123 protein-coding genes and 1 riboswitch (2 of these 124 only partly in view) are annotated in these 115,343 nt (G+C 43.5%); of the genes, 24 read left to right on the plus strand and 99 right to left on the minus strand.

The genetic code is table 11. The features are described 5' to 3' along the window. Positions 1-66: the 5' end (the start) of a chemotaxis protein CheW gene (locus N667_RS0100360; RefSeq protein WP_027407707.1), read on the minus strand. 387 nt of this gene lie to the left of the window's left edge; only the first 66 of its 453 coding nucleotides appear in the window; the start codon lies at positions 64-66; its stop codon lies off the left edge, out of view. A 195-nt stretch (positions 67-261) separates the two neighbouring features. Between N667_RS0100360 and N667_RS0100365 the strand changes: the two genes are divergently transcribed. Continuing rightward, complete coding sequence (locus tag N667_RS0100365) at positions 262-648, plus strand: hypothetical protein (protein WP_027407708.1); 387 nt, start codon at positions 262-264, stop codon at positions 646-648. Positions 649-725: 77 nt separating this feature from the next. Here N667_RS0100365 and N667_RS0100370 read toward each other — a convergent pair whose 3' ends face one another. The 3 genes from N667_RS0100370 to mce form a co-directional block, all read right to left on the minus strand. After that, positions 726-1,844: a tripeptidase T gene (locus tag N667_RS0100370; protein WP_027407709.1), complete on the minus strand. Its 1,119-nt coding sequence runs from the start codon at positions 1,842-1,844 to the stop codon at positions 726-728. A 160-nt stretch (positions 1,845-2,004) separates the two neighbouring features. After that, positions 2,005-3,555, minus strand: coding sequence for an acyl-CoA carboxylase subunit beta (locus N667_RS0100375; protein WP_027407710.1), 1,551 nt, complete (start codon positions 3,553-3,555; stop codon positions 2,005-2,007). Further along, positions 3,552-3,977: a methylmalonyl-CoA epimerase gene (gene mce / locus N667_RS0100380; RefSeq protein WP_027407711.1), complete on the minus strand. Its 426-nt coding sequence runs from the start codon at positions 3,975-3,977 to the stop codon at positions 3,552-3,554. The genes N667_RS0100375 and mce overlap by 4 nt, the downstream gene beginning before the upstream one ends. A 170-nt stretch (positions 3,978-4,147) precedes the next feature. On the opposite strand from mce, the gene prli42 reads away from it, so the two are divergent. Next, positions 4,148-4,243 (plus strand): stressosome-associated protein Prli42, encoded by a 96-nt coding sequence (gene prli42 / locus N667_RS19685; protein ID WP_156936072.1) that lies wholly within the window; start codon positions 4,148-4,150, stop codon positions 4,241-4,243. Positions 4,244-4,593: 350 nt separating this feature from the next. On the opposite strand, the gene N667_RS0100390 is transcribed toward prli42, so the two are convergent. The 14 genes from N667_RS0100390 to N667_RS0100460 form a co-directional block, all read right to left on the minus strand. Beyond that, positions 4,594-5,094, minus strand: a complete 501-nt coding sequence (locus N667_RS0100390; RefSeq protein WP_027407712.1) for a L,D-transpeptidase — start codon at positions 5,092-5,094, stop codon at positions 4,594-4,596. A gap of 60 nt (positions 5,095-5,154) precedes the next feature. Beyond that, positions 5,155-6,105: an aromatic acid exporter family protein gene (locus N667_RS0100395; protein ID WP_027407713.1), complete on the minus strand. Its 951-nt coding sequence runs from the start codon at positions 6,103-6,105 to the stop codon at positions 5,155-5,157. 596 nt (positions 6,106-6,701) lie between these two features. Continuing rightward, entirely contained in the window at positions 6,702-7,133 is a 432-nt protein-coding gene (locus N667_RS0100400; RefSeq protein WP_027407714.1) for a BrxA/BrxB family bacilliredoxin, read from the minus strand. Between the two features lie 42 nt (positions 7,134-7,175). Continuing rightward, on the minus strand, positions 7,176-8,288 hold the full coding sequence (gene meaB, locus N667_RS0100405; protein ID WP_027407715.1) for a methylmalonyl Co-A mutase-associated GTPase MeaB: 1,113 nt from the start codon (positions 8,286-8,288) through the stop codon (positions 7,176-7,178). Continuing rightward, a complete protein-coding gene (gene scpA, locus N667_RS0100410; protein WP_027407716.1) occupies positions 8,285-10,480 on the minus strand; it encodes a methylmalonyl-CoA mutase in 2,196 nt (731 codons plus the stop codon). The genes meaB and scpA overlap by 4 nt, the downstream gene beginning before the upstream one ends. After that, positions 10,473-12,512: a methylmalonyl-CoA mutase family protein gene (locus tag N667_RS0100415; protein WP_027407717.1), complete on the minus strand. Its 2,040-nt coding sequence runs from the start codon at positions 12,510-12,512 to the stop codon at positions 10,473-10,475. Before N667_RS0100415 ends, scpA begins: the two co-directional genes overlap by 8 nt. A gap of 491 nt (positions 12,513-13,003) precedes the next feature. Next, positions 13,004-14,338: a dihydrolipoamide acetyltransferase family protein gene (locus tag N667_RS0100420; RefSeq protein WP_027407718.1), complete on the minus strand. Its 1,335-nt coding sequence runs from the start codon at positions 14,336-14,338 to the stop codon at positions 13,004-13,006. Positions 14,339-14,702: 364 nt separating this feature from the next. After that, positions 14,703-15,686 (minus strand): alpha-ketoacid dehydrogenase subunit beta, encoded by a 984-nt coding sequence (locus N667_RS0100430; protein ID WP_027407719.1) that lies wholly within the window; start codon positions 15,684-15,686, stop codon positions 14,703-14,705. Positions 15,687-15,699: 13 nt separating this feature from the next. Continuing rightward, positions 15,700-16,695, minus strand: a complete 996-nt coding sequence (locus tag N667_RS0100435; protein ID WP_027407720.1) for a thiamine pyrophosphate-dependent dehydrogenase E1 component subunit alpha — start codon at positions 16,693-16,695, stop codon at positions 15,700-15,702. 22 nt (positions 16,696-16,717) lie between these two features. Next, positions 16,718-18,139 (minus strand): dihydrolipoyl dehydrogenase, encoded by a 1,422-nt coding sequence (lpdA, locus tag N667_RS0100440; protein ID WP_027407721.1) that lies wholly within the window; start codon positions 18,137-18,139, stop codon positions 16,718-16,720. 15 nt (positions 18,140-18,154) lie between these two features. Next, positions 18,155-19,264 carry a butyrate kinase gene (buk, locus tag N667_RS0100445; RefSeq protein WP_027407722.1) on the minus strand — a complete coding sequence of 370 codons (1,110 nt, stop codon included), beginning with the start codon at positions 19,262-19,264 and terminating at the stop codon, positions 18,155-18,157. A gap of 66 nt (positions 19,265-19,330) precedes the next feature. Continuing rightward, complete coding sequence (gene bcd / locus N667_RS0100450; RefSeq protein WP_027407723.1) at positions 19,331-20,434, minus strand: branched-chain amino acid dehydrogenase; 1,104 nt, start codon at positions 20,432-20,434, stop codon at positions 19,331-19,333. A gap of 28 nt (positions 20,435-20,462) precedes the next feature. Continuing rightward, a complete protein-coding gene (yqiS, locus tag N667_RS0100455) occupies positions 20,463-21,368 on the minus strand; it encodes a phosphate butyryltransferase (RefSeq protein ID WP_027407724.1) in 906 nt (301 codons plus the stop codon). A 169-nt stretch (positions 21,369-21,537) separates the two neighbouring features. After that, positions 21,538-23,604 (minus strand): sigma-54 interaction domain-containing protein, encoded by a 2,067-nt coding sequence (locus N667_RS0100460; RefSeq protein WP_027407725.1) that lies wholly within the window; start codon positions 23,602-23,604, stop codon positions 21,538-21,540. A gap of 124 nt (positions 23,605-23,728) precedes the next feature. Between N667_RS0100460 and N667_RS0100465 the strand changes: the two genes are divergently transcribed. Continuing rightward, the gene (locus tag N667_RS0100465; RefSeq protein WP_027407726.1) at positions 23,729-23,965 is read left to right on the plus strand and encodes a DUF2627 domain-containing protein; all 237 of its coding nucleotides are present in this window, start codon (positions 23,729-23,731) and stop codon (positions 23,963-23,965) included. Between the two features lie 8 nt (positions 23,966-23,973). Here the strand turns inward: N667_RS0100465 and N667_RS0100470 are convergent, their stop codons facing one another. Continuing rightward, entirely contained in the window at positions 23,974-24,705 is a 732-nt protein-coding gene (locus N667_RS0100470) for a glycerophosphodiester phosphodiesterase (RefSeq protein WP_027407727.1), read from the minus strand. A 97-nt stretch (positions 24,706-24,802) separates the two neighbouring features. Here N667_RS0100470 and N667_RS19225 point away from each other — a divergent pair, with 97 nt between their 5' ends. Beyond that, positions 24,803-24,952 carry a YycC family protein gene (locus N667_RS19225; RefSeq protein WP_084278792.1) on the plus strand — a complete coding sequence of 50 codons (150 nt, stop codon included), beginning with the start codon at positions 24,803-24,805 and terminating at the stop codon, positions 24,950-24,952. Between the two features lie 206 nt (positions 24,953-25,158). Here N667_RS19225 and N667_RS0100480 read toward each other — a convergent pair whose 3' ends face one another. The 4 genes from N667_RS0100480 to N667_RS0100495 form a co-directional block, all read right to left on the minus strand. Further along, positions 25,159-25,341 (minus strand): hypothetical protein, encoded by a 183-nt coding sequence (locus tag N667_RS0100480; RefSeq protein ID WP_027407728.1) that lies wholly within the window; start codon positions 25,339-25,341, stop codon positions 25,159-25,161. A gap of 32 nt (positions 25,342-25,373) precedes the next feature. Then, positions 25,374-25,811: a spore coat protein gene (locus tag N667_RS0100485; protein WP_232223868.1), complete on the minus strand. Its 438-nt coding sequence runs from the start codon at positions 25,809-25,811 to the stop codon at positions 25,374-25,376. A 42-nt stretch (positions 25,812-25,853) separates the two neighbouring features. Then, positions 25,854-26,285: a spore coat protein gene (locus tag N667_RS0100490; protein WP_027407730.1), complete on the minus strand. Its 432-nt coding sequence runs from the start codon at positions 26,283-26,285 to the stop codon at positions 25,854-25,856. A 146-nt stretch (positions 26,286-26,431) separates the two neighbouring features. Next, positions 26,432-26,650: a spore coat protein gene (locus tag N667_RS0100495; protein WP_027407731.1), complete on the minus strand. Its 219-nt coding sequence runs from the start codon at positions 26,648-26,650 to the stop codon at positions 26,432-26,434. A 291-nt stretch (positions 26,651-26,941) separates the two neighbouring features. On the opposite strand from N667_RS0100495, the gene N667_RS0100500 reads away from it, so the two are divergent. Then, positions 26,942-27,139, plus strand: coding sequence for a hypothetical protein (locus N667_RS0100500; protein ID WP_027407732.1), 198 nt, complete (start codon positions 26,942-26,944; stop codon positions 27,137-27,139). An 838-nt stretch (positions 27,140-27,977) separates the two neighbouring features. On the opposite strand, the gene N667_RS0100510 is transcribed toward N667_RS0100500, so the two are convergent. From N667_RS0100510 to N667_RS0100655, 29 genes are all read right to left on the minus strand, one after another. Continuing rightward, positions 27,978-28,883 (minus strand): NAD(P)/FAD-dependent oxidoreductase, encoded by a 906-nt coding sequence (locus N667_RS0100510; RefSeq protein ID WP_027407734.1) that lies wholly within the window; start codon positions 28,881-28,883, stop codon positions 27,978-27,980. Positions 28,884-28,957: 74 nt separating this feature from the next. Next, a complete protein-coding gene (locus tag N667_RS0100515) occupies positions 28,958-29,398 on the minus strand; it encodes an Rrf2 family transcriptional regulator (protein WP_027407735.1) in 441 nt (146 codons plus the stop codon). 375 nt (positions 29,399-29,773) lie between these two features. Next, positions 29,774-30,553 carry a sporulation transcription factor Spo0A gene (gene spo0A, locus N667_RS0100525; protein WP_035097694.1) on the minus strand — a complete coding sequence of 260 codons (780 nt, stop codon included), beginning with the start codon at positions 30,551-30,553 and terminating at the stop codon, positions 29,774-29,776. 266 nt (positions 30,554-30,819) lie between these two features. Continuing rightward, positions 30,820-32,109, minus strand: coding sequence for a SpoIVB peptidase (gene spoIVB, locus N667_RS0100530; RefSeq protein ID WP_027407737.1), 1,290 nt, complete (start codon positions 32,107-32,109; stop codon positions 30,820-30,822). Positions 32,110-32,234: 125 nt separating this feature from the next. Beyond that, complete coding sequence (gene recN, locus N667_RS0100535) at positions 32,235-33,956, minus strand: DNA repair protein RecN (protein ID WP_027407738.1); 1,722 nt, start codon at positions 33,954-33,956, stop codon at positions 32,235-32,237. Positions 33,957-33,974: 18 nt separating this feature from the next. Then, positions 33,975-34,424, minus strand: coding sequence for a transcriptional regulator AhrC/ArgR (ahrC, locus tag N667_RS0100540; RefSeq protein ID WP_027407739.1), 450 nt, complete (start codon positions 34,422-34,424; stop codon positions 33,975-33,977). A 47-nt stretch (positions 34,425-34,471) separates the two neighbouring features. Further along, positions 34,472-35,314, minus strand: coding sequence for a TlyA family RNA methyltransferase (locus N667_RS0100545; RefSeq protein ID WP_027407740.1), 843 nt, complete (start codon positions 35,312-35,314; stop codon positions 34,472-34,474). Positions 35,315-35,317: 3 nt separating this feature from the next. After that, on the minus strand, positions 35,318-37,210 hold the full coding sequence (gene dxs / locus N667_RS0100550; RefSeq protein ID WP_027407741.1) for a 1-deoxy-D-xylulose-5-phosphate synthase: 1,893 nt from the start codon (positions 37,208-37,210) through the stop codon (positions 35,318-35,320). Between the two features lie 224 nt (positions 37,211-37,434). Then, entirely contained in the window at positions 37,435-38,313 is an 879-nt protein-coding gene (locus N667_RS0100555) for a polyprenyl synthetase family protein (RefSeq protein WP_027407742.1), read from the minus strand. A gap of 6 nt (positions 38,314-38,319) precedes the next feature. Further along, positions 38,320-38,550, minus strand: a complete 231-nt coding sequence (locus N667_RS0100560; protein WP_027407743.1) for an exodeoxyribonuclease VII small subunit — start codon at positions 38,548-38,550, stop codon at positions 38,320-38,322. Continuing rightward, positions 38,543-39,895: an exodeoxyribonuclease VII large subunit gene (gene xseA / locus N667_RS0100565; protein ID WP_027407744.1), complete on the minus strand. Its 1,353-nt coding sequence runs from the start codon at positions 39,893-39,895 to the stop codon at positions 38,543-38,545. Before xseA ends, N667_RS0100560 begins: the two co-directional genes overlap by 8 nt. A 14-nt stretch (positions 39,896-39,909) precedes the next feature. Beyond that, positions 39,910-40,776 carry a bifunctional methylenetetrahydrofolate dehydrogenase/methenyltetrahydrofolate cyclohydrolase FolD gene (folD, locus tag N667_RS0100570; protein ID WP_027407745.1) on the minus strand — a complete coding sequence of 289 codons (867 nt, stop codon included), beginning with the start codon at positions 40,774-40,776 and terminating at the stop codon, positions 39,910-39,912. A 64-nt stretch (positions 40,777-40,840) separates the two neighbouring features. Then, positions 40,841-41,233 carry a transcription antitermination factor NusB gene (nusB, locus tag N667_RS0100575; RefSeq protein ID WP_027407746.1) on the minus strand — a complete coding sequence of 131 codons (393 nt, stop codon included), beginning with the start codon at positions 41,231-41,233 and terminating at the stop codon, positions 40,841-40,843. 219 nt (positions 41,234-41,452) lie between these two features. After that, positions 41,453-41,851, minus strand: a complete 399-nt coding sequence (locus N667_RS0100580; protein WP_027407747.1) for an Asp23/Gls24 family envelope stress response protein — start codon at positions 41,849-41,851, stop codon at positions 41,453-41,455. A gap of 17 nt (positions 41,852-41,868) precedes the next feature. Continuing rightward, positions 41,869-43,221, minus strand: a complete 1,353-nt coding sequence (gene accC, locus N667_RS0100585) for an acetyl-CoA carboxylase biotin carboxylase subunit (protein WP_027407748.1) — start codon at positions 43,219-43,221, stop codon at positions 41,869-41,871. 14 nt (positions 43,222-43,235) lie between these two features. Next, positions 43,236-43,748, minus strand: coding sequence for an acetyl-CoA carboxylase biotin carboxyl carrier protein (gene accB / locus N667_RS0100590; RefSeq protein ID WP_035097698.1), 513 nt, complete (start codon positions 43,746-43,748; stop codon positions 43,236-43,238). Positions 43,749-43,973: 225 nt separating this feature from the next. Then, complete coding sequence (locus N667_RS0100595; protein WP_027407750.1) at positions 43,974-44,555, minus strand: SpoIIIAH-like family protein; 582 nt, start codon at positions 44,553-44,555, stop codon at positions 43,974-43,976. A 16-nt stretch (positions 44,556-44,571) separates the two neighbouring features. Beyond that, the gene (gene spoIIIAG, locus N667_RS0100600; protein ID WP_027407751.1) at positions 44,572-45,207 is read right to left on the minus strand and encodes a stage III sporulation protein AG; all 636 of its coding nucleotides are present in this window, start codon (positions 45,205-45,207) and stop codon (positions 44,572-44,574) included. After that, positions 45,191-45,817 (minus strand): stage III sporulation protein AF, encoded by a 627-nt coding sequence (spoIIIAF, locus tag N667_RS0100605; protein WP_027407752.1) that lies wholly within the window; start codon positions 45,815-45,817, stop codon positions 45,191-45,193. Before spoIIIAF ends, spoIIIAG begins: the two co-directional genes overlap by 17 nt. A gap of 13 nt (positions 45,818-45,830) precedes the next feature. Further along, a complete protein-coding gene (gene spoIIIAE, locus N667_RS0100610; protein WP_027407753.1) occupies positions 45,831-46,997 on the minus strand; it encodes a stage III sporulation protein AE in 1,167 nt (388 codons plus the stop codon). Between the two features lie 14 nt (positions 46,998-47,011). After that, positions 47,012-47,398: a stage III sporulation protein AD gene (gene spoIIIAD / locus N667_RS0100615; protein ID WP_035097707.1), complete on the minus strand. Its 387-nt coding sequence runs from the start codon at positions 47,396-47,398 to the stop codon at positions 47,012-47,014. 18 nt (positions 47,399-47,416) lie between these two features. Next, positions 47,417-47,623: a stage III sporulation protein AC gene (spoIIIAC, locus tag N667_RS0100620; RefSeq protein ID WP_027407755.1), complete on the minus strand. Its 207-nt coding sequence runs from the start codon at positions 47,621-47,623 to the stop codon at positions 47,417-47,419. A 19-nt stretch (positions 47,624-47,642) separates the two neighbouring features. Then, the gene (gene spoIIIAB / locus N667_RS0100625) at positions 47,643-48,155 is read right to left on the minus strand and encodes a stage III sporulation protein SpoIIIAB (protein WP_027407756.1); all 513 of its coding nucleotides are present in this window, start codon (positions 48,153-48,155) and stop codon (positions 47,643-47,645) included. Then, positions 48,152-49,075, minus strand: a complete 924-nt coding sequence (gene spoIIIAA / locus N667_RS0100630) for a stage III sporulation protein AA (RefSeq protein WP_027407757.1) — start codon at positions 49,073-49,075, stop codon at positions 48,152-48,154. Before spoIIIAA ends, spoIIIAB begins: the two co-directional genes overlap by 4 nt. 24 nt (positions 49,076-49,099) lie before the next feature. Beyond that, positions 49,100-49,381: a YqhV family protein gene (locus N667_RS0100635; RefSeq protein WP_027407758.1), complete on the minus strand. Its 282-nt coding sequence runs from the start codon at positions 49,379-49,381 to the stop codon at positions 49,100-49,102. A 120-nt stretch (positions 49,382-49,501) separates the two neighbouring features. Next, entirely contained in the window at positions 49,502-50,059 is a 558-nt protein-coding gene (gene efp / locus N667_RS0100640) for an elongation factor P (protein ID WP_027407759.1), read from the minus strand. A 26-nt stretch (positions 50,060-50,085) separates the two neighbouring features. Further along, the gene (locus N667_RS0100645) at positions 50,086-51,147 is read right to left on the minus strand and encodes a M24 family metallopeptidase (protein WP_027407760.1); all 1,062 of its coding nucleotides are present in this window, start codon (positions 51,145-51,147) and stop codon (positions 50,086-50,088) included. After that, the gene (aroQ, locus tag N667_RS0100650; RefSeq protein ID WP_027407761.1) at positions 51,135-51,593 is read right to left on the minus strand and encodes a type II 3-dehydroquinate dehydratase; all 459 of its coding nucleotides are present in this window, start codon (positions 51,591-51,593) and stop codon (positions 51,135-51,137) included. The genes N667_RS0100645 and aroQ overlap by 13 nt, the downstream gene beginning before the upstream one ends. A 73-nt stretch (positions 51,594-51,666) precedes the next feature. Continuing rightward, the gene (locus N667_RS0100655) at positions 51,667-52,176 is read right to left on the minus strand and encodes a YqhR family membrane protein (RefSeq protein ID WP_027407762.1); all 510 of its coding nucleotides are present in this window, start codon (positions 52,174-52,176) and stop codon (positions 51,667-51,669) included. Positions 52,177-52,366: 190 nt separating this feature from the next. On the opposite strand from N667_RS0100655, the gene N667_RS0100660 reads away from it, so the two are divergent. After that, complete coding sequence (locus tag N667_RS0100660; protein WP_027407763.1) at positions 52,367-53,308, plus strand: DUF1385 domain-containing protein; 942 nt, start codon at positions 52,367-52,369, stop codon at positions 53,306-53,308. A gap of 23 nt (positions 53,309-53,331) precedes the next feature. After that, on the plus strand, positions 53,332-53,703 hold the full coding sequence (locus N667_RS0100665; RefSeq protein ID WP_027407764.1) for an SA1362 family protein: 372 nt from the start codon (positions 53,332-53,334) through the stop codon (positions 53,701-53,703). 15 nt (positions 53,704-53,718) lie between these two features. Here N667_RS0100665 and N667_RS0100670 read toward each other — a convergent pair whose 3' ends face one another. The 6 genes from N667_RS0100670 to N667_RS0100695 form a co-directional block, all read right to left on the minus strand. Next, positions 53,719-54,603 (minus strand): patatin-like phospholipase family protein, encoded by an 885-nt coding sequence (locus tag N667_RS0100670; RefSeq protein ID WP_027407765.1) that lies wholly within the window; start codon positions 54,601-54,603, stop codon positions 53,719-53,721. Positions 54,604-54,692: 89 nt separating this feature from the next. Beyond that, positions 54,693-55,121, minus strand: a complete 429-nt coding sequence (mntR, locus tag N667_RS0100675; RefSeq protein WP_027407766.1) for a transcriptional regulator MntR — start codon at positions 55,119-55,121, stop codon at positions 54,693-54,695. A gap of 93 nt (positions 55,122-55,214) precedes the next feature. Then, positions 55,215-56,240 carry a spore photoproduct lyase gene (splB, locus tag N667_RS0100680; RefSeq protein ID WP_027407767.1) on the minus strand — a complete coding sequence of 342 codons (1,026 nt, stop codon included), beginning with the start codon at positions 56,238-56,240 and terminating at the stop codon, positions 55,215-55,217. 71 nt (positions 56,241-56,311) lie between these two features. Further along, positions 56,312-57,337: a DUF2332 domain-containing protein gene (locus N667_RS0100685; protein ID WP_027407768.1), complete on the minus strand. Its 1,026-nt coding sequence runs from the start codon at positions 57,335-57,337 to the stop codon at positions 56,312-56,314. A gap of 139 nt (positions 57,338-57,476) precedes the next feature. Next, on the minus strand, positions 57,477-60,047 hold the full coding sequence (locus tag N667_RS0100690) for a vitamin B12-dependent ribonucleotide reductase (protein WP_027407769.1): 2,571 nt from the start codon (positions 60,045-60,047) through the stop codon (positions 57,477-57,479). Positions 60,048-60,355: 308 nt separating this feature from the next. After that, positions 60,356-61,192, minus strand: a complete 837-nt coding sequence (locus N667_RS0100695; protein ID WP_027407770.1) for a biotin/lipoate A/B protein ligase family protein — start codon at positions 61,190-61,192, stop codon at positions 60,356-60,358. 195 nt (positions 61,193-61,387) lie between these two features. Between N667_RS0100695 and N667_RS0100700 the strand changes: the two genes are divergently transcribed. Then, the gene (locus N667_RS0100700; protein ID WP_409978167.1) at positions 61,388-61,708 is read left to right on the plus strand and encodes a rhodanese-like domain-containing protein; all 321 of its coding nucleotides are present in this window, start codon (positions 61,388-61,390) and stop codon (positions 61,706-61,708) included. 55 nt (positions 61,709-61,763) lie between these two features. On the opposite strand, the gene gcvPB is transcribed toward N667_RS0100700, so the two are convergent. Genes gcvPB through gcvT form a run of 3 tightly spaced genes read right to left on the minus strand, consistent with a single transcriptional unit; the run spans position 61,764 to position 65,673 of the window. Beyond that, positions 61,764-63,221, minus strand: a complete 1,458-nt coding sequence (gene gcvPB / locus N667_RS0100705) for an aminomethyl-transferring glycine dehydrogenase subunit GcvPB (protein ID WP_027407772.1) — start codon at positions 63,219-63,221, stop codon at positions 61,764-61,766. After that, on the minus strand, positions 63,214-64,560 hold the full coding sequence (gene gcvPA, locus N667_RS0100710; protein WP_027407773.1) for an aminomethyl-transferring glycine dehydrogenase subunit GcvPA: 1,347 nt from the start codon (positions 64,558-64,560) through the stop codon (positions 63,214-63,216). Before gcvPA ends, gcvPB begins: the two co-directional genes overlap by 8 nt. Positions 64,561-64,578: 18 nt before the next feature. Beyond that, on the minus strand, positions 64,579-65,673 hold the full coding sequence (gcvT, locus tag N667_RS0100715) for a glycine cleavage system aminomethyltransferase GcvT (protein WP_027407774.1): 1,095 nt from the start codon (positions 65,671-65,673) through the stop codon (positions 64,579-64,581). Positions 65,674-65,928: 255 nt separating this feature from the next. Further along, positions 65,929-66,018: riboswitch (glycine riboswitch) on the minus strand. 249 nt (positions 66,019-66,267) lie between these two features. Here gcvT and N667_RS0100720 point away from each other — a divergent pair. Both N667_RS0100720 and N667_RS0100725 read left to right on the plus strand, forming a co-directional pair. Next, positions 66,268-67,929, plus strand: coding sequence for a DEAD/DEAH box helicase (locus N667_RS0100720; RefSeq protein ID WP_409978163.1), 1,662 nt, complete (start codon positions 66,268-66,270; stop codon positions 67,927-67,929). Next, positions 67,916-68,710: a YqhG family protein gene (locus N667_RS0100725; protein ID WP_027407776.1), complete on the plus strand. Its 795-nt coding sequence runs from the start codon at positions 67,916-67,918 to the stop codon at positions 68,708-68,710. The genes N667_RS0100720 and N667_RS0100725 overlap by 14 nt, the downstream gene beginning before the upstream one ends. 87 nt (positions 68,711-68,797) lie before the next feature. Here the strand turns inward: N667_RS0100725 and N667_RS19230 are convergent, their stop codons facing one another. The 9 genes from N667_RS19230 to comGA form a co-directional block, all read right to left on the minus strand. After that, a complete protein-coding gene (locus N667_RS19230; protein WP_084278794.1) occupies positions 68,798-68,974 on the minus strand; it encodes a YqzE family protein in 177 nt (58 codons plus the stop codon). 36 nt (positions 68,975-69,010) lie between these two features. Next, entirely contained in the window at positions 69,011-69,514 is a 504-nt protein-coding gene (locus N667_RS0100735; RefSeq protein WP_027407777.1) for a shikimate kinase, read from the minus strand. 67 nt (positions 69,515-69,581) lie between these two features. Beyond that, positions 69,582-69,968 (minus strand): competence type IV pilus minor pilin ComGG, encoded by a 387-nt coding sequence (gene comGG / locus N667_RS0100740; RefSeq protein ID WP_027407778.1) that lies wholly within the window; start codon positions 69,966-69,968, stop codon positions 69,582-69,584. Beyond that, a complete protein-coding gene (comGF, locus tag N667_RS0100745) occupies positions 69,965-70,426 on the minus strand; it encodes a competence type IV pilus minor pilin ComGF (protein ID WP_051529917.1) in 462 nt (153 codons plus the stop codon). Before comGF ends, comGG begins: the two co-directional genes overlap by 4 nt. Further along, positions 70,405-70,728, minus strand: coding sequence for a competence type IV pilus minor pilin ComGE (gene comGE / locus N667_RS0100750; RefSeq protein ID WP_027407780.1), 324 nt, complete (start codon positions 70,726-70,728; stop codon positions 70,405-70,407). Before comGE ends, comGF begins: the two co-directional genes overlap by 22 nt. Next, positions 70,712-71,158, minus strand: a complete 447-nt coding sequence (gene comGD / locus N667_RS0100755; RefSeq protein WP_027407781.1) for a competence type IV pilus minor pilin ComGD — start codon at positions 71,156-71,158, stop codon at positions 70,712-70,714. Before comGD ends, comGE begins: the two co-directional genes overlap by 17 nt. Then, positions 71,142-71,438, minus strand: coding sequence for a competence type IV pilus major pilin ComGC (gene comGC, locus N667_RS0100760; protein ID WP_269528264.1), 297 nt, complete (start codon positions 71,436-71,438; stop codon positions 71,142-71,144). Before comGC ends, comGD begins: the two co-directional genes overlap by 17 nt. A 13-nt stretch (positions 71,439-71,451) precedes the next feature. Next, a complete protein-coding gene (gene comGB / locus N667_RS0100765) occupies positions 71,452-72,486 on the minus strand; it encodes a competence type IV pilus assembly protein ComGB (RefSeq protein ID WP_027407783.1) in 1,035 nt (344 codons plus the stop codon). Then, a complete protein-coding gene (comGA, locus tag N667_RS0100770) occupies positions 72,483-73,541 on the minus strand; it encodes a competence type IV pilus ATPase ComGA (protein WP_027407784.1) in 1,059 nt (352 codons plus the stop codon). Before comGA ends, comGB begins: the two co-directional genes overlap by 4 nt. Positions 73,542-73,754: 213 nt before the next feature. On the opposite strand from comGA, the gene N667_RS0100775 reads away from it, so the two are divergent. Then, positions 73,755-74,459, plus strand: coding sequence for a helix-turn-helix transcriptional regulator (locus N667_RS0100775; protein WP_027407785.1), 705 nt, complete (start codon positions 73,755-73,757; stop codon positions 74,457-74,459). Between the two features lie 118 nt (positions 74,460-74,577). Beyond that, positions 74,578-74,820, plus strand: coding sequence for a DUF2626 domain-containing protein (locus N667_RS0100780; protein ID WP_027407786.1), 243 nt, complete (start codon positions 74,578-74,580; stop codon positions 74,818-74,820). Between the two features lie 29 nt (positions 74,821-74,849). Here the strand turns inward: N667_RS0100780 and N667_RS0100785 are convergent, their stop codons facing one another. Together N667_RS0100785 and N667_RS0100790 are read right to left on the minus strand one after the other, a co-directional pair. Beyond that, a complete protein-coding gene (locus N667_RS0100785; protein ID WP_027407787.1) occupies positions 74,850-75,980 on the minus strand; it encodes a class I SAM-dependent methyltransferase in 1,131 nt (376 codons plus the stop codon). A 166-nt stretch (positions 75,981-76,146) separates the two neighbouring features. After that, on the minus strand, positions 76,147-76,779 hold the full coding sequence (locus tag N667_RS0100790) for an MBL fold metallo-hydrolase (protein WP_027407788.1): 633 nt from the start codon (positions 76,777-76,779) through the stop codon (positions 76,147-76,149). Positions 76,780-76,861: 82 nt separating this feature from the next. On the opposite strand from N667_RS0100790, the gene N667_RS0100795 reads away from it, so the two are divergent. Beyond that, a complete protein-coding gene (locus tag N667_RS0100795; protein ID WP_027407789.1) occupies positions 76,862-77,287 on the plus strand; it encodes a hypothetical protein in 426 nt (141 codons plus the stop codon). Between the two features lie 61 nt (positions 77,288-77,348). Next, a complete protein-coding gene (locus N667_RS19235) occupies positions 77,349-77,525 on the plus strand; it encodes a DUF2759 domain-containing protein (protein ID WP_027407790.1) in 177 nt (58 codons plus the stop codon). Between the two features lie 10 nt (positions 77,526-77,535). Here N667_RS19235 and N667_RS0100805 read toward each other — a convergent pair whose 3' ends face one another. The 7 genes from N667_RS0100805 to N667_RS0100835 form a co-directional block, all read right to left on the minus strand. Then, positions 77,536-77,859: an MTH1187 family thiamine-binding protein gene (locus tag N667_RS0100805; RefSeq protein ID WP_027407791.1), complete on the minus strand. Its 324-nt coding sequence runs from the start codon at positions 77,857-77,859 to the stop codon at positions 77,536-77,538. 60 nt (positions 77,860-77,919) lie between these two features. Then, a complete protein-coding gene (locus tag N667_RS0100810; protein WP_027407792.1) occupies positions 77,920-79,086 on the minus strand; it encodes a M14 family metallocarboxypeptidase in 1,167 nt (388 codons plus the stop codon). Between the two features lie 100 nt (positions 79,087-79,186). After that, positions 79,187-81,067: an LTA synthase family protein gene (locus tag N667_RS0100815; RefSeq protein ID WP_027407793.1), complete on the minus strand. Its 1,881-nt coding sequence runs from the start codon at positions 81,065-81,067 to the stop codon at positions 79,187-79,189. Positions 81,068-81,269: 202 nt separating this feature from the next. Next, positions 81,270-82,748 (minus strand): 4-hydroxyphenylacetate 3-monooxygenase, oxygenase component, encoded by a 1,479-nt coding sequence (hpaB, locus tag N667_RS18150; protein ID WP_051529918.1) that lies wholly within the window; start codon positions 82,746-82,748, stop codon positions 81,270-81,272. 187 nt (positions 82,749-82,935) lie between these two features. Then, positions 82,936-83,889, minus strand: a complete 954-nt coding sequence (locus N667_RS0100825; protein WP_027407794.1) for an ROK family glucokinase — start codon at positions 83,887-83,889, stop codon at positions 82,936-82,938. A 6-nt stretch (positions 83,890-83,895) separates the two neighbouring features. After that, positions 83,896-84,108 (minus strand): YqgQ family protein, encoded by a 213-nt coding sequence (locus N667_RS0100830; RefSeq protein ID WP_027407795.1) that lies wholly within the window; start codon positions 84,106-84,108, stop codon positions 83,896-83,898. A 141-nt stretch (positions 84,109-84,249) separates the two neighbouring features. Then, positions 84,250-85,707 (minus strand): spore germination protein, encoded by a 1,458-nt coding sequence (locus N667_RS0100835; protein ID WP_027407796.1) that lies wholly within the window; start codon positions 85,705-85,707, stop codon positions 84,250-84,252. Positions 85,708-85,833: 126 nt separating this feature from the next. On the opposite strand from N667_RS0100835, the gene N667_RS0100840 reads away from it, so the two are divergent. Continuing rightward, positions 85,834-86,706, plus strand: coding sequence for a hypothetical protein (locus N667_RS0100840; RefSeq protein WP_027407797.1), 873 nt, complete (start codon positions 85,834-85,836; stop codon positions 86,704-86,706). A 4-nt stretch (positions 86,707-86,710) separates the two neighbouring features. Here N667_RS0100840 and N667_RS0100845 read toward each other — a convergent pair whose 3' ends face one another. From N667_RS0100845 to N667_RS0100870, 6 genes are all read right to left on the minus strand, one after another. Continuing rightward, complete coding sequence (locus N667_RS0100845) at positions 86,711-87,856, minus strand: rhomboid family intramembrane serine protease (RefSeq protein WP_027407798.1); 1,146 nt, start codon at positions 87,854-87,856, stop codon at positions 86,711-86,713. 75 nt (positions 87,857-87,931) lie between these two features. Beyond that, positions 87,932-88,108, minus strand: coding sequence for a hypothetical protein (locus tag N667_RS19915; RefSeq protein WP_198020500.1), 177 nt, complete (start codon positions 88,106-88,108; stop codon positions 87,932-87,934). A gap of 149 nt (positions 88,109-88,257) precedes the next feature. After that, positions 88,258-89,034 carry a DUF92 domain-containing protein gene (locus tag N667_RS0100855; protein WP_027407799.1) on the minus strand — a complete coding sequence of 259 codons (777 nt, stop codon included), beginning with the start codon at positions 89,032-89,034 and terminating at the stop codon, positions 88,258-88,260. After that, positions 89,027-89,596 carry a 5-formyltetrahydrofolate cyclo-ligase gene (locus N667_RS0100860; RefSeq protein WP_027407800.1) on the minus strand — a complete coding sequence of 190 codons (570 nt, stop codon included), beginning with the start codon at positions 89,594-89,596 and terminating at the stop codon, positions 89,027-89,029. Before N667_RS0100860 ends, N667_RS0100855 begins: the two co-directional genes overlap by 8 nt. A 59-nt stretch (positions 89,597-89,655) precedes the next feature. Further along, a complete protein-coding gene (gene rpmG, locus N667_RS0100865; RefSeq protein WP_027407801.1) occupies positions 89,656-89,805 on the minus strand; it encodes a 50S ribosomal protein L33 in 150 nt (49 codons plus the stop codon). An 82-nt stretch (positions 89,806-89,887) separates the two neighbouring features. After that, positions 89,888-92,281, minus strand: coding sequence for a sugar phosphate nucleotidyltransferase (locus tag N667_RS0100870; protein ID WP_027407802.1), 2,394 nt, complete (start codon positions 92,279-92,281; stop codon positions 89,888-89,890). Positions 92,282-92,430: 149 nt separating this feature from the next. Here N667_RS0100870 and N667_RS0100875 point away from each other — a divergent pair, with 149 nt between their 5' ends. Both N667_RS0100875 and N667_RS0100880 read left to right on the plus strand, forming a co-directional pair. Then, positions 92,431-92,787 (plus strand): hypothetical protein, encoded by a 357-nt coding sequence (locus N667_RS0100875; protein WP_027407803.1) that lies wholly within the window; start codon positions 92,431-92,433, stop codon positions 92,785-92,787. Beyond that, entirely contained in the window at positions 92,784-93,239 is a 456-nt protein-coding gene (locus N667_RS0100880; protein WP_027407804.1) for an endolytic transglycosylase MltG, read from the plus strand. The genes N667_RS0100875 and N667_RS0100880 overlap by 4 nt, the downstream gene beginning before the upstream one ends. 31 nt (positions 93,240-93,270) lie before the next feature. Here the strand turns inward: N667_RS0100880 and phoU are convergent, their stop codons facing one another. Then, entirely contained in the window at positions 93,271-93,930 is a 660-nt protein-coding gene (gene phoU / locus N667_RS0100885; RefSeq protein WP_027407805.1) for a phosphate signaling complex protein PhoU, read from the minus strand. A gap of 16 nt (positions 93,931-93,946) precedes the next feature. Beyond that, the gene (pstB, locus tag N667_RS0100890) at positions 93,947-94,759 is read right to left on the minus strand and encodes a phosphate ABC transporter ATP-binding protein PstB (RefSeq protein ID WP_027407806.1); all 813 of its coding nucleotides are present in this window, start codon (positions 94,757-94,759) and stop codon (positions 93,947-93,949) included. A gap of 982 nt (positions 94,760-95,741) precedes the next feature. Between pstB and N667_RS0100895 the strand changes: the two genes are divergently transcribed. Next, positions 95,742-96,179, plus strand: a complete 438-nt coding sequence (locus N667_RS0100895; protein ID WP_027407807.1) for a hypothetical protein — start codon at positions 95,742-95,744, stop codon at positions 96,177-96,179. A 917-nt stretch (positions 96,180-97,096) separates the two neighbouring features. On the opposite strand, the gene N667_RS0100900 is transcribed toward N667_RS0100895, so the two are convergent. The 3 genes from N667_RS0100900 to sodA form a co-directional block, all read right to left on the minus strand. After that, on the minus strand, positions 97,097-99,241 hold the full coding sequence (locus N667_RS0100900; RefSeq protein WP_027407808.1) for a peptidoglycan D,D-transpeptidase FtsI family protein: 2,145 nt from the start codon (positions 99,239-99,241) through the stop codon (positions 97,097-97,099). Positions 99,242-99,334: 93 nt separating this feature from the next. Continuing rightward, positions 99,335-100,621 (minus strand): MFS transporter, encoded by a 1,287-nt coding sequence (locus tag N667_RS0100905; protein WP_027407809.1) that lies wholly within the window; start codon positions 100,619-100,621, stop codon positions 99,335-99,337. A gap of 167 nt (positions 100,622-100,788) precedes the next feature. Then, entirely contained in the window at positions 100,789-101,397 is a 609-nt protein-coding gene (gene sodA / locus N667_RS0100910; protein ID WP_027407810.1) for a superoxide dismutase SodA, read from the minus strand. A 210-nt stretch (positions 101,398-101,607) separates the two neighbouring features. On the opposite strand from sodA, the gene N667_RS0100915 reads away from it, so the two are divergent. Together N667_RS0100915 and N667_RS0100920 are read left to right on the plus strand one after the other, a co-directional pair. Beyond that, the gene (locus N667_RS0100915; RefSeq protein ID WP_027407811.1) at positions 101,608-103,371 is read left to right on the plus strand and encodes a methyl-accepting chemotaxis protein; all 1,764 of its coding nucleotides are present in this window, start codon (positions 101,608-101,610) and stop codon (positions 103,369-103,371) included. A 184-nt stretch (positions 103,372-103,555) separates the two neighbouring features. Then, positions 103,556-104,332, plus strand: a complete 777-nt coding sequence (locus N667_RS0100920; RefSeq protein ID WP_027407812.1) for a DUF1189 domain-containing protein — start codon at positions 103,556-103,558, stop codon at positions 104,330-104,332. A 119-nt stretch (positions 104,333-104,451) separates the two neighbouring features. Here N667_RS0100920 and N667_RS0100925 read toward each other — a convergent pair whose 3' ends face one another. The 4 genes from N667_RS0100925 to N667_RS0100940 all read right to left on the minus strand — a co-directional run bounded on the left by N667_RS0100925 (position 104,452) and on the right by N667_RS0100940 (position 109,109). Next, positions 104,452-106,002, minus strand: a complete 1,551-nt coding sequence (locus N667_RS0100925; RefSeq protein ID WP_027407813.1) for an IS1182 family transposase — start codon at positions 106,000-106,002, stop codon at positions 104,452-104,454. 324 nt (positions 106,003-106,326) lie between these two features. Next, complete coding sequence (pstA, locus tag N667_RS0100930) at positions 106,327-107,247, minus strand: phosphate ABC transporter permease PstA (protein ID WP_027407814.1); 921 nt, start codon at positions 107,245-107,247, stop codon at positions 106,327-106,329. 1 nt (position 107,248) lies between these two features. Continuing rightward, positions 107,249-108,142: a phosphate ABC transporter permease subunit PstC gene (gene pstC, locus N667_RS0100935; protein WP_027407815.1), complete on the minus strand. Its 894-nt coding sequence runs from the start codon at positions 108,140-108,142 to the stop codon at positions 107,249-107,251. 70 nt (positions 108,143-108,212) lie between these two features. Continuing rightward, positions 108,213-109,109 (minus strand): phosphate ABC transporter substrate-binding protein PstS family protein, encoded by an 897-nt coding sequence (locus N667_RS0100940; RefSeq protein WP_035097747.1) that lies wholly within the window; start codon positions 109,107-109,109, stop codon positions 108,213-108,215. Between the two features lie 195 nt (positions 109,110-109,304). Here N667_RS0100940 and N667_RS0100945 point away from each other — a divergent pair, with 195 nt between their 5' ends. Both N667_RS0100945 and ispG read left to right on the plus strand, forming a co-directional pair. Continuing rightward, positions 109,305-109,631, plus strand: coding sequence for a LysM peptidoglycan-binding domain-containing protein (locus tag N667_RS0100945; RefSeq protein ID WP_027407817.1), 327 nt, complete (start codon positions 109,305-109,307; stop codon positions 109,629-109,631). 86 nt (positions 109,632-109,717) lie between these two features. Then, entirely contained in the window at positions 109,718-110,821 is a 1,104-nt protein-coding gene (gene ispG, locus N667_RS0100950; RefSeq protein ID WP_027407818.1) for a flavodoxin-dependent (E)-4-hydroxy-3-methylbut-2-enyl-diphosphate synthase, read from the plus strand. Positions 110,822-110,845: 24 nt separating this feature from the next. Here ispG and N667_RS0100955 read toward each other — a convergent pair whose 3' ends face one another. Next, positions 110,846-111,196: a DUF456 domain-containing protein gene (locus N667_RS0100955; protein WP_027407819.1), complete on the minus strand. Its 351-nt coding sequence runs from the start codon at positions 111,194-111,196 to the stop codon at positions 110,846-110,848. Positions 111,197-111,338: 142 nt separating this feature from the next. On the opposite strand from N667_RS0100955, the gene N667_RS0100960 reads away from it, so the two are divergent. After that, positions 111,339-111,902: a nucleotidase gene (locus N667_RS0100960; protein WP_027407820.1), complete on the plus strand. Its 564-nt coding sequence runs from the start codon at positions 111,339-111,341 to the stop codon at positions 111,900-111,902. Between the two features lie 73 nt (positions 111,903-111,975). Here the strand turns inward: N667_RS0100960 and N667_RS0100965 are convergent, their stop codons facing one another. Genes N667_RS0100965 through N667_RS0100975 form a run of 3 tightly spaced genes read right to left on the minus strand, consistent with a single transcriptional unit; the run spans position 111,976 to position 114,014 of the window. Next, positions 111,976-112,401: a Fur family transcriptional regulator gene (locus N667_RS0100965; RefSeq protein ID WP_027407821.1), complete on the minus strand. Its 426-nt coding sequence runs from the start codon at positions 112,399-112,401 to the stop codon at positions 111,976-111,978. Between the two features lie 3 nt (positions 112,402-112,404). Continuing rightward, on the minus strand, positions 112,405-113,241 hold the full coding sequence (locus N667_RS0100970; RefSeq protein WP_027407822.1) for a metal ABC transporter permease: 837 nt from the start codon (positions 113,239-113,241) through the stop codon (positions 112,405-112,407). Between the two features lie 14 nt (positions 113,242-113,255). Next, a complete protein-coding gene (locus tag N667_RS0100975) occupies positions 113,256-114,014 on the minus strand; it encodes a metal ABC transporter ATP-binding protein (protein ID WP_027407823.1) in 759 nt (252 codons plus the stop codon). Positions 114,015-114,302: 288 nt separating this feature from the next. On the opposite strand from N667_RS0100975, the gene N667_RS0100985 reads away from it, so the two are divergent. Next, complete coding sequence (locus tag N667_RS0100985; RefSeq protein WP_027407824.1) at positions 114,303-114,563, plus strand: DUF2624 domain-containing protein; 261 nt, start codon at positions 114,303-114,305, stop codon at positions 114,561-114,563. Positions 114,564-114,590: 27 nt separating this feature from the next. Here N667_RS0100985 and N667_RS0100990 read toward each other — a convergent pair whose 3' ends face one another. Next, positions 114,591-115,343: the 3' portion of a deoxyribonuclease IV gene (locus tag N667_RS0100990; protein WP_027407825.1), read on the minus strand. The gene runs 141 nt beyond the window's last position; only the last 753 of its 894 coding nucleotides appear in the window; its start codon lies beyond the right edge, outside the window — the gene reads right to left on this strand; its stop codon occupies positions 114,591-114,593.

The raw sequence follows: 115,343 nt of genomic DNA on the forward strand, positions 1-115,343 counted from the left end.
AACAACATGCTCGACAGGAATGGCATATTGTTCATTGTCAAGCTGAAACACAACTACTTTATTCATTTCCCTTTCTCTCCTCGATAACACTATATGTATATCATACTATAAATTTCCCGAAATATAAACATTATGTATCATCTAAGACTCTTAACATTGATAATAAAAAATTTTATAAGATGTGCTTTTAACTCTTTCACTTCTCTTTCTTTCTGCATTTACTATCATTGTAGTCCGAAACAGATAGGAGGTTAAACACAAATGTCAGATAAAGTAAAGTCATCCGGTGTTATGCTAAATAATACGACAGGTTCTATTACAGTCCATGTTCAACTACTCAACCTTGACGATGATGCTGCGCGAAATGTCACTGTACGCGTGTTGGACTGGGGAACAGGAGCCCCACCTTCTTCACGAACGAACCCGGTAGCAACGCTATTAAATTTTTCAGGAACAATCCCAGAAAATACACGGCAAAGCTTAAGCGCTACAGTTCCGGCAGGCACGTACTACGAAGTGCGCGTAAATTTGCCTGATGAGGATCTTTCCGTCAACATTTATGCTGCAACTACAACCGCAGCAGGGGCTGGTTGGTTAGAAGGTCATACCGTTCGCAACAATGAATTTTTCAAAATCGACTCAGACTAATAGACGTTCAAATTCTCTTAAACCGATTTAAGAATGAAAGGGTGCTTCAAAAGCAATTGCTTTTGAAGCACCCTTTATTATTTCGCTACCTCCTCGATAATCGCCACAACCATTTCTGCCGTTTTGACAAGCTCTTCAATCGGCATGCGCTCATTCGTTGTATGAATGTCTTCATAGCCGACCGCCAAATTTACCGTTGGGATTCCGAATCCAGCAATGACGTTAGCATCGCTGCCGCCGCCGCTCTGCAAAAGCTCGCACGAACGGCCAATTTTTGCTGCAGCGCGCTTCGCGATTTCCACTACATGATCGCCATCGCCAAATTTAAAGCCCGGATACATAATCTCGACTTGGACATCCGCATGCCCTCCCATTTCTTCAGCCGTACGTTCAAATACCTCTTTCATTTTCGCGACTTGCGCCTCCATTTTCTCCGGAACGAGCGAACGTGCTTCTGCTAAAATATCAACGCGATCGCAGACGATATTCGTTTGCGTTCCCCCTTCAAAGCGCCCGATATTCGCTGTTGTTTCCTCATCGATGCGGCCAAGCGGCATTTGGGCAATCGCTTTGGAGGCGATTGTAATCGCCGAAACGCCGCGCTCAGGAGCGACCCCAGCATGCGCTGTCTTTCCGTGAATGACCACTTTTAATTTCGCTTGCGTCGGCGCAGCAACGACAATATTCCCCACTTTTCCATCGCTATCTAACGCATAGCCAAATTTCGCTTCAATGAGTGACGGATCAAGCGCCTTCGCTCCAACAAGACCGGACTCCTCGCCGACCGTGATAATGAATTGAATCGTTCCGTGAGCGATGCCTTGCTCTTTAAGGACACGAATCGCCTCAAACATCGCCGCGAGCCCCGCTTTATCGTCAGCCCCTAAAATGGTCGTGCCGTCTGTTACAACGTACCCATCTTGAATCGAAGGCTTCACGCCTTTGCCCGGCACAACGGTATCCATATGCGAAGTAAAATAGATAGGATCTACTCCTTCTTTTGTGCCTTCTAAAGTGCAAATCAAATTCCCAGCCCCGTGGCCTGTTTGCCCTGTCGTGTCGTCTTCAATCACGCGAAGGCCGAGCGCTTCAAACTTCTGCTTTAGTACTTTGGCGATCTCCCCTTCGTGCTTCGTCTCCGAATCAATTTGCACAAGCTCTAAAAACTCTTCCACTAAACGTTGTTCGTTAATCATTCGATAAGCCCCCTGCAAGTATGTATTCAACAATAATATATAAGAAAAGTATACACGATTTACATATAAATGTCATATACTGGGCTCCCGTGCCGTTCCTGCGATATTTCATATGGTCGTACCGATGCAAAACCCCCCGCATATAACGGAGGGCATATTGTTATAGAGGAATATTGCCGTGCTTTTTCTTAGGGCGCTCCTCATGTTTGTTGCGGAGCATGTCAAGCGCTTGAATGAGCTTGATTCTTGTATCGCGCGGGTCGATGACATCATCGACCATGCCATATTTTGCGGCAACGTAAGGGTTGGCGAATTTGCCCCGGTATTCCTCGATTTTTTGCGCCCGCGTTTCCTCTGGATTCGGGCTATTTTCAATTTCGCTTGCAAAAATAATGTTCGCCGCTCCTTGCGGTCCCATAACGGCAATCTCCGCATTCGGCCATGCATACACGACATCAGCCCCAATCGATTTGCTGTTCAAGGCCACATAAGCGCCGCCGTACGCTTTGCGCAAAATGACCGTAATTTTTGGCACGGTCGCTTCAGAATAAGCGTACAAAATTTTTGCGCCATGGCGAATGATGCCGCCATGCTCTTGTTTAACACCCGGGAAAAAGCCCGTTACGTCCTCAAATGTAATGATTGGAATGTTAAATGAGTCGCAAAAACGGATAAAACGCGCTGCTTTATCAGATGAATCGATATCAAGACCGCCTGCCATAAACTTTGGCTGGTTGCATACAAGCCCGATGACTTCCCCTTTAATGCGGGCAAAACCGACGACAATATTTTTCGCGAAATCTTTTTGCACTTCCATAAACGAGCCTTCATCGACGACTTGCAGCACAACGTTGCGCACGTCATAAGGCCTTACAGCATCAATCGGGATCGCGTCGGCTAGGTCTGGCCGATAATCGTCATCATCAGATATAGGGCCTACCGGCGGTTTTTCTTGACAATTTTGCGGAAGGTAGCTTAGAAGCCGGCGTACTTCTTCGAGAACCTCTTCCTCTGTTTTTCCCGCAAAGTGCGCGTTTCCGCTGATGGTATTATGAACGCGCGCACCGCCTAAATCTTCGGCGCTGATCTTTTCACCTGTCACCGTTTCGATGACTTTCGGACCAGTGATAAACATTTGGCTCGTTTTTTCGACCATGAACACAAAATCGGTAATCGCTGGCGAATAGACCGCGCCCCCTGCGCATGGCCCCATGATGACAGAAATTTGCGGAATGACCCCTGAATAAATGGAGTTGCGATAAAAAATATGGCCATATCCATCAAGCGAGAGAACTCCCTCTTGGATGCGTGCGCCGCCTGAGTCATTCAATCCGATGACTGGAGCTCCCGTTTTTGCCGCCAAATCCATAATATTAGCAATTTTCTTCGCGTGCATTTCTCCTAACGCGCCGCCAAAAACGGTAAAATCTTGTGAAAAGACAAACACTGTCCGTCCATTAATTTTTCCGTATCCGGTCACAACGCCATCGCCCGGTCCTTTTTTCCCTTCAAGGCCAAAGTCGGTGCAACGATGTTCGATAAACGGATTCAGTTCGACAAATGTTCCCTTGTCTAAAAGTAAATCAATGCGCTCACGTGCCGTGAGTTTCCCTTTCGCATGCTGCTTTTCGATTTTATCGTCTCCTCCGCCTAGTTCAATCTCGCGGCGTCGGTCATACAGCTCATTAATTTTATCGTACATGTCCATCATTCATGCTCTCCTTTCACGCTCGTTTTTTCGCAAAGCTCGTATAAAACCCCTTGAGCGGATTTCGGATGCATAAATGCGACCAACGCGCCGCCTGCTCCTGTTTTCGGCGTATCGTTAAGCATGCGGATTCCTTTCGTTTTTAATTCATCAATGCGTGCTTGAATGTCGTCGACACCGAGCGCCACATGGTGGATGCCTTCTCCCCGCTTTTCAATAAACTTAGCCACGGCGCTGTCCGGCGCGGTCGGCTCAAGCAATTCAATCTTAGATTCACCAATTTTCAGAAAGGCAACTTTTACTTTTTCCGATTCAACTTCTTCGATGCCGAGCAATTCGAGCTGCAATATATCCACATAGAATGGCAGCGCTTTCTCAATTGAAGACACTGCGATGCCAATATGATCAATTTTTTTCGCTCTCACCCGTCAAATCCCCTTTGCTGTAATTATTTCTTAAACATTATGTATTTTCGCTCTTTCGACAAAAAATCCTGCCGCTCGACTTGCAAAAAACAATTTTTTTTTGCTTGTTCCCAATAAAAAATAAAGGTACAATGGTACATGGCAATATGTTTTCATAGGGAGGAACGATAATGTCCCGGAAAAAAACACAAAAAATTGTCGTGTATTTAATGCTCGGTTCAATGATATTAACGACCATTTTAACAGGCATTAGCATGTGGTTTTAGGGCGACAGAGACAAGTCGCCCTTTTGTGTTTCTCTATCGCTCTCGTGCCTTAAACAGCTTGAGTGAACACCTCTTAGTACTAGCGGTACTCAATATGAACCTCTCCCACTTACATCCCTTTAAGAGGTGGGAGACTTCTCAGTAGGTGTGTTAAAATAGAGAAAATCATACGCTTTTCTGTCGTATCCTCCGAACATGAGCACAAATTTGCAGATGAATTTCTCCGTGAACGCCCCTTTATTCAGAGAAGACGTGTGTGATCCGGGCCGAACAGTTTGAATTAAGCTTTTTCCTGAATGCTGCTCACCGATTCATCAACACATGCATAACCCTTTCTACCGACCACAAACTTATTGCAGCGCCCCGTGCCGCTTAGCTAGCGCCGCAAACGATTCATTGCTGCGGACGATTAACACCTTAGCTCCAGTCGGAACTTTTTCATATAGTGCTTCAACGTTGCGATTATGCATTCGCACGCACCCTTGCGTAATGTATTTCCCAATCGACTGCGGATTGTTCGTTCCGTGAATACCGTAAGTCCTTCCGTCGGTGCCGTTCGCGTCAAATCCGATCCATCTCGTCCCAAGCGGATTGTTTGGCGCACCGCCTGGAATATTTTTCTTCCGATAATAAGGATTTTTCGCTTTGACTTTGACAGTGAATAGCCCTTCTGGCGTTAGTGTAGTGGTAACACCTGTCGCTACTGGATATATGGATTCAATCTTTCCGTTTTGAACGAAGGCGAGCTGGTTCACCGCTTTATTAATAATAATCAGCGGTTTTGAAGCGGCTGACGCTGCAGCTGGCCAGAACGAAAAATAACATAGCATAAGTGCAATTAACAGGCGCATTCCATTTCACCTCTTTTGCTTTTTTATAGTGTGAAGCAAAAGAGCAAAAGGCATGCACGTTTATTTTGCAGGATGAAATTGGCTTTTGATGATTAAGTATTGTTCTAGTTCTTTTACTAAATGGAGAAGCGCGGCCCGCTCCTCAAACTCCTCCCGCGTCTTTGGCAGCGGCATCGTTTCCGCTTGCTTTTTCATCTGATGAAGCTGGCAAAGAAAGCGATCGGCCGTATTTCCCGGATGGATGGCATCGCTCAATTGATCAATAAAATCAGCGACCTCTATTCGCTGCTCGACCGTATATGTAAGCGATGTGACAAGCGGCAACACCCTTTCAATAATTTCAAGCTGACGCTCCCGCATGCGAAAATAATGGTAATACCCTTCTTCGTTGCGCCAAAAATGGTTTTCCACATTGCGCAGCGCCATCATTTTTGCCTCGCGTAACACGTCCGCTGCGAGCATCAATTCCTTTCCGTCCCAATCGCTTTCATTCGTCCGCAAATATTTAACAATTTCCTTGAAAATAATACGAAACAAATCTTCAACGATACGCTGCTGCTCCTTTAATTTGTTTTCAACGCTCGGCATATACATGTTCACGATAAGAGCGACACCAATGCCGATGGTGATCAGTAATAATTCGTGAACCACCATCTCCATTGTAAATCGTTTCGCTGCGTAAAAATGGAGAATGACGACAGAACTCGTCGCGATGCCTTCAGTTACTTTCATCCATACAGTTGTTGGAATAAAAAACAAAAGCAAAAGCCCTACTGTTAATGGGTGATAAGCAATTCCTTTAAAAAAAGCAAAGGAAAAGACAATCGCTACAACGCAGGCAACAAATCGCGCCCATGCGGTTTGCAGCGACTTCTTTTTTGTCACTTGAATGCATAAAAGCGTGATAATGCCGGCTGAAGCAAAATTCTTTAGCCCTAAATGCTGCGCCAAGCTGATGGAAATCGCTGCGCCAATGGCTGTTTTAATGGTGCGGTATCCGATCTTCAACATAAACAAAACTCCCATAAAAAGATGATTATGGATCATCTTTTCATTATAGCATCTTTTCAAGGAATTCTTGCGCCCGCACGCTTTTGGCACGGTGAAAAATTCGCCCAGCGGCGCGTCCCCACCAAGCTGGCCGCCATCTAAAAAAAGCAAGCGGTCGGCCACTTCGCAGGCAAAGCCCATTTCGTGCGTAACAATCACTGTCGTCATTTGCGTATGAGCAAGAGACTTCACTTTTACCATTTCTAGATCAAGCGGTGACGCTAGTTCATCCAATAACATCACCTCAGGCGACTTCGCTGACCCCCAGGCAAAAGTAACACGCTGTTTTTGCCTTCCTGATAGCGGGCCTCCTAGATATTCACTTGTCTCCTTCTCCAATTCGACTTTACGAAACAGCTCCATCTTTTGTACTTCTGCGTCTTGTTTCACAACTCCTTTTACTTTCACTCGACAATGAGTCTCCCTCACCTATACTTCGTTGAGAGATGGGAGGCTTTTCAGTGAATCCATCCAATTTTTCAAGACAATCTTATAAAATAGCGATGGAAAATAAAAAGGATCTGTCCCTTTCGTAAGAGACAGACCTAAAAACGCTCTTATACCTCGTCACAATATTGTTCGAACGCCGCCTGCAGCTTTTGAATGACAGCGATAGGCTCGTGTCCTTCAATTTCATGGCGCTCGATCATTGTACAAATTTTCCCATCTTTTAATAGCGCAAATGATGGTGAAGACGGCGGATAGCCTTCAAAATATTCGCGCGCTCGAGCTGTCGCCTCTTTATCCTGTCCGGCAAATACGGTCACAAGATAATCAGGGCGCTTGTCATAGTGGATCGCATGAGCTGCCGCTGGACGAGCGATGCCGCCGGCGCAGCCGCATACGGAATTCACCATCACAAGCGTCGTTCCTTTTCGCTGCAACGCCTCATCGACTTCTTCCGGCGTGCGCAACTCTTGGTAGCCAGCCGCTACTATTTCCTTGCGCGCTTGCTCGACAATATCATTAAAAAATTGAAACTGGAACATTTTAACACCCCCTATTCCTTTCCTTTATCGTACCATATTTTTTTATGATTCCCTATTCTCATACACTGAGATCAGTTCGCGCACCGCTGATGTGACCGACTGCCTTCCAGAAATCACATGGTTTTCAACAATCGGCAGCTTTTCTTTGACAAGCGGATGGGCAAAAAAGCTTGTTTCTAGATAGTCTTTAATCATCGCGTAAATCCAATCTTTCAGTTGATGGCGGCGCCGCTCCTCAAAAACGCCTGATTGTTTTGTCACCGCCACAAATTTTTCAATAACATGCCAAATGTGCTCGATTCCTTCACCGTATAACGCAGAGCACGTGTGTGCTTCCGTTTTCCATCCGGGCGTCGCTGGCCGCAAATAGTGAAGAAATTGATTGTACTCTTCTTGAGCCGCGAGCGCCTTCGGTTTGTTATCCCCGTCCGCTTTGTTGATAATCACGGCGTCAACGAGCTCCATAATCCCTTTTTTCATGCCTTGCAGCTCGTCGCCTGCTCCGGTAAGAGCGAGCAGCATGAAAAAATCAACCATTCCGCGCACGACAAACTCGCTTTGCCCGACGCCAACTGTCTCGACTAAAATGATGTCATATCCCGCGGCCTCGCATAACAGCATTGTTTCCCTTGTTTTTCTATGAACACCGCCAAGCGTGCCACCCGATGGCGATGGACGGATAAACGCCCTTGGGTCGCGCGATAAATTTTCCATGCGCGTTTTGTCGCCAAGAATGCTCCCGCCTGTGATGGAACTACTCGGGTCGACCGCCAGCACGGCGACCCGATGTCCTTTTTCGCATAAAAATTGTCCGAACGCTTCAATGAACGTGCTTTTGCCTGCCCCTGGCACACCGGTAATGCCGATGCGGATCGATTTCCCAACATGTGGAAGAAGTTCATTTAAGATTTGCTGGGCCATTTCCATATGTTTGGCGGCATTGCTTTCCACCAGCGTAATCGCTTGCGCTAAAACGGTGCGGTCATTGCGAAGCACGCCTTCAATATACTCCGAAGCGGAGCGCTCACGCCGCTTCACCCATTTTTTGGCGTTTGGCGCTGCCGCTTCGTCCTTCCCTTTTACATACGCGGTGGCAAACTCGTCGCCGCGCTCTTTTGGCACCCACTCCGGGCGGTATGTTCGCTCGTCACTCATTGGCTCACTTCCTCGTAACCAAGCCGCTTATAAATTTCAGTTAACACTTTTTCCGCTGCCACTGGGATCACCGTTCCCGGACCGAAAATTGCCGCTGCTCCATGTTCATATAAAAACTCATAATCTTGCGGCGGAATCACGCCCCCAGCAACAACGATAATATCTTCACGCCCTAATTTGCGCAATTCTTCAACAAGCTGCGGCAACAGCGTTTTATGTCCTGCCGCAAGCGAGCTCATGCCGACGACATGAACATCGTTTTCGACCGCTTGGCGCGCCGTTTCTTCTGGCGTTTGGAACAAAGGGCCGATATCAACGTCAAATCCTAAATCAGCAAACGCCGTTGCAATTACTTTCGCGCCGCGATCATGACCGTCTTGCCCCATTTTCGCGATCATAATGCGCGGACGGCGCCCTTCAAGCTCATAAAACTCATCCGTCATTTTCTTCACGCGCGCAATTTCTTCCTCGTTCGTAAACTCAGAGCTGTACACGCCGCTAATGGAACGAATGACCGCTTTATGGCGCTTCGCCACTTTTTCAATCGCATACGAAATTTCTCCTAATGTCGCTCGAACGCGAGCCGCTTGCACCGACAATTCAAGTAGATTGCCTTCGCCCGTTTCCGCCGCTTTCGTAATCGCATCAAGTGCCTGTTGGACGCGCTCTTCGTCGCGCGATGCTCGCAATTGCTTCAGCTTCTCGATTTGCCGGAGACGCACTGCCGTATTGTCGACTTCTAAGATGTCGATCGGCTCTTCTTTTTCCGGGCGGTACTTGTTGACGCCGATAATCGTTTCGGCGCCGGAGTCGATTTTCGCTTGCCGTCTTGCCGCCGCTTCTTCAATGCGCATTTTCGGAAGCCCTGTGTCGATCGCTTTCGCCATGCCGCCAAGGCTTTCGACTTCTTCGATGTGCTTCCACGCCCGGTTCATCAACTCGTTCGTCAACGCTTCCACATAGTACGATCCCGCCCACGGATCGATGACGTTGCAAATACCTGTTTCATCCTGCAAATAGAGCTGCGTATTGCGAGCGATGCGCGCCGAGAAGTCAGTTGGAAGCGCGATCGCTTCGTCAAGCGCGTTCGTATGCAGCGACTGCGTATGGCCAAGCGCTGCCGCATGCGCTTCAATGCATGTGCGCACGACGTTGTTGAACGGATCTTGTTCCGTTAAGCTCCAGCCCGACGTTTGCGAGTGCGTTCTGAGCGCGAGCGATTTTGGATTTTTCGGATTAAACGTTTTCATCATTTTCGCCCAAATGATGCGCGCTGCTCTCATTTTCGCGACTTCCATAAAGTAGTTCATGCCGATCGCCCAGAAGAACGAAAGACGCGGCGCAAATGAATCAATATCAATCCCTGCTTTTAACCCTGTCCGCACGTACTCGAGCCCGTCTGCCAGCGTATACGCAAGTTCAATATCCGCAGGCGCACCCGCTTCTTGCATGTGATAGCCAGAGATGCTGATGCTGTTGAATTTTGGCATATATTTTGACGTGTATTCAAAAATATCAGCGATGATGCGCATCGACATTTCCGGAGGATAAATGTACGTATTTCGCACCATATATTCTTTTAAAATGTCATTTTGAATCGTTCCAGATAGCTTGTCTTGTGTGACACCTTGTTCTTCTGCCGTCACGATATAAAATGCCATAATCGGCAGCACGGCCCCATTCATTGTCATCGACACCGACATTTGATCGAGCGGAATGCCGTCAAACAAAATCTTCATATCTAAAATCGAATCAATCGCCACGCCCGCTTTTCCGACATCGCCGACAACGCGCGGATGATCGGAATCGTACCCGCGATGCGTCGCCAAGTCAAACGCCACCGAAAGACCCTTTTGTCCCATCGCTAAATTGCGACGGTAAAAGGCGTTGCTCTCTTCCGCTGTCGAAAATCCGGCATATTGGCGAATCGTCCACGGACGGTTCACATACATGGAAGGGTATGGTCCGCGCAGATACGGAGCAATGCCCGGCATGTAATCCAAGAAATCAAAGCCTTCGATGTCGTTCTTTGTATAAAGCGGTTTCAGCGCAATTTGTTCGTTCGTTTGAAACAGCAAATCATCAAGCGAAGCCTTTAATTTTTCTTCAACAGCTTGTTTCCATTCTTGTTCATTTGTTTGTACGCCCGGTATGTGCAATGACACATTGGCAAAATCGACCTTTCTACTCATCGAGAGCCACCCCCATCTCTTTCATGACAGCGACAAGCGTTTCATAACAATTTGAACCGATATGAATAAATCCATCAACCCCCGCTTGAACAAATGCTTCTTCGATGTTCGGAGCCTGTTTTCCGGCGACATACAGCTTCAAATGAGGGTTTGCCTTTTTGAGCTCAGATGCGATGACCGGAACAGCGTCGACGTAACTGTCGTCTGTGCCGCACACGACATAATGCGAACCACCTGAAGCAAGCGCCCCTTGTACCGCTTCTTCGGCTGTCATATAGCCGTCATTTTTCACAACAGCAAAACCGCCCGCTTCAAAAAACCCGGTAATAAAATCTGCCCTTGCTTTATGGTTCGGAATCGCGCCAAGGTTAATGAGAACCACTTTCGGTCGGTGACCCGTCTTTTCAAAATGTGCTTCCGCCGCTTTCCGCAGCTGTTCAAACGGCTCAGCTAAACGCCATTGCACAATTGGCTTAATGCTGATAGATGGACCTGTTGCCGCTAATGCTTTGTCGACTTCTTGAGCGGTCGCTCGATGTGCGGCCGCAGCTAGGGCTGTTTCGACCCACTTCTTCACGGCAAACCCAGCTTTTAATTCAGCAACACGCTGCTCGTCGAGCGATTGCTCGCTAGGTGTGCGCATCGGCTCATTTGCGCGCTTCACGGACGCTTCCGCCAAGTTCGCATAAACATTCGTACCGACGATTTTTTCTTTGCGCGTTTTTACATGGCGATCGCGCTGTTTCGCCACTTTCTCTACTTCCGCTTGCACAAATCCTTCCTCGAGCGCTTTTGTCATGCCGCCCTTCGCTTCAATTTGCTGGAACAGCTGCCACGTTTGTTCAGCCACTTGCGCTGTCAACGTTTCTACATAGTAAGAGCCGCCAGCTGGGTCGATCACTTTGCCCATATGCGCTTCTTCTAACAAAATCAACTGCGTATTGCGAGCAATTCTTCTAGAAAACTCATCCGCCGGCTGAATCGCCTCGTCAAAAGGAGAAACGTGAAGGCTGTTTGCGCCTCCAACTACAGCCGCAAACGCTTCGTTTGTGGCACGAAGCATGTTCACATACGGATCATACACCGTTTTTGTAAAATAAGAAGTTCGCGCATGCGCTGTCAGCTTCTTCGCTTCCTCGCTGCCGCCGAACGCTGCGACGATGTTCGCCCAAATCAGTCGGGCCGCACGAAGCTTTGCAATTTCCATAAAGAAATTCGAACCAATCGCAAACGAAAAGCTGATGCGCGTTGCTACCTCATCAATCGACAAACCGCGATTGAGAGATTCATTCATATATTCGACCGCTGTCGCAAATGAAAACGCCAATTCTTGCACTGCATTCGCTCCGCCATGATGATACGGCTCACCATGAACGATGATCGTTTTTACGTTCGGCATATGTTCTGCGGCCCATTTCGTCACATCCGCCGTCACATCGTATAGATTTTCTAGCGATGCCGGAAGCTCGCCTTTTTGTACAAGCAAAGCGAGAGGATCCATGCCGATCGTGCCACGCACCTCTTGAAGCGACAGCTGCTGCTTTTGCAAATAAGTAGCAAACAGCGCTAAAAATGGCAGCGAGCAAGCTCCCGCATCGACGCGAATCGAATAGTTTTGCAATGGAATACCCGAAAACATTACTTCAATATCATCGAGCGTCGCAACCGAAAAACAAAGGCGATCCAACACAAGATGAATTTCTGTTTGTCCCCTCGCGATATCATGTTTGACAATTTCATTCCATTCTTCAGGAGTGGAGGCGGAAATTTCTTGGCTAATCAACCAAGGATTGCGAACATACCCGTTCGGCTCAATTCCGCGCACATACCCGCTAAACCCAGGATATTGTTCAATTGAAAGCGATTGCAGATCATGCCTTGTATAAATCGGCTTGAGCTGCAATTGCTCATATGTCATAGAATGTAACTTTTCAATCGGCTTTCCTTTTAAAGATTTCTCAACTTCTTGTTTCCATTCCTCATAAGTCGGAACCGGAAACGACTCATTTTTCATGGTGGAAATATCCGTCACAAACAATCCCTCCCCTTTGTGTGCCCTGCTTCCTTCCCGGAAACCATTTATTTTGAATTTTTTTAAACATTCGCTACATATTTATTTTAGTATATATAAGCCTCCCTAGCAATGAACAAAACCGTTTTGTATAGCCAGAAGAAGCGGATGAATGTTAATAGAGTATACAAGTCCAAATTCGCAAAGGTGGTAGAACGTTGCTAAAACTGATTCAAAATGGGGAACTATACGCTCTTGAATATATGAACCTCTCCCACCTACATTCCATTTAGAGGTGGGAGACTTCTCGGTGAATGTGTTAAAAAAGATCTTTTGCTAATCAATGACAAAATCGGCTACATCCGACGGCTCGACAAATCGGATGATCGCATCGACTCGGTCATCACGATGGGACGGTTGACAGTGAGACATGGGTAGATAATCATCAGGGGAACATTTGAAAAATAACTATAAAAACCCACCGCCTCATATAGTGGCGGTGGGTTTGTCTATTAATAGATCGGCGTATTTTCTTTTGATGTGTTTTCCAAAATTTCTTTTACGCGCGCTAAGAAGCGACCGCAGATGAGACCGTCAAGAACACGGTGATCAAGCGACAAGCACAAGTTAACCATGTCGCGCACCGCAATCATGCCGTTGCTCATCACAACTGGGCGTTTGACAATCGCTTCAACTTGTAAAATCGCCGCTTGCGGATAGTTAATAATACCCATTGATTGTACTGATCCGAAAGATCCTGTGTTGTTTACTGTGAATGTGCCGCCTTGCATATCTTCTGGACGAAGTTTGCCCGCACGCACTTTTGCCGCTAAGTCAGCGATTTCGCGAGCGATGCCTTTAATTGTCTTCTCGTCTGCATTTTTAATAACAGGGACGAACAATGCGTCATCTGTTGCAACAGCAATAGACAGGTTGATATCTTTCTTTTGAACGATTTTGTCGCCTGCCCACATGGAGTTGATTTGCGGGAATTCTTTTAACGCTTGCGCAACAGCTTTCACGAAGAATGCAAAGTACGTTAAGTTGAAGCCTTCGCGCTTCTTGAACTCGTCCTTAATAGAATCGCGATATGCAACTAAGTTCGTAACGTCCACTTCCACCATCGTCCAAGCATGTGGAGCTTCATGTTTGCTGCGAATCATGTTCGCGGCAATCGCTTTGCGCACAGGTGTCACTGGGATTTCTACATCGCCAGGCTGAACTGGAACGCTAGGCGCAGTTGCTTGTTTTGGCGCTGCCGCAGCAACAGGCGCTTCCGCTTTTGGCGCTTCTTGCGCTGGTTGTACAGCCGCTTGTTCTTGAGCTGGAGCTGCTGGTTTTTGTCCCGGTGTTGGAATGTTGCCAGATTCGATTAATTTAAGCAAGTCTTTACGAGTAATGCGTCCGCCCATACCTGTTCCTTGTACTTGCTCAAGATCGATATTATGCTCTTGAGCTAAACGAAGAACGGCTGGCGAATAACGTCCTTTTTCTCCAGCTGGCTTTTTCGGCGCTGCAGCTTGTGCTGGTGCTGGTGCAGCCGCTTCTGCTTTTGGTGCTTCTTCTTGTTTCGTTTCTGTTGCTTCTGCCGCTGCGACTTCGCCTCCTTCTGTTTCCATTGTGCAAATGACGGCGCCAACTGGCAATGTTTCGCCTTCTTGAGCGATAATTTCTTTAATCACACCTGTGAACGAAGAAGGGATCTCTGCGTTTACTTTATCAGTCATTACTTCTGCGATTGGATCGTATTTGTTTACTTTATCGCCAACAGATACGAGCCATTTGCTGATTGTACCTTCTGTGACACTCTCGCCAAGTTGTGGCATTGTGATTTTTTCGATTGCCACGTCAATGACCTCCTATCTTGATTAAAGCTGCTTTTATTGTTTCTTTGCGGTTGGTAGATTAGAGCGATACGGCAAGCGCGGTCGCTTGCCTCCACTCTATGTTTAGTCGCTTTTCGTGCTGTCTAGCTTCGGCTCGCTGCCGCTCTCGGTCAAATAACCTTCGCCTTCGGGATGCTTTCCCATCCCTCCAGGCGAAGAACATTTGCCTGTCGCGGCAATGCGCTCGCCTTCGCTTTTCTTATTGTCTAGCTCCGGCGCCTAGCTCTCTTCCGCCAAATAACCTTCCCCCTTGAAGTGCAAGCACTTCTGCGGGTGAAGAACATTTGGCCTCGCGAGCTGATCGCAGCGCCTTCGCTTTTCCTAATTAAAACGCTGCAAGTTCGCGCATTGCTTTTTCAACTTTATCTGGGTTAACCATGAAGAATTTCTCCATTGTCGGAGCGTACGGCATTGCTGGTACGTCTGGACCTGCAAGGCGCATAATCGGTGCATCTAAGTCGAACAAGCAATTTTCAGCGATGATTGCTGCGACTTCGCTCATGATGCTCCCTTCTTTATTGTCTTCTGTAACAAGAAGAACTTTACCAGTTTTTCTTGCTGCCTCGATGATCGCTTCTTTATCAAGCGGATATACCGTGCGCAAATCTAACACATGCGCTGAAATGCCATCTTGAGCAACGCGCTCTGCCGCTTGAAGCGCAAAGTGCACGCATAAACCGTAAGTAATCACTGTGATGTCTTCACCTTCACGTTTCACATCGGCTTTTCCGATTGGCAATACGTAATCATCTTCTGGAACTTCACCTTTAATTAAGCGGTAGGCACGTTTGTGCTCAAAGAATAATACTGGATCCTCGTCGCGAATCGCTGCTTTCAACAATCCTTTCACGTCATAAGGAGTTGATGGCATGACGATTTTTAAGCCAGGTTGGTTCGCAAAAACAGCCTCTACAGATTGAGAGTGATAAAGCGCTCCGTGAACGCCGCCGCCATAAGGCGCACGAATAACAACTGGACAGTTCCAGTCATTGTTTGAACGGTAGCGAATACGAGCTGCTTCAGAAATAATTTGGTTTACTGCAGGCATAATAAAATCAGCAAACTGCATCTCTGCAATCGGACGCATGCCGTACATAGCTGCACCAATTGCTACACCGGCGATTGCAGATTCCGCTAGAGGCGTGTCAATGACGCGCTCTTCGCCGAATTGGTCGTATAATCCGATTGTCGCTTTGAATACTCCACCTTTTTTACCTACGTCTTCACCTAATACGAATACGCGCGGATCGCGTTCCATTTCTTCGCGAATCGCCATCGTTACCGCATCAATGTATGAAATTACTGGCATTCTTCATTCCCCCTTACTTCTCAGCATATACGTACTTTAATGCATGTTCTGGCTCAGCGTATGGCGCTTTTTCTGCATAATCTGTTGCTTCATTTACTTGCTTCATCACACGATCTAAAATTTCTTTTTCTAATTCATCAGTTAACACGCCAACTTCTTTTAGGTAGTTTGCAAACGAAATAATAGGGTCTTTCGCTTTTGCTTCTGCCAACTCTTCTTGAGTACGGTATGCACGGTCATCGTCGTCAGAAGAGTGAGCTGTTAAACGGTAAGAAACCGTTTCGATTAATGTTGGGCCTTCGCCGCGGCGCGCACGGTCCGCTGCTTCTTTTACGACTTTATACACTTCAAGCGGATCGTTTCCGTCTACAGTGTACCCAGGCATGCCGTAACCGATCGCACGATCAGACACTTTTTCACACGCTAATTGTTTTTCTACTGGAACAGAGATTGCATATTTGTTGTTTTCGCACATGAAGATGACCGGTAATTTATGAACGCCCGCAAAGTTCGCCCCTTCGTGGAAATCCCCTTGGTTAGAAGAACCTTCACCGAACGTAACAAACGTAAGGAAGTCTTTCTTTTCCATTTTTCCTGCCAAGGCGATACCAACCGCATGCGGAACTTGTGTTGTAACCGGTGATGAACCTGTTACAATGCGGTTTTTCTTTTGACCGAAGTGACCTGGCATTTGGCGTCCGCCAGAGTTTGGATCTTCCGCTTTTGCAAACGCAGAAAGCATTAAATCTCTTGGTGTCATACCGAATGTTAATACAACACCCATGTCGCGGTAGTATGGCAACACATAGTCTTTTGTGCGGTCTAATGCGAATGCCGCACCAACTTGAGCCGCTTCTTGACCTTGACAAGAAATAACAAATGGAATTTTACCAGCGCGGTTCAAAAGCCACATACGCTCGTCAATTTTTCGAGCTAATAGCATCGTTTCATACATTTCTAGTACCGTTTCATCGCTTAAGCCTAACGCTTTATGACGATTTTTAGCCATCAAAAAAACCTCCTTTATTGACTTAGAAATGGATCGCTTTACCGTCAACAGCTAACGCTGCTTCCATCATCGCTTCTGATAATGTTGGGTGCGGATGAATTGTATGTGCCACTTCCCATGGAGTCGCATCAAGCACGCGAGCAAGACCCGCTTCTGAAATCATATCAGTCACGTGAGGACCTACCATATGAACACCAAGCAAGTCGTTTGTATCTTTATCAGCGACAATTTTCACAAAACCTTCCGCTTCGCCAAATACAAGTGCCTTACCGATCGCTTTGAATGGGAATTTGCCAACTTTTACATTGAATCCTTTTTCTTTTGCTTCCTCTTCTGTTAAACCGACGCTTGCCACTTCTGGACGGCTGTATACACACTTCGAAATCATTGTGTAATCGATTGGAGATGGTGCTTGTCCAGCAATATGCTCAACAGCGACAATCCCTTCGTGGGAAGCTACGTGAGCAAGCTGTAAGCCGCCGATGACGTCGCCAATCGCATAAATATGGGATTCTTTTGTTTGATAAAATTCATTCGTTTTAATGAATCCTTTTTCCACAATGATATCTGTATTTTCTAAGCCGATTCCTTCAATGTTTGCTTGACGGCCGACGGAAACAAGCATTTTCTCGGCAGTGAACGCCTTTTGCTCTCCTTTATGCTCAGCCTTAATAGTTACACCGCCAGCTTTTTCAAGCGTTTCCGGCAATACTTTCGCGCTTGTAACAATATTAATACCGCGTTGCTTTAATACTTTTTCCACTTCTTTTGATACATCACGGTCTTCTGTCGGCAAAATGCGGTCCGCATATTCAATTACTGTTACTTCTACGCCGAAGTCGTTGAGCATGGAAGCCCACTCGATACCAATGACGCCGCCGCCGACAATGATAATCGATTTTGGAAGCGTTTCTAGCTGCAATGCTTCATCCGATGTAATAACGAGATCACCGTCAATATCAAGACCAGGCAATGTACGAGGACGTGAGCCTGTAGCGATAATGACGTTTTTCGGAACAAGCATCTCGTTTTCCTCACCGTTGTTCATTTCAACGGAGATCGTACCCGGCATCGGCGAGAAGATCGATGGACCTAAAATGCGGCCTGTTCCTTCGTAAACGTCGATTTTACCTTTTTTCATCAATCCTTGAACGCCTTTATGCAATTGTTCCACGATTTTGCGCTTGCGCTCTTGCACTTTCACAAAATCTAATTTTACATCGCTAGCAAGGACGCCAAATTTTTCGCTTTCTTTTGTTTGCGCATATACTTCCGCGCTGCGAAGCAACGCTTTGCTTGGGATACATCCTGCGTGCAAGCAAGTGCCGCCAAGCTTTCCTTTTTCGACGACAGCTGTTTTTAAACCTAATTGTGCTGCGCGAATCGCTGCCACGTATCCGCCAGTGCCGCCGCCCAATATGACGAGATCGTACTCTTTTGCCATTTTTTGTTCTCCTTTCTACTGCATGATTGTCTCTCTAACTAAGTTGCCTGGATACTCTTTGGCTTGTTCTTCGCCATGTAAAACGCGCAGCGCTCCTTCAGCGAGAGCTTGCAATTCGTTTTCTCCCGGATGAACAATGACATCCGCAATCCATTTTACACGGTCAGCGATTTCCTGTACAAAGCCTTTTCCGTAGGCAAGTCCGCCTGTCAAAATAATCGCGTCAACCTTTCCAGCTAAAACAGCGCTTGCTGCCCCAATTTCCTTCGCCACTTGATAAGCCATGGCGCTATAAACAAGTTTTGCCTTTTCATCGCCGGCTTCAATCATTTTCTCTACTTTTACTGCATCGTTTGTATCAAGATAACCGACTAAGCCGCCTTGACCAACGAGCATTTTCATGATTTCTTCGCGATAATATTCGCCCGAAAAACATAACGAAACAAGGTCTCCTGCCGGCACTGTCCCTGCACGCTCCGGACTGAATGGACCTTCCCCGTCTAAACCATTATTGACGTCAACAACACGGCCTTGCTTATGGGCACCAACTGTAATTCCGCCGCCCATATGCGCGACAATGAAGTTCACTTCCTCATATTTCTTGCCAAGCTGTTTTGCCACACGACGCGCGACTGCTTTTTGGTTTAACGCATGGAAAATACTTTTCCGTTCAATAAGCGCAAAACCAGAAATGCGGGCAATCGGCTCAAGTTCGTCTACAACAACCGGGTCAACGATAAATGCAGGAATATTTAATGCAGAGGCGATTTCGTGAGCTAAAATACCTCCAAGGTTGGAAGCGTGCTGCCCTGCATAACCTTTGCGCAAATCTGCTAGCATTTGCTCGTTTACGCGGTATGTGCCTCCCTCAATCGGGCGCAACAAACCTCCCCGGCCACAAACAGCGCTTAGTTTTGAAATGTTGATTCCCTCTTGATCGAGAGTTTCTAAAATCGTTTGTTTACGGAACTCATATTGGTCAATGATCGATTTATATGATTGAATCACATCCGTGTCGTGACGAATCGTTTTTTCTAAAATAGATCTTTCATTATCAAACACACCGATTTTTGTCGAAGTCGATCCCGGGTTAATGACTAAGATGCGAAATTCTTTTTCCTGCAAGGTTCCAACCTCCAATTATTTATAGCGAGAGCGAGAATGTCCATTCCCGCTCTCACTTCTCAATTTTTAACGACCGCGACGGCGGCTTAAAATATGATGTCCGTTTTGCAAGAATTGACTGCGTGATTTGCGCATTGTCTCAATACGCTCTTCTGCTAAGCGATCTGCCGCTTTATATGTTGGAATGCTGTCGCGTTTCGCGATTTCAAATACTTTTGCAACGTTGTTGTAAATTTGTTCTACTTTCTTCATTGCGCGTTCACGGTTGTAGCCGTACAACTCGTCCGCAACGTTGATGACGCCACCTGCGTTAATCACGTAGTCAGGTGCGTATACGATGCCCATTTCATGAATGATGTCTCCATGTTTTGCTTCACGCAACTGGTTGTTCGCTGCACCAGCGATGACTTTTGCTTTTAATTGTGGAATTGTTTGATCATTAATGATGCCACCAAGCGCGCATGGTGCAAAAATATCGCAATCGACGCCGTAAATATCGTTAGGATCTACCGCTTTTGCACCGAACTCTTCAACAACGCGTTGCACTGCTTCTTTGTTAATGTCTGTCACGATCAATTTCGCGCCTTCTTCATGAAGATGGCGGCACAAGTTATAAGCAACGTTACCTAAACCTTGAACAGCAATTGTTTTTCCTTCTAATGAATCGTCGCCAAACGCTTCTTTTGCCGCCGCTTTCATACCGCGATATACGCCGTACGCTGTAACAGGAGACGGATTCCCTGAAGAACCAAATGCAGGAGAAATACCTGTTACGTAGTCTGTTTCTTCGTAAATGATATCCATGTCTGCTACTGTTGTACCAACGTCTTCAGCTGTAATATAGCGGCCGTTTAAGCCTTGGATAAAGCGGCCAAATGCGCGGAACATCGCTTCGTTTTTATCTTTGCGCGGATCGCCGATGATGACAGTTTTTCCGCCGCCAAGGTTAAGACCTGCTGCCGCATTTTTGTATGTCATACCGCGCGCAAGACGAAGCGCGTCCTCGATCGCTGCTTCTTCAGATTCATACATCCACATGCGCGTTCCGCCTAACGCTGGTCCAAGTGTTGTATCATGAATCGCGATAATCGCTTTTAATCCTGATTCTTTGTCTTGGCAAAATAGCAATTGCTCGTAATCATATTGTTCCATATATTTGAAGATTTCCATATTTATTTCCTCCCCTAGTTCATTTCATTTATTTAGATGCGGAGCAAACCGCAAGTGCTAACGAATAAAGTTTGCTTTCAGCTGAATCGGCGCGCGATGTAAGCACGATTGGCGCTTTCGCCCCTGCAATTACCGCACCTACTTTCGCATTAGCAAAATACACAAGCGACTTATACAAGATGTTTCCTGCCTCAATATCAGGAACAAGCAAAATATCCGCTTTTCCTGCCACTCTGCCGCTGATTCCTTTATGCTCTGCCGCAAGCATCGACACAGCGTTATCGAGCGCAAGCGGCCCATCGACGATACAGCCTTTGATTTGGCCACGCTCGTTCATCATCGTCAGCGCTGCCGCATCGATCGTAGCTGCCATTGCCGGATTGACGACTTCAACAGCGGCAAGCGGAGCCACTTTCGGTGTTTCGATGCCAATGGCTTTGGCGACAGATACAGCATTTGCAATAATTTGTCTTTTTTGTTCTAAATCCGGCGCGATATTCATCGCTGCATCGGTGACAAGAATATATCTGTCATAATTCGGCACTTCAAACACCGCTACGTGCGACAATACATTTCCTGTTCGCAAGCCAAACTCTTTATTAAGAACAGCTTTTAAAATTGTCGCTGTTGGAATGTTTCCTTTCATGAGTACGTTCGCTTCATTTAAATGAACGGCTTTTACTGCCAGTTCCGCTGCTTGAACGACTGAATCCGCATGAACAACTTGGACTTTGCCACTTTTTGCATACTCTTCATTTTTTTGCTTCAGCAATTGTAAAATACGTTCGCGGTCTCCGTATAAAATAAACTTTCCGAATTGGTGATCTAAAGCCATCGTAACGGCTTCAATAACCTCTTCGTCTTCCGCTGCGGCAACCGCAACAGTCATATCAGAATATTGGGTTGCTTTGTCAATTAGTGATTGTAGCTTCATCTCATGCATCCAACCCCTTTTTCTTTTCATTTTTCGCGCGCTCTTATTATATGCAAAAAGCGTGCCAAATAAGAAATTTGTAATACCGTTAAATAAAAATAAGAAAAGGCCCATCATTTCGTTGAAAACGCTTTATTGTTATTTTGCATTTTTTTGCACACAACGCAAATTATTGCATGTATTTTTTTGCAAGATCATATTTCTCCAATTTGTAGTATAAGTTCCGAATCGAAATGCCTAACGCTTTTGCAGTTTTCGTTTTATTGCCTTGATGCTGGATCAATGCCGCCTCAATTAACTGTGCCTCGTATCTCTCTAGCATTTCATCGAGCGGACGTATGCCGCCATCTATCGCTGTTTCTTGCACAATTTGTTTGTCCTGAGGCAATTGCAACGGAGGGATGTGATCGACATCAATTAACACTTCGTTGAATTTCATAAAGATCATGGCACGGCCGAGCACGTTCTCTAATTCGCGCACATTGCCTGGCCAATCGTAAGATAAAAGATAGCGGATCGCCTCGTCCGTTAATCCTTCGACATTGCGTCCATAATCTTGATTTAACTTGGCAATTAGATGCCTGCATAACGCCGGAATATCTTGCTTTCGCGCTCGAAGCGGCGGGATATGGATCGGCATTCGATTCAGGCGGTAATATAAATCTTCGCGGAACGTTCCTTCAGCAATGGCTTTTTCTAAATTCACATTCGTAGCCGCGATGACACGAACGTTAATCGGGATCGGCTTCGTACCGCCAACCCGGACGATTTCCCGCTCCTGGAGGACGCGCAGCAATTTCGCCTGCGTATTTGCGGAAAGTTCGCCGATTTCATCAAGAAAAATACTTCCGTTATTCGCTTCTTCAAACAATCCGCGTTTCCCGCCCCGCTTTGCCCCGGAAAATGCTCCTTCCTCATAGCCAAACAATTCGCTTTCTAAAAGCGACTCTGAAATCGCTGCACAGTTCACGCGAATAAATTTGTTGTATTTGCGATCGCTTGCATTATGAATCGCATGGGCAAACAACTCTTTGCCAGTCCCTGATTCGCCGCGCAATAAAATCGTCACCGGTGTTTTTGCAGCCAATTTCGCCTGTTCGATCGCCACCATCATTTCCTCAGACGTGCCGATAATATCAGCAAACGAATATTTCGCTTCAAGCGTGCGGATAATTTGCCGCGCGCGGTTTAACTCATTGGTTAGCCTTTGAATCTCGGATACATCGTGAATGATGCCGACACTTCCTTTTAACATGCCATCTACGATAATTGGGGCAACGTTAACGATCACATCGCGATTTTTCGGCCCTACTTTCATTCGTACACCGCGGACAGGTCTGCGTGTTTTCAACACTTGCATATGCATACTTTCCCCTTCGGAAATATCAGCCGTCGCCGGTTTACCGATGACCTGTTCCTCCGATAAGCCAGTAATGCGCGTGTACGCCGGGTTAATTAAAATTCCATTGCCTTGCTCGTCCACCACTGAAATCGCTTCTTCTGAAGAGTGAATAATGGCTTCAAGCATCATGCGAATTTCTTTTAAATTGGTGATTTCCTCAGCAAGGCGCATGACTTCGGTGACATCTTTAAACACGGCTAATGCTCCAAACAATCTGCCCGATTCATCAATCATTGGAATGCGTGTCGTAATGATTTTCCGACCGTTTTCTAACTCTTGTTCTTGATGAAATTCTGTTTGTCGCGTTTTTAACACTCGAGGAAGCCTGCTCGTTGGTATGACTTCTAAAATATGTTTCCCGATCGCCTGATGTTTATCAATTTCAATCATCGAAACAGCGTTGTCATTCATATGAGTAATATACGCATACTCATCGACTACAATCATGCCGTCATGTGTTGAGTTAAAAATTAAGTCATGCCGCGCTGTTTCATTTTTTAATGTCGCAATGAGCGCCTCCTTTTCTTCAACGAGCTCGGCGATGATATAGGCTACTTCCCCCGGGATGACAACGGTATGCTTTTGTCGCTTTTGACGTATTTCCTCGAAAACACCTTTTTCTCCCGTTGCCTCAATAACAATATCAATATCATTTGTCAAAAATGGACGCCAATCGCTGCCTGTAGAAATGTTCATTGACCTAGCTAAAGATAACCCTGGCGCATGTTCATCGCGGTCAACAACCGCCACAACCTCCATAATGGTTGTTTGCTGGAACATTTTCAGTAATGCCGTGCCACCTTTTCCAGCTCCAACAATAAGCACTTTTTTCATTTCCTTCACCTTTACAAAATGCAATTTTTTGCACACATCTTTATCATAGCGATCTTTCTTGACAAATACAATCAAACGTTTAACAATTTTGATGAAGTAATTTTTTTGAAAGGACTATATTATTATGCAACGAATGATCGCGCTTATCATTTTGCTCATTCCTGGTTTTGTTGCAGCTTTAGGAATTAAATGGATGCGTGATACGCTATTTGGCATTTTGCATCCTCCTATTCCATCTCTTTGGTTACAGTTTTTGTGCGGCTTTATCTTCTTTGCGCTCGGTCTAGGATTTGTCGGCGGATTTATTTTCCATCGTGATCGAAAACGGAATAAAGTGCAGCCGCGGTTTCAAAAAAAATGACCTGAACATTATCGTTCAGGCCGTTTTTTTATTTTTTTCGCTTTTAATGGATAGTCGGTAAAAATAGCGTCAACTTGATATTGAAACATTTGTTTCATTACTTCTTCTTTATTGATAGTAAACGGGCGTACCGCCACACGATGCATATGCGCTTCTCGGACAAATGATTCTGATACGGTACGATGGTACGGATGCAATCCGCTTGCTCCTAGGAGACGCACGTACTGCCAAGGTTGATAAAGCGGCTCCATGTACAGGAGTGCTGTTTCAATATCCGGTGCAATCTGGTGGCAGCGAGCCATGCTGTTATGGTTGAACGACGAAAGAACAACGCGTGAGCCTAAGCGATAATGCTTTATCATCCCAATCACTTTTTCTTCTAACTTTTCATAAGCGATTAATCCATTTTTTAATTCAATATTCAAAAGCAGTGAAGTTGACGAAACCCACGCAAGCACTTCTTCTAATAAAGGAATGCGGCATACTCGGTATTTTTCCGCAAATTTATAAACAGCGTTAAACCTTTGCAATTCACGATACGTAAAATCTTTTACCCAACCCGTTCCGTCGGTCGTTCGATCGATCGTTTCGTCATGAATAACAACAAGCGCTCCATCTTTCGTCATTTGCACGTCTAATTCAATGCCGTCCGCTCCCACGCGCTCCGCTTCATAGAAAGCAATCATCGTATTTTCAGGGTGCGTGCCAGCTGAGCCGCGATGAGCAAAAATTTTTGTCATGCTTCTGCCCCTTTCCCAAGCAATCGAAAACATAGTAAAATTATATGCATTAAACTGAAAAAATTTCTATGTCGGATGGGCAAAAGAGGTGAGAAAGATGCGTCCACATCAAATTTCTTTGGAAACGGCGCAAAAATTAGCAAAAGCGCTCGGCATTCCTCTCGAACAAGTGATGCACATGCCGCAACACATTTTAATTCAAAAGCTAATGGAAGTTGAAAAAGCGAATAAAAAAGAAGAAAGGTAGTCTAATTCTAGGACTACCTTTTTCGACCGCTCTGACTAAATATGATTGTACGCCGCTACAATAAGCGTTTAGTGGCGGCATCGTCTGAATCGTTTAAACTAGGTCCATAGCAAGCGATATTAGATGATACAAAGGAGAAAGCCGATAATAGTGTTCGAGTTACGTAACGATTCATTGAACATTTCATAAATATACATTGTGTTTGTTCAATCCGTTTCATCTGCCTCTACTTCGTTTGATACTTCTTCTAATATTTCGGAACTTTCTTCCATGACGTTCTGAACATTTTTATTCATTTGTCTTTGTAGATTTTTTCTAATTAAATCTTCCATGAGCATTTCATTTAATTGCTGCAATTGCCGTATCATCTCTTCCATTTTATTCTCCATATCACTCTCCCCCTCTCTAATCTTTTGGCTTGTTAAAGAATCTCTAGCCTTAAGACAACAGCGATGAGTATTTGAAGAAGGGCCTGGATATTAATTGCAACATCCGTATCAGTTGTAACAACTTGCACATTTCTTGAGCCTTCAATGATCGTTTTTTGCGTATTCTTTTGTCTAGTTCTAATAAGTTGACTCAATTGTTGAGCGACAGCATTTCCTTGTTCTGTATCCCCGATTACAACACTAATAACAGCAGCAATGGCTGCTTGAATACCTACCTGCAAAGAAACAGCTGCCTGTGTATCCGTTGTTTGCACATCAACACCTTCAGAGTCTTTAATAATAATCCATTCAAATGATTGTTGCTCTGTTGAAGATTTTTGTTCAGCCTCTTGAGCAACCGTATTAGCTTCATTATTGCATCCCGGCGCTGTACAATGATCGAGCGCTCTCCATTTTTTAGATCGATTCACCTTTTTCACCTCTTTTTTCATTTTTTAATTAACAGACTTTCGTTATAGTACTTCTAGCTTAAGCACAATTGCGACAAGAACTTGAAGCAATGCCTGGACGTTCACTGCCAAATCAGTATCTGTTGTTGTTACGTTGACGTCCTTGGAATTGTCAATAATAATTTTTTGTCTATTGCTTTGTTCCGTATCAATACTCTGCAACATTTCTTGCGCGATCGACTGTCCGCGATCTGTATCACCAACAATAATGCTTAATACTAACGCGATCGCTAGTTGCAATCCCGCTTGGAGCGAAACCGCAGCTTGTGTATCAGTTGTTTGTACGGCAATATTACACGATTCTTTCACCCAAATTAGTTCATCAGATTCCTGATCGGTCGACAACAGCTGTGTGCCTCTTTGCCGTACAACAGCGTTCCTGTTATTATTGCGATTTTGAAAATAGATCCCTCCATAATGGTATCCATGCGCCATCTTCTATCACTTCCTTTCAATATGATGGTTTATTATATTGATGAATTTAAAGGATAGCTTGTGCCAACTACCTGCAATATTTGTCCATTTTTCATTTAAAATAAAAAAACGCCGTTGTCCGGCGTTTGGCCATAAAGCAAAAGGGGTTATTGTTTTGGTTTTTTTGTTTTTTGAGTATTCGACACAAATGCTTCCACTTGTTTACTTAAATCGTCAACTAATGCTTTTATCGCGTTTTTTTCTTCTTTCGACAAATTCTTCTTGATCTGTTTTGGATTAATCCCATTTTTTTTGAACACATCGCTAACAAGTAAATCAATCACTTTGTTAGGAATGCCGTTTGGTTGATTTGCTGAGCCGTTCACGTGCACCTCTCCTTTGAGTTTCATTTTTGTCACAATAGAATATGTACAAAGATGTTATGAGGACACGACTGTTTGCCTAACGCGAAAAACTAAAAACTGCTCAGTATAACTTTTGCCCCATTTTCTGTCTAAAAAATAAATAACGGAATCGTTTCATTCAAACCGATTCCATAGCAAATGTTAATTTTATTCATCGGTTAATATCAAAATAAACCGTCTGTGACTTGCAGACGGTTCAATTTTTAGTTATAATACGAACATATATTCGTGTTGTTAACGGAGGGGATTCGGATGATCATCGAAACGACTCGCATGTGTGATTATTGCTGCAACTTATTCGAAAAATCGGAGCTGATCGACATTTGCATCGACGGGCACAACATTCATACATATTGCCGTGAATGTTGGGATTCGCGTATTCGAGATGTGATTATCAAATTAACTAACCGATATGAAGAAGCGCGTAAAAAATACGCCTGCCCACGCTAGGCAGGCGTATTTAATGTTGCTTTTTATTCAATAGAATCATATGCAAATCCTGCACTTCATGAATCTCTCCCACCTGCACTCTGTTTAGAGGTGGGAGATTTCTCGGTGGATATGGTAAAAATATTTCTTATGCTTCACCGATTCCCATTGCTAATAGTAAAAGAAAAGCAGCGGCCAAAACCATTCCATTTCCTATGAATATAAGCAGCCTATTCAACAAAATTGCCCCATTTGTTTATTTTAAAAACACTCCATAAATTACAAATAATAACATCAGTATGTTTAAAAAACAGGGGCTTATTCTCCCCTGTCTACCATTTTCTCAGTATTTTTATCTATTCTCCATATTAGGTATTCCGTTTGTATTTGTGATATTACTGTACCCAATAGTACTGAATATAAAATAGTTCCCCAATTCGTTCTCGTCGTATGTTTTAGATAATTTTTGAATGCAAAACCTAAAAAGACAAACGATAATACCGCCACTAAATTTTTGAACAAAGTGAACGCACCTCCTTGTACAAATTAGAGTGCGTTTTCTTTGCTAAAGTTATGACACCATCGACAAAAAAACGCCAATCGATTGTGTCGCAGCCCCTTTACGTTATGGCACCATTCATTATAAAAAGCCAGCTTTTCTGTTTTGAGAATGAACTTCGCCCCCCTATTTCAGCCAACATCTTGTTAGTTGAGGTACCGCTTTTCACAAATAGCTAACCTGGCCCGTTAGCATTATAAAGATTTTCACTAACAGAGACGTTAATCCCCTTGGATCAATGCCCCTGCTGCCATTTCGTCAAACACAAAATCGTTGTTTCATCATTGAACTAGCCATTTTTCATTTAAATTCTTCCATTGTTAAATCGCTATTTACCCCCATGGCAGCGCAAGTTCCTTGAGCAGCAGAGATTATCAACTGTGAAGGCCCGACTACAGATACATCTCCTGCCGCATAAACCCCCTCTACACTACTCCTGCCTAAAGCGTCAACAATAATTCGGCCATTTTTATTCACTTCACACCCTAGTGAATTAGCAAGATCGTTAGGTTGTTCGAGTTCCGTTGTAATAAAACCGCCTGACCGGTTCATTTCTGTACCGTCTTCAAAAACCACCTTTTCTAATTTTCCGTCTGAACCACTTAATTTTAATATTCGTTCCTCCTTAATGGAAATACCCTTTCTTTTAAGTAACTGCGCTTCTGCTTCCGAAATTATTTTATTGCCATTCGTACACACAACTAAGTCTTTGCTCCATTGATAAATCAGCTTTGCCATATGGAAAGCATTTTTGTTTTCAGAGATTAGCACTAAAGGTTGTTCTCTTAATTCCCAACCATCGCAATAGGGACAACTGAATATGCTCTTTCCATAATAATCTTTAATCCCATCCACATTGGGTAAGCTTTCTTTAAGACCAGTTGCAATAATAATTTTTTTACTTAAATATGACTTACCTTCATGAGTTATTAGTTTGAACACAGAACTATTTTCCCTTTTCACTTCTACAATTTTAAATTTTTTTATTTGGACAGATGGATATTTACTAATATCTTGATGAGCCAAATCTCTGAACTCCCTTGGAGTAACACCATCTCTAGTAATAAATCCGTGTGATTTATGAGTAACGGCATTTCTCGGCTGCTCATTGTCAAAAAGGATCACTTTTCTTCTAGCTCTGCCCAACACAAGAGCAGCGCTCAATCCTGCAGGGCCGCCACCTATTATTGCGCAATCTAAAATCATTTTCCCACCCCATTTAGTTTTGAGTTTATTGTAGATATTAAAGATATTTAAAGTCCATAATAAATCAAAAAAAATTAATTTGCTACAGCATGGATACGATTTACAATGTTTTTGTCAATCTTTTGTAATATATGCTCAATCGTTTGAGATCTTAAATAATCTTCCATTTTTTGTTCGGCTTCATTCATTACTTTTTCAATGAGACAATTTTGTCTATCATGTATGGTATTGTCTAAACTACAATTAAACAATGAGGTTGTTCCCTCAATTGCATGGATTACATCTAAAAACGTTATATCTTTAGCATCTTTAATTAATTTATATCCACCGTTAACTCCCGTACCTGACTCGATAAAACCAGATTTAACTAATTTAGTTAGGACTTTAGAAAGGTACGTAGGCGACACTTTTTGCACTTCAGCTAAAGACTTTACACCTATTGTTTTTCCAGGTGGTAAAAGAGCTAAATAAACAATGGTATGGAGAGCATAATTAGTTGCCTTCGAATACTTCACTTTCTTCCCTCCTTAATTAGAGATTTCATGAATCTATAATATCTTTAATAATATAGATAAGTCAACTCATTTGTTTATTATAACCCTCATAAGCAAATTTATATCTTTGCGGTGACTGTCCTCCCTCTTTTTCACAGGTTTCCTCCAACATTTGTTCAAAGGTTTTGCGCGATAAATTTTTAGCGTCACAATATAACAGGAAATCGTCTAACTGAACGCCAAAATCGGACAAAATAAAAACACCTCTTACTTACCGTTCTTTTTCCGGTAAATAAGAGGCGTTTATTGTTCGCATACATACGCACAAATATTGATTGGCTTCGTTGCGATATTGATCGGTAACTAGCATTCCTTCAAACGTTGATATGATCGCCTTTAACTCGCTTTATGCTCAAGTCTCAGCTTATCCGCCACCATCGCAATAAATTCGGAGTTCGTTGGTTTCGCTTTCGACATGCTGACGGTGTAGCCGAACAGCGATGAAATCGATTCGATGTTGCCGCGGCTCCACGCTACTTCGATGGCATGACGAATCGCCCGCTCGACGCGACTAGCGGTCGTGTTATATTTCTTCGCAATGTCTGGATAAAGTACCTTCGTAATCGATCCTAGCAGTTCAATGTCGTTATACACCATGGAAATCGCTTCGCGCAAATATAAATATCCTTTGATGTGAGCCGGTACGCCGATTTCATGGATAATGCTCGTGATCGATGCATCCAAGTTTTTCGGCTTGCTTTCTCGAACTTGATAGGAGACCGACGCTTTTTTCACGAGCGGTGCCGTTTTTCCGTATACTTGGCGAATATGGTGAACTAAATTTTCCATATCGAATGGCTTTAAAATAAAATAAGAAGCACCTAAATCGACAGCTTTTTTAGTAACGTCTTCTTGACCAAATGCGGTAAGCATAATAACGTTCGGCTGCTTTTCCCGTTTCATGCGCATTTTCTCAAGCACCGCTAATCCATCTAAATGAGGCATAATGATATCTAAAAGTAATATATCTGGTTGCTTTTCCTCGAGCATATGTAAGCAATCTTGGCCGTTATAGGCCGCACCGATCACTTCCATATCATCTTGATTAGAGATATATTCCTCTAATAAACTTACTAATTCGCGATTATCATCCGCAATGCACACTTTAATCTTCAAGCAAATCTTCCTCCCCGCTTCCAATTCATCATCTTTTTACCTAGATAATGCATTCGACATAACCGCTGAAAATCCTTTATTTTTTCAAAAATAAGTATGTTTTTAAAATTCATCAATAACCGTTTTAATTCGACGAACTTTACTGTCGGGCTTGTCGAAAAATCTTTACATTTCTATTTTAACGAATTGTTCAACAAATATCTATGCACAAAACGGAAAAATATTGACTTTTTTTGCTTTTTTTCACATAAAAAAGCGAGCCATTGCTAGCTCGCCTTTTGTTTTTGCTTTCCATATATATCGATTCCTGCTTCATTCAACATCCACTCAATATGCACCCCGTATCCGGATGTCGGGTCATTAACGAATACGTGGGTTACTGCTCCAATTAACTTCCCGTTTTGAATAATAGGGCTGCCGCTCATTCCTTGGACGATCCCACCTGTTTTTTTCAACAATCGAGGATCGGTCACGCGTATAACAAGCCCTTTTGTCGCTGGGAACTTTTGTGGAACAGAACTTACGATCTCAATATCGAACGCTTCCACTTTGTCATTTTCAATGACTGTCAACATCTTCGCAGGACCTTCTTTTACCTGATTTGATAAAGCAATTGGCATCGGCTTGTCGTACAGTCCGTTCTGCACTGGCTTTGACAATTTCCCAAAAATCCCGAATGGGCTATTGTTTGTAATATTTCCGATTACTTCTTTATCCGTAGAAAATCTCGCTAATTTCTCCCCTGGATTGCCGCTGCTTCCTTTTTCAATAGAAGTAACCGTGGACTTCATAATTTGTCCATCTTGGACAACAATCGGTTTTCGTGTATCCATATCGGAAATAACATGTCCAAGTGCTCCATATTTTTTCGAAGCGGGATCAAAAAATGTCATCGTACCGATACCAGCAGCTGAATCGCGGATGTATAGGCCTATGCGATAGGCATGATCGTGTTTATCCTTTAAAGGGGTCAGCTTAGCGGCGATATGACGCTGGTCACGAAGAAGTTGCAAATTGAGCGGTTTTCCAGTTTTTCCTGCTTCCTCGATAAACGGAGAGAGATCACTCATATTTTCAATTTTTTTCCCATTCACGTTTGTAATCATATCTCCCACTTGTATACCAGCTAATTCCCCTGGCGATTTTTTTCCGTTTTCAGTTTCGACAAGGTGATAGCCAACGACAAGAACGCCTAATGTATTTAATTTTACCCCAATCGACTGCCCGCCAGGAATCACTTTTAGACTTGGGAGCGCTTTGACGTCGACTTGTTTAATCGGTACTCCTCCCATGTTTAGAATCACTTGTCCCGCATCGGGCTGCTTCGCTCCTACAGAAAGCGAATTCCCTGCTTTTTCGATTTGAATCGAGTGGGACGCATCTTTGATCTCCGCATGAACGGGAAGGGCAGAAGCGAAGTTCACTTTTTCTCCTTCAAACATAACAATTTGTTTTGGAATACGTAAATACTCTCTTACTGGCTTTGACATACTAATGACGATAAATGAAACAAGGAGAAAAATCCCCATCATTTTTCTGATCGTTTCTGCGTTCAAACCTTTTCACTCTCCTCGCTCCCACCTACACCTTCAAAATGTGGCTACAGTTTTAATTTTGCCTTAATCTCCGTAAATATAATCGTTTTACTTAATAAAAAAAGCTACCCGTAATGGATAGCCTTTCATGCTTTGATTTTTGCTGCTAATTCAAGCAATTCTTTTGCATGTTCTTTTGTTAATTCAGTGATTTCGACGCCGGAAATCATCCGCCCGATTTCTTTTACCTTTTCCTCCTCTGAAAGCGCTTTGACCGACGTCTTCGTACGGCTTCCGTCCGTTTCTTTAGAAATGAGCAGGTGCGTATCTGCCATTGCTGCTACTTGCGGCAAGTGGGAAATGCAAAGAACTTGAGAACCGACAGACACCTTGTAAATTTTTTCTGCGATGGCCTGCGCTACCCGACCGCTTACCCCGGTGTCGACTTCATCAAAGATGATCGATGTTACTCCTTGATGTTTCGAGAAAATGCTTTTTAGCGCCAGCATAATGCGGGACAATTCACCGCCGGAAGCAATTTTCGCAAGCGGCTTCAGCGGCTCGCCGACGTTCGTTGAAATATAAAACTCGATTTCATCAACGCCGTCTTCTTGAAATTTTACTGGCACTCCATCAATAAGAGGAGCGTCAAGCGATCCTTCCCTCTTGGCAAAAACAATATCAAATTGTGTTTTTTCCATGTATAAATCCTTCAGTTCTTGGTGAATATGCTCAATGAGCGTTTTCGCATGCTTCATTCGGACGTTTGTGACATTTTTCGCTTTAACCAGCAATCCTTCTGTCACCGATTGCAGTTTTTGTTGCAGCTGATGGATATGGGTATCGCGGTTTTGCAGCGTATCAAGCTCTTCAGCAATTTTTTCAGCATAATGCAAAATGTCAGCTACTGTCTGTCCATATTTTCGCTTTAGATGGTTAATTTCATTTAAACGTCCCTCGATAAAATCGAGGCGGTTCGGGTCATATTCTAATTGCTCTAACTCATTGCGCAATTTATAAGCGATTTCCTCAAGCAAATAATAACTGTTCGCAATCGTTTCATGCGCTTCTTTTAAATTCGAGTCAATATGAGTTACATCCTCTAAATGACCCATTGCTGCCCCTACCCAATCGAGGCCGCGCTGTTCGCCGTATAACGCCTCGTAACTATGCTTTAGTGCCTCATATATTTTTTGGAAGTTCATAATTTTTAATTTCTCTTCCATCAGCTGTTCATCTTCGTTCGGTTGCAAATTCGCTTTTTGAATTTCATCAAGCTGGAATGTTAATAAATCGAGACGATGCGCCATCTGCTGTTCATTTTCATTCAATTTTTGCAGCTGCTTTCTCAATTGCTCGTATTGTTCATATACAGCACGGTACTCCTTAAGCGCCGTTTCGATTTCTTTTCCGCCGTACTCATCAAGCAAAGGAAGGTGCCTGCTTGGATCCATCAATTCTTGATGTTCATGCTGTCCGTGGATATCGACAAGAGTTGCGCCAATTTCACGCAAAACCCCCATCGTGACTAATTTTCCATTGACGCGGCAAATGCTTTTTCCGCTTACGGAAATTTCCCGGCGCAAAATGACCATCCCTTCGCTCACGTCAATGCCGACTTCAGCGCATTTTTGATAGCAAGGGTGCATTTCCCCATCTAATAAAAATAGCCCTTCAATTTCTGCTTTCTCTTCGCCGTAGCGAACGAATTCAGCAGATCCTCGTCCGCCAATCAGCAAATGGATCGCGTCGATAATAATTGATTTTCCTGCTCCTGTCTCTCCTGTCAGCACTGTTAAGCCTTTGTCGAAGGAAACAGATAACGATTCAATAATCGCAAAATTTTTAATAGATAATTCCGCCAGCACTTTTGAACCACCCCATGGCTACAGCATTTCTAACAAGCGTTGTGAAATTGTTTCGGTGTCTTCCGGCGTGCGGCAAATAATTAAGCATGTATCATCTCCACAAATCGTCCCAACGATTTCATTCCAATCTAAATTATCAAGCAAGGCCCCGATCGCATGGGCGTTACCTGGCAATGTTTTCATGACAAGCATATGTCCGGCTCCGTCAATTTTGACGAATGCATCCATCAAAGCGCGCTTTAATTTTTGCAGCGGGTTGAATCGCTGGTCCGCAGGAAGGCTGTATTTGTAACGTCCGTTCATCATCGGTACCTTAACTAGCTGTAATTCCTTAATGTCCCGTGAAACGGTCGCCTGCGTCACATTAAATCCCGCCTGCTTAAGCATATCCACTAATTCGTCCTGCGTTTCAATCTCGTAATTCGTAATAATTTCACGAATTTTAATATGCCTTTGTCCTTTATTCAAAATGAACACCTCGCATGTTTATCATAAAAAGGGGAATAACGCTTTTGTTATTCCCTTTGTTCAGCGCCGCCTGCTTTCAGCTCAGCATGTGCCTCATCGACAACTTGGTTCGGCAGCTTTGTCAGTCGGTTTTCTCCTATCTCTTTTCCTTCCCAGCGAAGGTGGAGTAAAAACTCAATGTTTCCATCGCCGCCGGTAATCGGAGAGTATGACAAATCAAGAACATCATAGCCTTCACCAAGCGCAAATTCAATGATGGAAGCTAAAACGGATACATGAATGTTCGCGTCGCGAATAATTCCTTTTTTGCCAACGTGTTCTCTTCCCGCTTCAAACTGCGGCTTGACAAGAGCGACGACATCACTTCCGCGAACGAGCACCGTTTTTAATACAGGCAAAATAAGCTTGAGTGAAATAAACGATACATCGATCGTCGCAAACTCCGGAAGCCCTTTCGTAAAGTGAGCAGGTGTCACATAACGGAAATTCGTCCGCTCCATGACGACGACCCGCTCATCTTGCCTAAGCTTCCAAGCTAATTGATTGTATCCAACATCGAGCGCATAGGACATTTTTGCCCCATGCTGCAAGGCGCAGTCGGTAAAGCCCCCTGTGGAAGCGCCGATATCTAACATAATTTTATCCTTTACGGTTACGTCGAATATACGCAGCGCCTTTTCAAGCTTCAATCCGCCCCGGCTCACATATGGCAACGCATTTCCTTTGATCGTAAGCGGGATATCGGTCGGCACTTTTTCACCGGGCTTGTCTAAACGTGTTTCATTCGAGTATACGAGACCCGCCATAATGGCGCGTTTTGCTTTTTCGCGTGTTTCAATCAATCCACGTTCAACTAATAATATATCAAGCCGTTCTTTTTTCCCTTTCATCTCTCATGCCCTTTTTTGTTTTCTTGGTACCATCGTTTGAATTCGATCAATAACATGACTCGTTGTTAATCCGATCTCTTCTAATAACTCTTTGACACTGCCATGCTCGATAAAACGATCCGGAATTCCCATGCGCTCAATAACGGTTTGATGGTAACCGTGATCGTGCGCAAACTCAAGCACCGCACTGCCAAAGCCGCCTTGCAATGCTGCTTCTTCAATCGTCAGCATCGGAATGCCGGTTGCAAGCAGTTCATGAAGCATCGCCTCATCCATCGGTTTAATGAATCGGGCGTTAATCACTTTCACCGAAACATTTTCTTTCGCTAATTTTTCCGCCGCCTCAAGCGCCATTGGGATTGTCGTTCCAAACGTTAAAATGGCAATGTCATGGCCCTCGCGCAATACTTCCCACGTCCCGATTGGAATGGAGTGAAGCTCTTCATCCAATTTCACGCCAAGGCCGTTGCCGCGTGGGAAGCGGAGAGCGATCGGCCCATCGTCGTATTGAATCGCCGTATAGACCATATGCTGTCCTTCATTTTCATCTTTCGGCATCATCAGCACAAGGTTAGGAACATGGCGCAAAAAGGCGATGTCGAATACTCCTTGGTGCGTTTCCCCGTCGGCACCGACAAGCCCCGCACGATCAATGGCAAAAAAGACGTTTAGATTTTGGCGGCATACATCATGAACCACTTGGTCGTATGCTCGTTGAAGAAATGTAGAATAAATGGCTAAAAACGGCTTCATTCCTTGGGTTGCCAATCCTGCCGCCAGCGTTGTAGCATGCTGTTCGGCAATGCCGACATCGTACATGCGGTCCGGAAACTCGATCGCAAAACCTTCTAACTTTGAACCGACCGGCATCGCTGGAGTAATGGCAACGATGCGCTCATCGGTGCGAGCCAATTTCCGCACTGTTTCACTGACGAGCGCGCTCCACGATGGCGCTTTATCAACCGATTTCAAAAAGTCACCGGTTTCAATTTTGTAAGGACCTGTGCCATGCCACGTCCCAATTTTGTCGTTTTCCGCCGGCTCATATCCTTTTCCTTTTTTCGTTATGACATGGAGTAACACCGGACCTTTAATTTTTTTCGCATAGTGTAAGTTCTCGAACAAATCGTCAAAATCGTGTCCATTGACCGGACCAAGATACGTAAATCCCAACTCCTCAAAGAAGACACCAGAAACAAGTAAATATTTCAAACTATCTTTGATTCGCTCCGCTGTTGCTGCCAATTTTCCGCCGACCGCTGGAATCTTTTTCAATAAAACTTCCAGCTCGTCTTTGACCCATTGATATTTTCCAGCGGTGCGCAGACGGCCAAGTACGTTATGCAACGCGCCTACGTTCGGAGCAATCGACATTTCATTATCATTGAGGACGACGATAATGTCTTTTTTCTCATGGCCGATATGGTTAAGCGCCTCTAGTGCCATTCCCCCTGTTAACGCCCCGTCCCCAATGATGGGAACTATATACTCCTTCGTTCCTTTTAAATCCCGAGCAATTGCCATTCCCATCGCTGCCGATAGCGAAGTAGAACTATGTCCTGTCTCCCAAACGTCATGCTCGCTTTCACTCCGTTTTGGAAAACCGCAAAGCCCTTTATATTGTCTCAGTGTATCAAATTCACCCGCTCGACCTGTTAAAATTTTATGGACATACGACTGATGACCGACATCCCAAAGCAGCTTATCATTCGGGCTATCAAACACTTTGTGTAGCGCAATCGTTAGTTCAACGACTCCAAGATTTGGTCCGATATGCCCACCTGTTTTCGATAGCTTTTCAATTAGAAATTGTCGAATATCCGCGCTCAACTGGATCAGTTGTTCCTTTGACATCGACTTTAAAAAGCGCGGATTAGTAATTTTCGTTAAATCCAAACGAGACCACTCGCTTTCGTTTTATCACTGATATATTACAGAAGATTAATTATTATTATACATGATAAGTGCATAAAGAAAAATGCTCGGACTCGATTTTGTATACGGGCGAAAAAAGAGCCGCTAACACGGGTGTGATAACGGCATACATTCTCTGTTTTTTCAATATAACATAAGAAAAAGCGGGCGACAATTGCTAACTTACGAAAAACAAAGCCGGACGATCAGTGATCACGCGTAGCGACTAAGTCGCAAATATAGAGCAATGCTTCATCACGAATTTGTGCCGCTTGCAAGCAGCGTTTCGCTTCATCAATATGAAATCGAAGTTTTTCCTTAGCGCCAGTCATTGTTAATAGCGCCGGGTATGTCACTTTTTCGTTTTCGATATCGCTTCCTACTCTCTTTCCAATTTTATCCTCGTTACCCTCAATATCAAGAATATCGTCGCGAATTTGAAAAGCGAGACCTAAATGGGAAGCGAACTCATCAAGATGGACCATCTGCGTGCGGCTTGCTCTTGCAAGCAGCGCTCCAGCAAGCACGCTATATTGAAGCATTTTGCCCGTTTTATGACGGTGAATGTACTCCAATTCATCGAGAGAAAGCGGCTTCCCTTCTCCCTCCATGTCAGCAACCTGCCCGGCTACCATTCCTTCTGGTCCGGCCGCTTTGGCTAATTCGCGAATTAGTTGAAGCTTTGTTTCTGCCGTCACCTCAGCGTCATCCATGTCTGCGATCACTTGAAAGGCATACGTCAACAACCCGTCCCCCGCTAGGATCGCTGCCGCTTCACCGAACACTTTATGGTTCGTCGGCTTTCCGCGCCGCAAATCATCGTCATCCATGCATGGTAAATCATCGTGGATGAGCGAATATGTATGAATCATTTCGATGGCGCATGCAACCGGCAATCCCATTTCCGCTCGCTTATCAAACGCGTCGAGCGTCGCTAACAACAGCAGCGGCCGAATTCGCTTGCCGCCTGCCTCGAGCGAATAGAGCATTGATTGCTTCAAGCGATCCGGCGCTTTTAGCTTCGCAATATAAGCCGGAAGTTCTGCATCGACGCGTTGTTTCAATTGCTTTAAAAATTGCTCGATCAATATTTATTCCTCCTCAATGGAGAAAGGCGCTAGTTGTCCATCTTCGCGCAAAATGTACTCCATTTGTTTTTCCGCATGCTGCAGCTTATCGTGACACCATTTTGAAAGCTTCATTCCTTCTTGAAAAAACGAGATCGCCTGCTCAAGCGGTACGTTTCCTTCTTCTAGTTTCTCTACAATCTCCTCTAGCTGTTTCATCGCTTCTTCAAATGTCAATTCTTTTTCTTCACTCATGCGAAGTTTCCTCCATTCCCCATACATGACAGTCAAGCCGTCCATCTTGCAAACGTACTTGAATGGTATCTCCCGGCTGAACTTGCTGAACGCTTTTCACTAGCTCTTCCTTTTCATTATAGACTAAGCTATAGCCGCGCTCCATAATTTTGAGGGGGCTTAACGCATTCAATTGTGAAAGGAGAGAAGCAAATTGCCATTGCTTTTTATTAAAAAGCGATTGCATTTCTTTTTCAAGCGATTTGGTCAGTGCCTGTTGCTTTTCGACCATTTTGGCCAGCCTCTCCGCTGGATGGTGCGCCTCCAGCTTTAAATGTAGCTGTTGGAAGCTCTCCCGCTTTCGTTCAAAAAGCCGATCCGTTTGCCGCTTTAACCTCTCAAGGAGCGAATCAAGCTGCTGTTCTTTTTGTTCGTACAATTTTTTTGGATAGCGAAACGCATACGATTTTTGCAAACGGTTCAAACGCTCGGATTCCGCTGTCATTTTTTCCTTCATTGCCCGAAGCAGCCTTACTTTGCGCTGCGTCAACCGTTCCATCAGTTCCGCCACATGAGGCACCGCTAGTTCCGCAGCACCTGTTGGCGTTGGTGCGCGCAGATCCGCGACAAAATCGGCAATTGTAAAATCGGTCTCATGTCCGACCGCGGAAATAATGGGGACGCGGGAAGCGAAAATCGCCCGCGCGACCGGCTCTTCGTTAAATGCCCACAATTCCTCAATCGAGCCTCCGCCGCGCCCGACGATTAAGACATCGATATAGCCAAGTTCATTCGCTTTTTCAATCGATCGAACAATCGATTCGGCTGCCTGTTCGCCTTGAACGAGCGAAGGAAATAAAATGAGCGTCCCAAGCGGATAACGGCGCCGAATCGTCGTCACAATATCGCGAATAGCGGCGCCCGTTGGGGATGTAACGACCCCGATGTAACGCGGAAATGACGGAAGCGGCTTTTTATGCTCGGGAGCAAACAATCCTTCCGCTTCTAACCGTTTTTTCAACTGTTCATACGCTAAATATAAATTCCCGATTCCTTCCGGCTGCATTTCTTTTACGTAAATTTGATAGTTGCCGCTCGGTTCGTATACAGAAATTTCCCCGCGAACAAGCACCTTCATTCCGTTTTCAGGTTTAAACGCTAAATAGCGATTGTAACCAGCAAACATGACAGCTTGAATGCGTGCATTTTCGTCTTTTAGTGTAAAATACATGTGTCCCCGCGAATGATACGTAAAATTGGAGATTTCCCCTTTAATCCAGAGATCTTGTAAATGTGGATCTACTTCAAACTTGCGCTTAATGTATTTCGTAAGCGCCGTCACCGTTACATATTTAATGTCTGCCACAAAATCATCCTCGCTTATTGCTGAACTTGCCGATGCGCGTATTCCCGCGCTGCCTCTACCGTATTATGAAGAAGCATCGTAATTGTCATTGGTCCGACTCCCTTTGGAACAGGCGTCAAGTAACTTGCGATTTCCTTCACTTCTTCAAAACGGACATCTCCGCAAAGTTTCCCCGTTTCTAACCGATTGACACCGACGTCAATGACCACCGCTCCTTCTTTTACATGTTCCGCACCGATTAAATTCGCCTTGCCGACTGCGACAATTAAAATGTCTGCTTGGCGGGTGATTTCAGGCAAGTTCTTTGTTTTGGAATGGCAATACGTCACCGTTGCATGCTCACGTAAAAACAATTGACCAACCGGTTTGCCAACAATGTTGCTGCGTCCGACGACAACAACGTGCTTTCCGGCAATCTCAACGCCAAGCGATTGCACCATGAACAAAATGCCGTACGGCGTGCATGGAAGAAATGTCTTCTGTCCAACCATCATCCGTCCAATATTAATTGGATGGAAGCCGTCGACGTCCTTTTTCGGTGCGATCGCTTCAATGACTTTCAGCTCATTAATATGACTTGGAAGCGGGAGTTGTACTAAGATGCCGTGAACGGATGAATCATTATTAAGCTGTTTGATTTGTTCTAATAAAAAAGATTCTGTAATCGTTTCAGGAAAAGTCTGCAACGTCGAACGAATACCAATTTCAGCGCACGCTTTTTGTTTGGCTTTGACATACGAATGTGACGCTGGATTATCACCGACTAAAATAACCGCAAGCCCCGGCTCGATTCCTTCTCTTTTTAATTCTTCCACTTCTCTTGCCAATTGCGCCCGTTTTTCCTTCGCTAATTCTGTACCACTGATGATTTGTGCTGTCATCGTTCCAACTCCCCTTTTTAATGGTTTTATTTAATCTATACTTCTTTTAGCTGCCTTGCGCTTGTTATTTTTGCAACGCATCTTTCACTTTCGAAAGGACACCATTAATGAATCGGCCCGATTTATCATCGCCGAATTTTTTTCCTAATTCAATTGCTTCATCGAAGCTAACTTTGATCGGAACATCTTCTACGTATTTCATTTCGTATGTCGCCATTCGCAAAATCGAACGGTCTACATTTGCTACGCGCTCAAGCGTCCATTTTTCCAAATTAGCGCGCAACAGTTCGTCAATTTCAGCTTGATGCTCAATAACACCAAAAACAAGCTGCCGCAAAAACGGATCTTCTTCCCCTTCATTGACTACGCTTCGAATCGCTTGTTCCGGTTCAATGCGTCCGACATCAATTTGAAATAGAGCTTGCAACGCTTTTTCTCTCGCTGTATGTCGATTCATCTCACTTCACTCCTTTTTAATAACGAACATTTATGTGATGATCATACCATATTTTCGTGATAAACGACACTATAATCCGTACAAATCATCTAAGTGGTACATAAAATTATCGGATTTTCCTAACAACAACAAAAATACATCCGTCAAATAAGATACCAAACTTTAAAAAAAATACAAAGGGGGCTTTCATGATTTTATTCATGTGCCCCCTTTGTCCCCTTACTGCTCTGTGTCTTGTTCCGGTTTGGCCGCATCGAATTGGATGCCGACGATATGAACATTAATTTCGCTCGTTTCCAAACCTGTCATATTAAACAACGCTTGGCGAACGTTTTCTTGAACTTTTTTCGCCACGCTTGGAATCGAAATCCCGAATTGGACAAGGCAGTAAATGTCGATAACGACTCCTTCTTCTTTGACCTCGACTTTTACTCCTTTTCCGTGGTTTTTCTTCCCGAACCGTTCAACGACCCCCGCAGCAAAATTTCCGCGCATTTGCGCGACGCCTTCCACTTCGCTGGCTGCAATGCCGGCGATCACTTCGATCACTTCCGGAGCAATTTCCACTTTTCCTAAACCCGCTGGCTCTTGCTCAATGTCAAATACGTGTTCTGACACGTTTCACACCCCCTTTATCATGATTTCATAACATCATACATTTCAAGAAACTTCGTGTTGAAGTCTCCTTGCACAAATTTTTCGTGCTCTAATAATTTTAAGTGAAAAGGAATGGTTGTATGAATACCTTCGATTACAAATTCACTCAGCGCTCGCTTCATGCGCGCGATCGCTTCTTCCCTTGTCGATGCGTGTACAATGAGTTTTGCAATCATAGAATCATAATAAGGAGGTATCATATAACCCGGATACGCCGCTGAATCGATGCGCACTCCTAACCCTCCAGGCGGAAGGTACATTTGAATGCGTCCTGGAGACGGCATGAAGTTTTTCTCCGGATTCTCAGCATTAATGCGGCATTCAATCGCCCAACCGTTAAAGGTCACGTCGTCTTGCGTTAGCGACAGCTTTTCTCCAGAAGCGACGCGAATTTGTTCTTTAATTAAATCGACGCCTGTGATTAATTCGGTGACTGGATGCTCGACCTGAATGCGCGTATTCATTTCCATAAAGTAAAACTTTTTAGCGTTGTGGTCAAAAATGAACTCAACAGTTCCAGCGCCGGTGTAATTCACCGCTTTTGCCGCTTTAACCGCTGCTTCTCCCATCTGTTTACGCATTTCCTCGTCGAGAGCTGGAGACGGCGCTTCCTCAACAAGCTTTTGCAGACGGCGTTGAATCGAGCAGTCACGCTCTCCTAAATGGATCACATTTCCGTAAGAATCAGCAAGCACTTGAATTTCAACATGGCGGAAATCTTCGATGTATTTTTCAATGTAAACACCTGGATTTCCAAATGCTGTCGCCGCTTCTTGCTGAGTAATGTTAATTCCTTTGATCAATTCTTGTTCGTTGCGCGCAACGCGAATCCCTTTTCCGCCGCCGCCAGCCGTCGCTTTAATAATGACAGGATAACCGATTTCATTTGCAAGCGCCAATGCCTCATCGATGCTCTCGATAATTCCTTTCGAGCCGGGAACAATCGGAACACCCGCCTCGCGCATCGTTTCGCGCGCAATATCTTTAATTCCCATTTTTGTAATCGCTTCCGGACTCGGTCCGACAAACGTGATATTGCACTCGCGGCAAAGCTCTGCAAAGGCAGCGTTTTCCGCCAAAAATCCGTACCCCGGATGAATGGCATCACACCCTGTCAATGTAGCAACGCTCATAATGTTCGTAAAGTTTAAATAACTGTCTTTCGAAGCGGTCGGCCCGATGCAATATGCTTCATCGGCCAATTGAACGTGAAGCGCCTCGCGGTCCGCTTCTGAAAACACAGCCACCGTTTCGATGCCGAGCTCTTTACAAGCGCGGATGACACGAACGGCAATTTCCCCTCGATTGGCTACCAATAATTTTTTAATCATGGCCTGTTCTCTCCTTATTCAGGTTTCACAAGGAATAAAGGTTGTCCATATTCGACGAGCTGGCCATTTTGCACAAGAATTTCGACAATTTCGCCGTTAATTTCCGCTTCGATTTCATTGAATAGCTTCATCGCTTCAATGATACATACAACAGTATCTGACTTAATTTTATCTCCGACTTTTACATAAGGAGGTGAATCTGGAGAAGGCGCCGCATAAAATGTTCCTACCATCGGAGATGTAATTTTATGTAAATTTTCTACATTGACCGCTTCTTGTTTTGGTTTTTCCTCTTGTTTGACCTCTTGAACAGCGCTTGCTGGTTTCGCTGGCGCTTGCGGAACCTCTTCTTTCACCACCACTTTTGGCGCCGGCTCGACGACCGTTTTGACAACCGCTTCAACTGGAACATTTCCGTTCGGTTTTTTCATATGAACTTTTGTTCCATCATGCTCATAGACAAATTCTTCAATGCTAGATTGATCAATAAGTTTAATAATTTCGCGAATTTCTTGAATTTTCAACATCATTCACACCTCTCGCCCCAAAATTATGTCATACACTACCATCATACGACAGACCTTCCCTCATATTCAACGTTAGAATTAAATGATAGCCAAACTTGCTACCTAGTCATATAAACAATTATTATTATATAGCATTAAAATAATTTTTCCACACTAAAAATAGAATGCCCATATTTCCGAAAAAAAAAAGCCGGTTTCTTTCATGGAAACCAGGCTTTTTAGCATTTAGTTTGCCGGTTGGAATTCAACTGCGATATCTTGCATATCGCTAATTTCGCTTTTTACAAGCTGAATAATTTCATTGGCTGCTTTGGCGGAACGTTGTTTCGCTTTTACTGTTACTCTTACAGTGTCACCATCCGCACGGACAAGCACATCTTCATAGCCGCCTTTCGATTTAATTAACGTTTCTAACGTTGCTTCTTTTTCGGCAAGCGCTTCAAGTTTTTGAATCTTTTCATACGCATCGCTCTTTTGCTCTGGCGTTGCATTGGACGAAGCGACAATGGCATTTAGTTGGTCGCGCAGGCGGCTTCGCTCATCCTCAATTTGCATGCGCAGTTCAGTAAATACGTCATCGCTTGCAATGCTTGACGTCGCTTTTCCACCTTTCGCTTCTGTTTCTTCAACTGCTACATCGGCTCCATCTTTTGTTGTACTTTTCTTTCCGGTTTCGCTCGCTTTATTTTGCTCATTCATAAAAGCGACGCTGTCGTTCATATCTTTTGGAGCGGTTACGTAATATACGGATAGCACTACAACTAGGCTTAGCATTGTTAATAACCAAACTGTTTGTTTTTTTAACATCTTAATCGAGCCTCCCTTATTTTCTTGGTAATACTGCGACGCGGTAACTAGGCACGTTGAGAACGCGCGTCACCGCCTCGACAATCCATTGCTTCACCTGTAGATTGTCAGCCCCTTTGGCAACGACGAGAACCCCGCGAATGTCGGGTTTTTTAGTTGTGACGACAACGGGCGTTTCCTTTTCTCCATCGTGAACAATGACAACTTGTTCGTTAAACGAGTGATTTTCGATTTTCCTCTTTCCGCCTTCACGGTCGGTTTCATCGGTTGTTTGTTGCTGGGTAACCCGGTTTTTCTCAAGCACCTTTATTTCTGTAGCGTCGACATTGACAACGACTTTGACATCGCCCACTCCTTCAATATCCTCAAGTGCTGACTTCAGCTGCTCCTCATAACTTTTTTCATACTCGGCAATCACTTTCGCTTTCGTGTCTTTTTGGGATCCGAATGCCTCAACCGCTTCCTTATCAACCGATTGCTTCATTACGGCAGTTGTATCGGGTGATGACTCCTCATTTTTCCACAAATGAGGAATCATCATCAGCAGCACACCTAATAGCAGTAAAACGAATACGTAAAGAGGAGGTGCTTTTTTCTTTTCTCCTTCTCCCTTTTCTAATGGCGCTAACCACCGTTTAATGAACGGAAACATCCCCCCATTCCCTCCCCTCGATTTGTACGTCGATTTTTTCCTCTTGTACTCCCCATTTTGCTGAGAAAAACGAAGCGAGTTCTTTCTTTTGTTTTTCATCTTCTAGAGACTCATTCAGCGGCTTGATCGTATCAATAACGACCGGTTGAATAGCTTCTTTTTCTCCTGCTTTTCTTACGGTTACTTTAACTGCTTGAATATCATCAGGAGTTGGCAATGATTCGTTTTCTTTTGTTCGAAAAGCAATATTCTCTACTTCCAATCCATACTGCTTCATCAACTCCTCAGCTACTTGTTTTTTCATCTGGACAGCCATTTGTTCTAAAATATATGCACGTTGTGAGGCTTGTATTTCTTTTTTCTTCTTTTCTATTTCATTTTTCACCGTTTCTGCTTGTCCATATTGCCCCTCCTTTACAGCTGCAATAAGGCGATCGGCATCAATGGAGAAAATGCGCAAAAGAGGCGACAACATGATGAGAAGAAGGATGAGCCCAACCGCCATTTTTATATATTTTTGAAAAGAGGAAGAAGGAAGCAATAAGTCGATAATGATCGCAAATAGAATAAACATAATGATATTTGTAACCCATTCCATAATCGCATTCATTTTCTTCCCCCCTTCAACGAACCATCATTGCAATATTTCCAGCAGTAATAATGACAGTTAAACTGAGAAAAAACATCAGTGATACAATAGCAAGGGCGGCAAAAATATACATGATGCTTTTGCTGATAATGCTTAAACAAGAAATGACGGGACCGCCGCCAAGCGGCTGCAGCACGGCCGCGGATAGTTTGTAAATAAAAGAAATGACTAAAATCTTTAGAGCCGGAAACGCAGCGATAATGAAAATGATGGCTACTCCAACGATTCCAACTGTGTTCTTTAGAAGCATCGACGCTGTCACAACAGTATCAGCCGCATCCGTAAACATTTTTCCTACAACAGGAATAAAGTTTCCCGTTACAAACTTCGCTGTTCTCAAAGCAATTCCATCAGCAACCGCTGATGTCGTTCCCTTCACGGACATCACACCAAGAAAAACCGTTAAAATGACGCCAAGTGTCCCCAGCGCGACCTTCGTAAATAAATCGGCAAGCTGCGTCACTTTATAATGTTCTGACATTGTGCTGACGATGCTTAACAGCGCTGCTAGAAATAGCAAAGGCAACGTTACGTATTCAACAACAACTCCTGTAGTATTCATAAGAAAAAGGATAATTGGATGAAAGAAAGCCGCTGAAATAAGACCTCCCGAAGAGGCTAACAACGCCAGTAACAGCGGCACCATCGCAATCATAAAATGCGTCATCGTCTGAATCGCCTCATTGGCGTAGTCCATAGCTAATCGAAAACTATTCAAAGCGATGATAATAAGCACCATGTAGACGACAGCATAAGCCACTTTGCTCACCGCTTGCTGTTCAAAAGCCGTTTGCAAAGATTGCAAAAACATGCTAAAAACGGTCAATAAAATGAGCATGCCTAGCAGTTTAACATTTGCCTTCAACTCATAAATGAGGAACTTCAACAGCCCGGTCAACCAATCTTGAAGCGACCACTCTTTCTGCCCTTGCAAAAACTCAACGAGCGATCCTTTTTGACTTTCGGGCAAAAACCCTCCGTATTTCGTAACAATGTCATTCCAATATTGTTGGATTTCATCCACCCTAAGCGCTTCGAGTTGTTTTTGCATTACTTGCTGGTCGTTAGGTGCGGCTTGTACAACATACGGCGAGAAAAAAAAGAGAGAAATAAGAAGAAGTAAAGCAAGCTTTTGTCTCAATCCATCACCCCCGTTCACGACGACGGAATTAGGCCGATGACCGTTTCAATAATGGCCGTTAAAATAGGAATGGCCATCGCCAAAATCAAAATTTTTCCGCCTAATTCAATTTTTGAGGCGATCGCTCCTTGTCCGGCATCCTTGGAAATTTGCGCCGCAAATTCGGCAATATACGCAATGCCAATGATTTTCAAAATAGTTTCAAAGTAAACCATGTTCACCTTTGCATCTGAAGCTATTTTCTGCAGCATATGAAGAATAGCGCTAATTTGATCAATTAAAAAAAGAAAGATTACGCATCCAACAAATACTGTTAATAAAAATGCAACGCTTGATTTTTGCTCTTTTAGTAGAACCGCTAAAAATGTCGCAATTAGTCCTAACCCGACAATCTGCAGCATTTCAATGGCTGCTCCCCCCTAACTTTGAAACAAGAATACATCTTTAATCTTTTGAAATAAATCGCTAACAATGGAAGCGACCATAAATAAAATATAGATAAATCCGAGGAGAGTGACCCATTGGGCGTACTCTTTTTTCCCCATCTGATCAAGCACCGTGTGCAAAAATGCAACAACGATGCCAACTCCTGCAATTTTAAAGATGATATCGACATCGATTCCCATAACCGCTTTCCCCCTGTGTTTAAATCAACAAAATAACAAGCAAAAGCCCAGTGAGTATCCCTAAACTTTTCGCCATTTTCTCATAACGGGCTTTTTTATCGAGAGCGTCTTGCTCCTCTCGCTCAAGATGAACAATGGCTAGGGCGATTTGTTTTTGCTGCGCCATCCGATCGTATTGTCCTAGCGTTTCTCCAAATTGCTTCATTACTTCAAACTCCCCATGCTTTAGTGCTGTCGCTTTCCACACGTTTCGCAAACTTTCTTCCCATGCCTGTTTGACAGTCGTTTCTCCCGTTTGCAATGCCTCGGCAAATTGCGAAAAAAAGCGGGAAAACGGAAAGGAAAGCTGCTTCGCCAAATGTAAAGCTGCTTCTGCTAAAGGGGTATGACCGTACATAATTTCTGCCTCTAGCGATTGCAATGCCACTTTGAGTTGCCGGAGCTGGCGGGGACGTTCGCTAAGCCGACGCGCCGTTTCAAATCCTGTCCACGTTGTTGCTAACAAAATGAGAAATGCCCCGATCCATCTCATCTTCTCACGCTCGCTTCCAGCAGCGCTGCTCCATTTTCATCGATAATACGATGAACGGTCCCCGGCCCTTTTTCGTTGGTGAGTTCAATAAAGCGTGTAAAAATGCGTTGCTCGATCATAAAACGCAAGGTAGGGCGCTTCGATACATCATTCCAATCCTTTCCGTGGACAGTCGTAAAGACGCTTACTCCAGCGTGAACAGCTTCGAGCAACGCTTCGCTGTCCTCTGAGCGTCCAATTTCATCGACAACGAGCACATCAGGGCTCATTGACCGAATCATCATCATCATTCCTTCCGCTTTTGGGCAGGCATCAAGCACATCAACTCGGTTCCCTAAATCAAATTGCGGAATGCCTTTGACGCATCCGGCAATTTCCGAGCGTTCATCGACGATGCCCACTTTTTTTGAAGGAATTTTTTTCGTCGGAATGCCATTGCTGATCATTCGGGCAATGTCGCGAAGCAGCGTCGTTTTCCCCGTTTGCGGGGACCCGATAATCATCGTATTGCACCAACGGCCGTTATATACGTATGGAACCAATCGGTCGGCAATTCCGATTTTCTGCCGGGCGATGCGAATATTGAATGAAGTGACATGGCGAATCGCTTTGACGTTCCCACTTTCAGTAATAACTTTTCCAGCTAGTCCAACACGATGTCCTCCCTGAACCGTGATAAACCCCCGTCTTAACTCTTCGTCCATCGCATAAATCGAATAGCCGCTTAACTTACTGAGAAGATGCACGCTATCTTCAGTAGTCACTTCATATGGAAGGAAATGAGGAATTCCTTTGACAATGATCTCTAACGGTCGTTGAACCCTGATCCGGATTTCCTCAATATCTTCTCCCCACGAGGATGGCAGACGTGAAAGAGCATCAGCAATCGTTTTTGGCAACATTTCAATGATCGCTTGCATACGTCCCCTCCTTTACCATTGTTCTCATTTATAGATTCCAAATAAAATACATCCCACTCCAAACGCAATCCATAGCAATTTCGAAAACGAAAGCTCGTCCGCCACTGAAAGAAGCCCGATTGTCATTGTGACAACAAAAATGATCGGACCAACAACAGCAAGCATTGCGTTAACAGCCACCGCTTTTTTCACATCATTGAGAAAAAGCATCACTAAAGCCGCGGTTAATTCGATAGTTGCTGATAATAATCGCATGCCGGCCATAGATAGAACAGCCGAATCGATCATCGATAACCACCGTTTCATCAGTTCCTCCTGCTACTAATAAAATGATTAGTACAAACGTATGCAAAAGCCATCTATTTCAGAAGTGGTTTTTCGGACAAAATAAAAAACCCCTTGCTAAAAAGCAAGGAGTTCAAACCGTTATGCGCGAGAAACATACGTCCCGTCTGTTGTATTAATAATGAGAACATCTCCTTCATTGACGAAGAACGGCACTTGAACGACAAGTCCAGTTTCTAACGTCGCTGGCTTCGATCCGCCGGAAGCCGTATCACCCTTAATGCCTGGCTCTGTTTCAACAACTTTTAGTTCCACAGTGTTTGGAAGTTCCACACCGATCGTCTCGCCTTGGTACATCATGATGAATACTTCCATATTTTCTTTTAAGAACTTCAATTCATGTTCGATTTGCTGAGAAGAAAGTTCGATTTGCTCATATGTTTCCGTATCCATAAATACGTGTTGATCGCCGTTTGCGTATAAATATTGCATTTTGCGATTATCGATTTGCGCACGGTTTACCTTTTCACCAGCGCGGAACGTTTTTTCTTGAATCGCTCCTGTGCGGAGATTGCGAAGTTTAGAGCGAACAAACGCCGCACCTTTTCCAGGTTTGACGTGCTGGAACTCGATGACGCGCCAAATGTCGCCATCCGTTTCAATTGTTAAGCCTGTACGAAAATCGTTCACTGAAATCATTGACGAATGTCCTCCCACTTACAGTATTATAAAATAATCAAATCTTTCGGCGAGCGGGTCAGCGATTCATTACCGTCCGTGGTGACAACGGCATCATCTTCAATACGCACGCCGCCAAGGCCTGCTATGTAAATGCCAGGTTCTACCGTCACAACCATTCCTGGTTCTAACACGATGTCGGAACGAACCGATAACGCTGGTCCTTCATGGATTTCAAGGCCGATTCCGTGACCCGTGGAATGCCCAAAATATTCGCCGTACCCTTGTTCAGCGATATAGTCACGAGTGAGCGCATCCGCTTCCCGTCCAGTCATCCCTGGTTTAATGCCGGCCATTCCGCGCAATTGGGCTTGCAATACGACATCGTAAATCTTTTTCAACTCATCGCTCACATCCCCGACAGCTACAGTCCTTGTAATATCGGAGCAATAGCCTTTATAGTAAGCGCCAAAATCGAGCGTGACGAATTCCCCTTTTTCAATGACTTTATCAGTTGCCACTCCGTGAGGTAATGCTGAACGATAGCCTGATGCAACAATAATATCAAATGAAGATGAAGTTGCGCCCTGCTTCCGCATAAAAAATTCCAATTCATTGGCAACTTCGATTTCTCGTACGCCGGGACGAATAAAGCGAAGAATATGTTCAAACGCTGCATCAGCAATCTCCGCTGCTTCCTTTAATATCTTAATCTCTGATTCGGACTTAATCAAGCGTAACTTTTCGATGACCCCAGAAACAGGGACTAGTGTCGCCCCTACTTCTCTTTCGTATACTTGGAATGTCGCATATGACAAATGCTCTTGCTCAAAGCCGAGCTTGGTAATCCCAAGCCGGGCCGCTTGTTTGGCAACCTCTTCAATCACCAAACCTGTATGTTGAACGATTTCAAATCCTTCCACCTGCTTAGAAGCTTGTTCAACATAGCGAAAATCTGTAATAAAAACCGCGCCTGATTTTCCGATGACAGCTGCTCCAGCAGTGCCTGTAAAACCTGTCATATAACGGCGATTATAGGTGCTTGTAATCAGCATTCCATCGATGCCATATTCATTAAATCGCGCCCGCAACTTCTCTATTTTTTCCAAACTCTCTCTCCCCCTTCTGCTTGTTCCAATAGCGCTAAAATCGCAAGTCGATACCCAGCAAAACCCAACCCGACGATTTGTCCGGACACTACCGGCGCAATGACCGATTCGTGGCGAAACGGCTCACGGGCATGAACGTTTGAAATATGTACTTCAATAACTGGGACATTCACACTGGCAATCGCATCGCGAATCGCATAACTATAATGAGTAAATGCGCCAGCATTAAGAATAATGCCGTCATACGTTCCCTCGGCAGCATGAATTTGTTCGATAATTTCCCCTTCAAAATTGCTTTGAAAGCAGCTTAATTCCGCTTCGTACTGGGATGCAAAAGAGATGAGCTGCTGCTCTAAATCGGACAACGTATCGCTCCCGTAAATATGAGGTTCGCGCTTTCCAAGGCGGTTTAAATTGGGACCGTTAATGACAAGAAGACGAGCCATCTTTGCAACTCCTTTAAATCGAATCGAAAGAATGTTCAAACAATGTTATTTTACCATAAATCGCCTTCTGTCACTACTCATTTCTTGCTTGTTCCTGCATATATTCGCTTTCTTGGGCTTCAAATGAAATAGAGTAACCGATAAATAAGCCGTAAAGTATATACAAACAAATGGTAGTAATCACTGTGTTCCGATCGAGTTCAGCAACGGAGCGCAATCCGGGAACAAGCGGATTCAACACATAAAAAACGATGATCCATAACGCAACGCCGTAGCCAATGCCCGCCCACATACTTTTTATTTTTCGAAGCGACACATAATAAACGAGAGCTACTAATATAGATAATAAGCCAATAAGAAAAATGGCAAGGTAATTTCCCCTTTTTCCATATTTCCAATCGCCGATATCCCAAGGGAGCAAGAGCATATTTGGACTTATTTCTGTAAAATGAAAAAAATACGCTAAATATCCTAGAAGACTCCAAAACACGCCGCCAACAAAACCAGTAATCATCGCCTTCAACAGCAACGACATCGGTTGTTCGCGCTTATTTTGCTCTAGCGTTTGCTGATGGTCTTTCATTGAATTTTGTCACCTCCTTTTTTAGTATGGCCTTTAGCACAAAAACTCATGAATTATTTTGAAAAAAGCTTGTTTCGCACGTCTATTCATTTTTATTTTTGGAAATGATAATCGTATCATCAACCTAGAGGTTTCTGGCTATTTCTTGTAGAATAGAATAATAAATTAAGAAATAGGTTGGTGTAAACAGATGAAAAAAGCAATGAAACCGATATACGGCGGTCAAGCGGTCGTTGAAGGTGTCATGTTTGCCGGCAGGAACCATTCCGTTACGGCCATTCGGCGAAAAGACCGAACGATCGAATATTTTCATGTCCCCCGTCAAGTGAATTCAAAATTAGCGTTTCTCAAAAAAATTCCGTTTATTCGCGGGATTGTGGCTATTTTAGAAGCAAGTGCTAACGGTTCGAAACATCTTCAATTCGCAAGCGAACGCTATGATGTCGATCCGAAAGATGATCATACGTTAAGTGAAGCAAAAAAAGAAGAATCAAAGTGGTCCCTCGCCTTGAGTGTAGCGGCTATTGGAGTGCTGTCATTTTTATTCGGAAAATTTTTATTTACTATTATCCCTGTCTTTTTGGCTAATTTCACAAAACCGCTCTTTCCGTCCAATCTGGCGCAAATTTTTATCGAAGGGGCTTTTAAGTTGCTGCTTCTTCTATCATATATTTACTTCATTTCGCTAACTCCGCTCGTTAAACGAGTGTTCCAATATCATGGGGCGGAGCATAAAGTTATTAACGCCTTTGAAAGCGGCGCACCGCTCACTGTCGAAAGCGTGCAAAAGCAATCGCGGCTTCACTATCGATGCGGCAGCAGCTTTATCTTATTTACCGTTATTGTCGGCGTATTTGTCTATATGGTCGTTCCGACAGATCCACTTTGGGTGCGAATTGTTAACCGTCTGGCGCTCATTCCTGTCGTGCTCGGTATTTCGTTTGAAGTGCTGCAGTTTACAAATCGGCTTAGAGATGTTCCAGTTTTACGCTGGCTTGGTTATCCCGGTCTATGGCTTCAGCTGTTGACAACGAAAGAACCTAGCGATGATCAAGTAGAAGTAGCGATCGCTTCGTTTGAGGAGCTGCTTCGTTTAGAAAATGGACACGAAACAACAAAAGCCGTCCGTTAATTTGTAAGGGAGGTGGGTGCGTCATGTTTCGTCGCACAATGCATCCGTTGATTGGGATTGTTCTTTTTTTAGGAGCGTTTGGGCTCGTATATACTTTGTTTGCACAGCCGTTGCTGTTTCTAAGACGCATCATTTTTATTGGTCTTGCTGTCGCTATCGTATACGCAATTTATCAATGGGGCTACCGACGGCGCATCAATAAAGAACGCGCCGCCTATTTAAAAGCGGTCAATCAATCAAAAAAAATGCAGGCAATACGAGAGCGAAAGCCGCAAGCGAAAGTATCCCATTCGAAAAAAGGAACGCACCACCGCTTACCGAAAAAACGAACTACATCACATCTAACAGTTATCGAAGGGAAAAAAGGAAAAAAGAAGAATCGAGCTTTATTTTAGCTTGATTCTTCTTTTTTAATATGTCCACTTCTTTAAAAACTGTTCCGTTTTCGTTTTTCCATATTCAATTAAACGATCTCTTTCTTCGCTTGTAATCGCAAACTCGGTGGCAAGTACATTATGAACGGGAATAAAAACGATATTTTTTTCATGGCGGCGAGAAATGTAGCGCGCGTCATGCGCTTCTTTCATTGCGCGAAAGAGCGCCTCATACAATTCAATCGCATTACGAATCTTCTTTTTTGGCCGCTCATTCTGTTTGGCACTCAACTGAATCCCAAGAACCGGTCTCTTTTTAATTTTCTTTTCTTCATCAAATATGAAAAGCGGGAAATTGCTGAGCACTCCCCCATCGACGACGACAAATTTGCCGTTACTTGTGTGCAATTTGGTCGGCTCGAAAAAATAAGGGATGCTAACGCTCATTCGCACCGCCTTTGCTACCGAAAATGTATCGGGATTGATTCCATATTGCGGCAAATCTGTAGGCAGCACGAGAATGCGGCCGCTTGTTACATCGGATGCCACGATATATAAGTGACCCTCCGGCAAATCGGCAAACGTGCGAACCCCTTTTGCTGCCAAGATCTCTTCCATCCATTGTTCCAACACTTTTCCTTTATACAACCCCATTTTCCAGTACAAAATGACCCATTTCATTAATGGAAGAGGAATGATTTCTTTCCGTTTATCAAGCAGTTGCTGTAAGTCTAATCCGTCAATGATCTCAACTATTTGCCTGCTTGTGTAGCCCGCTGCAATCAACGCAGCAATAATCGAGCCTGCGCTCGTCCCGGCAATTCGCTTCAAACGAAGCCCTTTCGCCTCAATCGCTTCATAAGCACCGACTAGCGCAAACCCTTTGACGCCTCCTCCAGAAAACACAATATCGATATCCATACTGCCATCTCCCCTCGCAGCGGTTCTTATATATGTATAAGAGGAGCAGCAAAGTTTTAGTATGGAAAACAAAAAAAGAGTAAGAAAACTTACTCTCCGTTTTGCTCGTTTTGTTTTTGGATGTTGCGAAGTGCCTGAAGACGCACCGGATCTTCCTGAAAATATTGAACTAAATCGCCAATGCGGTCGATTGCATTCCAGCTTAAATGATGTTCAATTCCTTCAACATCGCGGTAAATATTTTCTTCATCAACACCGATCATGCGCATAAATTGCTCAAGCAATTCGTGGCGATATACAAGTCGTTTTCCAATTTTTTTTCCCTTAGCTGTTAATACAAGACCGCGATATTTTTCGTATACTAAATATTCGTCTTTGTCGAGTTTTTGCACCATTTTTGTAACAGAGGAGGGATGAACGGACAATGCCTCGGCAATATCCGATACTCTCGCGTATCCTTTTTCTTCAATTAGAATATAAATTTGTTCGATATAGTCCTCCATGCTTGGTGTCGGCATAATGGTCCCCTCCCATATAACCCATACTTATCTAAAAATAGCAATCAGTATTATTATATCATGGTACGGCGAAATGACAAGAAAAAGGAGGAATTACGTAAAATATTGTATCTCTGCCTCCGGAAAAAATTGCGCAATATAATGTTTCAGCGTCTCCTCAAGCCGTTTTGCATCATCATCTTGATACACGTATTTGCCGATTCCGTATCGTCCCCATTTATATTTTCGTTTGCTTTCATCCAAATCGAGCTTCGTTTTCGGATAACGCTTTTGAATGACCGCCTTGGCTGGTTTCGTGAACCGATGCTGGATTAACTCGAATGTTAAATCGGGTGTATTCACCCCTGCAAGCTGTTCAGATAACCGCTCGAATAACTCCAAATATCCTTCTTCCCATCCGTCATGCATGTAAATCGGCGCGACGATAAAACCGAGCGGGTAGCCAGCGTGCGCCACTTTTCGCGCTGCTTCAAGGCGTGCTTCAAACGAAGATGTTCCCGGTTCAAAATGTTTAATCACATAACGTGAATTGACGCTGAAGCGAAAGCGCGTTTTTCCGTTATGTTTCGCATCAAGCAGATGGTCGACGTGCTCATATTTCGTGACAAAGCGAAGCCGTCCGTATTCAGTCGCTCCAATAAATTCGATCGCTTTTTTTAATGAATGAGTTAAGTGATCAATGCCGACAATATCGGACGTACAAGCGGCCTCAAAACGGGTAATTTCCGGTGCGCGCTCATCGATGTACTTTTTCGCTTGGGAAAAAATTTCATCGAGATTGACGTATACACGAATATAAGGCTTGCTTCCGAGCGTCGTTTGCAAATAACAATAATGGCAATGCCCCATACACCCTGTCGCAAGGGGGATGGCGTATTCTGCCGATGGCTTGGACGTATCAAACTTTAATGTGCGCCTAATGCCGACAACGAGCGTTGATTTCGCGTTTCGGTACCGCTGCAACTCCGTTTCCCCAGGAATGCCGCGCACTTGGTTATGCGATGTCGTTTCGCGAATTTCAATGTTCATCTTTTCGAATTTCTGTTTCAATTCTTGACCGAGCGGATAATTTAGCGCCTCGGGCTCAAAATAGACGAGCTGCGGAATAAATGGCTTCACGTTGCTGCCTCCTCCCGTTCGTATTTCCCTTTTAGTATGGACGAGTGAGGCTCATATGTTATTGGGAATTTTTATCGCAGCTCCCAGCAAAACCAGCGGCCATGCCCATCGGTTTCAGCGACAACGCGAGCATATTTCTTGCGATCAATAAAATAATCAAGCTGGAGTCTCCAATCGTTTATATTGTTGTATAAATGAAACACATCGCGTTTTTTCCCGATTGCATCAATGTGCTCTAGCAGCTTTCGTTTCGCGTCTTCAGGCATTTGATTGGCAACATGGGTGTGAAAAATGCATAAAGCCGTATCGGACGGAACCGCAGCGGCAATGCTCGGGAGCAAAGCGATGCCGTCTCCTTCATGCAAGCGAACGGGAACATCTTGCAAGCATTGCGCCGCCTTTTGAAACAGTTCGCGCCGCTCTGTATGCTCCGGCCAAATAAGCGCCTGCATCCATAGCTGATCTTCCTCGTTCTGCAAATCATTGACATGCAAATCGATGCCGATTCGCTCGGCAACGGGAGGGCTTTCCGCAAGCAAATACGGCATATGACCGCCACGAATTTCCGAGGCAATGAATACAGAAGAATGCGGATTTCCGTATGTTTTATGCGAGCCGTAACTATACTTGTAACGGTCCCACGCAAGCTGCAATCCTGCGCTCGTACCGATTTCAATCAGTGACAACGGCTTTTTTGCTAAACGGTAAATCCAACAAAAACTTGGATACAAATACCCACAGCGCCGCACCTCGTTCGTCTGCACGAGCTTCTCTGTTAATAGAACGGTTATTTCATCGCGATAAAGAAAGCAAAAATCGCGAAAATGCGGAAACGCCTGTTGCGGCGCCCGCGGTGCTTTCGTGAGGCTTGCGTAAAACTCGCGCAGTTCATGGTCGTATCCTTTTGATAACAAATAATGAACGGCGCCAAATAACAAATTCGGCACGGGCTGGCCGCTTCGTGCCGCTGAAGCGAGACGAAGCAGTTCCTCGTCTTGGGCAATAGCAAGCGAAAGCTGTTCATACAAGTCGCTTGAGCCGCGGCATTCACGCACTGCAAAACGGCGAAACCGTTCGGCAATGTGCTCTAAATTCATCGCATTCCCTCCTGTCGTATTTTTTTCGATTTTCACCTAATCGGTTTCAATAAGCCTTATTATTGCATTCAGTATTTTTTTACATCTTCCTTCCCATCAAAACAAAAAAGGAACGGGACATTCCCGTTCCTTTTCGTCATTACAGACCGCACTTTAACTGTGCACCGCAACTTGTGCATGTGTTGCAGCCGCCGATTTCTTCGACCGTTCCTTCGCGGCATACCGGACAAATGTTGCCGACTTCCGAGCCGATCGTTACATCGGTCGCGCGCAAATCTTGGATCGTATCAATTAATACAACAGCGCGTTTCGCTTCTTTTTCTTCTTCCGGAATTAATTCCAACTGCTCTTCAAACGTATTTTCTTCCGCTTTCAATGTCAATACTTGCGCATCGCGGCTGCCGTCAACATAGACCGTGCCGCCCTTCGCGCCGCCGCGCCATAAGCGCTCGTACACTTTTTGCACCTGCTCGACCGTATAGCCGCGCGGCGCGTTGACCGTTTTTGAGAGGCTGGAGTCGACCCAGCGCTGAATGATGCATTGCACATCGGCATGCGCTTCCGGCGGTAAATCCATCGCCGTCACAAACCAATGCGGCAAGTTATTCGGATCGGCCTCTGGATGTTTATTCAAATATTCTTGAACGATATCAGCTTTCACTTCAATAAACTTGCCGAGACGGCCGCTTCGGTAGTAAGAGAAGGAAAAATATGGTTCAAGTCCAGTCGACACGCCAACCATGGTCCCAGTGGATCCCGTCGGAGCCACCGTCAGCAAATGCGAATTGCGAATGCCGTATTTTAAAATGTCTTGGCGAATATCTTCCGGCATCTTTTCCATATAACCCGTGTTAATAAACGCTTCACGCAGTTTCATCGTCTCTTCTTCCGTCTCGCCGACTAAGAACGGGAAGCTGCCTTTTTCTTTCGCCAGTTCAATCGAAGCGCGATATGCCGTCGTCGCGATCGTTTCGAATACTTCATCGACAAGTTGGTTGCCTTCTTCGGAGCCGTACTCTTTCTCGCAATAAATAAGCAAATCGGCCAATCCCATCACGCCGAGGCCGACGCGGCGTTCCCCGAGCGCTTGCTTTTTATTTTCTTCAAGGAAGTACGGTGTCGCGTCAATGACGTTATCTTGCATGCGCACCCCGATTTCCACCGTGCGCTTCAGTTTGTCGTAGTCGACTGTTTTCTTTTCTTTATCGACCATGTTCGCCAAATTCACCGCCGCCAAGTTGCAGACGGAGTATGGTGCGAGTGGTTGTTCACCACACGGATTCGTCGCGACAACTTTTTGTCCGTACGCTCTGGCGTTGGTCATGTCGTTGGCGTTGTCGATAAAGAAAATGCCTGGCTCTGCTGAATAGGTCGCGCAAATGTTGATCAACTTCCACAGTTCACGCGCGCGAATTTTGCGGTACACGCGGACGCGAAAGCCCATTTTCTCCCACTCGCGCACATCGCCGACTTCATGCCATTTTTCGTTGTAAATGCGCATTTCTTCTTCTGAGTATGTCTCCACATCCGGGAAGCGCAATTCGTACTCACGATCTTCTTCGACTGCTTGCATAAACTCTTTCGTAAGGCAGACGGAGATGTTGGCGCCCGTTAAAAAGTCCGGATTGTGCACGCTGTATGTACCGCCTGTGCGCAGCTTTTCTTCCGCCTCTTTAATAATTTTTTCGTTGAAGCCGCCGTATCCCGGCATGTTTTTATAGTTGACGATGCCTTGATACATCGCGCGCTCTTGTTCAGTGAGCGGCGTGAATTTCAGCTTTTCCTTCGCTGCCTTTTGGATGCCTTCATCCTCTGTGTTTTCTAGCAAATAACGCAAAATGCGCGGGTTTTGCATTTTCGAAATAATAAATTCAATAATGTCCGGATGCCAATCGGCTAACATGATCATTTGTGCGCCGCGGCGCGATCCTCCCTGCTCAACAAGGTGGGTGAGTTTCGCGATATCATCAAGCCATGACACCGATCCGGACGATTTGCCGTTGACGCCGCGCGCGAGCGTATTTCTTGGCCGCAGCGTCGAACCGTTCGTGCCGACCCCGCCGCCTCGGCTCATAATTTCCATCACTTGCTTGCGGTGCTCGGAAATGCCTTCACGCGAATCTTTCACAAACGGCATCACATAGCAGTTGAAGTACGTCACGTCTGTTCCGGCGCCCGCTCCGTATAAAACGCGCCCCGCCGGCACAAAGTTTAAGTTCTTTAGCTCTTCATAAAACTTCTCAAACCATTCTTGCCGCTTCTCTTCCGTTTGTTCAACTGCCGCAAGCCCCGTCGCATTCCGCTTTGCGATTTGTTCGTAGAAAATTTCAAGCGGCTTGTCTATCGTATCAAGGGAGCGAACAACAATCCCCGTTTCCGCTTCCTCTCCGTCCAATACGCTGCGATAGTCTTCCTCGACGAGCACTTTCGCTTTTTTCGTCTCCCAATCGATATCCACAATAAATCCTAGGCCGCGCGCTGGAAATTTTGGATCTTCCTTTACTGTTAGCACAACGAAATCGCCGGTGCTCAATGTCAATTTTTCCGTATCTTTAAAAGAGTAGCGATCGAGCATTACTAATCGTGAGACACCTTTATGCGTAATGTTCATCTCTTCGGTAATCGGATGAACTTGCGGAAAAAGGCGAATATCCTCGTTCAGCTTTTCAATATTAATCTTTAATTTGTTTTCCGAAGACGCAACCGTCATTCCCCAATCTCTCCTCTTCATTCTAGTTCTACTTCATCTTTCTGCCTGTAAATTCTGTCTAGATTAAATTACCATATCGGCATAAAAGAAATCAATAAAAAAACAATATATAGTATTATTTTTTTATCGACACATACTATATATTGTGTGTTAGGTCAACTATTTCTCATTTTGTCAAATAAAAAAAACGATAGAAACGCGAGAAAAGAGAAGAAAATCGTTAAAATTTCATCCATTTTAACGATAAACGGAACATTTTGCCGGTTGCCTTTATAGACAAATAGAAAAACGCGGTCCATATGCCGCGTTTATCGTCTAAAGTTCCATTCATCGCTCGCATATTTTTTTTGCGCGAGTTCGTTCACATACTCCACCTCGGCGTCGGACAGCGTATACGGTTCTAAAATGATATCCAATCCTTTTTCAAACCCTTTATAAAACGCTTCTTTCGCCTCTTCGATCGTCACTTTGCGGTCCGTTAACTCGTTGATCGCAACCGCCTTGTTTTTAAAGTTTTGCCGCAGCCGCTCTTTGACCCGCTCGTTTGGATATCTAAACAAACTAAATAACAGGTCTTCATCTAAATCAAGTAAAATCGAGCCGTGCTGCAGAATAACTCCTTTTTGCCGTGTTTGTGCGCTTCCCGCCACTTTTCGCCCTTCTACGACAAGCTCGTACCAAGATGGGGCATCAAAGCAAACAGCCGAGCGTGGATTTTTTAAATCCGCTTTTTCTTCCTCCGTTTTTGGCACCGCAAAATAAGCATCCAAGCCAAGCAAGCGGAAACCTTCTAAAATGCCTTGGGAAATGACGCGGTACGCCTCTGTTACCGTTTGCGGCATATTTGGATGCGCTTCCGACACAATGACGCTATATGTCAGCTCCTTGTCGTGAAGCACGCCGCGTCCGCCCGTCGGTCTGCGAACAAAGCCGAGTCCGTGTTTCTGGACTGCCTCCATGTCAATTTCTTTTTCAACTTTTTGAAAATAACCGATCGAAAGTGTCGGCGGGTTCCAGCCATAAAATCTTATCGTCGGCGGAATTTTTCCTTCGCTATGCCATTCAAGCAATGCTTCGTCTAGCGCCATATTAAACGCTGGAGAACAATCTCCAGAATCAATAAATCGCCATTTTTCTTTTTCCATCTTTCAACCCTTCTTTTCCGTATTTGCGTCTACTAGTTTAACAAACAAAATGAACAAAGAAAAGCGAAAATGCTTTGCGTCACAAGCGTGACATCTATATAATAGAAGTTGTCGAATGTTGAGGGAAAAGGGGGCTTTTTGCTCGTGCAGTGGATATGGATTTTGCTCGGCGCTTTAATCGTCTATTCTGCCACAATGTACTTTATGCAGCGCAGAATGGTGAAACCGCTGACAGAAGAAGAGTTCCGCGCCGGCTACCGCAAAGCGCAGCTTATTGATGTTCGCGAGGCTGATGAATTTGCGGCAGGGCACATTTTAGGGGCGCGCAATATTCCGCTTACGCAACTTCGCATGCGCATGAAAGAATTGCGAAAAGATCAGCCGATTTATTTATACTGCCAAAGCGGTCTCCGCAGCAGCCGCGCTGCGCAAATGCTGTACCGTAAAGGTTATCGCGACCTTTACCACTTAAAAGGCGGCTTTAAAACATGGACAGGAAAAGTGAAGAAAAAATAGTGTCATGACTATGTAAAAAGCGATTCACCCGCATCTGGATGAATCGCTTTTTATTTTACTGCTTTTGATAGCGCAAAATCGGTTTGCGAGCCGCCGTTGTTTCGTCAAGGCGTTTGACAACGGTTGTATGCGGCGCTTCTTGCACCATTTCCGGCGTTTCTTCCGCTTCTTTTGCAATTTGGATCATCGCGTCGATAAACGCATCGAGCGTTTCTTTTGATTCGGTTTCGGTTGGCTCAATCATCATACATTCCTCAACGATCAACGGGAAGTAGATGGTCGGCGGATGATAACCGAAATCAAGCAGACGCTTTGCGATATCGAGCGTGCGCACACCGAGTTTCTTCTGCCGTTTGCCCGACAAGACAAACTCGTGTTTGCAGTGACGGTTATACGGCAAATCGTAATATTCCGCCAAGCGGCGCATCATGTAATTCGCATTTAATACCGCATATTCTGTCACCGCTTTTAAGCCGTCTGGACCCATGGAACGAATATACGTATAAGCTCGCACGTTGATGCCGAAGTTTCCGTAAAACGGCTTCACGCGACCGATTGCCTGCGGTCGATCGTAATCAAAGTAGTAGCCGTTCTCTCCTTTTTCAACGGTCGGTTTTGGCAAGAACGGAATTAAATCCGCTTTGACACCTACTGGGCCTGAACCAGGACCGCCGCCGCCGTGCGGGCCGGTAAATGTTTTGTGGAGATTTAAGTGCACGACATCAAAGCCCATGTCTCCAGGTCTTGCTTTGCTTAATACCGCATTCAAATTGGCGCCGTCATAATACAATTTTCCGCCAGCCCCATGCACAATTTCCGCCATTTCTAAAATATGTTCCTCAAACAATCCAAGCGTGTTCGGATTTGTCAGCATTAATGCCGCCGTGTCCGGACCAACCACTCGTTTTAAATCTTCTAAATCCACAAGTCCCTCTTCTGTCGATTTCACTGTCACTGTTTCAAATCCGGCAACCGTTGCTGAAGCGGGGTTCGTCCCGTGCGCCGTGTCAGGGACAATGACTTTCGTGCGGTTGTAATCGCCGTTGGCTTCATGGTAGGCGCGAATCATCATCAGGCCTGTCCATTCTCCATGTGCTCCTGCCGCCGGTTGTAGCGTGACCGCATCCATTCCGGTGATTTCCTTTAAATGCTCTTGTAGGTCATACATGAGCTCAAGCGCTCCTTGCACCGTCTCTTCCGGCTGAAGCGGGTGAATGTGAGCAAAGCCCGCAAAACGTGCCACATTTTCATTAATTTTCGGATTGTATTTCATCGTACAAGATCCAAGCGGATAAAAGCCGGAGTCTACACCGTGATTGCGTTTCGATAACGCTGTATAATGGCGCATAATATCAAGTTCGGATACTTCCGGAAGCTCTGGCGCTTCTGTGCGAATATAATCGCTAGGAATAACCTCGTCAACGTTCAATGCAGGAACGTCCAATTCCGGTAAGCTATAGCCGATGCGTCCAGGCTTGCTTAATTCAAAAATAAGCGGTTGATCTTTATGCATGACAATCCCCCAATTCCTTCACAAGCGTGTCGATTTCTTCTTTTGTCCGCAACTCTGTGACCGCCACAAGCATATGATTTTCTAATTCGGGATAATCGCGGCCAAGGTCGTAGCCGCCGATGATGCCTTTTTCAAGCAGCTGTTTATTTATTTCTTTTACCGGCTTGTTTAATTTTACGACAAATTCGTTAAAAAACGGACCGGTAAACGGTACAGTGAAGCCGTGTTCAATAAATGCATTTTTAGCGTAATGCGCCTTTTGGACGTTCATCGTCGCCATTTCTTTGACGCCTTTTTTGCCAAGCGCCGTCATCGCGACAGAAGCCGCTAAAGCATTCAACGCTTGGTTCGAGCAAATGTTGGAAGTCGCTTTATCGCGGCGGATGTGCTGTTCGCGCGCCTGCAGCGTCAACACGAAGCCGCGGCGACCGTCTTCATCCGTTGTTTGTCCGACAAGGCGGCCCGGGATTTTCCGCATTAGCGCCGATTTGACGGCAAAATAGCCGCAATGCGGTCCGCCAAATTGTGTTGGAATTCCGAACGGTTGGGCATCGCCTACAACAATATCAGCGCCAAACGCTCCAGGCGGCGTCAATACCCCCAGCGCAAGCGGGTTGCTTGCCACAACGAACATCCCTTTTTGCGCATGAGCAATTGGCTCAATTTCTTTTAACGGTTCAATTTGGCCAAAAAAGTTCGGATACTGTACAATCACGCAGGCAACATCATCGCTCATTTCTTGTTGCAACGCTGCTAAATCCGTCACGCCGTTTTGCAGCGGAATTTCGACAACTTCAAGCCCTGGACCTTTCGCATATGTCTTGACAACATCGCGATATTCCGGATGAACAGCTTTTGATAACAACACTTTTTTCTTTTTCGTATGGGCGGCGCTTAATAAAGCCGCTTCGGCTAACGCTGTTCCGCCGTCGTACATCGACGAGTTTGCTACATCCATTCCCGTTAATTCGCAAATCATCGTTTGGAATTCGAAAATGGCTTGCAACTCTCCTTGGGAAATTTCCGGCTGATATGGCGTATAAGCGGTATAAAATTCTGAGCGTGAAATTACATGGTCAACAACAACCGGGATGTAATGGTCATATACGCCCGCGCCAAGAAAAGAAGTATAGCTCTTAAGATCAGCGTTTTTCGCAGAAAGCGCCATCAATTCCTTCATTAACTCCGGCTCAGATTTCGCTTTTTTAATCCGATACTCTCCCTTAAAGCGCACTCTTTCCGGAATATCAGAGAACAGCTCGTCAATCGATTCAACACCAATCGTTTTCAGCATCTGTTGTTGATCTTCTTCAGTCATCGGCAAATAACGATGAAGCATAATCCTCTCTCCTCTTTTCTATTTTGCACGTTTATAAAACGGTGTAGCGACCACTTTCGCTTTCAAGCGCTTGCCGCGGATATCGACTTCCACCAATGTATCGAGGCTTGCAAATTCCGTCTTAACGAGGGCAAGGCCAATATTTCTCTTCGTCATCGGCGACTGCGTTCCTGTCGTGACAACGCCAATGGATTCGCCATCTGCATATACTTCATATCCGTGGCGCGGGATGCCTTTATCAATCATTTCAATGCCGACAAGTTTACGCGAAGCTCCTTCTTCTTTTTGCTTTTGCAACACGGCTTTTCCGAAAAAGTCCGCTTCCTTGTTCGTTTTCACCGCAAATCCAAGCCCTGCTTCGATCGGTGTAATATCTTTCGACAGTTCTTGTCCATAAAGCGGCAAGCAAGCTTCAAAACGAAGCGTGTCACGTGCGCCAAGCCCGCATGGAAGCACCCCGTCTTCTTTACCTACTTCTAAAATGGCATGCCAAAGCTTGATCGCATCTTCTGCGCGGCAATAAATTTCAAAACCATCTTCGCCAGTATATCCAGTGCGGGATACAAGCGCTTTTACCCCTTGTAAATGAACATCATCTTGGAAGCCGAAAAATTTGAGCGATGATAAATCAATATCGGCGAGTTTCTGCAGAACACTCTCCGCAAGCGGACCTTGTAAAGCAAGCTGCGCTATTTCATCGGAAATGTTCACAAGTTCTACGTCACCGAAAATGTGTTCACGGAGCCAATTAAAATCCTTTTCAATATTTGCAGCATTCACAACGAGAAGATAGTGGTCATCTGCTTTCTTATAAATAAGCAAATCATCGACCGTGCCGCCGTTTTCATAGCACATCAGCGTATATTGCGCCCGGCCGTCTGCTAATTTCGAAACATCGTTTGTCATCATTTTTTGCAAAAAGGCAAGGCTGTCTTTGCCCTTCACTTCGAATTCGCCCATGTGCGATACATCAAATAACCCCGCACGCGTCCGAACCGCTTCGTGCTCTTCTTTAATGCTAGAAAATTGAACAGGCAGTTCCCAACCGCCAAAATCAATTGTTTTTGCGCCATATTCGGCGTACACAGAAAATAAAGGTGTTCGCTTTAACATACAACTCCTCCTGTCTAAAATACATAAAAAGGACAGACGACTCCCTTATAAAGATAGATGGAAGTCTCTGTCCTTTCACCTGAAAGTTTCCCTATGTCAACATAATATAACATATTGATTATCCATTATTTTAGGTCCGCTTGCCGACGATGGCAGAAAAGCGAGCAATAAAACTGTTTTTATTGGATAATCAACACGCAGATAACATAGGTTTCCTCTTGGGTGGTTCACGCCTGTGAACGCTCTCCAGAGCTGCGTCAAACAAGAGTTCTTTTGCCTGAGAGATTCGCGTTGCCGCTTGCTCCTTCGGCGCTACAAATTTGTAGTCTCTCCCCTTGTTCTCATTCGCGAATATATAATTTTGAAAAAAATGGTCAAACTAAATGATAGACAAAACAGCAGAGCAATTTTTTTAACTTTCTAATTTATTATTATACTACCATTAACATGCGCACAAGAGCAACAAAAATTCAATGGAAAGATTAAAAAATAACCGAACTTTTATATCATAAATTCCGATTAACAATTAATAAAAAACTATACGTTAAATTAAAAACAAATAAAAATGTTCGTTATTAAAGGAGACGAGACATTATGGTGAACATCGAATTTGATTCATCTTGGAAAGAGCCGTTTCTTGAACGGATCGAAAAGGACGGTCCCTGGGCGAGCTGGGAAATGTATCAGCTAGCCTTAGAAGCAGCTCAGCATTTGGCTGTTCCTGACTTTGACGGATTACAGGCACCGAAGCATTTGCCTCATTTGACGCCGTTGCCGCACCAGCTAGAGGTCGCAAGACAGGTCGTTGAACAAATGAATGGAAAAGCGATTTTGGCCGACGAAGTAGGTCTTGGAAAAACGATCGAAGCCGGTTTAATTTTAAAAGAGTATATGATTCGCGGACTTGTGAAAAAAGTGCTTATTCTCGTTCCCGCGTCACTCGTATCGCAATGGGTGGCGGAGCTGAATGAAAAGTTTTTCATCCCTGCCGTTGCACAAAAGAAGAGTTACGTCTGGGAACAATGCGACGTTGTTGTGTCATCAATCGACACAGCGAAAAAAAGCCCTCACCGTGAAATTATTTATGAACAACAATATGACATGGTGATTATTGACGAGGCTCATAAGCTAAAAAATAATAAAACAAAAAATTATGAGTTCGTACAAAATCTAAAAAAGAAATTTTGCTTGTTATTAACTGCCACGCCGATCCAAAACCGAATCGAAGAAATTTTTCATCTCGTTTCTTTGCTAAAGCCGGGACATTTAGGCAATGCCTCCTATTTTGCTGAAACATATGGAAAAACACGATCTTTGCAAACGGATGAACATTTAAAAGCGCTTGTCAATAAAGTAATGATCCGCAACCGCCGCATTGATACCGGCATCGAATGGTCTAAACGGCATGTCGAAACGGTCATCATCGAGTTTTCGAAAGAGGAGCGGGAATTATATGAAGCTGTCCAATCGTTGAAAGCGGATGAAACGTTCCTTAAGCATCAATTTTCGCTTATTACAATGCTGCGTGAAGTCTGCAGCAGCCGCGAAGCGCTGTATCTCACCCTTAAAAATATGATGGGCAAATATAATGGAGAGATGCCGCCATACATGGAAGAATTGATTGAAAAAATCAATTCCGTCACGGTCAACTCGAAAGCGAAAAAAGCGCTTGAACTCATTCAGCGCATTAATGATAAAGTGATCATTTTTACAGAATATCGAGCGACACAATTATATTTGCAATGGTTTTTGCAGCAAAATGGCATTTCTTCGGTCCCGTTTCGCGGTGGGTTTAAACGAGGGAAAAAAGATTGGATGAAAGATTTATTTAAAAATCGCGTACAAGTGCTTATCGCCACAGAAGCTGGGGGAGAAGGAATCAACTTGCAATTTTGTCATCACGTCATTAATTACGATTTACCTTGGAATCCGATGCGCCTCGAGCAACGAATCGGACGTGTCCATCGGTTAGGGCAAACAAACGATGTTCGTATTTACAACTTTGCGGTAAAAGATACCGTCGAAGAACATATTTTAAAACTCCTTTACGACAAAATTCGCTTATTTGAACGCGTCGTTGGTGAATTAGATGATATTTTAGCAAAACTAAATATGAACAATTTCGATGACTATTTGCAGGATATTTTCTTCCGTTCTCGCAATGAACGAGAGATGAAAATCAAAATGGAAAACTTGACCGCAATGATCGATTTTGCCGACCAAATTGCAAAGGGGGAGCAATATGCAGCAAGATGAGATTCAACAGTTTCTTAAACGTTATTTTCGGGCGCACGAATGCGATATCGTGGAAGACTACGATGAATATTTGACAGTTCAGCTATCGATTGAACTGGATAAAGAATTGATGAATCGTCCTTTTTACTGGCATTATATCGAACGGACAGGCGGCGTCCCTGCCCCAATGAAGCTCACGCTGATCACGAAGCAAACCGAAAAGACACGCACGCTTAAAGGGGAACGGCTCCATTTTGGCTCGCCAAGATTACATCAGATTTTCCAATCGGCGCAACGCCGCGGCGGTTACATCCGTCTGTACGAACAGGCACATGCAGAGCCGCAAGCATCGATTCCCCTCCATCCTTGGCTTGGGTTAAATGTAAAAATTTCATATCAATGCGATCGAAAAAAAGAGCAGCTTTTATCGCTCGGTCTGCATTTAATTAGCGGAGGAATCGTTGAACAATTTCATGAAAAGCTGCAACATCTTTCTCTTACGCCCAAAATTCCTGATTATTGTTTTACCATTTCTCCGATCATTAAACCGATCAGCGGCATTGGAAGATTAGAAAAATACATTCAACAGATTATCGAACGCGATGACCATACATGGGCAGAAGAAGCAATCGCCCGATGGAGAGAAGATATGGCCCTTCTTGACCATTTTTACGAAGAGATGGATGAAAAGCCGGAATGCTATTATATCGAAAAAGAGGCGCTTGAAGAGCAATATAAACCGAAAATTACCGTTTCGGTAATCAACGGCGGGCTATTTTACCTGCAGCCTCGCTCTTCTTGAGGAAGCGCTAGCTTTTTTATCGAAATAAAAACAGCTTGCCGACCAAGTCGCCAAGCTGAGACTTCTTCTCCGAACGGAGAGGATTCGTCATTTTCTCCGAAAGAGAAGCTTTAGTGAAAACGGGACCATTCCAAACAAATGATACAAAAGCGGCGGCTTTTCCTGCTTCCGCGCTTCCCGACGTTTCTTTCGCTCCTCTTTCGGCTCATCCATATAACGAACAAATTGCTGTGTGACATATTTGACGTAGTCGTTCGTAGACATAGGCGGCCACCACCTTTTTTGCTAGTAGCATTTCCATTATTGCTCCTGTTTAATCAAAGCAATGATCTCGTCTACAATTTGCCCTACGCTTTTGTCGGTCGTATGAACGACCCAATCTGCTTCGCGATAATAAGGGAGCCGCTGTTTCCATAACGCTTCGAAACGATGGAGGTCGCGTTCGGAAAACAGCGGGCGGGTATTGTCGCCGGCCAACCTTTTGACAATTTCGCTAAACTCACAATGCAAATAAATGACCGTACCTGTTTGTTTCATCCAATCACGATTTTCCTTTTGAATCACCATTCCGCCGCCCGTCGTGATGATGACTTTGTCAGGCGGCAATTCTCGCAATAACTCGCGTTCATATTTCCGAAACGCCGCTTCTCCTTCCTCCGCGAAAATTTGCTTAATCGGCTTTCCAATCCGCTCTTCAATATACTCGTCCGTATCAAGCAACGGTACGTGCAGTCGTTCCGCCAAATAGCGGCCTATCGTCGTTTTTCCTGCTCCCATAAACCCAGTCAAATAAATTCGCTGCATCGGCCATCCCCGCTTTTCTCGTTTTTTACTACCATATCATATATTGAACATGGGATAAACCGCTACGTTACGATCGCTCTTTCCATTCGACCAGTTCTAGCCCTGGAAACGAAACAGTAAATTCCGCCTCATAGCGTATACCCTCGTTAGAGATTGCAGACATTGTTACCATCACCTTTTCGCCGCTTAGCAGTTGCCATTCGTATTTCGCCGTGCCGATCGGATAGACAAAAGTTCCTTTACCAGAGGAAATAGACGGCAACTTCTCTTCTAGTTCGGCGTTTACATCCTTTACCGCCATTTGCATAAGGGAGTCAACATCATATGATTGCTGTTCATATTTCGCGAACTCGATTTCTTCCTCGTATAATGCGAGCACATGCAAAAGGAGCGATAAAAATAAGCATGAAAACAAAACCGTAATCGGAAAAATGACACCTTTTTCATTTTTCACGTCTGCTTCACCTTTATCGGGAAAAAAGTAGAGATAAAAGCTGTATACTGCCTTCCTTCTAAAGTGAGAACATGAATGCGGACGCCTTTTTCCTTCACCTCATACCGGACATCAGAAACAGCTTGCAAAACCGTTTCATTTCCTTCATTGTTCACGCGCCGGCGAATCACCGTTCCGTATTTTTCAAAGCTCACCTTTTCTCCAGTTGGCTTATATGCATATAACACCGCACCGCTGCTTTGCAGCTGAGTCGATTCACGAATTTCCCTTTTCAATTGCTGAACAAATACTTGCCATTCCAATTGGTTAAAACGCCTAGACTTGTCTGTTTGCAGCCAATGAATATCTAGAAGCATCGGCAAAAAAGAGAGAACTAGCAATACACAAAACAGCACGATGAGCATTTCAATCATAGTAAATCCGCGATTTTGCATGCTCATTTTTTGGCATATCCGCATCGTTTAACCGTCCTTCCAGCATAATCGCGCCATTGCACACAAACTTTTTCCATTTCATTTTCCTCTTTTGTCCAAAAGACCGAATACGTCATTCCTGCAACAATCACTGTTTTTTCTTGTTGAACCGCATCCTCGCTCAGTTCACTATTCAATAACTGCTGCGCTTGGCTTTTTAATACAGCGTTTTCGCGCTCCACCATAATCTGTGTCATGATTGGCAATAAAATAGCGGTTATAAACAATAGGAGCGACAGTGAAGCAATTGCTTCAACCAATGTAAACCCGCTACAATTTTTGTACATAAAACCTTCCTTTTCCAAGCAAAAATACGATTCTATAGGCTTTTTTGCCGTTTCTCATGAACATCGTCCCTGACTTATTCACATTTCCGTTGGCTAAAAAGGTTAACGGATTTTGCAGCGTTGCCATCTCAAACGCCCATTTTTGCGGAAGTTCGCGCTGAAGAAGAAGGCGCCCAAGCATAGAGTTTTCCGTGACACGATATCGCCCCTGTCCGTTATAAAACACGACAACAACAGCAGTTTTATGGGTCATTGCATATTGCTGGGCATACAATAAATCGTTTGTTAGCTGCTCAATCATATATGTTTCCTCTTTTACCTTCGAAAGTCGATCAATGCGCGGGATCGAAATGATCGCAAGCACGCTGACAATCATTAAAACGACCAACATTTCAACGAAGGTAAAACCATTTTTATGTTCCACTTTCACTGACTTCTCCATTGCTATCAATTTGAATCGTATGACCATTTGGACATTTGTTCGATTTAATGTATTTTTCATCGACAAGCTGCTGCACTGTTGGTATCGCATTGTTCTCCATTTGATATGCTTTTACTTGCGCCTGTACTGTTTTAACGAATGCTTCACATCCTTTATCGTTAATCATGCCATGGTGCTTCGCAATATTAGGAATAGCAATTAACAAAAGCACGGAAATCACCATTAAAACGATCAACATCTCAATTAACGTAAACCCTCTTTCCTCCACTTTCCTGTCCTCCTTACAATTCATTGATTGTTTCAAACATAGGTAATAAAATGGCTAAATACATGCTGATGACTAACAAACCGATGAACGAAAAAAGTACTGGCTGAACAATGTCTGTCCATTTTTCAATGGTTTCTTCCATTTTTTCGAACACAAACTCGCTATAATGAAACAGCTCTTTTGCTAATTCTCCGTTCGATTGTCCGTGGCGAATGACGAGCATAAGTTCTTTTTCATAATAACGGCGTGATGCGACAATATGTTCTAATTTGTCTCCTTGCGCCAGCTGCTCTTTCATCGCGCTTCCTTCTGCCCGCAAAAACGAAACATTGCGCTGTTTTTCAAATACTTGGAGCGATTCATAGATAGATAATCCGCCTCTTAATAAATGGCTCAACTGCAAGGCAAACAAGTGGGTATAATACTGCCTTGCGACGACGCGAATGATCGGAATTTTCACCCACATATTTACTCGAGCGATCGGAGAAAGCCTTGTAAACATGCTCATGCTGCCAGCAATTGCGATCCCGGCAATCAAGCAAGCAGTAAAAAAAGCGGATGGTAAAATGGATATAACATGAAGCAATACATAGGAAGATGAAGAACGATGGGAATAAAAAGAAGAAGAAAGATGTGTAAATTGTGGAACGAGCGTCTGCTGGATAAATAAAAGCATCAGCACCATCATGCAAAGGAGACAAAGCGGATAGCTCAGCGCTTTTTGAAAACGCTGCAAATAACGAACTTTACTATTTAGCATATGTCCCGCCTCAATTAATCCTTGGGCAAGGTTTCCGTGTTGCTCTGCAAAGAACAAATAACCCAATGCTTCTGAATGAAACGAAAGCGGCTCTAACGCTTTATGAAAAGCGAGGCCGGAATAAAGGGAGGAAAGGCATTTTTGTAAATCCCTTTTTCTAGAAACCGGCTGTTGAATTTCTAAAAACTCGATCGCTTGCGACAGTGAATATCCTTTGTCGAGAAGTTTCCCTAACTGCAACAAAAATTTTCCCTGTTCTTCCAACGACCACGCCTTTTTACGTTTCATGCGCTACCCCACCCTTCGAAAACCGATGGAGATACAAATCCTAACGCCACCCCTTTTTTCAGCATTTGTTGCAACGTTGGATAACGGTATGAAACCTTTTCCCCCCTCGCTTCTTGAATGGCTTTTTGCAGCGCTTCCCCGTGAAGCCATTCGTATATAGCCGCCCGCCTCGTTTTTCTTTGTTGGCGGCAAAACGATGAACACGTTTCACCGCAAAGAGGACACATTAACCCGACGAGGCGCTGCGCTGTCACCGCCAGCAATGTTTGCTCGATTTCTTGCAAGGAAACGTCAAACTCTAACAGTCGATAAATTGCTCCCACTGCGTTTCTCGCATGCATTGTCGAAAGAACTAAATGGCCGGTAAGCGCGGCGCGAACCGCGATTTTTGCCGTTTCTGCATCGCGGATTTCGCCAACCATGATGATATCGGGGTCGTGTCGCAAAATCGCCTTTAATCCAGCAGCATACGTGATTCCTGCCTTTTCATTCACCTGCACTTGAAGCACATGTTCCGCGCGCTTTTCCACCGGATCTTCAAGGGTAATAATATTGCGGCGGCATTTGCTTTGATATGTCGATAAAAGCGTATACAAAGTCGTCGTTTTTCCCGAACCGGTCGGTCCAGTAAAAATAATCAACCCGTGGGAATATTGAAGAAATGATAACAAAACCTTCGTCGCGCTAGGAAATAGTGAAAGTTGTGTAAGAGGAAGAAAGGAGTCTTGCGGGAGAAGACGGATGACGAGACTTTCGTCATGAACGGTTGGCAACGTTGATAATCGCAGGCTAATGACCATGTTATTCTGTTTGATTTCCATCGCCCCGTTTTGCGGTCGCCGCCGCTCTCCGATGTCCATGTCCGCTAAAAACTTAAAATGTGCGACAAGACGTTCGTACATATCTTTTTCGATTGTTTCCTTCGTGGTCAATGATCCGTCGATGCGAAGTTGAACAATGGCATCGTGTCTCCTTGGGACGATATGAATGTCTGAGGCTCGTAAAGCGCTTGCCTCTTTTACCAAGCGGTCGGCCAACTGCTCGACTTCGTTCATTCACTCACCCCTTTTCGTATGATTCGTTGCATATATTTCGGTGTTTTTCTACAAAATCCTTCTTTTTCTCTGAAAAAATGTTGCTTTAGTAAAAAATGAATAATTTATGAATTTTATACAAACAGGCCCATTAATTAGCTGTAAAGATGATGTCAACGGAACAACCCGTATATTATAATAAATATAGCATCGATTGCGTGGGAGTGAATGACGATGGAACAAGTTTTAAAAATTACAAACGTGCTAGCCGATCCTACCCGCTACCATATTTACGAATATATTGCAAAAAAGAATAAAGAAGTATCCGTTCAAGAAATTGCCGAAGCATTCAGCATTCATCCGAACGTGGCGCGCCTGCATTTAACCAAACTTGAAGATGTCAACATGCTCGTCTCTGCTACCCAAAAAACAGGAAAAGGAGGACGACCAAGTCGCCTATATCGTCTATCCGACGATGTGATTCAGCTTCATTTTCCATTTCGCGATTACTTGCTTCTTGCCAAAATCGCAATCCAAACGATGATAAAGCTAGGTGAGGTCGGCAAGCAAGCTCTGTACGAAACCGGAAAAAGCTTTGGCAAGGAAATCATCCTGCATCGCCTCCCGCACGATCAACCGGTTCAGCGCCTATCGCTTGCGGAGAAAATAAATATTTTGAAAGAAGCGACAGAAACGGCTGGGTTTTATCCGTCATTTGATTACAATGAAAAAGAACAAAAAATTATTTTTAAAGTCTTTAATTGCCCGTTTAAAGAGATCGCTTTCCAACAGCCAGAAATGGTATGCAGCATGCATTACGCATTTTTATGCGGCATGCTTGAAGCGCTCTTTGATCAAGCGGATCTGGCTGAGCTTGAAAACATGACAAACGGCTGCGATTCCTGCTCTTACCGTGCATCCTTGGCTTCTTGCCGCTAAAAAGCCCGCTTGCACTAGCCATTCCGTCAGAAAATTGAAAGCGCTGTTTACACGGCTATCATATGTACATTATAATATGTAAAGGCAACCATTTGCTTAAAAAGGAGGGAAATACATAATGGATCGCATGTTCCGCGTTTTATCGTTCTGGACAGGCATTTTTGCAGTTATGTTTTATCTTGGTCACATGCATACAACTTCCTTAATTTTCTTTGGCCAAACGTTGTTTTTCTTATTGCTTGGCTATTTAAAGCTAACAGAGCGGATGTACATCTATATTTTTGGCGCATATTTAACAATCTTCTTCGCCGCATTTACGTATTGGACTACATTTATGATGGTTCCAGGAATGGGCGAATAATAAAAAAGCGATGGGATCCCATCGCTTTTTTATTGCAAAAAATCCAGCTCTTTCCATACATTTTCCCATGCAATCCGAACATTTTTTTGTTGGATCGCCACTTGAAAGAACGCGCTTATTCCTTCATCTGTAACGAGCGAGCGAATTGCCCGGTTTCGTCGGCTTTGCTCAGAAAACGGATTCGGATCATAATGCTCAGTTAAGTAACTTAATATTCCTGCGGCTAATAAAAAGCGATCTTGGCGCATCATGTCTACCCAATTCCAGCCCGCGCGCTCTCCATACATACGAAGTGCATCCCATTGAACATGGGCCGTGATGTCCATCTGCCCAGGATGCGCGAGAGGATTCGAAATCAGCTGGTGCTGGTAATAGCCGCGCAAACTTCCTTGGCGCCGGGCCGGAAGCTTCCATTCCTCATCGGTATATCCGTAATCCACTGTAATCATAACACATTGCTCAAATATCGGCGCACTTTTTAATAGAAAACATTTCAGCGCAAGCGGTATTTCCAGCCGCTGACCTTCCTGTAGAGATATGTTGCGCTCCCGTAAATAAAGCAGAATCTCTTCATTTTCCAACGGCCGTTTTTCCTCAGCGAGCTGTCCGTCCCGAACGGTGACAAACAGTTCATACAACATTCCATGTTCTTTTGTTACGACGTGAACTGGCAACGCATCAAAAAATTCATTGCTGAACACAATTCCTGAAAACGCTTCTTTCCCTCTTTGAAATTCGTCAAAACTTTTATATTGCAACGCTTTTCCTTCGAATGGGGCAAGCGCCTCTTTTTGTTTTGCCCGCTGATATGGACTCGCTTCAATAATGTGATATGTTAACATTTCGTATGTGTGCGGCGATTTTTCTTTCCACTCTTTCAGAACAGAACGGGCAAAGGTTCCGTCGCCTCCTCCCAATTCGCAAATGTGCGGGACAACCTGCCCCATTTTTATAAGCTGAATAAAAAAGGAAGCAAATAATTTCCCGAATACATCTGAAATATGGCTGCTTGTAACAAAATCGCCAAAACGGCCTATTTTCACGCCATGCTTCATATAATAGCCATGCGCCTCATCGTATAAAGCCAAGTTCATATAATCGGCATACGATATGCATTGCCCCGGCGCTGACATCATCTTTTTTAAAATAAAATCGCTCATTTTATTTGCTCCTTTAGAGTTTTCACTATTGACATAGTGAAAATATTGTTATATTGTTATGTTAGTAGCTTAACTATATCCCCTCCCATTATATGGATAGAACATCCCCCAAAGCCCCTTCTCAATCGAGAAGGGCCTTTTTTATTTACAAGCCCCTCTCCTTTGCTTAAAACCCATGCAAAAATGGATTTGTATCCATTTCAGCACCAATTGTCGTCTCCGGTCCATGCCCCGGCAACACGACCGTTTCTTCCGGCAATACAAGCAAACGTTCATGGATGCTCTGCATCAGTTCTTTGTAATTTCCGCCAGGCAAATCGGTGCGCCCGATGCTTCCGGCAAACAATACATCGCCGGAGAAAACAGCGGCAACTTCCGGGCAGTAATACGAAATGCTTCCGGGCGAGTGTCCAGGCGTCTGTAGCAGCTCAAATGTAAACTCCCCTATTGTCAAAGCGGTTTCTCCTCGTAAGCAATGAGGTTCGGCTGCCACTTTCACTTGCTCTCCCATAAAATACGCAGACCCATTTAATTCTGGATTGGAAAGCCATTCTTTTTCTTTTTCGTGTACATATACCGGAATCGACCATTTGGCTACAACGTCGTTAATAGCGCCAATATGGTCAAAATGCGCATGTGTCAATAAAACGGCCAACGGCTTCCATCCTTTTGCTTCAATGTAATTGATCAGTTTTTGTCCTTCGCTTCCAGGATCAAAAATCACGCACGTTCCATCGCGATGCGTTAGTATGTAAGCGTTTGTTTGCAATGGCCCGAGCGGAATGCGCTCCCACTTCATAAATATCCCTCCATTCTTTATATCCATCATTTTACTCGACCCGCTTATTTGTTACAATATAAAGAAAAAAGAAGGGAATAATATGATTAAACGATACGCCGTTTCACTTTACGAACAAGCAGGGGAAAGCAGCTTCATCGTTGACCAAGACGAAGAATGGGTCATTGTCTCCGAGGTTCCTGGACATATAGATGATTATGAACCATTAATCGAAATCGAAAAGCCAGCCGTTACAGCTATTTTTACCGATTACGGCTTTGTATCCTCTTCGGGCCATTTTTATCTTTTCGAGCCGCTTGTCACCGCTTTTTCGATCACCGATGGCGATCCAATTGAGATTGAGATGTTTCTCCTTCAGCTCGAAGAATATATCATCGCTCGAGAAAAAACTGAGCCGATGACTTATTGGATCGGGAAGCAACATGAAGAACTGCTTACAAAAGTCGCGTCAGCTTATCATGTTGCCATCGACATTTTCGACCTCGACAAATGTGGAAAAAACGATTAAAATGTAAAGAGATTCTTCATTTTTTACATATAGTTTTATTGGCGAAAAGGGGGTAAGTATAATGGGATTAGTCATTATTTTTGCGTTAGTAACATTGTTAGCGCTTTACGGCATTGTGCGTTCGCTGCGTGAAAAAAATATACTTGCATTATTATTCGGTTTAGGAACAGCGGCTGTATTTGGCTGGTTTACGATTATGACGGTTCTGCATCACGGATTTCCAACAGGCACACACTAAAACAAGAGGCTTAATAAGCCTCTTGTTTTAATTTTTCTTGTACACTTGTCACTTTTTCAGCCATGCTCCGCTTTTTATCGCGGCGGTCGTCGATGCGGATATTCGTAGCTACCCGTTGAATTCCTTGGGCAAACGGGACTTCATGTATCGCTTGAATCACTTCAAACAATACCGGAAGTTCTCCTTCAATAATTGTGCTCATTGGCGTCAGCATAAAATCAATTTTTCCCTCTTCTTTATACGCTGCTAGCACCTTTTGAATTTCCGCCACATATTCGCTTACACTTGGGCCGGCTGTGCCGATCGGAATTACGGTTACGTCTACAATTGCCATATCTTAACTCCCTCTATAAGTCATTTTCTTTTCTATTATAATCTGAGCCATTACGTTTCCTCAACTCATAGACAATAATGCAAGGATGATGTCTAACGTATTTTCATAAATTTCCTCAAACTGTTCAAGCGGCAGCGGATTCGTTCCTTCTCCTAACTCAACGGTATAACCTGGACGTTTCCACGTTTGAATAAACCAATCTCGGTAGCCGGCATGGCTATCAATGTAACGAATCGCTTGATAGTTGCTTGCTTTCGCCATTTCGTTCACAATCGATTCCGATTCTTCTGGTTCAAATCCCTCGTATCCCCAATAAATTTCCTTCCCTTGCGTATGAAATGCCACAACTGTTGCAAAATCGCTCTGCTCCGTTAGGGCCGCCATCGCCTTCGTTTCCGGTTCTGTAAGCGGATGGAAACCTGGAAAATCGCGCGGCGCAGGCGCCTTCGGAATTTTTCTTTCTTGTTCCACTTCCCATTTAGCTGGAAACTGATTGTTTAAATCGATGCCGCGAATATTTGCTTTCCACTGTGAAAAATCAAGGCTTCCCCCGTTGATGCGAAGCGCTTCGCTCCCATATGGTTCGACGTTTGGCGGACCGTTCAGCACTAAGTTCACACCATCGGGATTGACCATCGGCACGATGGATAAAGTGACTTTTCTATAATAATCCATCAAACAATGGCCGCGCAGAGAATTTTCATTCGTTAATGCTAGCACGTATTCGTTAATGAACGCCATGAGAGCCGCAGTTGTAATCCATTCATTAGCGTGGAACGAGCCGTTTAAATGAATTTTTTTCGGACCGCTTCCGATTGTTAATTCAATCAACGGCAATCCTAATACGCTCGTTCCAATCACTCTTTGCTTTATAAATGGATAATAGGTGCACAAGTCATCTAGATCTTGTTTCATCGTGGCGAAATCGTAATTTTTTTTGCCGTCAACAATCGCTGTTTCGATGCGACGTGGAATTCGCAATAGAAGGCGGTCATCATTCATTCGCTCAAGCGCTGCGGCTGGAAGCGAAACAGATTGTGCGATTTGTTCAAGCGTTTCGCTTGCTTGACCGTGGTAAGCCACCACATCATAGCCGGGAATGCGGATGATTTCATCTTCATACAGTCTATCATTTACATGTGGATTCGCGTCTTTCATTAATTCATACGGAACAGAAAACCATCGGCTATACACATCTAGTGTATCGCCTTGCTGTGCACGGATCATTACGTATAGCCCCCTTTTTCCTTTTTCTCTTCAACATATGAAATAGTACGAGAAAAATGAACAATAAAATAGGCTCCGCAGGATTCCTATCCTACAGAGCCTATTTTTTCGTTGTTCTATCGTTCTGTACGTTTTTTTGATTATAAAAACGCAATAAGTCGCCATATACAATTTTGTCGGAATAGTCAAGCTCTTGCTTGGCCTTCTCCATATACGGCTCGCAATATGATACATTCGTTTTGCTCCCTGTCCGTTTGTCGTAACAAACGTTGTCTTTGTAGACATAGTCTTTCGTTACAAAACTGCCATCGCGCAACACGACAAAATCCAGTTTGTCTTTCGCAAACAAGTCCTGGCCAAAATGAATATCGTTTTTCGTATCAATCCCTAATAAATGAAGCAGCGTCGGTTTTACATCGATTTGTCCCGCGACTTTCGAAATGATTTTTGGGTGCCGATCTGTTACTCCCGGAATATGAATAATCAACGGAACACGCTGCAATTGCACATGGTCGAACGGAGTAATTTCCGCTTTTCCTAAATATTGCGCCATTGCCTCATTATGATTATCGGAAATTCCATAATGGTCGCCGTATAAAATAATAATCGAATTTTGATACAGCCCTTCTTTTTTCAGCAACTCAATAAATGTTTTTAGCGATTCATCCATATAGCGGACCGTTGGAAAATAGCGGTTCACTGTACGGTCGTCTGACGTATACTCCGGCACCATCCGATCTTCTTCGCCGAGCTCGAACGGAAAATGGTTTGTTAACGTAATTAATTTTGTATAGAACGGTTGCGGCAGCTTCTTTAAATACGGGATCGACTGTTCAAAGAAATGCTTGTCTTTTAGCCCCCAACCGACGGAATTCTCGTCGGTTACATTGAAGTCATCGAGCGAAAAATAACGATCATATCCTAGTGATCGATACATCACATCGCGATTCCAAAAGCTTTTATTGTTAGCATGGAATACAGCCGTATAATATCCTTCGTTTTTTAAAATTTCCGGTGTTGCATGATACTCGTTCGTCGCATGAGTAAAAAATACCGCGCCACGCCCTAACGGATAAAGCGAGTTTTCAATTAAAAATTCCGCGTCCGACGTTTTTCCTTGGCCCGTTTGATGATACAAATTTTCAAAATAATAGCTTTTCTTAATAAAATCATTTAAAAAAGGAGTAATTTCTTGACCATTCACCTTATTATTAATGACGAAGCTTTGCAGCGATTCCATCGAAACGACGATGACATTTCGCTTTTTGGCGATGCCAAACAACTGTTGATTTGGTGCCTTTTCGTTGGCGCGAACGTAGTTTTCAATCTCCGAAAGCTCGCTGCTGTCAGCCAGTGCCCGTTGTGCTTTCGTTTTCGACTGCAAAACGGCATCATAAATTAAATAATTATACATCCCAATATTTTTTACTAACATCTTTCGGTCAAAAGTTCTCGTCAATAGTTCAGGCCGCTCCCCTTCGGCCAAACCAAGATTCAGCAAGGCGATGGCCGTAAACGCTAAGAAATATGCCGAGCGCTCCTTTTTCAATACCGATTCAAACGACACGAACGGCGATTTTTTCCACACAAGCCACGCAAAAAGCGCTATGTCAACAAACATGAGTAAGTCCGCAAAGTGAAACAATTCAAACGCGCTGTTCCCTAAATCGCCCATGTTGCTCGTTTGAAACAATACCGGTAGCGTAATAAAATCATTAAAAAACCGGTAAAACATCACATTGATATACAATAAAACGGTGACGAAAAAGCTCATCGCCACTATGTAACGGTTGCGCCATTTCTCCCTCATAAATAAAGAAAACCCGAAAATAAGCAAGAGAAAACTCAACGGGTTGATAAACAATATAAACTCTTGCATCCACGACTCAATTTCTATATCAAAACTCGTCTTATAAACAATATATGTTTTCAACCACAACAACAAAATCGCAAGAAACAAAAAACGCTGCCTTCTAACCATTTCATACAATCCTTTCCTTCACTTATGGAATCTCTGTTTTTCCATAAATTAGGATATAATCCTACTTACCACCATCTATCTTAATATCCTTTTTACAAAAAGGCAATTTTTTTTAAACATTTATATGCTATATTTTATAGACGTCTGAAATAAAAAAAGGTTACAAAAAAATAGAAGGCACCTCGGCCCCCTTTTAGAGCGATCACTTTCTCTCCTCATCTAGTGAATCATCTTTTTGGCGATTGGCAGTATGATCTAAAAACTGCTGCACCATTTCAACGGATTTTGTCTTATCGTAGCCGTTATAAAAGCTGACAGCAAATTTAACTGGATCCCCAAAGAAAAAACGTTCATACAGCGTTTGCCGTGTACCAAAGGCGCTCATCGTCATATCCCATGCCAGCCGGAACAATTGCACTCGTTCTTCGGCAGGCAAAGTGGCCGCCTGCAAATATCGATCTAAATCGGAACGAATCGCAGAAGAAAAGTCGCTCTCTGTAGGCAAGCAAACAAGACCGCTGGCGCCGAGAAGTTGAACAATTTCTGTGAAGCGTGGATATATGCGCGGATACAAAAAGGCAGCGGCAGAAAGCGGTGCAAGATCGGGAACCATCGTACCGCGGGCGTCTAGCTTCGCCTCCTTTTCCGATGCGTAAAGCAAAGCTTTTAACGCCTCTAGAGCAGCGGCAATTTCGCTCGCTTTTTCTTTTACGTGTTGGTATTCCCCTATTTGAATCGCCTCGATTAGCAAGTGGACAACTCCTAAAAAATATTCCGTCTTCACAACGCGGCGGGCAAGCACTTGATGCAAGAGCATCGCTGATAAATGACTTTCCGCATACAAATCTTTCGCAATCCAAGCATTTTTATATAAAAACACTCTCTCCCACGGCACTAAAACGTTGTCAAATACGACGATCGCATCGACTTCCTCAAAGCGGGAGCTAAGCGGATCGTTAAAGGCAGAATCGCCGGCGAACGATTGACGGCACACAAACTTCAAACCAGGAGTGTTAGAAGGGATCGAAAACGCATAGACATACTCATCGCCAATATAATTGCCCCCAGCCGGCAAAACAAGCAATTCGTCGGTGATACCGCCCTGAGTGGCCAATAGACGCGCACCGTGCACAATAATCCCGTCTGTTGTTTCCCGCACGACTTTCGCTGCAATGATTTCCTTGTCATCTTCGAAATAGCAAAGGGAACGATTCACCTGCGGATTGATAAACGTATGAGTAAACGACCAGTCATGCTTCATGGCTCTCTCATATAAACTGTGCAAATGTTCGGCATATTCGGGCTGTTGCTGCCCGAAAAAATCGGCAGCAGAAGAAAGCGCCATCACAGCTGTATTCATATAATCGGGGGAGCGCCCCATCATGCCCGCGCTTATTTTCGCCCATTCTTGAAATGCCAAACGACGATGTTCCAAATCCTCTCTCGTCGTTGGCCGTAAAAACGATGCGCCCGCAAGTTCCCCGCTTGACGTCCGAAATGTAAGAATATGCTGCTTGTCTTTGCAATGCTGCATATCGTACAGTTTCGCCTGACTGCGCATCACTCCAGAGAAAGCAGGATGTTCAGATATTTTTCCCTTTACTCGTTCTCCTTCAACCCAGACGTTCGCTTGCTGCCGATCAATTCTATCCATATACTCGCGCCCAGTAATAATCCCCATCTTGATTCCTCCTCTCTTCCCACAGCACGCAAAAGATTCACGACTATTGTATGCGCACAGCAAGATACGAGTTCCTCGATAAACGGCGATGTTTCTCAATTTTATCCTCCCTGTTATTTGAACAGAAAAAAATTAAAGAGACTGATCTAAAATTAACAGATCAGTCTCTTGATCTCTTTCTCTATGACTATTGTAAAAAAGCTTGTTTGGCCAACCATGCGCCGCCGATTACCCCCGCATCGTTGCCAAGCGTGGCAATAACAATGGACGCTCCTTCAGCCACCCGTGGAAACGCAAAACGTTGAAAATATTTCTTTACATGGTCGGTTAGCAAACTGCCCGCCTTCGACACGCCGCCACCGATTACAATTTTTTCAGGATTCACAACATTAGCCGCATTAGCTAGTGCCACCCCAAGATGAAATGTCACGAAATCAACAATTTCGAGCGCTAATGGGTCATTGGCTTTCGCCGCATCAAAGACGTCTTTTGCCGTCACGCTACCGGACAACATGCTTTTTGCATCCTTGTCTCTGAGCCGCTCTTTAGCGATACGCACAATTCCAGTTGCCGAGGCAATCGTTTCTAAACATCCAGTTTTTCCACAATTGCAAGGTGCGCCCCCTTCTGGAATCGATGTCATATGCCCGATTTCACCGCCTGCCCCATTTGTCCCATGGACGATCTGACCGTTAGCGATAATACCGCCGCCAACCCCGGTGCCGAGCGTAACGCAAATTAAATTTTTCGCACCATCTCCTGCTCCCTTCCACATCTCGCCAATTGCTGCCATATTCGCATCATTGTCTACAACGACTGGAAGCGATGTTTCAATCTCCAGCAAATTTTTTAACGGGTAATTTTTCCAACCTACATTTACCGCTTCGTAAACAAGCCCCGTCTCTCCATTTACTGGTCCCGGTGCCCCCATGCCAATTCCAAGCACCTTATCTTTCGTTTGGCCATGCTCTTCTAATTTTCGATCAATCGCTTTAGCAATATCGGTGACAATATGTTTCCCTTGCTCGGTACGGTTCGTGTCAATTTCCCATTTATCAATAATCTCTCCGTATATGCTCACAAATGCCATTTTGATCGTCGTTCCGCCTAAATCAACACCTATTAGCCATTTTTCCGACATATTTGCTCATTCCTTCTTCATTCGTTTTTCCCGTTCCAATTGTGCCTCATGCCTTACAATCAATAAGGCCATTTGATAATCTTTCACATCGATTAATTGCGACTGGTACAGCTCCTTAAGTTCTTCTTCCATTAGTTCTAAGTCGGCCACACGGTCGCCGACGTAAATGATCGTACCAAATTTTTTCAACAGCTGCTGAACATCATAAACTGTTTTCATTTTTTCACCTACTGAGGTATCTTTTTTCTTTTTTCACACACTATAAATGTATAAAGAAATAGAACAAACCGTCAAGGAATGAATGTAAATAGCGGCAAAAAATTCACGATAAAAGGCCTATCTCTTTCGCGAGATAAGCCTTCACCTATCAGGATCGCGCGGATGCAACACTGTCGGGCGGCGGTTTTTAAGCGGAATGGGTGAACGAACTAAAACATCGCGCATCGCCCGATAGGAAAATGGAATAAATGGCCATAAATAAGGAACTGTAAACGACTTCATACGTGCGAGCATCAAAAGCCATAGTGTAATGCCGATAATGTAGCCGTAGACGCCAAAAAGAGCAGTGGCAATTAACAAACCGATTCGCACTAATCGGTTCGCCAGCCCCAGTTCATAACTTGGTGTCGCGAATGTTCCAATCGTCGCCATGGAAAAATAAAGAATCACTTCGTTAGAAAAGATGCCGACTTGTACTGCGATCCCTCCGATCATCAGCGCAGCCACTAGCCCTAGCGCAGTCGCCAAAGAGGAAGGTGTGTGAATGGCCGCCATCCTTAGCATATCTATTCCAAGCTCGATCGTAATCAATTGTGCCAATAAAGGAAGTTCTCCTTTAGTCGCTTTGCCGATAAACGCCAGTGCATCAGGCAATCGTTCCGGCTCCTTCATTAATAAGTACCACAATGGCAGTAAAAAAATAGAGGCCCAAACAGCTAAAAAGCGGACAAACCGCAAATAGGCACCAACGACCGGTTTATTGCGATACTCTTCCGCATGCTGCAAATGATGCCAAAATGTAGCCGGCATAATTAATACGCTCGGGGAACCATCTACCATCACTAAAACATGCCCTTCATATAAATGAACGGCTGCCGTATCAGGCCGCTCCGTATAGCGGACAACCGGATACGGGTTCCAATGCCTTCCGGAAATAAACTCCTCAAGCGTTTTTTCTCCCATCGGCAACCCATCTGTATCGATTTTGGAAATCGCTTCTTTCACGCTGTGCACAATTTCAGGGTTAGCGATATCTTCAATGTAGCAAACACAAATATCCGTCTTCGAACGTCTCCCGACTTGCATATATTCCATTCGCAATGTTCGGTCGCGAACTCTTCTTCTCGTTAGCGCCGTATTAAATACGATTGTTTCCACAAAACCGTCGCGCGCGCCGCGAACGACCCGTTCCATATCCGGCTCTTGCGGCCCGCGAACAGGGTATGTACGCGCATCAATTAAAATCGCATAGGCGATTCCGTCGACGACCAAGGCCGTTGGACCGGCAAGTACTGCATCGACTACTCGATTTAAATCGTCCGTTTTTTCCAACTCAATGTATGGAATATACGTTTTCAGCAATTTTTCAAGCGCATTCTCTTCAAGGGCGTCTTTAGGAAGTCTCGCAAAAAATTTCATAATGAGATGTAAAAGATCGTCCTTCACAAATCCATCAATCATAAAAAAAGCCATTTGGCGTCCCGCATATTCCACATCTAAATGAATCACATCAAAACTTTTCCCGACACCTAGCCGTTCACGTAAATAAGCAACGTTTTCATAAAGTGATGTAGAAACAGCCTGCTTTGTTTGCTCCATGCTTTTCACCTGCGCGATTATCCATTTTACCTTCCATCATTGACAGTTGCATCGGAATTCATACATATTTTCCAGCCTATGAGCATACATTGGTGAAAAACTTGTCCATATGCATGGAGGAAAAGCATGAAGCGAGCCTTTCAACTATTTTTTCTATTAATCATCTTTTTCATCTGCATTTATGTGTTTCCCTTTGCCCCGGAAAAACCGACAAAAGAAACGATCACCTTTTTTCCGCTTGATCGTACCGCAACGTTTACTAAAGCAACAACTACTTTACAGGTAAACCAGCCAAAAGAGAAGCGTTCCTATTCGCTTTTTTGGACTGCTTTTTCTTCGTTAAACCAAAATGCGTACTTGCGGCAAGATATTTCCTTGCTGTTTGCGGACGGGCGGTTAGTCGGAACGTCATCAAAATGGAGAGAAAATAGCAAAACGCTGCTGCAAGAGCGGGAGATGAAACAAAAGGACAGTCATTTCTTTCAGTCTATTTCTTTTCATTATGCCGAAATTCATCGAAATCATACTATTACAAGCAGCCAGAACATGAGTGGAGATCACTTATATGTAGTTGATTCGCCATACTCTCCATTTACTTCTTTTCGCCATCCGAGGACAAATAAAGAAAAAGAATGGCAGCGTATACTAAATAAAACAATGAATGATCTTCTGCAATACACAGCAAAAGCGATGCTCTCTGAGGCACGGATCAATGAAAAACACTACTACCATTTCTATTTACCGGAGTTACTTTCCTATAACGAACAACCATTTCCCGACCTCTCTCAAGAAAAAACACAAAAGATGATCGGCTATCTTTGGGAAGGGCTGTATAAAAACTATTTTTTAGGGATTAGACAAAAAGATGGAACGGTTGTTTCCCCGCTTGGAAGCACCATTCCGCTTCTTTTAATAAGCAAAGATTACTCTCATCTCATCGTTTTGACAAAAGCAAAAAACGGGGAAACGGTTCAGCTCATACAACACATTTCCCCTTGATTTTTCATCGCATGCCGATATATAAACAAACGGCGGTCAAAACAAATGTAATGAGAAGCGAAAAAAATTGCTTTCCCGATCGACGATGACGGGGCAAATGAACGATGCTCGCCGCTAAAAAACCGCCGATGAGACCACCGATATGCCCAGCATTATCAATGTTAGGAATCAACAATCCGAGCCCTAAATTCAGCGCTACCAGTCCAATAATATTGGCTCCCATCGTTTGAAAAAAAAGATGGCGATGCACCGTGCCGAAATAAAGAAGCGCACCAAACAAACCGAAAATAGCTCCGGACGCTCCGGCCGAAAGCGAGGTCGTAAATAGGAAGCTAGCAAGCGTTCCGAAAAAACCTCCATATAAATAAATAAAGAGAAAGCGCCATGAACCGTACAAACGCTCTGCCGTCATTCCTAAATAATAAAGCGCCATTGTATTCATAAATAAATGGAAAAATCCTATATGTAAGAAAATCGGAGTAATCAACCGCCACCACTCGCCCGCTTTAATCAGCGGGTTAAACTTGGCACCATATTCAATTAAAACTTCTGGATTCCTGCTGCCGCCCTGCCATTCAAGAACGAGAAACATCAAGACCTGAAGAACTATCAACGCGTATGTAAATAAAGGTTTGCCATATTCAAGCAACCTTTTTTCCTTTTCTTGCCGTTCCCTTTCTAAATAAAAAATTCGCCGTTGTATATGCTGTACTGCTGCAAAGGGATCTTCAAAACGCTCTACTTTAGGCAACAAAACAGGTTCTCTTATCATTTCGCTTATTCTCCTTAAAGACTCTAAAGTGTTAGCTGAATGAATGAGCATCGTCTTTAAAGTGATACGATCCTCTTGATTGGCGACGATCCATTCCCAGTCATCGACAGGAGGGTATGTAGAAACGTATAAATTTAACACTTGAAAAGAGCGTTTCATATATCGTTTCCGCAACTGTCCGACTACTTGCCTAGTATATTCGATGTCGCGCTGTAACCAGCTTCCCCAGTCTATATCATGACGGACGAGACGAATAAGCGGAACGTCTTTATAATCGAATGACTCTAGCCAAATTTCGTGAGGAGCATTTGATAATTTAATAATTCGGTATTGCCTTTTCACAAAAAAATGCACAAGCTGCCAATAAAAAAGCTCCACGTTTCCCTCTCCCTTTCTCCATAACAGAAACAACCAGCTATTTAGAAGATTTCATTTTTTACCATTGTACCATAATTAACGAAAAATCTGAGAAACAATTGTTCTTCGTATCGCAGGAATCCCCATTCCCACACGCACAAGCAGCTTCTGCATTGGCTCAATGCGCATCATTCCGTTAAGTGCTTGGTAACGGTAACGATATAAGAGCATGCCCGCTAGAAATAAAAGAATGGAATACATTGTTTTTTTCATCATGGTCCCCTCCAATTCATCTTTTCCTTATTCTTTTTTCCAAAAAACGTGCAAATTATAAAGCGCACCCTTTAGAAAGAGCGCGCTTTATCAATAAACCTTTCCCATCTCCCCGTCGTTTCAAGGCGGGAGCCACTTTTTCTTTTATATTAATCGATATAAGTCACAAAAAAGTAAACAGCCGTTGAACAAGCAATGGCCAACCAATTGACAAGATCGTTATTGATCAATGGTTTTCCTTTAATTTGCACCGTCTCTTTGTTGCAATGTTCCTTTTTTTCCGTCTCAATGCCGCACACTCGACAACGGTACAGTGCCTGCCATACCGCTCCCATATAAGTATCAAAAACACTTCCGAAAAAACCGATCACGCTGATCATAACGACCGAGATACTGCTCCATAAATAAGCACCGATCACAGCAATCACGAGTGCCCCGGAAAATGAAGCGAGCGTTCCAAGCATCGTCACTGCTCCCGATGTACCGGGTTCTGTTTTTTTCCATGTTGTGATAAGACGCGGGCGGTGTCGGCTAATACTGCCAATTTCCGACGCCCATGTATCAGCATTGGCGGCCGCGATCGAAACAACAAACATTCCCTCCCAAATAGAAGACGGAAAAAGAAAAGAAAGAATCCCTATGAACGCCGGAATGCTTCCATTAGCCAACACTTGAATATAATCGCGCTGCGAGCCCTTCTCCACTTTTTCCGCAACTCTCTGTTTTTGCTGCTTTCGAAAATGGCTCCAAAAACTGGAGCTGGCAAAAAACGCCCCTAGCAACAGCAGCCCTTTCCATGAAAAACCGTAAGCGACTGCCAATCCGACAAGCACAGTGGCCACCGCTCCCGACACCGAAAGAGAGCGAACTAAAAAGCCGCCAACCGCTACGGCCGCTATGGCGATCAAATATCCCCATTCACTCATGGCACACAATAACCTTGTCGTTTGTAATAATCATGCCAACGGGAATATCATGAGGCTCGACAGGAAGCTGCGGAACAATTTGAAAATGGTACGCTAATGAAATGGTCGGTTTTAAGAAATGTTGCAAGTAGCGATCGTAATATCCGCCGCCATAACCAATTCGGTACCCATCTTCCGAAAAACATACGCCCGGGACGATCATAACACTTATGTCACCTGCAGAAATTTCTTCTGTTATCGCTTCAATCGGCTCCTGCAACCCAAAATAGACAGACTCCAACTGATCAAATGAACGAATGGCACGAAACGTCATCGTTTTTAAAGCAGGGTCGCATTTCGGTACACATACGATTTTTCCTTCCTGCCATGCTTTTTCGATAATCGGTTTTGTATTCACCTCATGGCCCTTTGAAACCGTTATGCCGATCGTTGTTGCCTGTTGCCAAACCGGAAGCTCATACAATTTCTCCGCAATTTGCTGGTCATATATCCGTTTTTCCGTTTCATCCAATTGGCGTAATCTTTTTTGGATTTGCATGCGAATCGCTTTTTTTTCTTCCATTTTGCTTCCCTTCCATCCACTATTTAATAAAAAAGCAGCAGGAAATCCTTTCCTACTGCTTACTTTGTTTCGCGATGAAGCGTTGCCTTTTTATCTCTTGGGCAATATTTTTTCAGTTCAAGACGGTCTGGGTTGTTGCGTTTATTTTTTGTTGAAATATAGTTACGCTCGCCGCATTCTGTGCATGCTAATGTAATGTTTACGCGCATCATTCTTCCCTCCAAACTATGATAAACTTATAATCAGACTTTTCTATGATAGCACTTTTTTGCGTCAATTTCCATATTTAATTTATACATTTTGATATTGGCGGATTTTTTTTATATAGTAGGTTACTGCATCCCGTGCTTTTTGTCCATCCAACGCCTCGGAGTAAATCGTGAATGCCGGCTGATCCAATTCTGGTAAAATAAACGTCCATCCTCCGTCAGGATGATATACTTTAATACCGTCATTTACATCGATGTTTGCCTCTACTTCCTCCTCCATCAACTTGCGCATCACTAGAGCGCGGGCATTCCACGGACAAAAGACATACTCTCTAAGCCAATACATGTGGGGAATCGAAGCGATCAACTGCGACAATGGGCGCCCTTCGATAGATAAAAACTGGAGCAATTGGACAAGCGCATAAATCGCGTCATAGCAAAAATGAAAAGGATGAGACCATGCACGCAACATCTCTCTTCGTGCTCCATTCATCCGTTTGATTTTCCCGTTGAGACGTTCAGCAATCCCTTCAAGAGCAGAGGGAGCATAATTGGGAATCGGTACCGGATGATTGGAATGGAACCATAATGAAACAATCGTATAAAGAGAGAGAAGCTGCTCTTCTGGCACCATATTTCCGCGCTCATCCATAAGTGAAAACCGTTCCCCGTCACTATTCGTAATGATAGCAAATAGAGCATTCGCCGTTTTCATATAGTTTGCTAACTCATAAGCAGGTTCGTTTTTAAACATAATCATTTCACAATGATGGTTGCGAAAGATCTCTTCTACGAGACGGTGAACGTTGGACTCTCCAACAACAACGACTTTGCAGCCGCTAAGCGGCAAATGGATTTGTTTTTGTACCGCCTGAACGTAGGGGGTACTTGGACGCAAATGATGTTCGGAAAAACCAATTTGATTAAGAGAGGCACGGCGAATTTGCTCTTGAACAAAAGCATGCTCGATCATTTTTTCTTGAAAACGATCAATGGGGTACCCGCTTTGATCATAAAAGTCAATATAGACGGTTTGTTCTTTTTCGTCTAAAAAGATATAGACCCCTCCGTCATAGGCCGATTGCAATAACTGATGGCGCACAACGGGAGCTGTCACGCTTTCCGCCCATTCAGCTGTATGCACACCTGAAGCATGCAGCCCTTGAGCGAACGCTTGTTTAATGAGGTGTGTAAACGGATGCCCGTCACTGGCAATAATAATTTTCCCGTTAATCGGAATAGTGCTTCCATAAGCAGAAGCTAGCTTCGAAGCATATTCTGGAGTCATTTCGATGTTAGCAGCACCCGAAATGCCGCGCGTCCCGAATAGCGGCTTTTGTGTTTGCTTTCCCCAAAATACCGAAGAATGGACAACCGTTCCTTCCGCGATCGTTTTCCCTGGCCAGATCTTAATATTCGGTTTTACATGCACATTAGACTGAAGCATACAATGGCTGCCAACGACAGATTGTTCCAGCAATTCTACACGGTTCGCTAAATACGTATCGCTCGCTAGTATACTGCCGCGCAGTTCACAATGCTTTCCAATGTAGGCGCGCTCCCAGATGATGCTTCTCTTAATCGAAGTTTGCTCTTGCACGTGCGTATTCGCTCCAATAACGCAATAAGCGTCAATTTTTACATTTTTGCGAATCGTGGCCCCTTTGTCAATAAACGAAGGCCCCATAATAACCGCACCGTCCTCGATTTGTACATCCGACCCGACCCAAACATGGGGAAACAATTCCTTTCCTTTAATTGAAACATTGACATGTTTATTTAAAATATCGATGTGTGCTTTTCGATATTGTTGAATCGTACCGATATCAAGCCAGTACCCTTTAGCTAAAAACGCATATAAAGGGGCGTCTTTTTGCAATAACAACGGAAAAACATCGCTGCTGAAATCACATTTTTCGCGTTCGTTAATATATGTTAAAATACCTGGTTCGCAAATATAAATGCCTGTGTTCACAAAATCACTATACACTTCATTCCATTTTGGCTTTTCAATTAACTGTTTAACTTTCCCTTCACGGGAAACGATCATCCCGCCGTAATCGAGCGGATGCGCCTTTTGCGACATCACAACCGTAGCAAGCGCGCGGCGCTGGCGGTGAAACTCGACCGCTTCTAATAAATTAATATCAGTTAGCGCATCTCCGCTCACTACCACAAACGTATCGTCGATAAAAGAAGCAGCGTTTTTAACGCTTCCAGCTGTACCGAGCGGCTCGCTCTCTTCGAAATAGAAAATGTTCACTCCAAAACGTTGTCCGTCTCCAAAATAGTTTTTAATAGCCTCCCCCAAATATTGAATCGTGATGGCAATATCGGTCACCCCAAACCGCTTAAGCCACTCGACTGCATATTCGAGCACGGGCTTTCCGACAAGCGGTACCATCGGCTTTGGAACATTACAAGTAAGCGGACGCAGGCGCGTTCCTCTTCCTCCAGCCATAATGACAGCTTTCACATCCCCTCACCCCCTATTCCGATTTTGACAGAATCTTCCCGCAACATTTCCTCAATTTCCATTTTATTTCTTTCGAATGACGCTTACAATATGGACATTTTGTCGATTTTATACATTTATTTATGATATATTCAAAAAGGGTGATAGTAATGATGGAATATGCAATGGTTGCACTTATAATCATATCGCTGCTTCTTTTCGTTGTTTCGTTTTTTGGGAAAGATCGTCTAAAAAGTATGGAGGAACAGATTGATCATTTAACGCTTTCGCTGGCCCAAGAAACGTATCAAATTAAAAAGCGGATACAAATATTAGAAGAAGAACTGCTAATAAACAATGAACAACATTGGCAAACGGCTTCCAAACGAAGCGATGATCCGCATGTGTCCGTTCGCGACCGCGTATGGATGCTTTACAAACAGGGGCTTTCGAACGAGCAAATTGCGCGTGAAACAGCATTGACGGTCGAAGAAGTACGGATGATTTTGCGAGGGATGACTCGATGAATAAAGGGATCATTCGTGCGTTTGCGCTCGGAATATTATTAGCAACCGCTTGCCTTGGAACAATTTACTACAGCACACCTTCCGAGCCGCTGACTAAGTCAGAGCTTGATGCATACTTGAAAAAAAATAAGCTCGTTCTTCTTAGCGAAAACGAATATAAAGCGCTTCAGGAAGCCGCTAAGAAGAAAGGACAAATAAACACGCCGCAAAAGCTAAAGCCTGAACCGCCAAAAACGATTCATATTTATCATCTTGTTATTAAACAAGGGGACGTGCCTGAGAAGTTTGCGAAAGAGTTAGAAGAAGCTCATATTATTGCTGACGCGAAAGGGCTGACAGACTATTTGGAGGCGCACGGCCTCACACGTGCCGTTCGCCCTGGCACATACGAAATACGCAGCGACATGCAGTATGAAGAAATTGCACAAATTTTAACAAACACAAAAAGGTGAACCTTCTTTTGCATAAGGTTCACCTTTTTACTTATCCATTTAAATCATAATGTCTTCCTTTGACAAGATAAATTACGTGTTCCGCTAGATTGGTGGCATGGTCTGCTGTCCGCTCAATGTATCGGGCAACTAAAGAAAGCTGGTTCGCTTGAGCAAAGCTGTCTTGATTATTTTTAGTCAGCTGCAGCAAATCTTTCATAATCTGACCGTATAATTCATCCACTTCATCGTCCATGTCCGACGTTTTCCGCGCCAATTCTACATCTTCGTCATAATATGCTTTTAATCCTAACGACACCATCTCGAGTGCGATATGATGCATACGGACGATTTTTTCCGTCTCCATTACAAACGGTTGATCTCCCATTCGAATCGTCGCCTTCGCAATATTGACTGCAAAATCAGCGATTCGTTCAATATCTGTTGCGATTTTAATAGCGACAATAATCCGTCGTAAATCGATCGCCACCGGTTGTTGCTTCGCTATAAGCAAAATGGCGAAATCGTTAATCTCTTCTTCAAGCACATCAATTTTGTTGTCCCGTTCAATAATTTCAAGCGCTTGATCAATGCTTTTCGTTTGAAACGCCTCAATGGACTGGCGCAACGCTGTTTTTGTCAAATCCCCAATCTCCACCAATTTTTGGCGCAGCGTTTTTAAGTCATAGTCAAATTTTCCTCTCATCGCCACTCTGCTCCCTTTTCTCTTATCCAAATCGTCCTGTAATATAGTCCTCTGTGCGTTTGTCGGCTGGTGTTGAGAACAACTGGTTGGTATCGGCGTATTCAACAACTTCACCGTTTAAGAAAAACGCCGTTTTATCGGAAATGCGCGCTGCCTGCTGCATGTTATGAGTCACGATAATAATGCTGTATCGTTCTTTTAGTTCTTCGATGAGCTCTTCTACCTTTAACGTTGAAATTGGGTCGAGAGCTGAAGTTGGTTCATCCATTAAAATGACGTCCGGTTCAATCGCGAGGCATCGGGCGATACATAAACGTTGCTGTTGTCCGCCGGATAAACCGTTCGCATGGTCATGCAGCCGGTCTTTTACTTCATCCCATAGCGCAGCACCGCGCAAACTTTTTTCAACGATTTCATCTAACGTTTTTTTATCGCGAATGCCATGAATGCGCGGACCATAGGCCACGTTATCGTAAATGGATTTCGGGAACGGATTCGGTTTTTGGAACACCATTCCGACTTGTGTGCGCAATTCTTCAACACGATACGACTTATCGAAAATATTTCGGCCGCGATACATGATCTCTCCTGATGTGCGGACGTTCGGCACCAATTCGATCATTCGATTCAATGTCTTAATATATGTCGATTTTCCGCAGCCGGACGGGCCGATAATAGCTGTTACTTCATTTTCGTAAATATCGAGATGAATATTTTTTAAAGCGTGATGCTCACCGTACCACAAATTTAGTTCATTCGTACGATATACGACATTTTTTTTCCCCATCGCTTCCGGCTTAACTGCCGTCTGCTCCTTTACAATTGTTAATCCCATTGAATCATCTTCCTCCATCCGTATGAACTTAATGAGCCAATGATCCCCAAAAATTTTCTCTCTCTACCCTTTTGTACAAGCGACAAATTTCGCAACGAACACATATAAAGCCATCGTTTTTATCACACTTTTAGCATACTATCCGACTTTTAATCATGTTTTAAGGGATTGTTAAGCTTTTGTAAAACAAAAAAGGCACTTAAAAAAGTGCCTTTTTGTCTTGCGTACTTTAGCATGTGGTACGAAAAATAATCATTCTATTTCTATGTAGACGAAATGCTGGGGTATTTATCTTATTAGGTCATATTATATTTCCCGATAACAAAAAGAAATACGATATCCTAGGTGATATTAATTTTTAAAGTACAAGTAAGTATTGTTGAAAATCTAATATTCAAAAAATAATACATTAATTAGTTATAATGTTATTTTTGAAATAATAACAAAATTGTAAATAATTAATTAATTAACCAAAATATTGAAATTGTGTTTTTTTTATGATATACATTTTTTGTAATATATTAAACTAGCTAATTGAATAAGAGGGAGGTGTTTCTGTTTCAATTAGCGTTGCAAAAACATACTAAAACTCAAGCTTGTAATTAGAATGCAAACATATACAACTTAATAGCAAAGTCTCACTGTCTGGGCTATTTCAATCGATCACACTTGTTTACACCTTATCTTATTTACGTGTTACGTGGCAATTTTTAAACGATCATCAATCAATCATATTTTAAATGAAAAGTGTTTAATAGTTAATCCTTCATTTTTCATAAAAATTAATTAGGTGTGATCCAATATCATATAGGGCATTGCCTTGGGCTCATTCTTCTTTCATTCTTCAGGTCATTATATAAATTGGTAACAGGTGAGTTTTTATATGTTTGTTAGTACATCCAATTACGTGTTTTGCAACGCATTCTTTTTGAACAATTTGGAATAGTAAATTAAGGTTTTTAAGAGGAAAGGAGAAGGAACAATGACTCAAAAGCTTAAAACATTGTTAATTGCAGTTGTTTTAACAATAATTGGAGTAGTGGGAGTATCTGATAATGCAAGTGCGGCAACCACAAAGACCGCTATTCCTATGAATTCTAATTTTGCTTATGGTGGAACTGCCTACGTCTACACTTCAGAAGATTATTTAAATGTATATGCTACTTATGAAGCAGCTTATAACTCATACGTTTACGTAAAATTAACATTGCAGCGATATACAGACGGTGCTTGGCACGATATTTCAACGAAAGCAGGATATGCTGAGTACAGTTTTGACACTAAGAAAAATCTAAATGTAACTTTCAGCAACATCTCAAATGTACTCGAAAAACCTCACAGAATTAAAGTGCAAATTTATGATGGATACGTTACAAGTGATTTAATGCAAACCGCTTACTCCCAAAGCTGGACTAGATAAAGAATAGACAAATATTGTTATAAAAAGTATACAAGATGTATATATTAAGGCTGATTGTTTTCTCTAAAAAATCACCTGCTTAAAAATTTTTACACGAGGACTGCATCGGTCCTTCTTTTTTTATTTTTATAACTGTTTTTCAAGTTTTTCTTGTAATCATCTACCTTAACTGTGTAACCATAGGCGATAACGATATACATTTAATGTCTGCTTCCAACCGAATCTATACTAGCTGCAATCACTAAAGACGCTTGTGAAACTTTCCAACAGATCAGTAAAAACAATGCCCACCTTCACGAAAAAAAGTTCTGTATAAAACAAAAACAATAAAACCCCCCTACAAGAATGATAGGAGGGTATGTACTAATTGTAGAGGTAAACACGCTACTTTTCTTTTTTATTTCAACCTTTTTCTTTATTTAGTAAATATGTTTTTAAATTATATCCACCTAACATAGGAGGTTTAAACAATTCCGATAGCTTCCAATTAAAGTTGAGGGGGTAAAACACTGCGTTTTAGTATCTCTTGAGGCAGAGATGGTCGATCCCTTAGAAAGAGATTTTTCCAAAAACATCGTAACTCCTCACATGAACCATGATTTAGTCTCTATTTAAATTATTCAATTGAGTGTAAATTAGAATATGGTAAAAAATGGAGAGTTGCTTAGGAACTTAACGACACGAATTCATAGATCCTGAAACACTCCCGTTGCCAACCTCTCCACTATCAAAAATAAGCTTGGTTTTATCGATAAACTAGGCTCTATCCCCTACAAACTACTTCCATCTATTAAGTAATTGGTAAAATTAATTGAAAAAAATATCCTCTTTATACCTACCATTTCAGTTAGGTAAAGTACCTAATCTCACGCGGTATTACAAGTACTTTTCTTAACATAATAGCTATAGATATGAACTCAACCAGATACCTTTTTTAAATTAGTGGAAGTTGTTCCGCCATCCGTATCAACACTAGAACGATTTTTAGTCTTAGAGGTCCGCTGTGCCTTTAACTCGAAATACGTATCTAAAATTCGACGACCGATTCGGTTGTTAATCCCATCACTTTCTCCCTGTGTTGCCCACGGAACCACAACAGCAAATGACACCTCTGGGTTGTCATATGGTGCATAACCAACTAACGTTAAATTATATGTTGATTCGTTTTGACGACTCTTAATCGGTCCATCGTAAAAAGCTTGGGCTGTCCCCGTTTTTCCGGCTGGTTTATAAGAAGCGCTTGCAAAATATGAATATGCTGTTCCTCCCGATTCTTGCATTACGCGCCGGAATCCTTCCTTCACTCGGTTAATATATTCTGTTTTCATATCAATGCGGTTTAGTACAATTGGCTCAAAATCCCGGATGATAGGACCTAGTTCTTTTCCATTATTATTTGGCTCGCGAATTTCTTTCACAATTTGTGGCTTCATGCGATAACCGCCGTTAGCGATCGTCGAAACGTATTGCGCCATTTGCATCGGTGTATACATATCGTACTGCCCAATCGCTAAGTCGAGCAAAAGACCAGGTTGACTTGTGTTCTGCCCTTGAAAGCCGTTAATTTCGTTTGACAAATCGATGCCTGTTTTTACACCTAACCCAAATTGGCTAAAATAGCGTCTTATTGTTGTGAACGCCTTAGGATTAATATCAAGCGGTTCATTCGGGCGATATATACCACCGCCAATCGCAATCGCAGTCTTAAACATATAGACGTTAGACGATTGCTTTAATGCTGTTAACTCATTAATCAACCCCATATTCTTCCATGATTTTTTAGGTTTCGTATCTTTAATGTATAGTGGTTCATCTTTAATATAAGTATTCAGGTGAAGCACCCCAGTCTGGAATCCCGTTAAGACCGTTGCTCCTTTAACAGCTGAACCCATTGCATAAGCAGACGTAATATTACCAATGGAATAATCCACAAATTTTGCTTTCCCACTTCCGTCTTTTTGCAATAGCACCCCAGCCATTGTTAGCACCTCACCCGTTTTTGGGTTCATCATAACCACAAATGCACGATCTAACAGTGGCGAACGACCTTTTCTTTTGGTTGCCTGGAGTTCTTCTTGAATAATTTGTTCTACACGTTTTTGTAATTCTATATCAATCGTTAAAACAAGGTCTTTGCCGGGTTCTCCCGCATACACATTTTCCGTGTCGATGATATTTCCTGATTTATCCGTAATGTTTCTCACTTTCGCTTTTTTGCCGTGCAGCACATCTTCGTATTGCGCTTCTAAATAGCTTTTTCCGACGCGGTCATTCCGGCTGTAATCGCGTGCTAAAAAGTAATCAAGCCGTTCGCGCGGCACTCCATCTTCATCGCTCGTGACGCTTCCAAGAACGGAGCGGAACGTATTGCCATATACGTAACGGCGCTCCCAATCCGTCGTTGTATCGACTCCAGGCAATTCTTCTAAATGTTCACTTACAACGGCGTATTCTTGGTTCGTCACGTTTTTGTTTTTGACAATTTGCGGCGTCAACGCATAGCCGCTGTCTAATTCATGTTTAATCGCCAACACTTTCATTTCTTTCGGCGTGATCTCTTTTAAATCATCTGCCGTAATTCGTTCAAGCGTCAATTCGTATATTTTTTTGTCGAGTTCTTTATCAGACAGCCCTTTTTTCTTAAGGGCGTTCTTCTCTGCCTCGCTCACCTTTTTTTCTGCTTTTTCCTTGCGCGTTAAAATCCAATAATCTTTCATATCGCGCTCTGTAATTTTATCAACCGGTTTATCGATATATTGCGCCAGCCGTTCGGCAATTTTTAACGTATCCTCTGGCGTTGTCGTTTTCGTGCGCGTATACGTAATCGCATTGAGCGGCACGTTATCAACAATAACGCGGTTGTATCGGTCATAAATTTTTCCGCGCGGCACCGGCGTGCTCACCGTTACGTTTTCGGTCCGCTCCACTTCCTTCCGATACTGCTCACCATATACGATCTGTACAACTCCGAGGCGTAAAATCAAGGCTGAAAACAGTAAAAACACGACAAAAAACAATATATTTAAGCGAAACGGCACTTGCGCCCTTTTCTTTTTTTTCAAGCCGAAAACCCCCTACTTTTTTCGCAACTCCTTATTTTATTGTAAAAGAAACGACGACATTTTTCCAGAAAATCGACATAATGAAAGAGGCTCTTATGCTGGAGAGCCTCCTTCTTTGTTCGTCAAATTTCGGTGAATAACCACATCTTCTCCCTCATTGGAGCGCTTGCCTTTTAATCCGATGGGACGGACACAAAAATAAATGAAGGCATGTCCCGCCCCAAGCACTAGCATCAATGCTGGAATCCCTATTTTCTCATTAAATAATGTGATCGTCAACAAAAATGCGACAATCGATACAATGCGTCCGCTGTTTAAAAACAACTCCCGAACGACAATATACTCGATTCTCATCTCTCCTGATTCCCAGCTTCTCCCGATTACATCAAATGTCAGCGATGAATATGGAACAAGCAGCACAGGATAGCCAATCGCAATCGCTGCCGCATACAGCATAAGGCGCCCGTAAGAAAGATCAAAAACGATTAAGAAAAGAGCCGCGTATAAAAGAAGGCCGCCGCATAAAATGGCTGTTTTTCGGTAAGACGGCTTAATGATTCGCGACACGATATAATAAGCAATAAACGATGTGAGCGAATTAACAAATCCAAATTTTCCGAGCGCCCATTCGCTGCCCGTCGCCATATACACAAATACGGAAATAATAAAGACAAAAATTCCTTCCCTAAGCCCTTGAAAAAAATGCGCATTCGTAATGAGCCGCCAATCTTTATTGTTCTTCCTCTCTTTAACAATGCGCAATAAAGCATATTTTCCGTTTGCCGGTCTTCTTTTAAGCAAAAAACTGAGCGCAACCGCCACAAGAAACAATGCTAACGATATAGCAAAAATCAATGTATATCCTTTCCACTTCGCCAGCGAAGAAATGATATATCCCGCTGCAATCGGCCCGATCATGCCAGCCGCTGACGTTAAAATCCCTAAAAACCCGTTAAAAAAATCCCGCGTCTCCGGCTCAGTAATTTCAAATGTCAGCACATTAAAAGCGAGCCAATAAAAACCGTATCCAATCCCGAGCAACGCTCCAAGCAATAATAAATAATGGCGTGCATTGCTTCCGACCATGAGCACCGCCATAAAAAAAACAGCTAAAAAAGAAACCCCAAGACGAAGAACAATGATGCGGTCAATTTTTTTCGCCAACCGTCCTGCCAAAATAAACGTCAGAGGCTGCAATACGACAATGGCTAAATTGTACAATGCCAAATCTTGGAATCGACCAGATTGTTTCCATAAATACACGTTCACAAACGTGTTGGAAAGAGCGATGCTCAACGAATAAAAACCGCCAATACACAACAATAGTATTAGATCCCGATTCACATGTTCGCTACCGGTTATTTTTTTTAACATCGTCATGATAAACTCCCCTTTTCATCTAAAGGGTAGTTTGGCATATTTTTATCATTCTATACAGCCAATAACAAGAAAAGGAAGTCATATACCAACCGCAACCGCTTATGTCCTAATGATCACACACAAATAAAAAAGGACGGTTCCATCAAAGAACCATCCTTATTTTTAAATTATTTCGCTTCTTCGTAAAGTTTTGCTACTTGATCCCAGTTCACAACATTCCAGAATGCTGAGATGTACTCTGGACGGCGGTTTTGATATCTTAAGTAGTATGCATGCTCCCAAACGTCCAATCCAAGGATCGGTGTTTTTCCTTCCATTAATGGTGTATCTTGGTTTGGAGTGCTTGTAATTTCAAGTTCTCCATTATTTACAACAAGCCACGCCCAGCCAGAGCCGAATCGAGTTGTTGCCGCCTTTGTGAACTCTTCTTTAAATGCAGCAAAGCTGCCGAATTTCTTGTTGATCGCTTCTGCTAAAGCGCCTGTTGGCTCGCCGCCGCCATTTGGCGAAAGAATTGTCCAGAAAAGAGTGTGGTTCGCATGTCCGCCGCCATTGTTGCGAACTGCTGTACGAATGCTCTCTGGAAGCGCTTCTAAATTGCTGAGTAGCTCTTCAAGCGTTTTGTTTTGCAGCTCAGCATGTCCTTCTAGTGCTGCGTTTAAGTTTGTAACATACGTGTTATGATGTTTAGTGTGATGGATGTTCATTGTTTCCTTGTCGATATGAGGTTCAAGCGCATCATAGGCATAAGGTAATTGAGGCAATTCAAAAGCCATCGAAATTCCTCCTTTGTTGTCATTATGTATACGAACGAAAGATCCGTCCGTTTAAATTTAGCTTACCAAAATTGCCACAATGTTTCAATTTATTTGCTTGTTTCATAAGCTTAACAATTTTAATACATCCCCTTAACAAAAAATTAAACATCATCCACTACAGTGGAAATAGCGTATTAATATACGTATGAAAAATAAGGGGAGAAAACAATGAATCAACGAAAAAAAATATGGCTCAACTTATTACAAAATACGCAACAAAAACTCTCTATTTTTCGCCGCTCCATTCAGCGAAGATCCCCACTTTCTTTCCTACACCCCCGGTTTGTTAGCAAATGGAGTTTACAGGCACTATTAGCATTTGTCATCATTTCTATTACTTGTATTTCCTCTGCTATGATTGCTTATGTCGGCTACAAGAAAAACAAAGAAATGACCGTTCAATCTATTGAGCAACAAATGCAACTTTCTACCGAAGTCATCATTGAAAAAATCTCTATGTTGAAAACAACAACGACAAATGAGCAATTCTATAAGAAGCTCCCATATGTATTAAGATTAAATGAACAAAAATTTCGCACGCTTCATTTGCAGCCGATGCAATTTGTTATCACTAAAGAAAAACATATCGAAAAACTATCCGGATTCGATAGCCAACTGCCTTCTATACCCCGCCAGGCAATAGAGAAAATGTACGAGCAAAAACAAGGATTGATCCATCTTCAAGGATTCACGCTATGCTATGCTTATTCTGTTGATTTGAACGGAGAGTTATACGTATTAGCGCTGAGAGACGAAGAATATTTGCAACCTGTGTTTTCATATCGAAAAATAAGCTTGCTCATTTCGCTAGTGACGACCCTTGTTGCCAGCATGATTGGATTTATTATCGTACGACAAATTCTCAAACCGATTGCCGACTTAAAACACGCCATGCGGCAAATAGGTGAAGGAAATTTGCAAGTGCGATTGCAAGCTAAATATTTAAGCAATGATATCCAAGCTTTAATGTCTGGATTCAACCAAATGGCAGACAGCCTAACTGACTTGATTGAACATTTAGATACAAGTTCAAAACACGTCATGATGTCATCTGAAACATTGCATCGCACTTCGCAGCAATCAAAGGAAGCGTTTGGGCAAATCGCTACAGCTATGAATGAAATTGCAACTGGAACAGAAAAGCAAGCCCATTCTGCAATGACAACTTCTCTATTTTTTAACGAAATCGCACAAGGGATGGAATATGCGGCGGCTTTGATGAAAGATGTGGAAACATCGACGTATGAAGCCACCCATAAAGCCCATATCGGGAACCAACTAGTCGACAGCACTGTAAACCAAATGAATTTAGCGCAACAAACGATCGGCGAAACGGCGGAAACAGTGTATGCATTAAGTGAAAAATCAAAACGTATCGACAAAATTGTTAATCTAATTAGTCAAATTGCAAACCAAACGAATCTTCTTTCCTTAAATGCAGCTATTGAGGCAGCAAGAGCAGGAGAACACGGAAAAGGCTTCTCCGTTGTAGCGAACGAAATTAGACAGTTAGCGGCTCAAAGCGGACAGGCAGCCAAACAAATTCAAGAGATTATAGAAGAAATCCGACAAGAAATGGAAAAAGCAGTTGTCTCCATGGGGCGCGGATCAGAAGTGCTCAAAAATGGGATCAAAATGGTTCACGAAACAGAAACGTCATTTAAAACAATCGCGCAAACAGTCAACAACATTGCTAAAGAATCAAAGGAAGTGGCTTCCATTGTCCATCGTGTCCGTTCGCAAACCCAACAAATGTCGGCAAATGTCGAGGAAGCGGCAGCCGTTTCTCAGCAGGTCGCCGGCAATGTAGAGCACGCAGCCGCTGTCGTACAAGAACAAAGTGCTTCGATCGATGAAGTATCACACGCAGCCCATTCTTTAAACGAACTAGTAAAACAGCTGCAAAAAGTCGTTGGTACATTTAAAGTCTAATCATTTTATCCCGTTTCGCAAAATCGGCTGTAATGGCTGCATAACTTTTATCCAAATGTTTTTATCTTCTTAAATATAATGTAAAAAAGAATCTCTTGTTGACGAGATTCTTTTTTGCATGAGTTGAATTATAAAGCGTGACGATATACAATGGGCATGGAAGAAAGGGAAGGATGTGCAAGCAATGAACATATTCGTACAAATGTGGAAAAGTATATATTCACCAAAAGATATTGCCCGATTTCGCTTCCAAAAAATCGGGAAAACGATTTTATACGTCTTCGTGCTAGCTTTAATTTCCACATTGCCGACCGCTTATTATTTCACAACAAGCTTCGTCGACGGAATTCGCTATACAACTGAGCTGTTAAAAAATGAAATTCCTGCTTTCACCATTGAAAATGGCACACTACATTCTTCAGCGACGAAACCGATTGTCATTACTGAACACGGACTCACCATCGTTTTTGACAGCACAGGGAAAATGACAAAAGAAGAAGTGGAACGGGCCGGAAATGCGATTGGATTATTAAAGCACGAAGCGGTGCTTGTTGCTAACAATCAAACACAATTTTATAACTATTCCATGTTTGCGCAAAATGCCAAGCTAACGAATGAAGATGTGCATTCATTTATTGAAACGATTCAATCATTGTTGCCTGTTCTTGTTCCATTAGCGTTTCTGTTCCTCTATATTTTTACAAGCGCAAGCAAATTTATTGGCGTTTCTGTTCTCGCCTTCATTGGTCTCATTTTAAAAAGCACGCTCGATAAAAAAATCTCCTATCGCCACACATGGACGATGGCTGCTTATTCAGTGACATTATCCACTGTCTTCTTTACAATCATGGAAACATTGCGCACAGTCGTGCCGTACGCTGCCATGATTCACTGGTTCGTATCAGTTACCGTCCTATTTTTAGCTATCAAAGAAATTCCTTCAGCTAAAATGCAAGACTGAACAACAAAAAGGGACTGACCCAAAAGTCCGCTAAAAAGCGGACTTTTGGAGTCAGCTTTCTTTATTTTTACATATTTTATTAAACAAAAGGGCGATTTTTCTCCTTTTGTTTCCATTGCTTACGCCGTTAAGGCCCTTTGTTTGTCCTTAGCGGCTTTCTTGAGGAGATTATGGGCAGCGCAAATAAGCCCCCATTCTATCGAAATTTTTTGGAGGCCTCGGAGGACAAAGCGGCGAAATCCGCGATTTTGCTTGATTTGCCCAAACACACTCTCAATGTCCGTTTGGCGTTGGCGGTACCGTGCTTGTCCTTCTTCACTTTCCAATCGTTCACGAGCCTTCTGTTTCTGTTCTTGATAGACAGGGTTCCACTGCATGGTACGTCCATATTTGGAAGTTGTGCAGGCCGAACGGAACGGACACCCTTCGCATTCGTGGCATTGGTAGTGCTGAATCACCGAAGTATATCCCGATTCTGTGGTCTGCTTCGAAGTTCCTGTACGAACCAGTTTTTTCCCGTTCGCACAAACCCAAACGTCCTCTTGTTTCTTGTATGTCCAGTTCTGTGGATGGTGCGGGTTCTTCTTGACCTTGCGTGTGTTCTCTTTCTCATACGTGTTGTACTTGATAAATGCGGAAATGTTTTTTTCTTCGAGTTTCACGTAATTTTCCTCAGAACCATAGACAGCGTCAGCGGTCACGCGTTTTGGTACCACCCCATACTTCTCTTGAACCGTCTCTAGGTGTGGCAGAAGACAACGAGTATCGCCGGGTCTCTGGTGAAGCGAATACCCCAGAACGAACTGATCGGAAGAGCCCACCTGTACGTTATACGCCGGCTTCAGTTGGCCATTTCGCATGTGATCTTCTTTCAAACGCATGAACGTCGCGTCCTCATCTGTCTTGGAATAACTGTTGCGGTCCCCGCATACTTGGAGTTGGTGTTCGTACTTTTCACTGCGGGGCAAATAGTCTTCCTTCATCTTCTTGACCGCCTTCTTCAACGGTTGGTTGTCCGGCTCGACCTCCAACCGTTTTTCCCACTCCTCGGTTTTCTTTCGGATTTCTTTTGAAGTAAAAGCAGGCGAAGCATCGATTTCTTCCGCATTTTCTTCTTCCACAATTGTATCGATCTGGGCAATGAGCTGATCCACATGGGCTTGTAATTTCTCTTGGTACTTCTCGGAGGATTTCCGCCAAACGAACGTGTATCGGTTGGCATTCGCTTCAATTTTCGTCCCATCGACGAAATAGTCTTCCATGTTGACATAGCCGTCCGCAACAAGCAGGGTGATCATTTCTCGGAACAAGTCGTCCATCAACCCTTTCATCCGTTCCGAACGAAATCGGTTGATGGAACGGAAGTCCGGCTTTTGAAACCCACTCAGCCACATGAGCGGAAGATGAACTTCTAATTGTCGAGCAATTTCTCGACCATGATACATTTTTTGGGTATACGCGTAGAGGATAATTTTCGTCATCATTTTTGGATGATAAGAAGAGGTACCGCCGCCTTTATAGTAAGGAAGAAACGTCTCCATCGGAATGCGCTCGACCATTTCGTGAACCACATGAGCCATATTATCCGGTGGAATGAGATCGGCAATATTGCTTGGCAACGTGAGGTTATCCATGGTATACTCTTTAAAAGAAATATGATCATGTTTCATAAAAGAATCGCTCCTTTTCCGGTGATGGTTGTTGTGGTGACTCTATTCTACCAGAAAACGAGCGATTCTTCTATTTTGGTGTAAAAAAGGGGCTAATCCCAAAACGCATTCGCGTTTTGGGTCAGCCCCTTTTTTCTATTAAGCAATAGCACGAATGTTAGCGATCTCCTATTTAGATTTAGAGGATATTTTACAAAAATCATAAATCGCGGGTAAAACACAAGCTACTCAATCCCCCAACTGAAATCCTTATGTTGTTTACTCGTTTATGAACCTCCCCTACCTACACTTTGCTTAGAGATGGGAGACTTCTCGGTGAATGTGTTAAACAGCGATTTTGTTGGCATTTCGTTTTTTTCTACCTTTGCTCCCTGTAAAATAGCGTTGCAATAACACGGAAATAAGCCGAGCGGCAATGTTAAATAGTAAAACCATAACAATTAAAATGGCTGCCGATTTAGCCGCAATTAATTTTGCATCTGGCACGATTCCCTCAGAGTTTAATTTCCAAATATGGACAGTCAACGTTTCAGCCGGCCGGAACATATTGAACGGATTTAATTTGCTCGACAGGTCAGCGGAAGCGTTTAAGAACGGCGTCGTTAGACCTGCTGTATAGATAAGAGCCGCAGCCTCTCCAAAAATTCTTCCCGCTGCTAAAATGACGCCGGTTATAATTTGCGGCAATGCCGCTGGAAGAACGACTCTCACCAACGTCTGCCATCTTGTTGCCCCTAGCCCAAGGCTTGCTTCTTTCACGCTATATGGGACATCTAAAATGGCATTTTCACATACCCTTGTCAAACCTGGCAAGTTTAAAATCGTAATCGCCAACGCACCGCCAATCAGCGTATAGCCCCACCCTGTTAATGTCACAAACACTAAAAGGCCAAACAATCCGACAACAATAGACGGAAGGGAAGCCATCGCCTCAATACATAGCCGAATGAAGCTAAGCAGCTTTCCTTGTTTCGCATACTCCGCTAAATAAATTCCCGCTCCAAGCCCTAGCGGCACAGAGATAAGCAACGTCAATACAAGCATGTACAGAGAATTAAACAGCTGCGGCCCGATTCCGCCTCCTGCCTGCGTATTGCTCGGATTGCCAAAAAGAAACTGCGGATCCCAAAATCCCCATCCTCTTAAAATAATCGTTACAATGAAAAAGCCTAATAAAACGACAACCAAAAAGGAAATCGCATATAAAATCCCTGTCCAAATAGCATCCACTGTTCTTGCCTTCATGTTATTTTCCACCTCTTTGTCCAATTGCTCGAACAATTAAAATAAAAAAGAAAGAAATTAATAACAAAATCATCGCCAACGTCCATAATGCATTATTCCAAGCCGTTCCATTTAACGTATTGGACATATCCATCGTTAAAATTCCTGTCAATGTGGCCGTTGGACTATATAACCCAGAAGGCAGCTTCACAGTATTTCCGATGACCATCTGAACAGCGAGCGCTTCCCCAAACGCACGGGCCAACCCTAATACGACACCTGTTAAAATTCCTTTGCGGGCCGCAGGAACGATCACTCGGCTAATCGCTTGCCATCGCGTCGAACCTAATCCGTACGAAGCTTCCAAATAGGCGTGCGGCACAGCCCCGATCGCATCTGCTGCAATGCTTGCTATCGTCGGTAAAATCATAATACTTAAAACAATAATACCTGCAATTAAACTAAACCCGACTCCGCCAAACGAGTCTCGCAACATTGGAACAAGAAGAGTCACCCCTAAAAATCCGTAAACAACCGATGGGATACCGATAAGCAATTCTAATACAGGTTTTAGCACTTTTGTTCCAAATTCAGGCCATATATAGTTGATAAATACGGCTAGCGCAATCGCAATCGGTGCGCTTAACAAAACGGCTCCAATCGATACAAGTGTCGAACCGACAATAAAAATGACCGCTCCGTATTTCGGATGGGCAGAATCGTTCGGAGCCCATTGTTTCGAAAACAACATTTCCTTTAGCGAAATGTGGCTTTGAGTAAACGATTGAATTCCTTTGCTGCAAATAAACACAATAATTGCAAGAGTGGCAAAAACAATTAAAAAACCGCAAAATGTTACTAACATTCTTCCAATGTATTCACTTTTCCAATAATTAATTGGTTTTTTCCCCTTCATCGTCGCTTCACCTTCCCGATTATTCAAACGAAGAGGACTGACTAGAAAATAGCCAGCCCACGATATCCAATTATTCTAATTCAGAAATTGGGATGTAGCCCATTTCTTTTACTTTTGCAGCAAATTCTTCGCTTTTCACAAAATCGATAAACCCTTTCACTGCGTCTTGTGCTTCACCTTTTGTTACCATGTACTCATAAGACCAGAACGGATATTTTTGTGCCTTAATATTTTCTACCGTTGGCTCTGCACCATCAATTTTCAACGTTGTTAGCGCATTCGCTTTGTCGCCTACTAGATAAGACATCGCAACATAGCTGATTGCCCCTGGGGTAGACTTGATTGCTTGTTCAACCGCACCGTTAGAATCTTGCACTGTTCCAATGCTGTCGTTTACCTTAACACCTTTCATCAACGTCTTTTCAAATGTTGCGCGCGTTCCTGAAGAAGCTGGACGGTTAATGACATTAATTTTCTCATCGTTCCCGCCTACTTCTTTCCAGTTTTTCACTTTACCAGAGAAAATATCTTGAATTTGTTGCGCTGTTAAAGATTCAACTTTCACATCTTTATTGACTACTAAAGCAAATGCGATTCCTGCTACTTTATTGTCAACGAGCTCTCCCGCTTTTGTTTTATCTTCAATTTTTTCAGCTGATGGAACATCCGAGTTACCGATTTGCACAGCGCCTGCCGCTACTTGGTTCACGCCAGTGCCGCTTCCGCCGCCTTGCACTGTAATCGAAACATCAGGATATTTTTGCATAAATTCATTCGCCGCTTCTTCAGCAAGAGGTTGAAGCGCCGTCGAACCAGCTGCTGTCAACGTTCCAGAATAAGATTGCGCTGTTTCTTCTTTCTTGTTTTCCCCTGTCTCTTTCGCAGTGCTGTCAGAATTGCCGCATCCTGCAAGCGCCCCCGTAATAAGTAGTGCCCCCATCGCTAACTTGAGATTTCTTTTCAGCATCTTTTTACCCTCCATATTTTTTCTATCATCTGATTCACAAGTTCATTGTAACGAACAAGTTTTATTCTTTTATTAATGAAATGTTAAGTTTCAGTAAAGATCTGTTCCATTTTTTAAGCGTTTCCTCCACATATAGGTATATTTCATTAGGACAAGCATACATACTTAATAGCCGCTTTAGGAGGGAAAACAAAAATGAAAAAGCTAATCGTCTTGCTCCTATTTTGTTTATTTATATATATCGTCTATCATGATGTAACAAAAGGGACGCTGCCTACTGCTGCACAGCCAAAACATATATATACCGAGCCAACGAAAACCAACAAAGCCATCAACTATCAAATGGTCGAGGTAAAAGCTGGAGATACATTACTTTCCATCGTGGAGCGTGAGCAAGGCGGGGCACTGCGTGTTCCTATTGAGCAACTAATTAAAGACTTTGAAACATTGAACCCTAGCGTAAAAGCAAATGCTCTACAGATCGGGAAAACGTATAAATTTCCGGTCTATAAGAGAAATTAACGAATTTCTTGTCAATCGATGTTTAACATTGTTACAATAGTTGAGAAGCAGACATGAACTTGTTTCTTAAAAGGAGCGAATGTTTTGTGAATGAAATTATCCATCGTTCAAAAACCCGCCCCGTTCGAGTCGGAAATTTGACGATCGGCGGAAGTAACGAAGTCGTTATTCAGAGCATGACGACAACAAAGACGCATGATGTCGAGGCAACCGTTGCTGAAATAAAAAGGCTAGAAGAAGCAGGCTGCCAAGTGGTCCGTGTCGCTTGTCCGGACGAACGCGCGGCCAATGCGATTCCTGAAATAAAAAAGCGCATTAATATTCCGCTTGTTGTTGATATTCATTTTGACTACAAATTAGCGCTAAAGGCGATTGAAGGCGGTGCGGATAAAATTCGCATCAATCCTGGAAATATTGGACGTCGCGAAAAAGTGGAGGCGGTTGTAAAAGCCGCAAAAGAAAGAGGCGTGCCAATCCGGATTGGCGTTAATGCTGGCTCGTTAGAAAAACGTATTTTAGAGAAATACGGATATCCAACAGCGGACGGCATGGTCGAAAGCGCTTTGCACCATATCCGCATTTTGGAGGAACTCGACTTCCACGATATCATCGTATCGCTAAAAGCATCAGATGTTCGCCTGGCTATTGAAGCGTACGAAAAAGCGGCGCGCACGTTTGACTACCCGCTTCACCTTGGCATTACTGAATCGGGCACATTGTTTGCTGGAACAGTCAAAAGCGCTGCTGGTTTAGGGGCGATTTTAAGCAAAGGCATCGGCAACACGATTCGTGTTTCGCTCAGCGCCGATCCGGTAGAAGAAGTAAAAGTAGCAAGGGAATTGCTAAAAACCTTTGGACTTGCTTCTAATGCCGCTACCCTTATTTCTTGTCCAACTTGTGGGCGCATCGAAATTGACCTCATTAGCATCGCCAATGAAATTGAGGATTACATTGCAAAAATTAAAGCGCCAATTAAAGTTGCCGTGCTTGGCTGCGCTGTAAACGGACCAGGGGAAGCGAGAGAAGCTGACATCGGCATCGCTGGGGCGCGCGGAGAAGGACTTCTTTTCCGCCATGGAAAAATCGTCCGCAAAGTTCCAGAAGAAACAATGGTCGAAGAATTGAAAAAAGAAGTGGATAAACTTGCGGAGGAATATTACGCTAAACAAAAGCAATCACAAAAAGCTTGACGCAAATGCGTCAAGCTTTTTACGTTAGTAATAAAATGGCAAAATAAACAGCTTCACGATGATCGACACCGCTCCGATGCCGATCGCCCAAGCACCTAACGTTTCTGCACCGCGCCGGCGCGCGATAAAACCAACAATAATCCCTGCTGCTCCTAAAATAATTGGCATAATAAACAGGGAAAGAATGGCAAGGGCTAACGCTGTCCAACCGAGCCCTGTTCCGTCTGCTCCTTCTCTCTCATCCCGTTCGTCGTATCGACGAATCGGTTCAGCGATTTCTGTGGATGTTTCTTCCATAAAATCAGGCTCCGTATCCACTTCTCTCATTCGTTGCACGTAACTTTCGTTATACGTGCGATTGCGATCATCGGTCATCTTGTTCCCTCGCTTTCCTTAAGTAAGGAGCATTTATAGTATAGGTTATAACTGAAAAAATATTGATGCGAATGTTTTCATCATAAGGAAAAATACGTGCGGTATGTTACAATATAGAGGGAAAGGAGTGCTAAAAACAGCAATGAGGAAAAGACTCGGCATCGACATCGACGGAACTGTAACATGTCCCAGCACATTTATCCCTTACTTAAATCGATCGTTTCAAAAAGAACTGACGCTAAATGATATTACTCAATACAATTTAGCGCCGCTGTATGATACAACCGAAGAAGAGATCGATCGTTGGATGGAACAATATGAAGGGATGATTTATGCTGAGGCACCTCTAGCGCCGAATGCTCTTGAAGTGATCGACAGCTGGAAAAACAAATATGAACTGTTTTACATTAGTGCCCGTGGCAAACACCTATACGACATTACAGAACAATGGTTTCAAAAACATGGCGTACATTACCATCACATTGAACTAATCGGTTCGCATGACAAGATTGCCGCGGTAAAAACATATAATATCGCCGCTTTTTTTGAAGACAAATACGACAACGCTTGCGACATCGGCGAACAGTGCGACATTCCTGTCATATTATTTGATACGCCGTATAACCAAGGACCTTTACCGAAGCAGGTGATTCGGGTCAACACGTGGCTTGAAGCCAAAAAACATATTGACGAACTATTTCGCTGAACCTCTCCCACCTACACGTCGTTTCAAGATGGGAGACTTCTCGGTGAATATGTGAAACAAAAGGGATATCTCCTCATAGCGAGATATCCCTTTGACACTCGGGGCATTTCCCATATATTTCAAATTTATGACCAGATACCTCATACCCTTGCAAATGTTCAAGCAATCCATTCATTGGACACGTCGCGATCTCTTTCGTCATGCCGCATTCCATGCAAATAAAATGGTGATGATGATGGGCGATGTCACATCTAAAGCGGAAGTGTTTTTCACCGGATAACTCTGTCGTTTCTAAAATACCGAGATCAACAAACAGTGACAAATTGCGGTAAATTGTGTCAAAGCTTAGTCCGGGATATTCGTCTTTTAAGGCATCTAGCACATCTTTCGCTGTTAAATACTTATTGGTTTCTGCAAATAAATGCAGCATATCTTCCCGCTTTCCCGTATGTTTAAACCCTTTTTCCTTCATTAGTTGAATGGCTTGTGCGACATTCATATTTTATGATCCCCTTCTCCATTTTTTCCATAGTATAGACAGCAATAAAATAAGCACAGCTAACATTACAATCGTTCCACCAGGTGCCAAATCGATCTCGTATGATACAAACAGCCCAGCGATTACTGACAATTCACCGAATATAATGGAGTAAATAAGCGCTTGCTTAAAACCTTTAGCTATGCGAATGCTGGCGGCAACCGGCAACGTCATAAGCGACGATACAAGCAAAATGCCCACAATTCGCATCGACGCAGCAATCACAAGCGCCACTAGCACAATAAACACAAAATGAATGGTTTTTGCTCGAATGCCCGATGCCACTGCATATTCTTCATCAAACGAGAGAAGGAATAGCTCCTTATATAACAACCAAATTGTCGCGATAACAGCACATGCAATTCCTAAAATGATCCAAACATCTTGCCTGCTGACAGCGCTGACGCTTCCGAACAAATATGTGAATAAATCCGTATTAAATCCGTCGGCAAGTGAAATAAAAATGACGCTTAAACCGATGCCGCCCGATAAAATAATCGGAATCGCCAACTCTTGATAATGTTTATACACGCTGCGTAATTTTTCGATCAGCAATGACCCTGTAACAGAAAACCCCATTCCAATATACAACGGATTCCATGAAGTAAATACACTTACTTTTTTCTCAAGTAATAAACCAGCGGCGATTCCTGCCAATGTGACGTGGCTCAGCGCGTCAGCAATAAGCGCCGATCGGCGAACAACAATAAATACTCCTAGTAAAGGCGCTATTAATCCAATTAAAATGCCTGCGAAAAACGCGTTGCGCAAAAATTCATACTGAAACATCGCTTCAATCATTACAAAGCCCTCCGTCAATGCTGATGGGAAAGCACATGAAGATGATGGCCGTAAAACGTTGAAAAATCATGCTCTTGCAATTCAGCAAATTCTGCTGCTTTCCCATGAAAATAAAGATGTTTATTTAAACAGGCAACATGCGTGACTTTTTCCGTAATCGTCCCAATATCATGCGTTACTAATATTAACGTAATACCTAGGCGTTGGTTTAACTCATCAAGCATATTATAAAAATTTTGAACATGTTGCACGTCAACTCCAACAGTCGGTTCGTCTAAAATAAGCAACTCTGGGTTGCTTACAATCGCCCGGGCAATAAAGACGCGCTGTTGTTGTCCCCCTGACAACTCTCCGATATTCTGGTTCGCAAACTCGCTCATTCCGACCGCAGCAATCGCCTCGCGAACGGCTTGCTTTTCTTTTTCTTTCAAAAAACGAAACAGCCCAAGTTTCGCTGTTAACCCGCTGGCAACAACTTCGTATACAGTGGCCGGAAATCCAGTATTGAAGCTGTTGGCTTTTTGCGACACAAAACCGACACGATGCCATTCTTTAAATGCGGCAATAGGGGTGCCGAACAATGAGATGCTACCGTTTTGCGGTTTCAATAAACCAAGTATGCACTTTAACAAAGTCGATTTCCCTGAACCGTTCGGACCGACTAGTCCTAGAAAAGCCCCCTTCGGAACGGAAAACGTCACGTCCTCTAACACATTTTCTTTCTCATATCGAAATGATACGTGATCAACTTGCAATACAGTTTCTGTGTTCATGCTTTTCCCACCTAAGATTTTCGAAATTAAGAATGATTACGATTTATCTACGAATGTAGTATAACGAAAAGCTTCCGATTTGTAAACGAACAAGCTCAATAAATGGCTAATTTCCGTCCTATTTCACAGATTGATTAATGGCTTCTCCCTTATTGTTTCGCACCCAAAAATAATATATAAATGCGGGCTAATACATAATCGCTGACTTCATTGCATGTGTTTTCTTTTATTATACATAACACGCTCCAGCCTCCTGTTTCATACGATACATAAGAGGAGGAGATAGCGATGAATCTTTATCAACAACTCATTAATCAAAAGATTAAAACAATCACCCCTGAAGAGCTTGTGTCATACAGCCGCGATTACGGTATTTCACTATCTATTGAAGAAGCGAAACAGATTATTCATATCGCCCGCAACAATAAAATTAATGTTTTCAACCCTCAAGAAAGAGCAAAATGGGTACGGGAGTTAGCTAAAATTACCTCTCCCCAAACCGCTAAACAAGCAAATGAATTATTTCTAAAGTTTATAAACAAAAAATAAGCGATCTCACAACGGAGATCGCCTATTCTATGATTGCATAATTTTTTGAAGTACGTCTTCATCGAACTGTCGCTCGCGCAGCATTGCAATTTCAAAACGATACGGTGGTTTTTTGTTATTTTTGTCTTCACCAACATATGGAGTTTCCAAAATTTTTGGAATAGAAGCGAGTTGCGGATGATGAACGATATAGTTAAGCGCCTGAAATCCAATATGGCCAAAACCGATATTTTCGTGGCGGTCTTTCCGGCTGCCACGCACATTTTTACTATCATTAATATGAAGCACTTTTAACCGTTCGATGCCAATAATTTTGTCAAATTCCTCTAAAACACCATCGAAATCTTCAACGATATTATATCCGGCATCGTGAACGTGGCACGTATCAAAACAAACCGATAGCTTGTCGTTGTGCGTGACGCCATCAATAATTTTCGCCAACTCTTCGAAACGGCTGCCGCACTCCGATCCTTTCCCTGCCATTGTCTCTAAGGCAATTTCCACATGCTGATCAGAAGTCAGCACTTCATTCAATCCTTCAATAATTTTGTTGATTCCCGCATCAATCCCAGCCCCGACATGCGCGCCAGGGTGAAGGACAATTTGCTTCGCTCCGATAGCCGCTGTCCGCTCGATTTCCGTCTGTAAAAATTCGACACCAAGCTGAAATGTCGCGGGGTTGACTGTATTGCCAATGTTAATAATATACGGTGCATGGACGACAATTTCTTCAATTCCATTCTCTTTCATATGAGCAAGTCCCGCTTCAATGTTTAATTC

This window comes from Anoxybacillus tepidamans PS2, from assembly GCF_000620165.1.
GTDB classification, from domain to species: domain Bacteria; phylum Bacillota; class Bacilli; order Bacillales; family Anoxybacillaceae; genus Anoxybacteroides; species Anoxybacteroides tepidamans_A.

Excerpts from the sequence above, each read along its gene's own strand:
- N667_RS0100720 (WP_409978163.1), top strand. The coding sequence starts at position 66,268 with ATGGTGAACATCGAATTTGATTCATCTTGGAAAGAGCCGTTTCTTGAA.
- N667_RS0100400 (WP_027407714.1), bottom strand. The coding sequence starts at position 7,133 with ATGTTCCAGTTTCAATTTTTTAATGATATTGTCGAGCAAGCGCGCAAG.
- mntR (WP_027407766.1), bottom strand. The coding sequence starts at position 55,121 with ATGCCGACACCAAGCATGGAGGACTATATCGAACAAATTTATATTCTA.
- bcd (WP_027407723.1), bottom strand. The coding sequence starts at position 20,434 with ATGGAAATCTTCAAATATATGGAACAATATGATTACGAGCAATTGCTA.
- N667_RS0100960 (WP_027407820.1), top strand. The coding sequence starts at position 111,339 with ATGAGGAAAAGACTCGGCATCGACATCGACGGAACTGTAACATGTCCC.
- N667_RS0100690 (WP_027407769.1), bottom strand. The coding sequence starts at position 60,047 with ATGACGGTTGCGTCTTCGGAAAACAAATTAAAGATTAATATTGAAAAG.
- N667_RS0100665 (WP_027407764.1), top strand. The coding sequence starts at position 53,332 with ATGTTTCGTCGCACAATGCATCCGTTGATTGGGATTGTTCTTTTTTTA.
- folD (WP_027407745.1), bottom strand. The coding sequence starts at position 40,776 with ATGACAGCACAAATCATCAGTGGTACAGAATTAGCGAAGGAAAAACGG.
- N667_RS19915 (WP_198020500.1), bottom strand. The coding sequence starts at position 88,108 with ATGAAAAAAACAATGTATTCCATTCTTTTATTTCTAGCGGGCATGCTC.
- N667_RS19230 (WP_084278794.1), bottom strand. The coding sequence starts at position 68,974 with ATGTCTACGAACGACTACGTCAAATATGTCACACAGCAATTTGTTCGT.
- N667_RS0100795 (WP_027407789.1), top strand. The coding sequence starts at position 76,862 with ATGATTAAACGATACGCCGTTTCACTTTACGAACAAGCAGGGGAAAGC.
- N667_RS0100365 (WP_027407708.1), top strand. The coding sequence starts at position 262 with ATGTCAGATAAAGTAAAGTCATCCGGTGTTATGCTAAATAATACGACA.
- N667_RS0100860 (WP_027407800.1), bottom strand. The coding sequence starts at position 89,596 with ATGGAAGAAAAAAAAGCGATTCGCATGCAAATCCAAAAAAGATTACGC.
- N667_RS0100925 (WP_027407813.1), bottom strand. The coding sequence starts at position 106,002 with ATGAAACATGATCATATTTCTTTTAAAGAGTATACCATGGATAACCTC.
- N667_RS0100480 (WP_027407728.1), bottom strand. The coding sequence starts at position 25,341 with ATGGAGAATAAAATGGAAGAGATGATACGGCAATTGCAGCAATTAAAT.
- N667_RS0100805 (WP_027407791.1), bottom strand. The coding sequence starts at position 77,859 with ATGGCAATTGTAGACGTAACCGTAATTCCGATCGGCACAGCCGGCCCA.
- N667_RS0100725 (WP_027407776.1), top strand. The coding sequence starts at position 67,916 with ATGCAGCAAGATGAGATTCAACAGTTTCTTAAACGTTATTTTCGGGCG.
- N667_RS0100655 (WP_027407762.1), bottom strand. The coding sequence starts at position 52,176 with ATGAAAGACCATCAGCAAACGCTAGAGCAAAATAAGCGCGAACAACCG.
- N667_RS0100435 (WP_027407720.1), bottom strand. The coding sequence starts at position 16,695 with ATGGCTAAAAATCGTCATAAAGCGTTAGGCTTAAGCGATGAAACGGTA.
- comGF (WP_051529917.1), bottom strand. The coding sequence starts at position 70,426 with ATGCGGATATGCCAAAAAATGAGCATGCAAAATCGCGGATTTACTATG.
- pstB (WP_027407806.1), bottom strand. The coding sequence starts at position 94,759 with ATGGGATTAACAATTGTAAAGGAGCAGACGGCAGTTAAGCCGGAAGCG.
- N667_RS0100700 (WP_409978167.1), top strand. The coding sequence starts at position 61,388 with ATGTACTTTATGCAGCGCAGAATGGTGAAACCGCTGACAGAAGAAGAG.
- N667_RS19225 (WP_084278792.1), top strand. The coding sequence starts at position 24,803 with ATGCGTCCACATCAAATTTCTTTGGAAACGGCGCAAAAATTAGCAAAA.
- hpaB (WP_051529918.1), bottom strand. The coding sequence starts at position 82,748 with ATGGGGATTATTACTGGGCGCGAGTATATGGATAGAATTGATCGGCAG.
- N667_RS0100370 (WP_027407709.1), bottom strand. The coding sequence starts at position 1,844 with ATGATTAACGAACAACGTTTAGTGGAAGAGTTTTTAGAGCTTGTGCAA.
- N667_RS0100975 (WP_027407823.1), bottom strand. The coding sequence starts at position 114,014 with ATGAACACAGAAACTGTATTGCAAGTTGATCACGTATCATTTCGATAT.
- spoIIIAF (WP_027407752.1), bottom strand. The coding sequence starts at position 45,817 with ATGAATGCGATTATGGAATGGGTTACAAATATCATTATGTTTATTCTA.
- N667_RS0100465 (WP_027407726.1), top strand. The coding sequence starts at position 23,729 with ATGCAACGAATGATCGCGCTTATCATTTTGCTCATTCCTGGTTTTGTT.
- lpdA (WP_027407721.1), bottom strand. The coding sequence starts at position 18,139 with ATGGCAAAAGAGTACGATCTCGTCATATTGGGCGGCGGCACTGGCGGA.
- comGA (WP_027407784.1), bottom strand. The coding sequence starts at position 73,541 with ATGAACGAAGTCGAGCAGTTGGCCGACCGCTTGGTAAAAGAGGCAAGC.
- nusB (WP_027407746.1), bottom strand. The coding sequence starts at position 41,233 with ATGAATCGACATACAGCGAGAGAAAAAGCGTTGCAAGCTCTATTTCAA.
- gcvT (WP_027407774.1), bottom strand. The coding sequence starts at position 65,673 with ATGTTAAAGCGAACACCTTTATTTTCTGTGTACGCCGAATATGGCGCA.
- N667_RS0100780 (WP_027407786.1), top strand. The coding sequence starts at position 74,578 with ATGGATCGCATGTTCCGCGTTTTATCGTTCTGGACAGGCATTTTTGCA.
- N667_RS0100775 (WP_027407785.1), top strand. The coding sequence starts at position 73,755 with ATGGAACAAGTTTTAAAAATTACAAACGTGCTAGCCGATCCTACCCGC.
- meaB (WP_027407715.1), bottom strand. The coding sequence starts at position 8,288 with ATGAGTGACGAGCGAACATACCGCCCGGAGTGGGTGCCAAAAGAGCGC.
- yqiS (WP_027407724.1), bottom strand. The coding sequence starts at position 21,368 with ATGAAGCTACAATCACTAATTGACAAAGCAACCCAATATTCTGATATG.
- N667_RS0100735 (WP_027407777.1), bottom strand. The coding sequence starts at position 69,514 with ATGCAGCGAATTTATTTGACTGGGTTTATGGGAGCAGGAAAAACGACG.
- N667_RS0100500 (WP_027407732.1), top strand. The coding sequence starts at position 26,942 with ATGATCATCGAAACGACTCGCATGTGTGATTATTGCTGCAACTTATTC.
- N667_RS0100790 (WP_027407788.1), bottom strand. The coding sequence starts at position 76,779 with ATGAAGTGGGAGCGCATTCCGCTCGGGCCATTGCAAACAAACGCTTAC.
- N667_RS0100985 (WP_027407824.1), top strand. The coding sequence starts at position 114,303 with ATGAATCTTTATCAACAACTCATTAATCAAAAGATTAAAACAATCACC.
- N667_RS0100490 (WP_027407730.1), bottom strand. The coding sequence starts at position 26,285 with ATGGCGCATGGATACCATTATGGAGGGATCTATTTTCAAAATCGCAAT.
- scpA (WP_027407716.1), bottom strand. The coding sequence starts at position 10,480 with ATGAGTAGAAAGGTCGATTTTGCCAATGTGTCATTGCACATACCGGGC.
- N667_RS0100855 (WP_027407799.1), bottom strand. The coding sequence starts at position 89,034 with ATGAGTGAATGGGGATATTTGATCGCCATAGCGGCCGTAGCGGTTGGC.
- spoIIIAA (WP_027407757.1), bottom strand. The coding sequence starts at position 49,075 with ATGCAAGCGATCATTGAAATGTTGCCAAAAACGATTGCTGATGCTCTT.
- N667_RS0100815 (WP_027407793.1), bottom strand. The coding sequence starts at position 81,067 with ATGGTTAGAAGGCAGCGTTTTTTGTTTCTTGCGATTTTGTTGTTGTGG.
- gcvPA (WP_027407773.1), bottom strand. The coding sequence starts at position 64,560 with ATGCTTCATCGTTATTTGCCGATGACTGAAGAAGATCAACAACAGATG.
- N667_RS0100785 (WP_027407787.1), bottom strand. The coding sequence starts at position 75,980 with ATGAGCGATTTTATTTTAAAAAAGATGATGTCAGCGCCGGGGCAATGC.
- spoIIIAD (WP_035097707.1), bottom strand. The coding sequence starts at position 47,398 with ATGCTGCAGATTGTCGGGTTAGGACTAATTGCGACATTTTTAGCGGTT.
- N667_RS0100915 (WP_027407811.1), top strand. The coding sequence starts at position 101,608 with ATGAATCAACGAAAAAAAATATGGCTCAACTTATTACAAAATACGCAA.
- efp (WP_027407759.1), bottom strand. The coding sequence starts at position 50,059 with ATGATTTCAGTGAACGATTTTCGTACAGGCTTAACAATTGAAACGGAT.
- rpmG (WP_027407801.1), bottom strand. The coding sequence starts at position 89,805 with ATGCGCGTAAACATTACATTAGCATGCACAGAATGCGGCGAGCGTAAC.
- spoIIIAG (WP_027407751.1), bottom strand. The coding sequence starts at position 45,207 with ATGTTTCCGTTCATTAAACGGTGGTTAGCGCCATTAGAAAAGGGAGAA.
- spoIIIAB (WP_027407756.1), bottom strand. The coding sequence starts at position 48,155 with ATGAGATGGATCGGGGCATTTCTCATTTTGTTAGCAACAACGTGGACA.
- spoIIIAC (WP_027407755.1), bottom strand. The coding sequence starts at position 47,623 with ATGGGAATCGATGTCGATATCATCTTTAAAATTGCAGGAGTTGGCATC.
- N667_RS0100940 (WP_035097747.1), bottom strand. The coding sequence starts at position 109,109 with ATGCTGAAAAGAAATCTCAAGTTAGCGATGGGGGCACTACTTATTACG.
- N667_RS0100510 (WP_027407734.1), bottom strand. The coding sequence starts at position 28,883 with ATGATTTTAGATTGCGCAATAATAGGTGGCGGCCCTGCAGGATTGAGC.
- N667_RS0100945 (WP_027407817.1), top strand. The coding sequence starts at position 109,305 with ATGAAAAAGCTAATCGTCTTGCTCCTATTTTGTTTATTTATATATATC.
- N667_RS0100905 (WP_027407809.1), bottom strand. The coding sequence starts at position 100,621 with ATGACGATGTTAAAAAAAATAACCGGTAGCGAACATGTGAATCGGGAT.
- gcvPB (WP_027407772.1), bottom strand. The coding sequence starts at position 63,221 with ATGCATAAAGATCAACCGCTTATTTTTGAATTAAGCAAGCCTGGACGC.
- N667_RS0100670 (WP_027407765.1), bottom strand. The coding sequence starts at position 54,603 with ATGGATATCGATATTGTGTTTTCTGGAGGAGGCGTCAAAGGGTTTGCG.
- N667_RS0100965 (WP_027407821.1), bottom strand. The coding sequence starts at position 112,401 with ATGAATGTCGCACAAGCCATTCAACTAATGAAGGAAAAAGGGTTTAAA.
- N667_RS0100825 (WP_027407794.1), bottom strand. The coding sequence starts at position 83,889 with ATGTCGGAAAAATGGCTAATAGGTGTTGATTTAGGCGGAACGACGATC.
- N667_RS0100840 (WP_027407797.1), top strand. The coding sequence starts at position 85,834 with ATGAAGCGAGCCTTTCAACTATTTTTTCTATTAATCATCTTTTTCATC.
- N667_RS0100920 (WP_027407812.1), top strand. The coding sequence starts at position 103,556 with ATGAACATATTCGTACAAATGTGGAAAAGTATATATTCACCAAAAGAT.
- comGB (WP_027407783.1), bottom strand. The coding sequence starts at position 72,486 with ATGAAACGTAAAAAGGCGTGGTCGTTGGAAGAACAGGGAAAATTTTTG.
- N667_RS0100685 (WP_027407768.1), bottom strand. The coding sequence starts at position 57,337 with ATGAATTTAGAGCACATTGCCGAACGGTTTCGCCGTTTTGCAGTGCGT.
- N667_RS0100470 (WP_027407727.1), bottom strand. The coding sequence starts at position 24,705 with ATGACAAAAATTTTTGCTCATCGCGGCTCAGCTGGCACGCACCCTGAA.
- N667_RS0100660 (WP_027407763.1), top strand. The coding sequence starts at position 52,367 with ATGAAAAAAGCAATGAAACCGATATACGGCGGTCAAGCGGTCGTTGAA.
- comGE (WP_027407780.1), bottom strand. The coding sequence starts at position 70,728 with ATGTACAAAAATTGTAGCGGGTTTACATTGGTTGAAGCAATTGCTTCA.
- N667_RS0100460 (WP_027407725.1), bottom strand. The coding sequence starts at position 23,604 with ATGAAAAAAGTGCTTATTGTTGGAGCTGGAAAAGGTGGCACGGCATTA.
- pstC (WP_027407815.1), bottom strand. The coding sequence starts at position 108,142 with ATGAAGGGGAAAAAACCAATTAATTATTGGAAAAGTGAATACATTGGA.
- N667_RS0100595 (WP_027407750.1), bottom strand. The coding sequence starts at position 44,555 with ATGTTAAAAAAACAAACAGTTTGGTTATTAACAATGCTAAGCCTAGTT.
- N667_RS0100875 (WP_027407803.1), top strand. The coding sequence starts at position 92,431 with ATGATGGAATATGCAATGGTTGCACTTATAATCATATCGCTGCTTCTT.
- N667_RS0100810 (WP_027407792.1), bottom strand. The coding sequence starts at position 79,086 with ATGATCCGTGCACAGCAAGGCGATACACTAGATGTGTATAGCCGATGG.
- N667_RS0100395 (WP_027407713.1), bottom strand. The coding sequence starts at position 6,105 with ATGTTGAAGATCGGATACCGCACCATTAAAACAGCCATTGGCGCAGCG.
- N667_RS0100830 (WP_027407795.1), bottom strand. The coding sequence starts at position 84,108 with ATGAAAACAGTTTATGATGTTCAGCAGCTGTTGAAAAAATTTGGTACG.
- N667_RS0100430 (WP_027407719.1), bottom strand. The coding sequence starts at position 15,686 with ATGCCAGTAATTTCATACATTGATGCGGTAACGATGGCGATTCGCGAA.
- N667_RS0100635 (WP_027407758.1), bottom strand. The coding sequence starts at position 49,381 with ATGAAACGGTGGTTATCGATGATCGATTCGGCTGTTCTATCTATGGCC.
- N667_RS0100880 (WP_027407804.1), top strand. The coding sequence starts at position 92,784 with ATGAATAAAGGGATCATTCGTGCGTTTGCGCTCGGAATATTATTAGCA.
- sodA (WP_027407810.1), bottom strand. The coding sequence starts at position 101,397 with ATGGCTTTTGAATTGCCTCAATTACCTTATGCCTATGATGCGCTTGAA.
- N667_RS0100545 (WP_027407740.1), bottom strand. The coding sequence starts at position 35,314 with ATGAAAGGGAAAAAAGAACGGCTTGATATATTATTAGTTGAACGTGGA.
- accC (WP_027407748.1), bottom strand. The coding sequence starts at position 43,221 with ATGATTAAAAAATTATTGGTAGCCAATCGAGGGGAAATTGCCGTTCGT.
- N667_RS0100390 (WP_027407712.1), bottom strand. The coding sequence starts at position 5,094 with ATGCGCCTGTTAATTGCACTTATGCTATGTTATTTTTCGTTCTGGCCA.
- N667_RS0100955 (WP_027407819.1), bottom strand. The coding sequence starts at position 111,196 with ATGACCGATGATCGCAATCGCACGTATAACGAAAGTTACGTGCAACGA.
- pstA (WP_027407814.1), bottom strand. The coding sequence starts at position 107,247 with ATGAAGGCAAGAACAGTGGATGCTATTTGGACAGGGATTTTATATGCG.
- N667_RS0100375 (WP_027407710.1), bottom strand. The coding sequence starts at position 3,555 with ATGATGGACATGTACGATAAAATTAATGAGCTGTATGACCGACGCCGC.
- prli42 (WP_156936072.1), top strand. The coding sequence starts at position 4,148 with ATGTCCCGGAAAAAAACACAAAAAATTGTCGTGTATTTAATGCTCGGT.
- accB (WP_035097698.1), bottom strand. The coding sequence starts at position 43,748 with ATGTTGAAAATTCAAGAAATTCGCGAAATTATTAAACTTATTGATCAA.
- N667_RS19235 (WP_027407790.1), top strand. The coding sequence starts at position 77,349 with ATGGGATTAGTCATTATTTTTGCGTTAGTAACATTGTTAGCGCTTTAC.
- N667_RS0100835 (WP_027407796.1), bottom strand. The coding sequence starts at position 85,707 with ATGGAGCAAACAAAGCAGGCTGTTTCTACATCACTTTATGAAAACGTT.
- N667_RS0100560 (WP_027407743.1), bottom strand. The coding sequence starts at position 38,550 with ATGAGTGAAGAAAAAGAATTGACATTTGAAGAAGCGATGAAACAGCTA.
- N667_RS0100895 (WP_027407807.1), top strand. The coding sequence starts at position 95,742 with ATGACTCAAAAGCTTAAAACATTGTTAATTGCAGTTGTTTTAACAATA.
- N667_RS0100695 (WP_027407770.1), bottom strand. The coding sequence starts at position 61,192 with ATGGAAAAAGAAAAATGGCGATTTATTGATTCTGGAGATTGTTCTCCA.
- aroQ (WP_027407761.1), bottom strand. The coding sequence starts at position 51,593 with ATGGCTCGTCTTCTTGTCATTAACGGTCCCAATTTAAACCGCCTTGGA.
- N667_RS0100970 (WP_027407822.1), bottom strand. The coding sequence starts at position 113,241 with ATGATTGAAGCGATGTTTCAGTATGAATTTTTGCGCAACGCGTTTTTC.